The sequence below is a fragment of the Hyunsoonleella flava genome (assembly GCF_004310325.1).
GTDB lineage: Bacteria > Bacteroidota > Bacteroidia > Flavobacteriales > Flavobacteriaceae > Jejuia > Jejuia flava.
Genome location: NZ_SIRT01000004.1, coordinates 1 through 115343, shown reverse-complemented (window position 1 = coordinate 115343; position 115343 = coordinate 1). Strand labels below are relative to the sequence as shown.

Sequence of the window (115343 nt, the reverse complement as noted above, 5' to 3'; positions counted from 1 at the left end):
TTGCGCAAATGTTAGGTGGTGCGGAGTTGTCAACTTCGGCAATTGCTCACGCTAAGGAATTACTTAATTAAAAAACATTCCAGATTAAAGTTGAAAGTTTAGTACTTTTGACACGAAAAATTAGATAAAATTAACTGACTATTATTATGGCTTATAATTTATTAAAAGGGAAAAAGGGAATCATTTTTGGAGCTTTAGATTCAAACTCAATCGCTTGGAAAACAGCTGAAAGAGTGCATGAGGAAGGCGGACAATTTGTGCTCACCAATGCACCTGTTGCAATGCGAATGGGGCAAATTAACGAATTGGCTGAAAAAACAGGTTCTGAAATAATTCCTGCGGATGCTACTTCAGAAGAGGATTTACAAAATTTAGTTGAAAAATCGATGGAGATTTTAGGCGGGAAAATAGATTTTGTATTGCATTCTATAGGTATGTCCATCAATGTTAGAAAGGGAAAGCATTACACTGATCAAAATTATAGCTGGACGCAAAAAGGTACTGATGTTTCTGCAATGTCTTTTCACAAAGTAATGCAAACGCTTTATAAAGCTGATGCGATGAACGAATGGGGAAGTATCGTGGCTCTTACATATATGGCAGCACAACGTGTGTTTCCTGATTATAACGATATGGCCGATAACAAAGCCTATTTAGAGAGTATTGCACGTAGCTTTGGATATTTCTTTGGTAGAGATAAAAAAGTGCGTGTAAATACAATTTCCCAATCCCCAACACCAACAACTGCTGGTAGTGGTGTGAAAGGTTTTGATGGCTTTATTTCTTATGCTGAAAAGATGTCACCATTAGGTAACGCTACAGCTATGGATTGCGCAAATTATACAGTGACATTGTTTAGCGATTTAACAAAACGAGTAACGTTACAAAATCTTTATAATGATGGTGGTTTTAGTAATATGGGCGTAAGTGATGCAGTAATGAGCACTTTTACTGGAGAAGAATAAATAACAAAGTTATATAAAATTTGACCTGTCAGGTTTTTAAAAGCTGACAGGTCTTTTTTGTTAGGAATAGTTACTTTTGTTCTATGCAATTGCAATACTCATTTATTATACCAGTTTATAATCGACCTGAGGAAGTTGATGAACTCTTGAATAGTTTTAAGGGTATGACTACTAATTTGGAGTATGAAATTGTAATAGTTGAAGATGGGTCTACTCAAACTTCTGAGGCGATAATTGATAAGTATCAAAATAATTTAAACATCTCTTATTTTTTTAAGGAAAACACGGGACCTGGCGATTCCAGAAACTACGGGATGCAACATGCAAAAGGCAACTATTTTATTATTTTGGATAGCGATGTGATATTGCCAGAGAATTATCTGGATGCAGTTGATAAAAGTTTAAAAGAAACCTATGTAGATTGTTTTGGTGGGCCAGACGCTGCACATGAATCATTTAGTGATTTGCAAAAAGCCATTAATTTTGCCATGACCTCATTTATTACCACTGGAGGCATAAGGGGTAATAAAAATGCTGTAGATAAATTCCAACCGAGAAGTTTTAATATGGGACTTTCAAAAAAAGCCTTTCAAGCTTCAAAAGGCTTTGGACAAATACATCCTGGGGAAGATCCAGATTTGTCATTACGATTATGGGATTTGGGATTTAAAACAAAATTAATTCCTGAAGCTATTGTGTACCATAAGCGACGTATTTCATGGAGCAAATTTAAACAACAGGTTCGGAAATTTGGCTTGGTGCGCCCCATTTTAAATAAATGGCACCCGCAAACAAAAAAGCTTACCTATTGGTTTCCCACTGTGTTTATTATAGGTTTTGATGTATCTGTGATATTGGCAATTTTAGGGTTTAGTTGGTTGCTCTTTTTATATATTCTTTATTTTGCAATTGCTTTTATTACAGCGATTTACACCACAAAAAGCTTAAAAGTGTCCTTAATGGCGTTGTGGGCAATTTGTATACAGTTTTTGGGTTATGGTTTAGGGTTTTTAGAGTCAACCGTAGCTATTCATATATTGAATAAAGACCCCGAAACGCATTATCCAAAACTTTTTTTTAAGTTGAAATGATAAAAACGATAAAATCAGAATTATTGACTTCCATTAAGAATAAAAGGCTTAATGTGTTTTTGTTGTTTCTGCTTTCTGCTTTTGTAATTTTAATTTTCACTAAACTATCAAAGGAGTATACCAATACTGTAGCATTAAATATTAAAAAAATAAATGTTCCTGATAATGAAGTGATTCTGAAAGATTCCACACAAAAATTGTCGGTCACACTCAAAACCCACGGTTTTAATTGGTTAAAATATTACTTTCAATCACCTAACGTGAGTATTGATTTTTCAAACGAAGTTTATAAAAAGCAAAACACCTATGTGTATACAAAATCAGTATCATATCTCAACGAAAAAAAACCATTTCAAAATAATGTAAAACTCTTAGGCATTAATCCGGATACGCTAGTGTTTAAATATGATACTAATCTTGTAAGGAAAGTGCCCATTCGCATTGAAATGGACATATCGTTTGCACCAGGATTTGACGTTTTAAATGATTACGCCACCATTCCAGATTCCGTAACTATCATTGGTCCGCATGAAGTTGTTGAAAGCATTAGTCATATAGATGCAGAAAAGGTATCACTTAAACAAGTAAAAACAGATATTTCACAAACAACAACACTAATTTTTCCTGAGAATTCTAAAGACCTAAAGTTTTCAGTTAAGGAAGTTACGTTTATAGCCAATGTTGAAAAGTTCACTGAGGGCACGGTTACAATTCCTGTGAATATTATTAACGTGCCTCAAGATATATCAATTAAGTATTTCCCTAAGGAGGTAAAAGTATCCTATTATACCAGTTTGGATAATTTTAATAATATAAAACCAAACGATTTTAGAGTAAGCTGCGATTTCAATAAAGTAGATGAAAATCAATTTATACTTATTCCAGAATTGGTCAAAACACCAGAAGGGGTAAAGTATGCGAAACTCAATCAGCAGCAAATAGAATTTATAATTTTGAAATGATAACAGTTGGCTTAACAGGAGGCATTGGTAGTGGCAAAACTACAGTAGCTAAAGCATTTGAGGCTCTAGGTGTACCAGTTTATATAGCTGATGTTGAGGCAAAAAGATTGATGAATCGTTCTAAAGTTATAAAACGAAAATTAATTGCCTTATTGGGGGAAAGCGCTTATGTTGATGGAAAGCTAAATAGGCCATATGTTGCGAATATCATTTTTAATGATAAATCCTACCTAGAGAAAATGAACGCTATTGTACACCCTAAGGTAGCACGTCATTTTGAAAAATGGGCAGCAAAACAGCAAGGGCCTTATGTAATTAAGGAAGTGGCAATTTTGTTTGAAAATGGTGGTAATGCACAGTGCGATTTGGTTATAACAGTTACTGCACCTAAAGCATTGAGGATAGAGCGCCTTTTGAAGCGAGACAATACAACTAAAGAAAAAATTAAGGTAATAATGAAAAACCAATGGAGTGATCGTAAAAAAATAAAACACTCAGATTTTGTAATTGTGAATAAAAACCTAGATGGCACAAGACTTCAAGTGCAAAAGATTCACCAAAAAATTCTTCAAAAAATACAGTAAGTTCTAGATTTTAACATTTTTGTTAATGTAAGGTTAAATGATAAGTTGGCTAAATGTTAAAATGTTAATTTTGGGTAATGAGCAAAAAAGTATTTGTCCTATCGGTCATATTAATGAGTCTGTCACTTATAGGAATTATTTTTGTTCAGGCATATTTTATAAATGACGCCTACGAAAACGAAAAGGAGCGTTTTAAATTTAATGTAAAAAGTGCTTTAAGTTATGTGTCCAATGCTATTGAGAAGAAAGAGCTTGATAATTATTTTGAGCGTTTTCAAAAGTTGGACAGTGAAAAAAAGATAGACTCAGCTGCTGTTTCACAGTTATTTATTTATCAAAGGAATAACAGCACGAAAGACATGCTTATTTATAAAAGTGATGTTTTAGAAGAGAACTATAAGTTATCTTCTTCGCTCTTTGACATTGGTTTAGATAGTATTGATATCAAACGAATTATAGGAAATTCTGAAATGCAGGTTATCGAGGGTTCTGAATCTTCAGATATCGATATTGACAAATCTCCTATTTTAAATATTGTGCACAGTGGTGTGCTAAGTGAAGCTCAAAGAAATTCTTTTGAAAAGAATTTTAGAGCTTTAGCAAAGCAAAGACCTGTTTATGAGCGTGTTTCCACAGATGAATTAGAAGAAATGCTAAGGTCGAAACTGCAACAAAATAGTATTGATATCGATTTTGAATTTGCAGTTTACAGTAGAGATTTGGCAACCAAACTTTACAGTGACGAATTTGAAAAAACGGAAGCGTCAACTTTTAGCGTGCCTATTTTTTATGATGAGAATAATCAAAGTAATTATAAGTTGTTGGTAAACTTTCCAGGCGATAATAAATTTATCTTCTCCTCAATTTTGGGAATGGTTTTATTATCAATTGTGTTTACATCCATCATAATTATTGCATACTCGAGCGCTTTGTTTCAATTGATAAAACAACGTAAAATATCACAAATTAAAACGGATTTTATCAACAATATGACGCATGAGTTTAAAACACCTATAGCTACAATTAATTTGGCATTAGACGCTATAAAAAATCCTAAGATCATTGATAGCAAGGATAAAGTAATACGTTATCTTAATATGATTAGGGAGGAAAATAAACGGATGCATGCTCAAGTTGAAAACGTATTGAGAATATCTAAACTAGAGAAGAATGAACTAAATATTAGTAAGGATAGGGTTGATTTGCACGACCTAGTGGAAGATGCTGTTACCCATGTAGAATTGATTGTAGAAGACAGACAAGGGTATATAAAAACACATTTAGAGGCAGAACAAACATCCGTTTTAGCGAATGATACACATTTTACAAATGTGATAGTGAATATGCTGGACAATGCCATTAAATATTCACCTGACGGACCTAAAATAGATGTTTTTACAGAGAATGTAGGCACTAATATTTTATTAAAAATACAAGATCAGGGTAGTGGCATGAGTAAAGCTGCTGCCAAACGTGTTTTCGAAAAGTTTTATAGAGAACATACGGGAGATATACATAACGTAAAAGGTCATGGTTTAGGGTTAGCTTACTTAAAGCGAATCGTTGATGATCACCAGGGCTTTGTTTCAGTAGAAAGTGAAAAAGGTAAAGGAAGTACATTTACAATAAAACTTCCGGTAATATCATAAAATTATGGAAGAACAAAACAAGAAAATTTTATTAGTAGAAGATGACCCAAATTTTGGGACCGTTCTAAGGGATTACTTAATGATGAATGATTATGATGTGGTTCATGCTAAAAACGGTATGGAAGGTTTTGAAAAGTTTAAAAAGGACGATTACGATTTATGTATTTTGGATGTGATGATGCCATATAAAGATGGATTTACGCTTGCTAAAGAAATTCGTGAGAAGAATACAGACGTACCTATCGTATTTTTAACTGCTAAAGCCATGAAAGAAGATGTGCTTAAAGGATATAAGGTTGGTGCAGACGATTACTTAAATAAGCCGTTTGATAGTGAAGTGTTGCTTATGAAAATAAAAGCGATAATGCAGCGTAAGGCCACAGAAACAATAGCAGATAGCAAACAATTTGAATTTGAAATAGGACGTTTTCATCTAAACTCTAAATTGCGTTTTTTAAGATTTGATGGGGGAGAGCCAGTAAAATTGTCCCCAAAAGAGAATGAATTGTTGCGCTTGTTGGCGTTACATGAAAATGATTTAATGCCACGAGAATTGGCTCTGACAAAAATATGGCGAGATGACAACTATTTCACATCAAGAAGTATGGACGTGTATATTGCGAAGTTACGCAAGTATTTAAAGCCAGATGAAAAAGTTGAAATTTTAAATATTCACGGTGAAGGCTTCAGATTAGTGGTGAATAGCTAGAAAGATTCTATAATTGATAAAAGAGAAATCCAGCAAAAGCTGGATTTTTTTTGTTTTTAAAACTTAGAAAAATCATCTATTGCGAAAGCACTTTGATAGGAACTCTCATTAATCGAATCGTTTTCATTTGAATCATAATCCACTAAAATCTTCCATACGCCATTTTCTTTTATATGAATGACGTGAAATTTACCGTAATACGACTTTTCATCTGACGTTTTTGCATTTTGGGTTAATTTATAAATCCCGCGCTCTGATGCTTTCTCTCCATTTTGAATGCGTTCTAAAAACCGAAATGAAATAGTTTGATTTAAAGATGCATCTTTCCACCAACTTTTATAGCCTTCAATGTATTCCATTTTGTTTTTAATATGCTTTGAATTCCCACTAATGCGAATCAAGCTATCACTATGAATACTAGCAAATAAATTAAAGTCAAGTGTTTCATAAGCCTTTGTGAAACTACTCCAGACTTCTAAATTTATGGATTTTAGAGTTTCATGATTTTGTGCTTTGGCAGCATGTGTTGCAAACAAAAAAATACACACAAAAAAAGAATATAAAGGCTTCATGTTTAGCGTAAAAAAACAAAAGATAAGAAAATTTTAGATGCGCTTTTGAAGCCATTCCTTAAACTCGTAAAAGTTTTGTGGTGCTACACCATGCCCAACAGGAAACTCAGAATACACATTTTTTATTTGCAATGTGTTTAAAAAAGGTTGTGTTTGTCTAGCCCAGTCAGGCGGTATTACCTGATCTAAACTGCCATGGGAACAATAAAAGTCTAAATGCGAATAATCTTCTTTATTTAAATCTTCAGGTAAAATATCTTGATTAATATAACCGCTTAAGGCTACGATGTTTTTAGCTTTCTGAGGATAAGTTAAAGCCACGGCATAGCTCAAAATTGTGCCTTGGCTAAAGCCTAAAAGTGTAACGTTATCTTTTTCTGCATCATATTTTGCAACGATTTCATCAATAAATCTAGAAATCAAGTCCACCGATTGTTTAGCTTGTACATTATCATTCCATTTTCCTTTTTCGGCATCAAAATTAATAGCGTACCAAGCATTGCCAAAAGGTTGCATGCTGTAAGGTGCCCTAGCAGAAACTATTAAAAGTTCCTCAGGTAATTCATTTGCGAAAGAAAACAAGTCGTTTTCATCACTTCCATAACCATGTAACATGATGAGTAAAGGTGCGCTTTCTTCTATATTTGAAGGACGCATAACGTAATCTAAAGACAAGGATGTGTGTAGCATATTTATTAACCTACGCTTGAAAAAATTCTTTGAAAAAAGTCGCCAACCAATGGCACTGTTTGTACTTTACCACCAACTGCATTAATTAAGGCGTAGATGATAAGAATAGCAAAACACAGATAGAATGCCGAAGTAACCATCCAGCTATCAAAAGAACTGGCAACAAATGCGAATAGATGGAATACAATCCATAATCCTAAAGATTGTCTTACATTGAAACTTATAAAAGGATTTTTCTTATCGTTATTCATAAAATAAGCGATAATGATACCAATAATTCCTAAATAGCTAACAACCGAGAGCCCTTTACCTTCTTGAATATCTTGTTGTGTCATTTTACTTTAAAGCTAAAATATTATTAGAAATAACGCCATAAACACTTCCCTTTAAACTTTCTCCTTTAAAAATTGAATTGTGTGATTTTGAAAGTATATGTTCTTTTGAAAATGTATATTTTGTATTTGGATTGAATAACGTAGCATTTATTTCGTTACCAATTTGTATTGACGCTTGGTCTAAGCCAAATCTTTGTTTTCCTTTGGTAAGGATGTCTATAGTCTTTTTTAAGGTGAATTTTTGTTGCAATGCACCAAAAGCACTTTCTAAACCAATGGTGCCATATTCTGCGTGATCAAATTCAACCTTTTTTAATTCAATATCCAAGGGGTTGTGGTCGCTTGTTACCATATCGATAGTGCCGTCTTTCACGCCGTCTATCAAAGCATCAATATCTTCTTGAAGGCGTAATGGTGGCTTCACTTTAAAATTAGTGTCAAAACCTTTTAACGCGTCATCTGTAAAATAAAGGTTGTGTATGGCAACACTACAGCTTATATCTAGTCCCTTAGCTTTGGCATCTCTAATTAATGCTACACTTTTTGCGGTAGAAATTGTTGGAATATGCAATTTTCCTTCTGTATATTCCAATAAAAATAAATCTCTTGCTACTTGTAGCTCTTCTGCAAGCGCAGGATTTCCCTTTAAGCCTAATGCTGTACTTGTAATATTTTCATTCATAACCCCAAGTCCAGAAATCTTACTTTCCTGAGGAAATGAACAAACCAAGCCTCCAAAATTGCTAGCGTATTGCAAAGCAATCTTTAAAAGATTAGGATTTGAAATAGGCGATTTGTAATCGTAAAATGCCACGGCGCCAGCATTCATCATATCATATAATTCAGCTAAATCTTCTCCCTTACTATGTCGTGTTAAAGCACCAAGTGGTAAGACGTTAACCGCGCTGTTTGCACTCTTCGATTTGATAAAGGATACATCAGCACTAGTATCGATTATCGGATTTGTATTTGGATTTAGTGCTACCGCAGTAAACCCAGATAGCGCCGCAGTTTTAATTCCATTGGCAATGTTTTCCCGTTCTTCAAAACCTGGTTCTCCAAAAGACACACTGCTATCAAACCAACCTTGGGAAATATGGAGGTTTTCAAAAGCAATTTCCTGATAGTTTTCTGGATTTTTTAGTTTAGAACCTATTTTGGTAATTAATCCGTCTTCAATTAAAATATCTTGAGTTGTGTTATGAAAATCACTTTTAGCATCAAGTATTGTGGCGGATTTTATGAGTATGTTCATTTAAAATATTTTAAGATGAGCATTTCCGTAAGCAACAGAATTAGTGCAAAAATAACAAACCATTTCCACAAGGCATTAACTTTAGTCTCACTTTTTAACGTATCAAACAATTCGCTTATGGAACTACTGGTTTCTACAAATTCAAGATTATCAACATTTTGATACGTTAATGCGCTTTCCTTTCTGTTAAAATTAAAGCTCACATTCTTAATGACGGACTCATTATTTCTAACTTGGTAGATGCCATCACGTTTTGGAAGTTCATCTGTAGTTATCAAGACTTTGTTATTAAAGTTTTGTTGTCTCGGGATGATGCTCTCACTATCGCGTTGCAAGGTTAATACTTCGTCCTGCTGTAAATTCACTTTTACCTCAAAGCTATTTTGCGTTCCAATATTATAATACAGTTCTGGGATTTTAAAGCTGCGCTTTGCAATGTTGTATAACGTTGGGACGATCAAGGGCGAACTTTTAAAGTTTGAATTTTCAGTATTTAATGGTCCCGTAAAAAGATACATTTTATTGCTGCTTGTTAAAAAAGGCCTTCCATCTTCAAAAGAAAGTATAGGAGCTGCAGCGTTAGAGTTTAGACTGTAAAATGAGTTGATTTTTGGGTATTGAAAGTTGGTAACGCGTTTTTCAAAAACACCGTTATTGTAAAGTGGATGGCTATAGTTTATGGTGGTAATACGCTTTTCTGATGACACTTCATTTTTAAAACCTAGCCTATAATTTGATAGTAAACCATTGTAGGAACTGATAGTTGCATTTTTAGCAGGAATAATTAAAACTGTACCGCCATTATTGGTAAAGGCACTTAAAACTGTACTGAGAGCATTTGGGATGGTTTCAAGTTCATTAAGAATAATAAGGTTTTGATTGTTTATACGATTATAGTCCAAGTTTTTTAAGCTATAATTCATGAATTCAAATTCATCTTCAGTATAAATACGTTTCAGAAAGTTTGAATCTGTACTGTTGATTGCCAAAACATTAATCTTTTCTGGGGTGTTAAAATTGAAGAACAGCCTATTGTCGAACGTTAGGTGTGTGTCATTAATTTTTATTTCACCATTGATGACTTCGTTTGTAGGTAAATCAAATATAACTTTTGCTTCGTCATCAATTTGTGTAGAGGTTTTTGCAATTAAACTATTACTGTTAAGAAGTGAAACCGGTAAATTTTCAATGGGATTACCACTATTCTTTAAACTAACGGTTAGCTCTAATTTGGTTGGATTTGATTTTGAGATATATGCGGAGTCTATTGCTACGTTTTGAGTATTAATAGGCTCTAATTTTACTACATGCAACGTTATTAGGTAATCTTTTTCAGGATTAAACATTTCATCTTGATTCTGAAAATCTGAAATAAAAATCAGGTTTTTTACAGTCTTAGCGTCTTTACTAAATAAATTTTTACTTTTTAAGAGTGCAGTTTTAAAAGACACACCGTTAGGGGCATACTCCAGTTGCAATAAGCTATTTTTGATAGCTCCTAAGGTTGTATTTTTATAGGTTTCAGAATTTGTGAAAATGGATAAATTCTCATCTTCTGGTACATTAAGTAGCAAGTCTTGAACCGCTCGTTTCAATAAAACACCTCTGTCGCCTTTTGCCTGCATACTGAAGGAGTTATCTAAATATACAACCGTTTCGGTCTTTTTGTTGAGTGTGTTATTTTTTGAATAAAAAGGTTGTGCAAAGGCAAAAATGATAGCAGCAAACAGTAATAATCTGGTAATAAGTGTTAACCATTTTTTTAGCTGTGAACTTTTACGGGTTTGTATCGCCACATTTTTTAAAAAAGCAACATTGGTAAAAGGTACCTTTTTAAATTTTCGAAGCTGGAATAAATGAACTATTATAGGAATAACCAGTAAAAATAAAGCGTAAAGAAGTTCGGGGTATTTAAACTGCATTTATTTTTTTAGTTTATCAAACCTACGTATTTTTTTTGATTCTAATTATGTCTAACAAAAGAAAATATAGTCCTTAAACGGTTCTAAATTCAATTTATTTAAATATGCTCTGATTTCTTTCTGAGCGTCCTTATTGGCAACTGTTATCAAACTTTGTGGATTTTCAATCTTTGCTAGTGCATCAAAATTAAGCATACGCTTCCCATAAATTTCCTTTCCAATTTTATTTGGGTTATCGCAAATCCATTCAAAAGGAATATGACGCTCAATAAATATACTAGCCATTAGCTTTCCTTTTGTACCTGCGCCCCAAATCACTAGGTTTTTTGAAGGATTATAATCAATATCTAAAAAGTGTTTTACTTTTAAAGCTGTAAAATGATTCTGAGCATAGTGTACATGGGTTCTAGAAGTTCTGGTACTGTAATCACGCCATTTGTGGATCACAGTGTTACAAGGAATACATGAATAATCATTTTTATAAAATCGGAATGTTAGGTCGTAATCCTCTGGATAAACATCAGGATAAAATGCACCACAGGCCTCCAGGTCCGCTCGATATAGCATCCAACAAGGTGAGGGAATAACACATTCTTTATAAATTTCGCTGTAGTTATTGCCTAATTTGGTAAGCGTATTAAGCCAAACTTCATAGCTTTTGTAACCAGGACCAACACCATTGGCATTAAAATATTCAACCAAGCCAACAGCCACATGGTTTTTTCCATGGGTCAATAAATTATGGGCTAAAACTTCAAGCTTGTTAGGTAACATAATATCATCACTATCCATGCGTGTTATCAAAGTCCCAGAACTGTTTTTAAAAGCCAGTTTTAAAGCATCAATAATACCGCTTCCATTATTTTTTAAAAGTTTTATGCGACGATCTGCTGTTGCAAATCTTTCAACTAATTTATAGCTATTGTCTGTAGAATGGTCATCTACAATGAGTAATTCCCAGTTTGTATAGGTTTGCTCTAGAATAGAATTTAAGCATTCTGCTAAAAAACGTTCAGTATTCTTAAATGGTGTTAATATGCTTACTAGTGGCTGTTGCATGAGCGAATATAGTATCTTTTAACAAAACCTTGGGAACACATGGTAGCACATAATATTATTTTTGCATTCACTTTTTAATTTAAAAATTTACAAATGAATATTAGAGTTTTTATAGCGTCAATTTGCCTAAGCGTAATGCTATTTGGTTGTGGCGCAGGAAAAGGTAAGGTAAATGATTTGGCCATTAATTTGCCAATTGATGCGCATATTGATTTATCAAATGTTGTGGATGATAAAGCCCCGGTTGTAATAAACCCTGGGCGTTTCACTGTTGAAACCGTAACCTATCGATTGCCGCGGGTAGTTCAAGGTACGTATTCCGTAAGCGATTTTGGAAAATATGTTGAAGATTTTAAAGCGATTGATTACGACGGGAATGCAATGCCAGCCAATAAAGTTGATGATAATTCTTGGACGATTGAAAACGCAAAATCACTTGATAAAATTACTTACAATGTTAACGATACCTATGATATTGAAACCAAAGGAGGCATAGGAGAGGAGCAGCCATTTTCTCCATCAGGCACTAACATTGAGCCAGAAAATTATGTGTTGAATTTACATGGTTTTATTGGGTATTTCGATTCGCTTAGAAGCAATCAATATAAATTAGATGTTACTGCTCCTGCAGATTTTGTGCGTACTTCTGCATTGCAGAATACATCTTCAAGCACAGGTGATGATGGTAAGTATATTACATCAAGTTATATAGCGCCAAGATATTTTGACATTACGGATAACCCAATGATGTACGGTAACTTGGATGTTGAGGAATTTCAAGTTGGAGATATAAAAATAGTTTTAAGCGTGTATTCGCCAAATAAAGTCCATACGGCAGCATCATTAAAAGAAACTGTTTTTAAGATGATGAAAGCTCAAAAAGCATATTTGGGGGATATTAATTCTACGCCCCGATATGATATTTATCTGTACCTATCAGAAGGAAAGGAAGACTCACCAAAAGGGTTTGGAGCATTGGAGCACCATACATCTACTGTTGTAGTTTTACCAGAAGCCATGGACGAAGCTGCTTTGGCTGAAAGCATGATTGATGTGGTGTCTCATGAATTTTTTCATATTGTTACACCTTTGAGTGTGCATTCTGAGGACGTTCATTATTTCGATTATAACAACCCAACATTTTCAAAGCATTTATGGATGTATGAAGGCGTTACTGAGTATTTTGCCACATTATTTCAAATAGATCAAGGTCTTGTTGAAAAAGAAGATTTTTATAATAAGATCATGGGTAAAATACAGGCATCAAAGGCTTATAATGACGCTATGAGTTTTACCATTATGAGTGAAAATGTGCTTAAAGCACCATATAAAGATCAATACATTAACGTTTATCAAAAAGGAGCGTTAATAGGAATGTGTATTGATATTTTAATGCGTGAAGAAAGTAATGGCAATAGAGGTATTTTATCTCTAATGAAGGAATTGTCAAATAAGTACGGGAAAAATAAGCCTTTTGAAGACGACAAATTAATTGCTGAAATAACAGAAATGACATACCCATCCATTGGAGAGTTTTTAAATACTCACGTCGTTGGAGATTTACCTATAAGGTATGAAGACTTTTTTGAAAAAGTAGGGCTGGAAATAGGAGAGACAAAAATTAAAGCTAATTATATTATACTGAATAATGCTCCTATCGTTAGCGGTGATGGGCAAAAAGGTACTATATTTTTTACTGAAGCAGCATTACAGAACAGTTTTTGGGTAGAGCAAGGTGTACAAGCTAATGATGTTATTGAAAGCATTAATGGCACTGAAGTCACTTTGATGAATGCCAATCAAGTGCTTCAGGAAGTGTTTATGTGGAAACCAGGAAAGGACATTGAGGTAAAGCTGAACAGAAATGGTGAAGAAATTGTAATTAAAACTACAACAACACAAGGTTATACTACAGGCAAAGGCTTAATTGAAAAAGAAGATGCTACCGAGGAGCAGGTTGCTCTTAGAAAAGCTTGGATGAAAGGGTAAAAATTTAAACCATAATAAAAAAGCGATTATTTCATTTTGATTTAATCGCTTTTTTAGTTTTTGCTAATCCTCTAAAAGATCGGGACGGCGCTCTTTAGTGCGCTTATACGCCTGTTCCTCTCGCCATTCTTCAATTTTAGGTAAGTTGCCGCTAAACAATAGTTCCGGAACTTTCCATCCATTATATTCTCTAGGTTTTGTATAAATGGGAGGCGCTAATAAGTTATCCTGAAAAGAGTCAGTCAAGGCAGAGGTTTCATTGCCTAAAACACCAGGAATTAATCGTATTACAGCATCACACAATACCGCAGCTGCAAGCTCTCCACCAGAAAGCACAAAATCTCCTATAGAAATTTCTCTGGTAATTAAATGGTCACGAACACGTTGGTCCACACCTTTGTAATGTCCACACAGAATGATAATGTTCTCTTTTATGCTAATTTGATTCGCTATACCTTGATTAAGGGTTTCCCCATCAGGCGTCATATAAATCACTTCATCATAATTGCGTTGCGATTTGAGGTTTGAAATACATTTATGAATAGGCTCTACCATCATTACCATACCGGCTCCACCACCAAATTGTGTGTCGTCTATGGATTTATAATTATCAGTGGCATAATCACGAAGATTGTGAAAATGAATTTCTACCATATTAGCTGTTATAGCACGCTTTAAAATGGATGCTTCAAACGGACTTTTTAGCAATTCTGGTAATACAGTAATAATATCTATGCGCATAATTTAAATGTTATCGCAAATATAAACGAATTGTTCTTTATTAATATACAAAAGGCTGCCTTGTAATGAGACAACCTTTTTGTTTTTAATCTCTGTTTAAATATTGAAAACTATGCTGAATTTACTCTAGAGCGTCGGCTTGGTAAATTCATAAACTCATACATATCACTATTTAGCATCTTTTGGTACAAGTTTTTGTTTACTGAAACAGGAATTTTTAAATCAGGAAACTTAATGAAGTACTTGTTTCCTTCTTTGCCATTAAAATTGACTTTGACAGATGTTGCTTCCATAATTTAAAATATTTAAGATTAAACTATAAAACTGAATGTTCTGTATCAAAAAATATTCCAAATGAAGTTTGATAAAACCAATGAGAATTTGTCAGGTTAAAGATTTAATAAACCTAGAATTTCTTCTTCAAAACCATTAGAGAACATATTGGCATGCCCATTAACAATCTTATTTTCGTCGCTAACTAAAATCACTTTTGTAAGCGGGTAAACGGCTAATTTTTGTCTGGACATTTCTGGCTCTTCAAAAATATATTCGTGTTGAAGCGCATTCCTTTTATTTTTTATGGTGGATATCCAACGCTCTTTACTGTAATCGTCAATATTTACGGAGATAAATTCTACTTCAGGATATTTTTTAGTTAGTTCTTTAACACGTTTATGCGTGGTGTCAAAATAATCCTTGTATAAATGGGACCAAAAATAAACAACGGTAGGCTTGTTTATGATGGTATTCATATTTATTAAATCATTTCTTAAGTTTCGTACATGTACGTCTGGAAACAACTCTCCCGGTTTCAATTTATTAATGGAGGAGTTGTAAGCCACAATTAAGTCGTTATGCTTTTCATTTGTGCTTTTTGATAGGAAATAGTTTATCACTTTATCATTATCGTCAACTTTTTTACTTTTTGACAAGAAAGTCATGGCGTAATGATAAAGCAATTGGTTTTTAATATCTTTATTTTTAATCAAACTGTCTACAGCCTTCATTTTATCAAGATTGTAACAACAATTTGTCCAAATCTCGTAAGGTGATTTTGCGTGTTTTACATGAGTTTCCAACGCTATGTTGTTGAAGCTACGTTTAAGGAATGCGTTATAGTTGAAATAATCTTTGAAGAATTCATCATTGTAATTCAGGTTCTTGCGATAACTATAAAAATCAGCAGGTAAAGCTTCAATTATTTTTTTCTTATTCCTTCCATACTGCACAAACGGATAAACTTCTTTACTGGAATAATAATCGTAATCGATATTAGCTTGGGCAATTTTGTTAAATAGTTCAGAAGTATTATGTTTTTCTTGGTAATATTTTAATTTTCTTAGCTTTTTATTTCTAATAGAATCTATTTCAGCTTCAAAAGCTTCTGGTTTTAATTGACATAATTTGAATACTTGCTTTTCCTCTTTTTCGCTTTGAAGAAAATCATTAATTAAATAATTGTTCTCTTTGGCGCCTTTGCCAGTGTACACCAAAGATTCGTCAAAATCAAAAGTATTTAATCGAAACATGAGGCTGTCACCAGGCTCTAATAGCACCATTTGAATTTCACCGCCATGACGAAATGTGTAAAATCCAGAGGTTAATCCTTCTATTTTGTATGAAAAACGATTATTCCCATCAAGTTTTACAGTGTCTAAAACTTCCTCAGAATCATAAAGAACCACATAGTCAGTGTTCTTATTAATTATTTCGCCTCCAAGTATTGCGTAGTTACAAGAGTCTGTACCACAACTAATTAAAGCAAAAGCAATACATACTATGTATAAGTATATTTTCATAAATCCCTCTTCAAAAAAAGCAGACGTCATAATCTACTCTTACAAAAATATGTTTTGCACTAATAATAGGCTGTTAAGGCGTTGTTAAATGTTATAATATCACTAATAAGGCTTTAAAAATTAAATGTATTATACTTAAGTAACGCTTAGATTTTTTTACTTTTGCAAAAATTTTAAGATAAGGCTATGCTATCAGTTTCAAACCTCTCGGTGCAATTTGGAAAACGCGTTTTATTTGATGAGGTAAACACGTCGTTTACCACCGGAAATTGTTATGGTATTATTGGTGCCAATGGTTCTGGGAAATCTACATTTTTAAGGATCCTTTCAGGAAAGCAAGAACCAACTTCGGGCAACGTAAGTTTGGAAACAGGCAAGCGCATGTCTGTTCTAGAGCAAAATCATAATCTGTACGACGAGCATAATGTTTTGGAAACTGTTTTGATGGGCAACAAACCTTTATTTAAAATTAAAACTGAAATAGATGCGCTTTACGCTGATTACTCGGATGAGAATGCCGAAAAAATTGGCGAATTGCAGGTGCAGTTTGAAGAAATGAACGGTTGGAATGCTGAAAGTGATGCCGCTGCATTACTATCTAATTTAGGGATTAAAGAAGATTTGCATTATAGCCTAATGGGCGATTTAGATGGAAAACAAAAAGTACGTGTGCTTTTGGCACAGGCCCTTTTTGGGAATCCTGATGTGCTGATTATGGACGAGCCTACCAACGACTTGGATTATGAAACCATTTCTTGGTTAGAAAATTTCTTGGCTAATTATGAAAATTGTGTGATTGTTGTATCGCACGACCGTCACTTTTTAGATGCAGTATGTACGCATATTTCCGATATTGATTTTGGAAAGATTACACACTATTCTGGAAACTATACGTTTTGGTATGAGTCTTCTCAATTAGCTGCCAAACAGCGCGCACAACAAAATAAAAAGGCTGAGGAAAAGAAAAAGGAACTAGAGGAGTTTATCCGTCGTTTTTCGGCAAACGTTGCCAAGAGTAAGCAGGCTACAAGTAGAAAAAAGATGATTGATAAATTAAATATCTCTGATATTAAACCTTCAAGCCGTCGCTATCCGGCTATAATTTTTGAGCGTGAACGTGAGGCTGGGGATCAAATTTTAAATATAGAAGGTTTATCTGCTTCGTTAGATGGCGAAACTTTATTTAACAACATAGATTTAAATTTGGCAAAAGGTGATAAAGTTGTTGTATTTTCAAGAGATTCCAGAGCCACTACGGCATTTTATCAAATTATCAACGGGAAAGAGACAGCAGATTCAGGGAAATATGCTTGGGGTGTAACTACTACACAATCTTACTTACCATTGGATAACAGTGAATATTTTCAAAGCGATTTATCCCTTGTAGATTGGTTACGTCAATGGGCACAAACCGAAGAGGAACGTGAGGAAGTGTATATTCGTGGCTTTTTAGGTAAAATGATTTTTAGTGGAGAAGAGGCCTTAAAAAAATGTAACGTGCTTTCTGGAGGAGAAAAAGTGCGCTGTATGCTAAGTAGAATGATGATGATAAGGGCCAACGTGTTGATGCTAGACGAACCTACTAACCATTTAGATTTAGAAAGTATTACAGCTTTTAATAATTCATTAAAAAACTTTAAGGGAACCGTGTTGTTTACTACGCATGACCATGAGTTCGCGCAAACGGTTGCAAACCGCGTTGTGGAGTTAACACCAAATGGTGTTATCGATCGTTACACGACATTTGATGAATACATGCAGGATGCCAAGATTAAAGAATTGCGTGATAAGATGTATGCGGTAACGGCTTAATTACGCTTCTTCTATTTCAGAGAGAAGACGATTTAGAATTGGCGTAACCTTATCCAATTCATCCTTATGCACATGAATTTCTTGAAAGCCTTGAATACTTGCACCAAAGCCTGCCAGTCTTCCAGATTCAGACTCATCTTTAATTATGGCACAAATATTTTCTTGTTCTAATGCGTTAAAAACACGTTGAACCTGAATAAAGTTTCCTGAAAAAACTTTAATGTAATTAGATGCTTCCATAGCCAAAAGTTTTAAGGATTCCTCTTAAAGTTACAAAAAAAAATCGAGATTTAAAATGTTTAAAACGTTCCGACAATACCGATTTGGTTACTAGATAGCTTTAAATTCCAAGATATTTTCGCAGGTGTTTTGCTATAATCGTAGGCTTTAGAGTTGAAGAGAAATTTATCAATACTATCAACAACGATAATGCTTAAAGCGGTTGAAAAAGCGATATCCGTCAGCCAATGAGCGCCATCAACTAATCGAGAAATAGGAGCAATGGCACCAATACTGTAGATACCAACTTTTATCCAAGTATTATCAAACTGTTTAGCGATAGCATGAGACATGGTAATAGATAAAGTAGTGTGTCCTGATGGGAAAGAGTGGTATCCTGGCTCAGAAGAGAATAGTTTAAAATCAAAAGGGTCACCTGTATGATTTGGTCTTGAACGTCCAACGCTCCCTTTTAATAAGCTACTTATAGCCCCACTAGTAATAGATGATGAAATGATAAGTACACTTGTTTTTCTGATTTTTTCGTTTTTAGTAGCTAAACCAAAGCCGTACAATCCTGCATTTGCAATAAAATAGTTTTGCGGGCTCCCAAAATACCAACCAAAATCTCTTATACCCTTTGGAAAATCTTCTTTATTTCTAGCAAAAAAACGGTTTGTCTCTTTATCCAAGCTAGATAGGGCTACCGTGCCAAAGATAAAGCCACCTAGTTTACCAAAGTCTTTACCCTTCCAATGCAATGGCCTTGTAAAACTGTGCCCAACACTTTTTAGCGTTTGTTTAATATCGTGTTTTAAAAGTTTTGGTATTGATTGGTCATCCTTAAGGTTTAAAGAATCACTACCTCTAGGAGATTGAGCACTAATGCTAGTGAATATACCTAACATAAAAAAACAGACAAAAGACTTCAAAAAACTCATGGTTCTTGCAGAAAAAAAATTAAAAGGAATCAAAAATAGGCAAATTCATTTTATTCGTATTTCTTATTCATTAGCTACATTTTGGTATTTCGTAATGATTTTCAGCAAGTAAAATTGCTTTTTTATTTCATTTGAACAAGAAAACCTAGCATTTGGTAGAAATACCTAGTTCCAGGTATTTATTGATTGTGCATTATGTTATACATTTAAAGAGCTATCTAATCAACAATATTTTTTTATGAAAAAAATACTCTTCTCAACTCTTTTCATTTTACTTTTTACTTGCAATAGTAATATAGAGCCTTTAGACCCCTCTTTTTTTATTAAAGAACCAGCTCCGGACGAAGTAAAAATTAGTATCGAAGGCTTAAATGATATTGATTATACCGAAGTTACGGCTATAACTATTGATAGTACAGTTACCATTTCATCTGATGGGATTTTCAAAAACCCTTATTCTCCGAATGGAGTAGAAGATTTACCTGTTTTACTTTTAGAGAATGACGAAATATTGATGGGATACTTTCCCCACACCTTAAAATCAAACAAAGCAGGGATAGATGATATTATACTTTTTTATTTTTTAACCTATCCAGAACTTGCAATTCAAGGTTATGATTATGAATTTGTACTCAAAGAAATTAAGACTAGTGACGAGTATTTAAAACTAAAAGGCTTAGTTGTTTCTGATTTGAATTCAAATAAATCGCCGCTGATAAATGATGAATTTAACGCTATGGTTAGGAGTATTACCATCGATATCAAAGAGGCTCATGATGAAGAAACTAGTAAAACTAAAAAAGAAAATGCGTCTTATAAATTTAATTTCGATCGAGAAGGGAAAGTATCATGGGAAAACCAATTTCCTTTATATGCCGCTGTAGGTATTAGTATTCAAAACACTACTACTTTTGAATATCTACTAGAACCTAAGTTACTAGAAACAAAGAGCTTGGTATTTTCTCCTGTTTCTTTTGTTTCATGGGCATTTAATGAGGTGTTTACAGATAATAATGATGTTAAGGTGGAGTCCGCTACGTTTAATAAAGATGGCTATTATAAAATCTCAATTTCTAATGGAAATTTGGTAGGAAATGCTGACGATCCCCTTTACGACTACGTAAGAGCTAGAAATAAATTATTTGTAAGTGCAAATTTACTAGGTTATATAATCCCAATTTCTAGTAAAACCATTAAGTCTAACTCTAAATGTTTAAATTCATTTATAAAACTACAAGATGAAATAAACCTATATGTTACTAAACTAATCTTTAAACAAAGTGTACCTAATTCTGGAGAATTAATAGGCGATATCATAAACCTTGGAAGTAATACAGATGAAATATTTGTAGCTTGTTATTCAGGAACAGCAAGTCGATACCTTAAAATTCTTACAGATGGATTTGCAAAACGTTTAAGTACATTAGAAGACGTTTCAACTCTGGCATTGATGCTAAGAGATTTTATGGGTTCTAAAATATATCTTGAGGAGCAAAGAAATTACAGCAAAGGCTTGTCTTTTGGGAATTTAAAAGGTAAAGATGAATCAGAGTTGGAGTTTGAAGGTGAGCCCGAAGAATCTTTCAATTATTTTAAAACTTTTGAAGAATTAGAGGTGAGCTACGATATTACTAGAAATGTAATAAGTTCCACTGTTAAGCAGCAGGATAAATGGATAAAGGCAGTGAACCTGTCTTTTTTACCAGAAGTAAAAACAGGTGATGCAGATATTTCGCAAAACGCTTACGATAATAAGGGACACATAAACACAAATACTGAAGGTAAAATTGAAGTAAAGCTTGTTATGGGAGAAAAGCCTTCAGAAGTAATAATAAAACCAACATTTGATTACGAAACCATCAAAGAAGCATCTGTTAAACTAGAACCGAATAAAAGTATTGGACTTTCAGGTAATTTAGATTTTGGAGAAGTGAAAATAAACACAGGTAAAGGACAAACCTTTGTTATTGAGAACAAATCAGCCGAAGTAATGACAATTTCTTCCATAGATTTACCTGAAGGGTTTTCCACACCTTGGCAACTACAACCAATAAATCCATTTGACTCGGAGAGTATTTTACTTGTTTTTGAACCCATAGAAGTCAAGGATTATACAGGGACGATTACAGTTAACAATAATATTGATAATGTAAACAACCAGATTGAAGTTATTGGTTTTGGTACTGATGATAAGATTACGCTTGAAGGTAATTTAGATTTTGGAGATGTGTTAATAAACCCAGAAACACCTCCTACTAGAGTATTGACTATAAGTAATCACAATTTAAATAAAAGTATAAACGTGAACCCAATAGTTTTGCCAGATGGTTTTACCGCTACAGGCTGGGTTAATGGGGGTGTTTTAAATCCCTCAGTACAACAACAAATAGTAATCACTTTTAATCCAACTGAGGTGAAGACTTATGACAGCGTTCTTGTCATAAATAATGATGTAGATGATGTAAATAATAAAATTGATCTAAAAGGAACGGGGATAAACGATCAGGTTAATATAGAAGGAGTATGGTTTGGAGAGACTAACGTTACCAAATGCGAACCAGCAAGATTTGATACTGTAACACCAAACTGTGAAATGCATACAGTATTGAACGAAAGGGATGTTGAATTTCTTAGTGGATTTTCAGGTTTTTGCGATGCTGGTTTGGAATGTGGCACAGTAGTTTTTAATTTTTATACTAATTCAGAGTCTATTTATAGAAATAAGTATGAGTTTGATGGTACTACTTTATCAATAGATGTTCGCACTAATAGTTCGGGCAATTTCTTTAACGGAAGAGTTTTTAAATATACCGGAACCATAAATGCTACTGGAGATAAATTTGAAGGAACATATACTATGGATATGCCAGGAGGGATTTGGGGAGCCTATACTGAAGGTACAATGACATTTACTAAGAAATAATATCAATGAAAAGGCTATAAATAAGTAATTATAAGAATTGTTTAGGCAAAGCGATGAATTTTATTTATTTGAAAATCATAATTTAAACTTTAAATACGATCTTCATTTTATTCAGAATAAAATTTTTAAGATAGATGTTCTTTTAATTACCGTAACTCCGCCCCAAGCTGTTTTTCAAAATTGGTTTGAAGCTTAACCATTATTTTGTCAATTTGCTTATCGTTAAGCGTTTTGTTTTCATCTTGAAGAATAAAACTAACCGCATAACTTTTTTTGCCTTTCGGTAGGTTTTTACCTTGATAGACATCAAACAGATTTACTTCTTTAAGTAATTGTTTTTCAGTTTGTTTTGCTATTTTATATAAATCTTCAAATGAAACATTTTCATCTATCAATAAAGCAAAGTCTCTGCGTACTTTAGGATATTTAGGTATGGATTTAAATACAATTTTATTTCTCTTAGTCATATCTAAAATGGCATCCCAATTAAAATCAGCACAAACCACTTCCTGAGAAATATCAAAGTGCTTTAGCACAGTTTTGGTTATTAAACCAAAGTCCACAAGCTTTATTTTTCCTAAGCTTAACGAAACCCCTTCGCTAAACAAATCATTTTTAATAGGCGATTCGTTATATCTTGCAATACCCAAACGCTCAAGAATAGCACTTACAACTCCTTTTAGAAAGAAAAAATCACTTTTAAGTTTTGAATTAGAATTCCAGCTTTCAGGATGCTGATTGCCAGTGGCGACCACAGTTAGATGTTTATGTTCTTCTTTTTCTTCAGAAAAGCTATGATATGTTTTTCCAAATTCAAAGAGCTTTAGATCTTGTCGTTTTCTATTGATATTATATGATATAGCTTCAAGCCCTGAGAACACTAAGGATTGTCTTAAAACTGATAGCTCATTGCTCAACGGGTTAAGCATTTCGATATTATGATCGGTTTTTAGTTGCTCACTTAAGTCAGAATAATCAGGAGTAGTCAATGAGTTTGATAGAATTTCAAAAAATCCTTGTCCAGCCAATTGGTTGCCAATAGTATTCTGGACTTTAAAATCCTCAAAACGAGACATACTGGAGATTGAGGCATTCAGCTTGTTGGAAATGTTGATATTGTTATAACCATAAACCCTAAGTATCTCCTCAATAACATCTGCTTCCCTAAGTACATCATTTCTAAAAGCAGGTACAGTTAATCCCAAACCGGTTTCTGTAACATTGTTGACTTTAATATCAAGAGACGTTAATATGCTTTTAATAGTTTCTTTTGGAATTTCCTCACCAATTATTTTTTTAGCGTTTTCGAAACTTAGGCGCACTTGAAAATCCTCAATCTTTTTTGGGTAAATATCCACAATGTCACTTGTAATATCCCCACCCGCCAATTCTTGAATTAAAAGTGCAGCACGTTTTAAAGCATATTCGGTAATATTTGGATCAATACCACGCTCAAAACGGAATGAAGCGTCTGTATTCAAACCATGGCGTTTGGCCGTTTTTCTTATGCTTACAGGGTTAAAATACGCGCTTTCTAAAAATATACTCCTTGTTTTTTCAGTTACACCAGAATCAATACCTCCAAAAACACCTGCAATGCACATTGGTTTTTCGGCATCGCAAATCATTAAATCTTCGTCGTGCAATTCTCTTTCAGCACCGTCAAGAGTTATAAACTTAGTGCCTTTTTTTAATGTTTTTACTTCAATTTTATCACCTTCAATTTTGCCGGCATCAAAGGCGTGTAATGGTTGCCCTAGTTCGTGCAATACATAATTTGTGGCATCCACCACATTGTTTATTGGACTTAGTCCTATAGCTTTAAGTCTATGTTGTAACCATTGTGGAGAATCCGTGACTTTAATTCCAGAAATGGTAACACCGCAATAGCGAGGTGCCAGTTCTTTATCGATAACATCAACATCTATTTTTAATGTTCTGTTTTCAACGTTAAATGCACTAACGGATGGTGTTATCAACTCTACTTTCACTTCTTTTTGAAGCAAACCTGCTTTAAGATCACGCGCAGTACCATAATGGCTCATGGCATCTGCCCTGTTTGGGGTTAAGCCAATTTCAAAAACGGTATCATTTTCAATTTCAAAAATATCAGCAGCGGGTGTGCCAACTTTTAGTTTTTCATCTAAAACCATGATACCATCATGTGATGTACCAAGGCCAAGTTCGTCTTCAGCGCAAATCATTCCATGACTCTCTTCTCCTCTAATTTTTCCTTTCTTAATTTTCCAAGCTTCTCCTTCTTCGGTATATAAAGTTGTGCCAATAGTGGCAACCGGCACTTTTTGCCCTGCTGCTACATTGGGTGCGCCACAAACTATTTGCAATGGAGTATCACCACCTAAATCTACTGTGGTTACTTTCAGTTTGTCGGCATTTGGGTGTTTCTCACAAGTTAAAACCTTCCCAATAACAACACCATCTAAACCTCCCTTAACAGATTGGTATTTTTCCAATCCTTCAACTTCTAATCCTAAATCGGTTAATAGCTCGCTGGTTTGTTCTGGTGTCCATTCAATATCAATAAATTGCTTCAACCAGTTATAAGAAATCTTCATAAATCGTTATCCTATTAGAGGAGGCAAAGATAATTCTTTGAAGCTAGTATTCAAATAATGCCCCTTATTTTGTATGGCGAAAATAATTGTTTGAAAGTTGTTCAGTATCTTGCCAAAAATTGTTCTAATTCGCAGCCATACTTCCAAATGAAATATAAATATATATCCTTGCTTATAATTCTTGTTTTTTCTTGTAAAGAAGAGGTGAGCATTAAAAAATTGGAACCTTCGAAATATAGGGCTGAACTGAAAGTTAATGATACTTTGAACCTGCCTTTTGTTTTTGAAGTTGTGTCTGAAAATGAATTGAGAATTTTCAATGCAGAGGAGATTATTGAAGTAAACAATGTTATATATAAAAATGATTCAGTGTACATACAAACGCCAGTTTTTGAAGGTTATATAGTAGCTAAAATCGAGGACGGTGCGTTACGGGGAAGTTTCATTAAGGAAAGTTTGAACAGGGTGATGGATTTTAGTGCAAAAAAGAATGACACTAGGTTTGATGCAGTTGATAGCATTTCCAGATACAATATTGAAGGCGGATGGGAGGCAGTTTTCAGTCCAAATTCTGAAGAAGATAAATATATAGCCAAAGGTATTTTTAAACAGTATGCTAATAAGGTGACAGGTACATTTCGAACTACAACCGGAGATTATCGTTATCTGGAAGGTGTTTTAAATGGTAATCAACTACAGCTATCTACGTTTGATGGCGCGCATGCTTTTTTGTTTACAGCCAAAGTGAATGACAGTACCATGACAGGGATGTTCTACTCAGGGAATCATTGGAAAGAACCTTTTGTAGCAAAGCGTAATGATGATTATGAGCTACCTGATGCGAATACGCGCTAACTTATTTGAAAGAAGGATACGAGAAGATAGATTTTTCATTTCCTGATGACAGCGGAAATATGGTTTCCTTAGATGACGAAAGGTTTAAGGACAAAGTAGTTATAATTCAAATTATGGGTACATGGTGTCCCAATTGTTTGGATGAAAGCGAGTTTTATGCAGAATATTATAACGCCAATGAGCATAAAGACTTAGAGATTATTGCTTTAGCTTTTGAATATGTGAATTCCAAGGAAAATGCATTTAACAACATAAAACGGCTGAAGGACAAAACAGGAATTAATTACCCCGTTTTATTAGCACAATATGGTTCTTCCAGTAAAGCAAAAGCCCAAGAAAAGTTGCCTATGCTGAACCATGTGTTGTCTTACCCTACTACAATTTTTGTTGATAAGAATGGTAAGGTCAGAAAAATTCATACAGGGTTTAACGGACCTGCTACTGGACAGAAATATATTGAATTTAAGGAAGAATTTAATGTCTTTGTTAATGAACTATTAGCTGAATAGTTTCAATCCACTAGTAAATGTTAAAACTGTTAATTAACATTATTTACTGTTTATTTAACAAAGCACTAACATTACCCTATTGAAATAGCCTGTACTTTGGTTATAGATAAAACGAAAGGTTTTATTCTTCATCAATCAAACTAAACTATCAGTAATTAAGCTCAATCTAAGACTAAGGTTGAGTTTTTTTAAATCCGCACCTCTCTGTAAAATTCCTGAAATATTTATTAAGATCAAATTAGTAACTTGTAGTAGTTAATTTATAGCTCATGGAAAAGCAAGAGATGAATATGATGGACAAATTATCCAAGATGTTCAATTTAGATTTTCAGGAACCCAATGATAATATTTGGTTACAAAGTGCAAAAACACTAAGCAGAATAATTGGTGTTTTAGGGATGTTATTGCCATTATTGCTTTGGCTCTTTTTAGTAATTGTAAATCAGTATTTTAAGGTACTACCTTCAATCAGTCATTATTATTTTACGCGCTCCAATGTCATATTTATAATTGTGGTAAGTCTGATAGCTATTTTTCTTTTAGTATATAAAAAAGGAAAAGGTGGTTTCTTTTGGTCTACAATTGCAGCTATTGGTGCATTACTCTTATTGCTTTTTCCCACCAATGCCATAACTCAAAACTGTTGTGATATATGTGATTCCGTAAATATTGCCCATATAGAAAACAATTCATTTAGAAATATTTTTCACTATATCAGCGCCGCTATATTTTTAGGGAGTTTGGCCATTATGAGCTTGTTTGTTTTTACTAGGGAAAATAAAGATAAGCTTGAATTTAAACCAGAAAGTTGTACACCAAGCAAGGTAACAAATCAAAATGTGGTATATAGAGTTTGTGGTGTAATTATGGTGTTTAGTTTGCTTGCCATTGTGGTTGGATCTTTTGACACAAATTTTAAGCCTATTTATGAAGCGAATAATTTAACATTTTGGATGGAAGTCATAGCTGTTGAAGCCTTTGGGTTTTCTTGGTTGGTAAAAGGGGAGGCTTTTTTTAAGAGTAAATAAGTAATAAAAAAACCCTTGATAATCAAGAGGTTTCTTAAAAGTTGTGCGGAGAAAGAGGGATTCGAACCCCCATATTTCTGAGCTTTAATAAGGGGTTAGAGAGAGTATAAAAGTCAATGACCCTGAATTAGCCCCATTTTTTAAGAAAACTTTAGCATTGTTCGTAGTATTTACACTAATTTATTATCATTGATACTGATTCTCTTGATTTAGGTTAGGTGTTATATGTTAGAATCTCATGAAGATATTTATCAAATTTTCTGTAATTTAAATTCTCAGCTATGATTTTAGGTAGAAACTAATGACTTAATAGGGTTTTCTGAATTTATATCTTATTTAATTTAATGCCGAATAATTGTTGATATAGCCAGCCATTCAGTATACAAATCCAACTTCAGTATTCTAAACCCAATAGCAATATTCAGTGCTGTTGCGATAAAATTTAAACTATTTTTTTAGATAGATTTAAGCTGTGATGCATCTGGTAACTATCAATATTGCTTCTGCTCTTTTGTAATCGAGTATATCTGTATATATATTGAGCGGATCTATATTATAGGAAATATCTTTGTTTGCAATTATGTTCCAATGATTGTTCGGGATTAAAACTTTGTTTTTATGATTTTCCATTTTAATTCCATCTATTAAGTGAGCAATATCATATTAGGATCTAAGTCTTTCCACTAAATTTACTGGTAAAGGCTAAGACTATGAAAAATATTTTATTGTTAACAGATTTCTCAGAATGTTCTATAAATGCGATGCATTATGCATTGCAACTGCTTAAGGGCAATGTATGCAACTTCTATGTTTTACATGTGCAAAGATCATCATCTTATGCTAGTGATGATTTGATATTAAGTCGAGATAGTATATACGATGCTATCATAAAAAAATCAAAACTAAAATTAATGAAGTTAGTTAACAAGTTTAAAAATGAAATCGAAGATGAAAATTACATCTATAAAATTGTAGTTGATTTTGATAGTTTGACGGATGCAATCAAACAAATGAAAGCATCTAAAGAAATCGATTTAATTGTAATGGGAACCAATGGTGTAACAGGCGCAAAAGAAGTTATTTTTGGTAGTAATACCATTAATGTGATAAGAAAGATTGATTGCTCAACATTGGTAATTCCTGAAGAGTTTGAGTATAGAATCCCGAAAGAGGTTTTGTTACCATTAGATTTAAATGATTCCCTTAGCAGCAGTGCTTTTGCCCATGTATTAGAATTTGTTAATCGCTTTAGTAATGCTCTACATTTTTTAAGAATAAACCCTAGTAATGAAGATTCTGAAGAGGAAAGAATAGATAATGAGCAACTTAATTATTCCTTAAAGGAAATAAACCACAAATATCATAGTATAAAAAGTGTTCCTATGCATTATGCAGTTAGTACTTATGTTCAAACTAATGCTATAGATATTTTGATATTATTGGTTCAAAAAGAAACTCTTTTTGAACGTTTCTTTACAGGGTCGTCAACAACACAAATTAGTAATAAAATTGATGTGCCCTTGTTAATCTTCCATTCTTAATATAAAAGATATGTCAGAAAATCAAATTAATAGTGGCACTGTTTGCCTAACAAAATATCAGGCATATTTGGGCGAATTTGTGTATGGTGGTATTGACGGTGCTGTTACTACATTTGCAGTAGTTTCAGGAGCTGTTGGTGCTGGTTTGAATAACGAGGTTATTATTATCCTTGGGTTTGCAAATTTGCTGGCAGATGGATTTGCTATGTCAATAGGGGCTTATTTATCTTCAAAATCAGTAAAGGATAATTATAATAAACATAAGTTGATGGAATATTGGGAGGTTGATAACACACCAGAGAGCGAGCGCGAAGAGGTTAAAACCATATACAGAAATAAAGGCTTTAAAGGACAATTACTCGAAGATGTAGTTGATACCATAACTGCTGATAGAGACCGATGGGTAGATGTTATGATGAAAGATGAATTAATGATGTCTGAAGAAAAAAAATCACCAGTAACAATGGGTGTTGTTACTTATGTTTCGTTTATTTTGATAGGGTTAATTCCATTAATGATTTATGTTTGGGATTATATGAGCTATTTCGCTGGAAACCTTTTCGTTTGGACGAGTATCTTTACTTCTCTGGCTTTTATTTTCATAGGCTTTTTAAAAACTTACGTTACACAGACTAGTAAGCTAAAAGGTATTTTGGAAACATTAATTTTGGGTATTCTTGCTGCTACTGTGTCTTACTTTGTTGGAGATATTCTAGAAGGTATAATTTCTGGATAGAAATCACTTCGCTTTTTTTGGAATTATTTCATCTCTTTCTAAAATTTTAATAATTTTTTTTGAGTATATGTCGATGGCCTTAGCGTCATTTTTTGGGTCAATCAAATCTATCAGGCTTCTCCAAATTAAGGATTTATTTGAACTGCTTTTTAAGTTATAAATGGAAGTTTCAATATGAAACACTTTATAGCTGGTATAGTATTCCTGATTAAACTTAGCTTGCTGGTTTTTAAAATAGTAACCAATAAAATTTCTTAGACGATAATCTACTTTTGAAGATTCGCTCGTATGGGAACGATTATCCTCAACACCTTTAACTAATGAGACTAAAACAGTATCGTATCCTGAAGAGATTAATTTGTTTACTTCCGCCTCGATGTCTTTTTCTGTTTGCTGAGAGTCTCGAAAGGATGATTCAAATACTACCGCACTCTGTAAAGCATTAATTTTTCTTGCGTTTAACTCTAAAGCTATTTGCAGCTCATAAGCCTTTCGTGCTTCAAAATTGGGTGTAACACCAATTACTAAAACCTTTTTTAGATTATGTTTGTCATGTTCTGGGTTTTTCCAGCTACTAATTAGTTTGGTTGAGGAACATCCCACTAATAGTAAAGCAAAATACAAGGTACACAGGCTTTTAGGTGTTAGGTTGATATCGCTATAAAACTTCTTCATTTATGCTCTTATTTAATACTATGGGATTAATAAGCTGTTGTTCTTCTAAAACCACAACAACAAGTCTCACATAATCACTTACAGTCTCGTTTATTGATCGCGGATCCATAATATCTATATAACCTTTCCAAATGAGCTCCCTGTCTTTTGTCGGGCAAATACAATACATAGCTGTTTCGGTGTGATAAACAGTGTACTCCTCGTAATAATCTGGGTTGTAATACACATCCTGATACTTCAAATAATCCTCTCTAAACTTTTTGTAGGTACCATCATGGTCATAGTAGTCTTCTTTGTATGAAATTATGTCTTGAACACCAATAACTTTTGTGAATAATATGGTGTCAAATCCATTTTTTATAAGAGCACCTTCAAGGGCTTTGAGGTCTTCTTCAGTTTTCTTTTCATTTGTAAATGAAGGCGCAAAAAATTCTAGACTACTTACAGATTCGATGCCTCTAGAAGCGTATTCTGATTGTAATTGTCTTTCAAATTGCTGTCTTGCTTCGAGGTTCGATGTCATCCCTACAATTAAAACTTTTTTTGGACTATAGGAATCTATATCTGGATTTTTCCAGTTATCAACTAATTCTGTTGTAGAGCAACTTACTATTAATAAGCATATTGTTATTATATTTAAAAATCTCATTGGATTAGGATAAATTATTTTTAGTGCTTTCTATGGAAGTAATCTTTTTTGTTTACCTTCCTTAATGATGCTTTTTATTAGAACAAATAATTTTGACTTCAATGCTCTATACTTTTCTAAAAAATCACTAATTTTTATTATCAATTTTCCGTGTTCGTCTTTATAGGCATTTTCTTCAGGAATTTGATCTATACCGTCAACCATAATTTTCAACCCTTTTTCATGATTAATGACAGTGCGTATTAATTCTTTGGTTTCTTTTTGTATGGCACTTAATTTATTAATGACTTTTGTGCTTTCATTAAAATGTTTTGAGTTGATAAGTTGCAAGGTATATGCACCAACCAAATCGTTAAAAAATAATTGTTCATCTTTTGCAAATCTTAATTCAGATAGCCAGTTTTGTGAATGATCATGCATGGTTTCAGCACTTAACCAAGCTTCATATTTTCTAACTTCAATTTTTTTAGATTTCATTTTAATTGATTTAAAAAAACAGAAAGTAAGACATTAAATTCTTACTTTCTGCGAGGGTGGATTAATTAACCTCAATAACCTTTTTTGGAGGTTCCTTTTCAATAACATCTTCCTTTTTCAATAATTTTACTTTTAAGATGCCGTTTTTGTAGGAGGCTTTAACATCTTGTTCTAAGTCAACACTAGTTGGGAGAACCATTGATCTTTTAAACGATTTGTAGCTAAACTCTTTTCTAGAATAATCGTTATCCTCTTTTTCTTCCTCAGCTTCCTTTTCAGCACAAACCTGAAGCACGTCTTCTTCAATAGTAACTTCAAAATCCTTTTTGTTAAATCCAGGAGCAGCTAGTTCTATTTCAAAATCTTCTTCATGCTCTTTTACATTCATAGCTGGCATCAGGCTATCACTTTCAAAAAAGTCATCTTCAAAGATGTCGTCAAACCTTGACAGGCTATTTAATTCATCAAAATCAGAAGGGAATAGCCTTCTTCCCCAAGGTCTCAAAAGGTTGTTTCTCCAAGGTGTGAACAATCTGTTCTCTAAGGGAGACAACCCATTTCGTCTTCTTCGTTTACTTAACGTTGTCATGATATAATATTTTAGGTTAAACTTTATAAATACACTACAATATATCTAGAGTAACATATTTTAGCAATGATATATATCAGTGGTTTAGTAATGGCTTTGAGACCTATTTTACAATTAACTAGTAGATATTAGACCACTATTTGTTTAGTGTCCATAAGCTTTGGGATAACAACATTCCACCCTAAGGTTTCTTTTATTTTAACGCGAAAAGCATCCAGAGCATTAGGTTCTCCATGAACCAAAAACGTGGTTTCGGGAATATTTTTTATGTTACTGATCCAGTGTAACAGGTCATTTTGGTCAGCATGAGCCGAAAGGTTTTCTATATGTTTAATAGTTGCTTTTACAGGGTAATATTTTCCAAAAAGACGAATTTCATGAGTGCCTTCTTGTAATTGTCTACCTCGAGTACCTTCTGCTTGGTATCCTACTAGTAGTACTGTTGTAGATGGCTTGTTTATAAGTTGTTGCAGGTATGTAAGAACTCTGCCTCCTGTGACCATACCACTTCCAGCAATTATAATTTTAGATCTAGTGTCGTCAATAGTTTGCCATGTTTCTCTATAGGACTGATTAATATTAATATGATCACACATAGCATTATACTCAGTCATTGGTAATTTATGCCAACTCGGAAAGCGTTCAAAAATTTCTAAAACGTTATTTCCCATTGGGCTGTCTATAAATATGGGAATGTTTGGTATTCTGCGCTGTTTATAAAGTTTCCAAAGAACGTACATGAGTGTTTGTAATCGTTCTACTGCGAAACTAGGAATGATTAAGTTCCCTCTTTTATGAACGGTTTCCTTAATTAATTGCGAAAGGATGTTTTCTATGTCTTCATCTGGGTGCAGTTTACTTCCGTAGGTGCTTTCGATAAAAAGATAATCGGCCCATTTTGGTCTTTTAGGATTTTCCAGTAAATAATCGTTTGGTCTGCCAATATCCCCAGAAAACACAAATCGTTTTCCCCAAAGATTTAATTCAATGAAAGTTGCACCGATAATATGGCCAATGTATTGAAAGCGGTATGTTATATTTTTGGATAATGTAATCCACTTACCCTCAAGATCTGCTTTAAATAGCGCGATGGTTTTTTCTGCTTCGTATATATTATAAAACGGAAGTGCAGGATTATGTTTTGTGTATTTTTCTTCATTCGCTTTTTTCGCCTCCTCTTCATGTATTTTGGCACTATCTTTTAGAATAATTTCAGCAATAGCTAGGGTTGGCGCTGTACCTATTATTTTGCCTGTGAATCCTTGTTTTAATAATCTGGGTAAATACCCAACGTGGTCTAAATGCCCATGTGTGAGTAAAACGATATCTATGGTTTCAGCATTTATGGGAAGGTTTTCCCAGTTAAGTACTCTTAATTCCTTTAATCCTTGAAACAAACCACAGTCTATCAAAATTTTTTTTTCTGGGGTTTCAATTAAGAATTTAGAACCTGTAACAATACCTGCGGCACCCAAAAAAGTAATGTTCACCATTGGTTTCATATCTTTTACACGTTGCAAAGCAAATTAATTTCATTGAGAATTTTTTTCTTTCTGGTTTCAGAGATTCCCAGATGATCTAAATAGAAATAATCTCCAATTAAAGATCTGCACAATACAATATCTCTACTTAATAAAAATTGTTTCTCTCTATTGTTTAATAATGTAGATACAGTAATCGGATATAAACCCAAGCGATCGATACGATCTTTTAACCCGTTATTTTTAGGATAATCCCAACTCAACAAATATAGATTTGCGCAAGTGCCATATTGTATGGCATCTTTGGTAAAACGGGTATTGGTTACCAACCAACCATTTGTCAAGGTGTTTTTGTTTTTTTTGCTATTCCAATATGTTTTAATATCGTTGTAGCGCGAATTGATATACAGTGGAATTTTCACATTACAATTAAGCCCTTTTTCACTATGAAACTTGCATTCAATAACAGTTGTTACATTGTTTTTTTGTGCTATTATATCTATTTCATGAGAAACACATTTTCCTTGTAAGATACTACCAACCGAGGTTTTGTATCCTGAATACTCTAATACGGCACTAACAAAACGCTCAAAAGGAAATCCTGTTGGCCCTAACTCGTAAATAGCCTTTTTTAGTTTGTATTTTGATGCTAGATGTGAATTCTTCTTTTTGAGTAATGCAAAAGCCCTATTGTAAATTTCTTTTGTTGAAATGCCATGATACAGTTCGTCTTTTACCTTAGAAATTATATGATTTACTGTTTGATCGTCAGTACCAACACGTTTTAAAGAAGCCTTTAATTTGTTTAATGAAAACTTTGCTTTTTCACCTGATGATTTAATAATATCAATTGTATCAATTTCCATATTTACTCGTATTGAAAAAACAAAAGCTGGATTTTTTAGTGATTAAAACTAGCCAGTCTTATCGTCTTTTATTTTATAAAATGCTTTTACCCAGGCTATAACTTGATTGTTGGTCATGCTATCAGCCTTAACCACATCTTTTACTTTAGAGCTTAAATCTTTATAATTCAATGTTAATTCTTTATAAAATTTTTCAGCAGTCTCAGCAGGACCGAAAAGAATAATATCATCTGAATCTCTAATTTCAGAAGCTAAATTTTTGAAATAATCTCTTAATTGATTCTTTTCTCGCTCTAAATATTTACTATCCTGTAATACATCTTGTGGACCTCCTTTAAATCGGGTTCCAGAACCACCATGTGGGCGAAAGCTCTCAATGTTTGATGTTATGGTATTCATACTTGTTTCTCCATTAATGAGCCTAACTACGATGGCTTTTTTCTTATCTAGCCAAATACCAGTTCTTTTTGTCTTTTTTTGTTTAAAGAGCATAATAAGTTGTTTTTCAGTTTTTCCAATCATGCATCACTAGTATGGGTACTCTAGAATTACTCCCTATTGTTTTTACCAATGGATGCGTTAAAATACTACCAAAAAAAGCATGCTTTTTATTTATAAATGCAATCATATTGCTATCTCTACTTTCAACGAAGCATTTAATGGCAGTGGGTATATCCATTTTGCTTAGAGTATGAAATGTATAGGGTACGTCCTTAAAGTATTCTTGTAAAAGCGCTTTATTGCCTGTTTGCTTTTTACTCAACGTATCCTTTGTTGAAATGTGCAAAACACGAATGGTGGCACCACAGCTTTTTGTCAAGTTAATTAAATGGTTTAGTTCCCGTTTTTTAAAAGGCGTTTTAAAACCCGTAGGGAAAACAATTTCCTTTGGTAGAAAGTGTTCAGCTAATTCGGGTACAACAATAACAGGGCAATTTCTAATTTTCTCCATAACTTCAACAGCTATACTACCAAATACTTTTGCTCTAGATCTTGTTTTGCCTTTCGTGCCCATAACAATCATGTCTATATCCTTTTCATCAACTGTAGTTTTTATGGCTTCTACTACGGTATTATGAATTGAAACAGGTTTAAAATGATGTTTTGATTTATGATAATCTTTTAAGGTTAACTTGTCTAAAATTTTTGCTAGACCGTTTTCAGATTCTAACTTGGCAGTTTCATACAATTCACTTTCTGGTTCCATAAACATTAAGTTTTCCATAAGGTTACTTGCCCCAGAAAACACATTAAGAATATAGAAATCACAGGTTTCATTTTTATATATTTTTAGGGCATAACTTATGGCTTGCCACGCATTTTTTGAAAAATCTGTAGGTAATAATATTTTGCGTTTCATAAGTTTAGAAGTTGATTGGATATATAAATTTATCTTTATGGTTAAGAGATGCAATGATCAATATCAGTTGCATATTAATCCGGAATTACTAAAAACGGAATTATTGGCTTAAACCCTAATTTTTTTATTACAGGTTCATTTATAATACTTTCCACAAAGCTATGTTCATACCTTACCATGGCGAGTATATTAATATCTAATTCTTCGATAAAATCATTAATGCTTTGGGATTTTTTAGCATAATTTGGCACCCAATGAAATGAAAATTCATAATTAGACAGGTAGTTTTGCAACATTGTAAGGTGTTGTTCTTGTATATCGCTAAGTTTCTTTTCAACATCTATATGCAATATCCTAATTTTAGAATTGTACAAATCTGCTAGATGCTTTAAAGGCTCTATTTCATCTGCTTCGTAAGATCGATTAAAATCTGTGGGAAATGCTATTTGTTTTGGTTTTACAAAATCAAATTCATCTGGTACAATTAAAACTGGGCAATCTTTTATAGATTTTATGACATTTATGGTATTGCTTCCAAAGAAAACCTCCTTAGCACGTGTAGTACCTTTTGTGCCCATGACTATTAAATCTATGTTCTTTTCTCTTATAATGGTTTTAATAGCATGCCTTATGTCTTGTGAACTCAAAATAGTTTGAAAATCATGATTCGCATTCGCATTGCTACTTTCAGCTAAAACTTTTAAATCTGAAAGTTCTTTCATGGCATTTTCCTCCATTGTTTTTAACAACCTATTGGATAAATTTGACATTACTGATACTTTGATATATGTAGAGTTTAAGAAATAAAACGTACACTCCTCATTGGCATAAAGTTTTAAGGCATATACGGTTGCGCTCCATGCGTTATCTGAAAAATCTGTAGGTAGTAAGATATTTAATTTCATGGTATTAAGTTTTATAGGTTTTTGATGGAATTACCAAAAAGGGAATGTTTAAATGAAACCCAATTTGGTTTATGGTATTCTTGAAAAAAAGATTTTCAAAAAACGAATGTTTATTATTAATCATAACCAATAAGTTAATTTTAGACTTCAATTGAAAATTATTAATGGCTTCTTGAACCGTTTGCCCACTTACATTATGAAACAACAGTGACGTTTTTTTGAAATAAACTTCTAGTTTTTGTTTGCTCTTTTTTTGAGCTTCAGATAGCTCATAACCATAAGTAGCATGTAAAATATTAACTCTAGTATTGAAAAGTGAGGTAATACTGATAATAGGTTTTATATGATGGTCTTTATAGTCAATTTTATAGTCAGTTGGAAACAATATATCATGAGGTTTTTCAAAACTAAAGCCATCAGGGATTGCCATTATCGGGCATTTTATATTTTTAAAGGCATGTACTGTATTAGAGCCAAATAAAATTTCTTTGGCTCCAGTTGCACCTTTAGTGCCCATTACCAAATAATCAATATTTTTGTCCTCTACAATGTCTTTCATTTCTGAAATTAATGAGTTAAAAGAGGCTATGGTTTCTATATTATGCTTTGGGTTTTTAAATGTGTTCGATATTTTGTTTTTAAAATCGCTTAATTGTTTTAATGAGTTTTCTTTAATGGCATCTCCCAAACCAAACTGAGCTGGTTCCATCAAAATATATTCTACATGATAAATTTCTGGTATGTAGGTGTTTAATAAGAAGAATGTGCATTCACTGTCTTTAAAAAGCTTTGAGGCATATGCAATGGCGTTCCATGAGTTTTCTGAAAAATCGGTGGGCAGAAGAATATTTTTCATAACTATTTCATATTAAATTAAAATTGATTTCGTCTCATATTTTGAAGCACTAAAAATGGAATATCTAGATATAAACTCAGTTCATCAATGGTAGGTTTAAATAATAAAGATTCTAGAAATGATTGTCTTGTGTTTACCATTACTAGCATATCTATGTAATTCTCTTTTATGTATTTGTAGATTGAATTGATAATATTTCTGCTCTTTACTATTTTAAAATTAATGCTGTTTTTGCATAACTCTTCCTTGATAAAAGCTTTGTTATCTTCTTGTCTTCTTGATAATTTTTCACTTTTTGAGACGTAAAGCATATCAATTACAGCTCTGTATGGCGATACCATTTCGCATAATAATTTTAGTTCCCTTCTTTTGTAAGGAATAATATAATTTGTGGGGAAGAGTATATGTTTAGGTTGGGTGTATTTATAGTTTGCAGGGATAGCCAACACGGGACATTGTACATACTTTAAAACTTGAAGGGTGTTAGTGCCAAAGATTCTTTTTTTACTATTGGTTATGCCTTTGGTGCCCATGATTATGATGTCAATATTATGTTTAATAACAACTTTGTCGGCTTCATCTATAAGCAAATTGTTAGTTGAAACCAATTTGTAGTTATGCCTGGGATTAGGTGAGAAAGCTTTTATTTTTGATAGGGTAGAGCTCAATTTTTTTAATGAAGCTTCACTGGCCTGCATTGTTACCTTTTCTACTGATTCTTTATCTAGAAGTACTTTGTCAGCGTAAATATCGTCTTGGTAAGTGTGCATAATATAAAAATCACTTCTTTCGTATTTAAAAAGTTCTACAGCAAACTCAATAGCATTCATTGCATTTTCTGAAAAGTCGGTAGGAATTAATATTTTTCTCATTGCTTTAAGTGTTCTTAATAAAAATAAACACTACTAGATGCTGGCACAATGATATTTATCAGATTGGTAGTTCGTTTTTTAAATATTATATATAGCAGACTAGGGAATACTATATATGTTAGTATTCCCTAGTTTACTTACAAACCTTTATGTAAATTGATTAATAGTCACGATAAAAAACAGGAACAGGAAGTAGATACCTCCTGTTCCATTTTTGAAATACTCGAGTTTATTAGTCTGCTCTTTAATTACTAATATCCCTAATGAAAGTTCTATTACATCTTTCTGCTGACCAATAGCTCCAAATATTTCTAAAATCGAGGTTAAACACCTAGTGTTAAACATCGATTTTTCAAGAAACAAAAGGTTTTAAGCTCCTGTTTCTCCAATGTAATCAATGTTATTATCTACTGTTGGTTTTCTACAATATGCATTTATTACTAAAGGCGATATCTGGGTTTTCCTGCTAAATAATAACTTCAAATACATTGTTTCGGCATTATTGTTTTGCAACGACAATACCTAGATTTTTAATAGAAGTATTTAAAAGAACGTTTTCTAATATGACGCTAATGTACATTACCAAATACTTATATGAAATGATATATATCAGTTTCAATGAAAATTATATTAGCACTATTCCATAAGCCATGTTTAATAAAAACAGCCCTATAAAAAAGAGCAACATATAAATAAGTTGAACCAGTTTTACATTTATAAAAGTTAAAAATGCGATGGTACGTTTTGGAAAAACAAATAATAATAATCCAATAAACAGTGAAATCCATCCAATTGCTGTGATAATAAATTTCCAATTAGCTTCCCAAATATTGTGAAATAATATATTTAGTAGCCCTACAATAATGGCTACAAATGATGTGGTCAATAGGAATTTTTCATCATTCAAATCATTAAAAATCTGTTTGATACGTTTTGGGTTTAGACTTAAGATTAAAAAGAAAATAATAAGGTACCATCCCCAAAATTTTGCTAAGAACATAGAACTATTCATAAGGTTGTATTTTTTCGTGTAATACTAAAAATGGTATTTCCGTATGATAACTTATTTCCTCTACTTTTGAATGAAATAATATTTGCTGAAAATAATTTATGTTTTTTGCCACCATACAAATCATATTTATATCTCTACTTTCCACAAAGCATTGTATGGCATCTTCAACTTTTTTGTTGGTCAAGAAATGAAAACTGATTTTAAAATCACTAAAATAATCTTCCAATAATTCTTTGCCTTTATGTTCTTCGGTACTTAAATCTACCTTCCTTTTATTGATATGTAGAATGCGTAATGCTGATTGGTGTTTTTCTATAATTTTAGAAAGTGGATCAAGTAGTTGTATATCATATGAAACAAAAAAATCTGTTGGAAATGCTATTTCTTCAAGTTTTAAAAGCTTAGCTTCCTCAGGAATTACCAAGGTAGTACACTTTACTTTGGTAATTACATTTGCCGTATTGCTGCCTAAAATTATTTTTTTTAATCCACTTGCTCCCTTAGTGCCCATTACAATTACATCAATTTTTTTTTCATCAACATGTTTTCTTATGGATTCTATAAAAAAATTATAGTCATGTAGTGAATAGAAACGGTGGTTTTTGTTTACAGGTAGCGAGGTACTTATTCGTTTTACAATTTTGCGTAGTTTAAGTTTTGCAGGTTTAGTAAAAACATCTTCAATAACCTCTTGTGTAGTTATATAAGGAGCGTCATTTATTACAGTTCCACTCAGGTTACTTATATGTAACAAGTAAAAGTTGCAGGATTCTAATTCAAAGAAGTTAATAGCGTACCTAATTGCGTTCCATGAATTTTCAGAAAAGTCTGTTGGTAGTAATATATTTTTCATTTAACAGCATTTTACAGGCACTAATGTATATTGTCCATATGTTAAATGAAATGATATTCATCATTTTTAGATTATCTATAAAAACTTGATTTATATTAAGTTATTTTTTTTAAACTTTCTATATCAATTACTTTTATATTTCTGCCATCAGCTTTAATTATGCCCTGTTTTTTAAATATAGTTAATGCTCTAATAAGGGTTTCAGGAGCGATACCGGCAACACTTGCTAAGTCGTTTCTGGAAATTTTTATATAATCATCAGGCTTACGGTTTATTTTTTCTGCAAATTTTAAAATGGTGGCTGCGGTTTTTTTGTTAACCGAGCTATAGGCCATTTGTACTAGCTCCTCTTTTATTGTAGATAGATTATCAGCCATTAATTCTATAAGTTCAATAGCCACTTTATGGTTTTGATTTAATATGTTTTTAAAATCTTCAATAGAAATTCCTACCAGTTTTGTGTCGGCAATGGCAGTGGCTGTTTCATTATAAGGTGTTATTTTTGTGAAGGAATTATAACCAAACAAATCGTCTTCTTTATATAAAGCGGTTACTAGTTCTTTGCCCAATTCATTTATTTGATAGCATTTTACGGTACCTTTATTAACTAAGTATATATAATTTGAATGATCACCTTCGCGGTAAATAACATCTTCATTTTTAAAAGTAAATTCTGTGCCGTAATCGTCAAAAAAGTTTTTTAGATCGTTAAGCGTTTTTATCTCATCTTCGTCTTGTAGGGCACTGTTATTTTGATTGTTCCTTAAATCGTGCAGAATAGCTGCTTTAGCTATCCTACTCTCAATTGCACTGATGAGTTCGTCTTCAGAAAACGGTTTTGTAATATAATCGTCAGCACCTAAATCCATGCCTTTTCTAATATCACAATGTTCTGTTTTGGCAGATAAAAATATGAAAGGAATGTGTTTGGTTAGTTTGCTTTTTGAGAGTATTTTAAGTGCACCATAGCCATCTAACTCTGGCATCATAATATCGCAAACTATAACATCGGGTTGATGCCTTTTGGCTAGGGAAACACCAGTTTTTCCATTAGAAGCTGTAATTACTTTATATTTTGCAAGTTCCAAGAGTTCTGCGGTATTTTCTCTTAAAACGATATCATCTTCTATAAGTAAAACAGTTCTCATAAACTTAATACGTTTAGTCAGCGGTATTGGGGATTTTAATTATAAAAGTAGTACCTACATTTTCAACACTTTCAAAGCTTATGGTGCCTCCAAGGTTTTCAATATGGTTTTTAGCAATGTTTAAACCAATTCCTGTCCCTTGGGTGTTTAAAACATTTTCAGCTCTAAAATACCGTTCAAAAATGCTTTTTTGGTCCGATTTAGGAATCCCAATACCTTCATCTTTTATTGTAAATACTGTATACTCATGATTTTGCCTAATATGAATATCTATTACTGTGTTTTCCGGTGAATATTTTATGGCATTATGCAATAAATTAGAGAGTACTAGTTGCATGATTTTTTCATCTTGAAATAGAGATAAGTCATCGATATTCTCTGGGTATTTTATTTTTTGCCCTTCTTTCAAAAGCATGTTGGCATTATACACCACCTCATTAAGCACCTTGCTAAGTTTAAAATTACTGAACTTATAATTTACCTTGCCAGTTTCTAATTTTTCAATAGATAGAAAATCATTTAAGATGTTGTTTAAAAAATGAACTTTATCTGTAATGGTTTTTATGTGTTTATCCCGTTTTTCCTGTTGATCACTTAAGGTATATTTACCAAGTAGCTGGCTAGATGTTAAAATACCACTTAAAGGGGTTTTAAATTCGTGCGATACTAATGACAAAAATTTAGTTTTTAAATCATTAAGCTCTTTTTCTTTATCAAGAGCTATTTTAAGTTGTTTGGTGCGCTCTTCTACCTTTTTTTCAAGATTATCGGTATACGTTTTCCTCTCTGTAATATCTAAAATAATGGCAACAAAAACATCTTTTTCACCTATGCTAGAAAGTTGCATATGCACCTCTACTGGATAGATAGTACCGTCTTTTCGCTGATGTACGGTTTCAAACTCAATTTTCCCTACATTTCTTTTAAGTAAAACATCTACAGTTTTTCTAAATTCAGATTCATCGTCATTTGGTTTTATATCTAGAGGCGTCATTTTTTTCAATTCCTCAAGACTGTAACCAATATTTTTTTGGCCTCCAAAATTTACGTTTATAAATTTTAGTGTTTTTGCATCAAACACATAAATTTCATTTAACGATTCATCAAAAATAGAGGCTAAATGGTGTCGTTCCTCTTCGGCTCTTTTTCTTAAAGTAACATCGTTTTGAATGCCAATAAAATTTGTTAGGGTGCCATTATCGTTTATAATAGGAAAAACATAAAGATCATTCCAAAACATGGTGCCATCTTTCTTATAATTTCTTAAGGTGGCTTGACAGCTTTCCCCTTTTTTTATCGCTGCTCTTAACCTTCTAAGAGGTTTCTGGTTTTTGTCTTTACCTTGTAAAAACCTACAGTTATGATTGAGGATTTCCGCTTCTGAATACCCAGTAAGTTTTTGAAAAGCAGCGTTAAAAAATATGATTGGATTATCATGTTTTAGGGCGTCAGTTATGATGATTCCATTATTGGCAGATTGCAATGCCTTTGTTCGAAGCATTAGGTCTTTTTCAATCTCTTTTTTCTCTGAAATGTCTTTTATCAGTGCCATAACATAGGTTCTGTTATAGATGCTAAAAGGATTTAGTTCAACCTCAACAGGAATAATTTCTCCACTTTTTTTCAAGGCAAAAATATCAATAGCCTTACCCATTTTGCGGCGTTTACCTCTTTTTATGAACTCTTCAAAATATTTTGAGTGACTCTCATGGTAATTTGAAGGAATAAGCATGCTTAAATCCTTACCAACCAAAGTACCCTCGGCATATTCAAAAACATGTTCAGCAAAAGTATTCATCTCCATAATCTTTTGATGATTGTCAACAATAATAACTGCTTCAGAAACAGATTCTAAAAGGATGTTGAATATTTCCTGATCTTGTTGAAACATAAAAAGAATGGTTTATAAAAGCACATTAAATTTAAGAAAAATTAGTGATTTTTTTTGTGTAATTGACTGATTTATATCATGTGTAGATTCCTTTAGATAGAGTAATTTTAATAAAATGTAACTTTAGTTAAAGTGATGATAAAAAAAAAGAAGACATTTAAATTTTATCAAAGTCTTGGTAAGTTATTCTATGCTATTGCAGCAGCAGATAAAAAGGTGCACTCAATAGAGTTTGATAAGCTAAAGGAAATGGTGAAAAAGCAGTGGTTGTCTGTCGATTCAATAGAAGATGAATTTGAAACTGATGCTGCTTTCCAAATAGAAATTGTTTTTGATTGGTTAAACAAAGAAGAAAACTTAAACGCTGAGGCTTGTTATAATGCTTTTGTAAATTACAAAAACGAACAGCCTCATTTGTTTACAAGTGATATAAAACACTTAATATTAAAAACTGGAAGTAATATCGCTTATGCTTTCTCAGGAGTAAACAAGTCTGAATTAATTATGCTTGCTAAACTGGATTTAGAACTAAAAAAGTAAATGGACATAAAAGATAGTTTTAATGCGATTTAATACTGGTAAGCTTGTCTTAATTGATTTCCTTGTAGGTTGGTGTGACCTGTGAAGACTGTTTGCGCCAATTTTGAAAGACGTAAAAGATGAACTTCGGTATCCAAATATCAAGCAAGAAGCGTGTCTACAATGCTTCCTTTTAAAACAGGAAATCAGGTGTGCATACAATCTAGTGTGCTAAAAAAATAAATATTTTAAATGGATTAAAACTACATCTATAGCCCCTTCCTCATGATGGATATCATTTTGCAATAGCATAAAAGGCGATACTTTTAGGATGTTAACCTAAATTATTACGTCATGAAAAAAGTACTGATTATATTATTGTTACTACCTACAATTGCTTTAACGCAAACAAAAGAAGAATTTGATTTTGTTGCTCCTATACATGAAAATGTCGTTGCTGTTAAAAAAGGAAATACTTGGGGTTTCATTGATGCTGATGGACATATTATTATTGATTTTAGAAACGATTTGGTTTTAAGTAAAACAAATCATGGCAACTATCCGATGTTCATGGACAACAGATGCTTAATTTCAGTTAAAAAAGAAGGTATTTTATATTTTGGATATATTGATAAAACTGGAAAAACTGTTATTGAACCAGAATTTTTAAATGCACAAAACTTTAGTAATAATCAAGCTTTAGCATTGGCGGTAATTAAAGAAGAACTAGGAAGAAACGAGATATTAGGAAAAAATGTTATCGCTCATAGGTGTTTTGAGGTAATTATTGATGAAAACGGTGATATAAAAAGTTATTTAAACCCAAAAGGTGTTAATGTAGTTTTAGATAAAAAATCTTTAAAAAAACCACCTAAAATAACATCAAAGATCATATCTAAAAACCTTTATGCTGTATTGAATGAAAACAAGAAATGGATTATAATTAAAATTGATAATTAAAGCCATTTAAAGATGAAAGCAAATCTCAACATGGGCAGCATATCTGGAATTAAAATTAAGGTACATTGGACCTTCTTTTTTCTAATCGTTTGGATTGTATTTAGTGAACTTAAGCGTGGGGGAAACGCAGAGAGCGTCCTGTTTAACGTAGTATTGGTTTTAGCAGCTTTTTTATGTGTGGTTTTACATGAACTTGGGCATGCGCTTACGGCTAAGCGATTTGGGATAAATACTAAAAAGATAACCTTATTGCCCATTGGTGGTACGGCAAGTTTAGAGCGTATTCCAGAATCGCCTAAGCAAGAGCTTTTGGTAACATTGGCAGGTCCTTTAGTTAATGTTATTATAGCCATATTTTTGTATTATCTAATACCAGTAAAAGCCTTAATGCAATTAAATTTCACCGAGAGTTTTGAGGCTTTAATGAGCTTCACCCTTCAAAATTTCCTATTCTTTTTATTTCTGGTTAATGTAGGCTTAGCAGTTTTCAATATTATACCAGCTTTTCCAATGGATGGCGGCCGTATTTTAAGAGCTTTATTGGCAATGAAAATGAATAGGGTAAAAGCAACCCTAATTGCATCTAGGATTGGGCAGACCATAGCTGTTTTGTTTTTATTACTAGGGCTTTTGTATAATCCGTTTTTAATTTTAATTGCACTTTTCATTTTTATAGGCGCTTATGGGGAAAACCAAATGGTACACCATTTAGCCATACTTAAAGGACATAGCGTGGAAGAAGCAATGCTTTTAAACACAACTACTTTTAATCCTAAAGATGCTCTGGATATGGTAGTTAATAAATTGATATCTAGTACAGAAAACAGCTTTGTTGTTTTGGAAAACGATAAAATTATTGGCGTTTTGCATCATCAGGATATTATAGATAATTGCAATAAAGATATATATGTAGAAGATATTATGGATACCACTTTTAAAGTGGTAAAAAGTACTGATAATCTTGATAAAGTATATAGGTTAACACACAGCGAAAAGTATCCGTTTTTCCCTGTTGTACAAAACGAAAAATTCGCAGGAGTAATAGATAATATTAATTTAAATGAATACCTCCTGTTACAAGAAAAATTAGCGTATTGATTATGAAATTATTTGGTACTGTAATTCTATTTTTAATAGTGTTTTCCTGTTCAAACCCTAAAGGGAAAATACGTCCTGTAGAAAGAGACTTAACAGAATCTGTGTATTCTTCTGTAACTATTCAACCTGATAGCCTTTATCAATCTTATGCTATAGTTTCAGGTATATTAGATATGAATTTAGTTGAAGAAGGAGATGCCGTATCTGTAGGCGACCCCATTTTACAAATAATAAATAACACACCTAAACTTAATGCCGAAAATGCAAAATTATCATTACATCTAGCTCAAGAAAATTTCAATGGAAATGCTACCATTTTGGAAGGTATTAGAAACGAAATAGAAGCAGCCATTTTAAAATATAAAAATGATTCCATTAACTATTTTAGGCAGAAAAACCTTTGGAATCAGAAAATTGGTTCTAAAATGCAGTATGATACTAAGCAATTAAATTATAAACTATCATCAAGTAATTTACGGCTTTTGCAAAGTAAATATAACAGTACAAAAAAAGAGCTTGAAACAAAAGTTAAGCAAGCACAAAATAATTATCAAACAGCTTTAATTACTAATAGGGATTTTGTTGTAAAAAGCAAAATTAATGGTAAAGTATATGCATTGTATAAAGAACCAGGAGAAATTGTAAATACCCAAGAACCTTTGGCTTCTATTGGTAGCGCCTCACACTTTATAATTGAAATGTTAGTTGATGAGGTTGATATAGTTCGTATTGCAAAACATCAAAAGGTCATTATTCAATTAGATGCCTATAATAGTGCTATTTTTACTGGAGTTGTATCTAAAATTTACCCAAAAAAAGATGAGCGAAATCAAACCTTTAAGGTGGAAGCTGTTTTTGATGAAGCGCCTAAAATTTTATACCCTGGGCTTTCAGGTGAAGCTAATATTATAATTGATAAAAAGGAAAATGTGCTTACTATTCCTAAAGCCTATTTAATAGACGATTCACAAGTAAAAACAGAAGCCGGATTAGTTGCTATAACCATAGGGTTACAAAATCTAGAATTTGTTGAAGTGTTATCTGGCATTACAAAAAACACGTATATCTATACCCCAGATTGATGGTAAACTGGAGCGTAATACTAAATATTGCAAAAACCCATTTGCTAACAAAAATAAAGCAAACAGCAACCGCAGCACTTGGGGTTACTTTTGGTATTGGTGCCTATATTACGCTAGTTTGTTTTATGACGGGTTTAAATGCCATGCTTGATGATTTAATCCTAAACCAAACACCCCATATTCATATTTACAATGAAATTGAACCATCAAAAAATCAACCGATTACCCTTTATGATGAATTAAAAACCAGTTTTAATGTGGTACATTCCGTTAAGCCCAAGTTAAGCCAAAAGAAAATACATAATGCCCTACCAATTATGGATTATTTAAATGAAGATAACAAGGTAAAGGGCGCTATTCCGCAGATTAAAACACAAATATTTTATTTAGCTGGCTCCATAGAATTGGGCGGTAATTTAACAGGAATACATGTGTTGGACGAAGCCAGATTGTTTAACCTTAAAGATTATATAGTTAAAGGTTCTCCAAAAGCATTGCACAATAACGACAATGGTATTTTGATAGGTGCTGGTATCGCAAAAAAAATGTCTTTAGATATAGATGATAGCGTACAAATAAGCACAATAAAAGGCGATGTATTTCCACTTAAAATAGTGGGGATTTATCAGAGTGGAATAGCCGATATTGATGCCATTCAAAGTTTTGCAAATCTTAAAACGGTACAACGCATTTTAGGGGAAGCTGAAAACTATATAACAGATATTAATGTAAAACTACATGATATAGAGCAGGCGATACCGCTGTCAAAAAAAATAGAGCAACAGTTCAATTTAACAGCTATTGATATTAAAACTGCTAATGCACAATTTGAAACCGGTACAACCATACGAAACTTGATTACCTATGCGGTTTCAATAACCTTGCTTATAGTAGCAGGCTTTGGCATTTACAATATTTTGAATATGCTTATTTATGAAAAAATGAATGACATTGCCATTTTAAAAGCAACAGGGTTTTCTGGTAAAGATGTCCAACTCATTTTTATGAGTCAGGCTATGATTATTGGTTTTGTTGGTGGTGTTTTAGGCTTACTTATTGGTTTTGGACTAGCAAATTTAATTGATACAATTCCGTTTGAAACTGAAGCTTTACCAACAGTGGAAACCTATCCTGTAAATTTAAATCCGTTGTTTTTTATTATAGGTTTTTCGTTTGCCATGTTATCCACATTTTTAGCAGGGTATTTGCCATCCAGAAAAGCAAGAAAAATAGATCCAGTTAGAATTATAAGAGGTCAATAATGCGTAGTGTTTTAGAAGCAAAATATATTAACAAGTATTTTAAAAAGCCTGTACTTTTTCATGTACTAAAAAACATTGATTTTAAGATTAATAAAGGTGAGTTCACTTCCATTATGGGAAAATCAGGTTGTGGTAAATCTACGTTGCTCTATATTTTATCTACGATGGATACCGATTATGAAGGGGAGCTTTATTTAAACAACCAACTTATTACAGGACAGGATAGTACGTATTTATCGTATTTAAGAAACAAGCACATTGGCTTTGTGTTTCAATTTCATTATTTACTTTCGGAGTTTTCGGTTTTAGAAAATGTGATGCTTCCTGCCAAAAAATTAGCTGAAAAAGGCCATCAGGAAATAGAGCACGACGCTTATGAAAAATTAAAAATGCTGAATATAGACCATTTAGCAAAAAAAAGAGCTTCGAGAGTTTCAGGTGGAGAAAAACAGCGTATAGCGATTGCTAGAGCTTTAATAAATAATCCGTCAATAATAATGGGTGATGAGCCAACGGGTAATTTAGATAGTTATAATGCCGAAAATGTATTTAACATTTTTAAGCAATTAAGTGATGAAAGCGGTTTGTCCCTTTTGGTAGTTACTCATGACGAAGATTTTGCCCATAAAACAGACCGCATTATACAAATGGCAGATGGAGAGATTATTTCCAACAGATAATTGGTTTTACAAGATATTGTTTTCAAGCAGTAGTGTTTTTTTATTTAATTTCATGTTGGAATATTATCCAGATTATTACGAAAAAATTACTCTGAATACATTAGTATATGAATTGATATTCCTCATTTTAAGTTTTAACGGTCTCTTGTAATTTTGTGTAAAATAAAGATATGCTTACATTCAAAAACTTCAATATTGCCGATTGGTTTTCGTTTTACCGCATATTAGCGGCACCTGTATTAATTGTTTTGATATGTTTTGATGAACGCCTTGTTTTTGCATGGTTTTTACTTGTGAGCTACAGTACTGATGCTATTGATGGTTATTTGGCAAGAAAATTAAAAATTACTAGTCCAAGAGGTTCCCAGCTTGATTCAATAGGTGATCAAATTACATTTACAATTGGGTTAGTAGGTCTTTTCTTTTTTGAAAAGGTATTTATAATTAAACATATCATAATCATTTTAATTGCTTTTTTACCATACTTAATCCAAATGGCAATTGCATACTCAAAATATGGTAAGGCTACGGCTTTTCATACCTATTTAGCTAAGTTTTCTGCAGTAGTGCAAAGTGTCTTTATACTTTGGTCGTTGTTTTTTAATCCAGAACTAGTGCTTTTTTACATAATGATTGGTGTAGGTATACTTGAAACTATAGAAGAAATAGCACTTATATTTTTATATGATAATTGGATTTCTGATGTAAAGAGTATTTTTTTTGTGTATAGAGACAAAAGGCGACTAAAAAAGAAAGGATGAAATGGTTTTCATTCTTTTCCAACTTTTCTATTTGTAGTTTCTATTTTATGAATTCTAACTAATATTTGCTTTCACTTGAAATAATTGAATTATGCCTTAGCCAATAAATCAATAAGTGTTTTGCAACCACCTTTTTTTAAGTATTCTGTATGGTCCTTCAAGTTTTTGAAATGCTGTCCACAAATTTCGCTGCATAGAATTATATACTGGTTTTCCTTATTAAAAACCTTTAATATTTTTTTTGCAGTTTTATTATTGAAATATGGAGGATTTTTATCTGGGTTTTCCCTGCACCAATCCAACATCTTCTTCCAAATAGCAGCACTTAGAGCACCACAAGCACCCCCTCTTAAACCTAGTCCTCCTGCATAACCCGCCACCATTACTATTTGCTCATCACTACCACCCATAAGCCTTACAACTTCTGAGGCGCAACTTAAGGGCTTTTCATTGACTTTCGCATTTTCGGATAAGCTTTCATTAGCTACGTCAATAGCTTTTGGAGCCCATTGTTCAGCCAGATTAAAACAATGGCTGTTTTTCATACCTTGAAGTGTAATTTTTAACATGAATCTTGTCATACCTACTATACTAGTAAGGTCATAACCAATTATTTCTTTGCAATTTTTTGCTCCAGATTGCTTTATAAAGGATTTCAAAATTCTTTGAGTAGCAGAAACTGCAACAGCTATAGCTTGGTCCTGATTGTTGAATTTTCTAAATGATTCTGCTCCTACAGCCAAAGCCGCACCCCAAATCATACCACATTGGTGCCCTTGATTTAAAATACCTCCAGCCAAAGGGTTTAAGGCACGTTCTTCAAGTCCTTTAATGTGTCCGAATTCCCTGTTTAAAATATGCGCAAAGGTTCTGGAGCAAGTGCCACAATTTTTAAAAACTTCCTTCGCATCATTCTTTTGTTCTACAGAAGTGTTCATTGTATCTATTTAATTTTTAAGCCTAAAGCCTTTTAGGTTGATGTTATCAATGTATTTAATTAGATTTTATGACGAAATGATATATATCATAATGTAAAATCTGATTTAAAAATATAGCCTCTAGTTGATTAATATCATTTTTCAAATAACTCATAAACAGTAGTTTAGTTGTCAATCAAAAACCAGCACTTATGAAAACTATAGCTATTTTGTTCATTGCATTCTGCTCAACGATTTCTTTCGGTCAAACAGAGAAAGAAAGTGATATTGTGATTAATAATTCACAGCAAGATGATACCTATCGTGCAGGAGAAACTATCCATGTAAATGCTGCTATACAAGGAGACTTAGTGACTGCTGGAGGAAAACTTATTATTAATGATAGTATTTATGAGGACTTTACGGCAGCTGGAGGTGAATTATTCCTCAACGATTATATAGCAGATGATGTGCGCGTTGCAGCAGGAAGAATAACTGTTGACGCAGAAATAGGAGATGACTTGGTTGTTTTTGCTGGAGAAGTTATCCTTACAGAAAATGCTGTAGTACATGGTAACCTTAAGTGTTTTGCTGGAAATATTGAAATACATGGTGATGTGATGGGAAACCTCGACATTAAAGGCGCTGATATCCTTATTGATGGTACTGTAAAAGAAACCTCAAAAATAGTAGGAGAAGACATCACCATTGGGTCTAATGCTAAATTTCACAAGGAAGTTCAGTACTGGAGTAGTGAAGGACAAATGGATTTTAAAGACTCCCTTGTTAATACTGAAGCCTACTTTGATGAAGATCTTGGGGAAGAAAAATCAGAATTGTCTTTAATCAGTTTAGGAATAGCGTCTTTCTCACTCTGGATATTCTATGTTCTATCTGCATTTCTAGTCATTCTTGTATTACACGCACTCTTTAAGAATGCATTTTCAAATGCCGTTGAAGGTTTGCAGAATAACTTATTAAAGAGCTTCGGATATGGGCTTATTTACCTTTTAGGTATCCCATTATTAATTGTCCTTGCTCTGGTAGTGATCATTGGTATCCCTATTGGCCTCTTCATAACCACGATATTTATATTTAGTCTTTTGTTTGGTCATCTTATTGCAGCATTATTGCTTGTCTATTATTACAAACAAAAAAAAGAAAAAGACTGGGGCTTTTGGAATATTACGTTCCTAGCTTTGGGTATTGCTATCATATTACGGTTACTAACCATCATTCCATTTTTAGGGATTTTACTTTCCGTAATCATTCTGTCAATTACTTATGGTGCGCTCACTTTAAATGTAATTCATTCTAAAAAACAATTTGTTAAAACTTAATAGTCATGAATAAAGTGCATCCAAATATCAACATTTTAATGAGATTTAATCCTTCAGACCCGAATACTTTGGCTGGCGTGTTAGCTGAAGATTTCGTCTGGCATTATATTAATCCTAGGCTACCAGAGATGGAAGGAGACTATTTTGGACTCTCAGGAATGAAGGACTTCTTTAAAAAAATAGCTGGTCGTACTAGTGGTTCCTTTAAGGTAAACCCTTTGTCTATAGCACCAATGGGAGATGAATTGGTCATAACGCATGTTAATGACACGATGATACTGGAAGGCAAACCAATGAAGATTGATGCTATTGTAGTATGGTGCATTATTGATGATCAAATTAAAGAAGCTTGGGATATTCCTGTAATTCCTACAGCAAAAATATCAGATATCTAGCTACAAAGAATTTATTAACTAACTATTCAAAACACAAAAAAATGAAATATAATACAATCATCATCGGAGGGGGCTTAGCTGGATTAACTGCTGGAGCAACACTCTCAAAATTTGGGAAGAAAGTTCTCTTATTAGAGCAACACCATAAACCTGGAGGCTGCGCAACCACATTTAAGCGCGGAGATTTTATTATTGAAGTCGGTTTGCATGAAATGAGTGGACTAACTGAAAATGGTTCGATTACTCAAATTTTTAAAATGCTAGAAGTTGATAAGAATGTTCAATTTAAAAAAGTACCTGAATTCTACGGAGTAATTTCCGATAAAGAAGATTTTGTAATGCCGCATGGATATGATGCAGCTACGAAAGCATTGATTGATAAATATCCAGAAGATGAAAAAGGTATCAAACGTTTTATAAAGTTGATTGCAGGAGTACGCAAGGAAGCTACTGAACAACCTCGCTCACCTTTAGTACGAAAATTGATTTATCCATTAATGCCTTTGCTTTACCCCAACCTAGTTGAGGCAACTAAACATACTGTTGGTTCTTGGCTTGATAAATACATTACTAATGAAAACGCAAAACTAGATATAATAGCACATATTGTGTATTGGGGAGATGATCCATATACACTGTCAATGTTTTACTTTGGCACTCCATTTTCAGGCTTTATTGAAAATGGTGGTCACTTTATAAAAGGAGGTTCACAGGAACTCTCCAATTACCTTGCTTCCTATATAGAAAAAAATGGTGGCAGTATTCTACTAGGTAAAAGGGTTGAAAAAATCATTATTAAAAAAGGTATGGCAACTGGAGTCACTTTCCGTGATAACTTTTCCAAAAGTTTAGAATCTATCACTATTTCATACGATAATGTTATAGCTAATTGTGCTATTCCTACAGTGCCGCAGATGCTGGATGAACCTTACGTCACTCAACTTCAAGAAAAAATTAGTGCTAAAACCAATTCATGTTCACTATTATGCATATATCTTGGTTTTAATACAGATGTAAAAAAATTTGGTGTAAAATACTACTCGAATGTTTTTCAGGGTGATGATGTAAAGGCCTTGAAGGATATTTATACTAACCACCATGGCGATTGGTCTAAACGTAGATTCATTTTTGTAGACTATAACAAGGTAGATTCAGGGCTGGCACCTGCTCATAAATCTGAAGGCGTAATTTGCGCTGTAGATTATATTGAAGATTGGGAAAATTTAAATAAAAAAGACTATAATGCCAAAAAAGAAGAAATAGCTCAAGTTTTATTGCAGCGGTTAGAAAAGCAGTATCCAGGAATTCGAGATAGTATAGAATACTATGAAGTGTCTACATCTAAAACCATTAAACGCTATACCTCAAATCCAAGCGGATCTGTTTATGGTTATGCCCAAACTAAAGACCAAATAGCAAATAAGCGATTTAGAAACAATTTCTTAATTCCAAACCTGTACTTTGCATCGGCTTGGGCGTTTCCGGGAGGTGGTTTTGAAGGCTCAATTCAGGGAGGTTTTTTGGCTGCATTGCAGATGAATAAAGACAAAATTTGGTCAAATTGCGATAATGAAAAGTATGTTGATGGGCGAATGGTTTCCCTTTTGAAGCGTAAAAATATCGATAATAAAATAGTAGAACTAAGCTTTAGGAAACCTGCAGGATTTAAATACCAAAAAGGACAGTATGCTATTTTAAACCTCACAAACCCTAAAGTTGAAAAACTAGACTTGCCCTATCGTTGGCTCCCTGTTACTTCTAATGGAGAGGAAGATATTTTAATGTTTAATATTGAACTGGATGACAGCAGCTTTTCTAAAAGTTGTGAGCAAAGTGATATTGGTGATAAGGCTATTGTATATGGACCTTTGGGCTAATTAAACCAACAACTAACACATTGTATTATGAAGGGAGCAATTTTCTTCTCAGGCAAGTATGGCAGTACAGAGCAATATGCAAACTGGATAGGCGAAGCCACAGGTCTTCCCGTATTTAGTATCAACAATCCCAATGCAGATCCATCAGAATTCGACTATCTTATTTTGGGTAGTTCTATCATCTATTTCAAGTTGTCAATCCGAAAATGGGCTGAGGTCAATCTGTCCAAGCTTAATGGACGATCTAAGATTCTTTTCTCTGTCTCGGGTGCGGGTCCTAGCGACAAACTCGAAAGATGGGTAGCCAAATCATTTCCTACCGTGCTACTATCACAAATGGATCATGTGGCTTTGGCTGGAAGGTTGGATCACTCCAAAGTCAATTGGCTGATTAAACTAAGTCTTTGGATTGGTTCCCTTTTCAATCCCGATCCACTGGCTAGTAAAGAGGAACGTTATGGTTTCGACCATGTTGATAAAGACAGCATTAAGCCGATTATAGAACGTATAGGGCAATTAATGCATGATGTAGTACCTGTAAAAAACTAAAACTCTAAAAGAATTAAGAAGAGCTAATTGAATACTATTAAATGGATAAAAAATTAAAAATAATAGCTATTTGTGGTAGCCCACGCAGGGGAAATACTTATAACATTCTTGAAATACTTAAACAGAGTGATTCCGAAATAGATTTAAAGATTCTTATGCTGTCTGAACTAAACCTGATGGATTGCTTTGGTTGTTATTCCTGCATCAATACTGGAGAAGAGAATTGTCCTCTGAAAGATGATCGTGATATGATTATTGAAGAAATGAAAGCTGCTGATGGAACAATATTCGCTTCGCCTACCTATGCTAGAACGGTTAGTGCATTAATGAAGAAATTTGTAGAACGAACAAGCTATATTTCCCATAGACCCATATTTTTTGGAAAACACGCCATGGCGCTTACAACATGTGCCGGATTCGGTGGTGATCTAACATGTAAATATTTAAATGAAAACTTCACTCAAAGTGGGTTTAACTTTGTAACATCTTTAGAACTTATGGTTTCAACAAAATCAGAAACGGAAACAGATTATAATCATAAGAAGGCAATAAATGAATATTCAAAACTTATTACTGTAATTAAAGCCCAAGAGGAATTCAAACCTTCATTAGGTCAGTTGGTGTATTTCAATATCTTCAAATCTATTTCAGAATTGAACAAAGTAAAAGGGTGGGCTGATTATGAGTTCTACAAGGACAAGAAAGATTTTTATTTCGATATCAATATTCCTTTTATGAAGAATAAAATTGCTAAGTGGATCGCTGGAAGAGAAATCAAGAAGATGAAAGCAAATAAATAATTACCATTATTCTCAAAATAAAAAAGATTCATACTCATAAAATTATAAAAAGAAACCTATGAAAATAGTAGAAGTTACACCAGAAAACGTAGAGCAAGAAACCTTTTTCTGCATAAAAGACATGAAAAAACCCGAGGCTAGAAGCAAACAAAAATGGTTTGAAAAACGTTATAAAGAAGGCTTAAGAATAAAAATTCTTAAAAACAATACGGACAAAATGATTGGTTTTATAGAGTATGTACCAGCCAAATATGCATGGCGGCCTATAGATGCTGACAACTTTATGTTTATTCATTGTACATATATATATTCAAAGAGGGAAAGGAATAAGGGCTATGGTTCAATTTTAATTGAAGCTGCCGAAAAGGAAGCGAAAGCCAAAAAAATGGATGGTTTATGCGTAATAACAAGTAAAGGTGGTTGGTTGGCCAACAAAACTCTTTTTGAGAAAAATGACTTTAAACAAATTGAATCAAAAGATCGGTTTGAATTACTATCAAAAACCTGGAATAACAACGTTAAAAGCCCTAAATTTTTCGATTGGACTAAGAAACAAAAAAAGTACAAAGGTTGGCATATAGTTTACGCAGATCAGTGTCCTTGGAATGAAAAGTCTGCAATAGCACTATTAAATGTTGCGATGGATCACGATATAGATTTAATGGTATCAAAAATAAACACTGTAAAAGAAGCAAAAATGGCACCTTCTGGATTTGGAGTTTTCACTCTTTTACATGATGGTAGGTTATTGGATGACCATTATCTAAGTGCAACGCGATTTAAAAATATTATTAAGTCAGAACTTAGCTTATAAGTTTTTCATTCTGGTACTATATTTAATAAACAATTGTGCTGATTAATATCATTGCAGGATCACTGCATTTCTAGTTCCTTTAAGAAAAGATTATCCTATGGTTTTAGTGATTGTTTTATTAATGCTAATGGTATTACTAGTCTATCTCTTATTAACACCAATATCATTTTGTGTAGACACAAGGACAGATCAGTACTTGATTCAGCAGAAAGGGGTTGTGAAGGCTTCCGTATTGGGAGACGAAAAGGAAGTTTTTAAAGTAAAGGTAAACACGCTTTTTTTTAGGTTTTATCTTTATCCTTTACGCGTTAACAAAGGGAATTCAAAACCTAAAGTCAAAGCCAAAAAGAAAACTGGAAAGCAAAAGTTTTTATCGTTTAAAACGGGTTTAAAACTATTAAAAGCAATTAAGGTTAAAACCTTTTGGATGGATGTAGATACCGGTGATTGTATATTAAATGCAAAGCTTTACCCTGCATTCGCTTACTTAAATTATAAGATAGGGGGATTTAACATCAATTTTCAAGATAGAAATCAATTGGTACTAAACATTCAAGTTAAACCAATTCATATAATTAAATCATTTATTAACTTTTAAAAATAAAATATCATGGAATTACATTTTGAAGAATTATTAGGCCAAATTACAGACTTCATAAAGTCTGAAGCAAAGACAGAAACAGTTGTTGGTAAAGAGTTTCAACTAGGAGAATTTAAATGTGTACCTGTTATTAAGGTTGGTATGGGTTTTGGTTCTGGAGGAGGAGAAGGCTTTGAAGCCAAAGGCAAAAAAGGTGAAGGTATTGGAGCAGGAGCAGGAGTTGGTATAGAACCTATGGGGTTTTTAGTTACAAAAGAAGAAGATATTTCTTTTATTGAAGCTGGTAAAGCTCATGGTTTATCTGCGGCTTTTGAAAAAGTACCAGATTTAATAGAAAAACTGGCTATAAATAAAAAAGAAGCAGAGGTTAATGCGTAAAAAAATTGAATCCTTGGCTAAATATTGGGCAAGTTAATTTTTTAGTTTGCCCTTTTCTTTTTGAAAGTGCTAGCCAATTATTGCAATACTGTCATTATTTTATATCTTTAACAAACTGCGGACTTATTATGATTAGGGTTTTAAAAGAGAAAGAAAGTAAACATGTACTCTCTAATAATTATATAGGGTATTTGGGTTATGTTTATAAGGATGAGCCTTTTATAGCCCCAATTACGTATTACTATAATCCTGAAAAAAATATCATTATCGGGTATTCTGACGAAGGGCATAAAATGATAGCTATGCGAAAACATAATAAGGTGTGTTTAGAGGTAGCCGAAATAGACTCTATTAACCATTGGGAATCTGCCCTAGTACATGGAACTTTTAGACAAGTATTTGGTAGTGCTTCAAAAGCTTTCCTGCATGAATTTTCTCTGGGCATAAAACATCTTATCACAAGAAAGGAGAAGAAAAATTTAAGTTTCATTAGCGAGTTTTCAAGTAAAATATCTAAAAGTGAAACACCTATGGTGTTCATTATAGATGTGCTAGATGTAACTGGACGCATGCGTCGTCATTGAGAAATGCTATCTTTTTGGTTTTTGGTATCTTTTTTTTCCTGTCTTTCTAATTTTCTAAAATATCCGCGTGTTAAAAAGTTATGCTTTAGGGCTTCCATATTTTGGTTGAATTTATCCGTGCCTTCATTTATATTTTTGAGTGTGGTTTTTAAGTTACTTACCAAAGATGTATCCTTAACCAAATAATTAAAAGTGCCATCGCTGGAATTAAAATCATCTACTACGTTGTTAATATCATCAACAACTTTTTTAATTTCTAAACTAGAATACTCTAGGTTTTGCACAATATTTTTAAGTTTTTTACCCGAAATAGTATCGTTTATTAGCATGCCTAGAACAGTTTTATCATCTGTTTTTAAATGGGTTATAATTTGATTTAATTCATCTATAGATGTTGAAGCGCCCCTAATGGTTGTTTTTAAATTGGATATGGATTGCTTTAAATCTTTCGCCATAATAGTATCATTCAACAACACCCCAAAAGTGCCTTTACCTTGTGTCATGGCGTGCGTAATTTTAAGTAAATCTGAAGTTAAGATAGCTGCATTTTCAGAGCTTACACTTAGGGTGCTTAAAATATCATCAGCACCAATTTTGCTAAATGATTCTATAACGTCTCCGCTTGTAATTGCTGACGCTCCATTTTTACCAGGAACAATATTTACAATCATATTACCCACTAAGCCATCAGAACCTATAGTGGCTATCGCATCTTTCTTTATATGTTTAATTATTTTTTCATCAATATTCATGTTCACTTGTATGGTGGAATCATTGATCATAATAATATCTTTAACTGTACCAATGTCTATTCCAGAATAGCGCACATTATTACCTTTTTGTAAGCCATTCACATTTTGAAAAAAGGTGCTGATTGTAAATGTTTTTTTAAACATTTCTTGACGTTGCCCAATAAGATAAACACCTGCGATAAATAGAATGGTTCCTATAATTACAAAACCTCCTAAACGCAATTTCTGTGGGTTTGTATTTTTCATCTTCTCAAAATTTTATTTTTACTATTATTTCATTGCTTAAAAAAAGCTTTAATTTTTGGGTCTTTTGAAACTGATAATTCTTTAAAAGTTCCAACAGCATAATCAATGCCATGAATAAGTAATATCATTCTGTCTGAAATTACCCGAGCACAATCCACATCATGGGTGATAATTAATGAGGATGTGTTGTATTTTTTTTGTATCTCTTGCATTAATATTATTATTTCTTTAGCAGTTATAGGATCTAAACCACTTGTAGGTTCATCGTATAGTATAATTTTGGGTTGTAAGATTAGTGTTCTGGCTATGGCAATTCGGCGTTTCATTCCTCCAGATAATTCAGCGGGCATCAAATCAATTGCACTAATAAGTCCAACATTTTCCAAAGCTTCTATAACCAATTTTTCTGTATCCACATTGTCACCAAACTTTTTCGTATGTCGCCTTAAAGGAAATTCTAAGTTCTCCCTAACGGTCATAGAATCGTATAATGCACTGCCTTGAAATAGAAACCCAATATCCGCTCGTAAAATATCGAGTGACTCCTGATTTAATTTTGTTATATCGTTTCCCATAACAGTTATAGCTCCACTATCGGCTTCCATTAAACCTACCAAACATTTTATCATTACTGATTTTCCAGAACCCGATTTCCCCATAATAACCAAGTTTTCACCTTGATGAAGTTGCATACTAAATCCGTTAAGTACATGGTTGTCTCCAAAACTTTTATGCAAATCTTTGATTTCTAGAACAATGTTGCGGTTTGCTATGTTAGCTTTGTCCGTCATAAGTCGTAAAAAATGTCTGTTACAAAAACAGCTATAAAGTCTATAATAAATAGAAGTAATGAAGTGAATACAACAGCAGAATTGGCCGCTTTACCAACACCGGCAGTACCTTTCTTGCAGTAGTATCCTTTAAAACATCCAACAAGACCAATGGCTAAACCAAAAAAGAAGGATTTAATGGTGGCGGGTATAATATCTCCAAATTCTAAAGCATTAAAAACCTGATTAAAATATAACGTAAAAGAGACATTGCCCTTTTCATTTTCAACAAGATAAGAACCAAATAAAGCAATGGCATCACCAATGATTACCAATAAGGGTAACATTAAGGTAACTGCCAAAACACGAGTTACTACTAAATATTTAAAAGGGTTTGTCCCAGAAACTTCCATAGCATCAATTTGCTCCGTTACTCGCATAGATCCTAACTCTGCGCCAATACCAGAACCAATCCTTCCAGCACAAACCAAAGCTGTTATAATCGGGCCAATTTCCCTTACTATGGAAATGCCAACCATAGAGGGCATCCAAGATACGGCACCAAACTCCATTAACGTGGGACGTGTTTGTAGTGTTAGAACCAATCCGATAATGAAACCTGTAATGCCTACCAATAAAAGAGATCGGTTTCCCATATTATAGCATTGCCTTAGGAACTCCTTAAACTCAAAAGGACGTTTAAAAACATCTTTAAAAAATCGAGAAGTGAAGTATGATAGTGCTCCAATTTCAATTAAAAATGAACGGAATGTATCTTTTATGTTGTTAATAACCAGCATAATTAACTAGCAAGGTATATGAATATATATAAGTAAGAAATGATATAAATCACTCCGTTACACTGATGAAAATCATTTTAAATAAGTTGATTGATACATAACTTTATGCGTAATTATTACTTAATAACTTATGAAAATTGGTTTGGTATTATCTGGAGGAGGTGCAAGAGGTGTTGCTCATATTGGAGTGATAAAAGCTTTAGAAGAATATCAAATTCTTCCCACCCACATTACAGGGTCTAGCGCAGGGGCTATAGTGGGCGCACTATATGCTTATGGGTATAATTGGGAGGATATTTTTAGTTTTTTTAAGAATATTCAAATACTAAATATTAAGAAGTACGCAATTGGAAAACCTGGTTTTATTGATGCCGAAAAGTTTTATGTTGATTTTAAAGGTTATATAAAAGAGGATAATTTTAGTGCACTCAAAAAATCATTAACCATTACAGCAACAGATATTTTAAATGGCAACCTTAAAACCTTTAGTTCTGGTGAGTTAATAAAACCTTTATTAGCATCAGCAGCTGTTCCAGGAGTGTTTAGTCCAGTTAAAATTAATGATTCTTATTATGTTGATGGTGGTGTGCTAAATAATTTTCCTATTGAGTTCTTGCAATCCCATTGCGACACTATAATTGGAAGTTATGCCAATTGGGTAAACGAAATCTCAGTAAAAGATTTAAAGCACTCTCACCAAGTTATTGAAAGGGCTTTCAAAATCCAATCAGTTAAAAAGGACTATGCCAAGTTTAATTATTGCGATGTAATAGTTGTACCAAAAGCGTTGAGCAGGTTTGGTACTTTTGATAAAAAACATCTTGATGAAATACTAAATATAGGCTATAATGCTACTAAGGAAGTACTTACCAAAAATGTTTTACTAAAACTAAATGGTCCTCATAAGACAATTGGTTAAAATGATGGATATCATTTCTCAACTGGATGGCCCTTGATATTTTAAGTTATCTGTAGTAGTATTAAAACTGAGCGTCATTACTAAAAATAAATAATTTATGTAATTATTTAGGGTAAATACAGTGCGATATGCGAATAAGAACTACATATTAAGATATTATGGAGGATGTAAGAACAAGTAAATTTTGTCAAAGCTGTGGTATGCCCATGAGGAAGGATCCTCAACATGGCGGACTTAATAAAAATGGAACCAAGAGTGCTGATTATTGCAGTTACTGTTATGTAAATGGTGAATTTACATTTAATGGTACAGTCAAGGAAATGCAAGCTTTTTGTAAACAGAAAATGATTGAACAAGGTTCTCCTAAATTTTTAGCTTGGTTATTAACCAGAAGTATTCCAAGACTCTCACGTTGGAGAACGAAACCGAGGTAATTATTTAAAATCAGTTGGGTGATATGGTACATAAAATTATTGACTATATACTAAATGCTGGTGGTATTCAGGTATTATAACTGTTTGTATGTCTGTCTGATGAATATGTTTTTCAACACTTTACTTCTCTTAAAATCCTTTTTTATATTGATAATTATCATTGTACAAACATCTCTATTTCAATAATTTAATGTAATTATTAATCTTTAAATTAAATAAGCCATGTCTGTTTTAAAAGTAATTGAAGTATTAGGGAATTCAACCGTTAGTTTTGAAGATGCCGTTTCAAATGTTGTTTCTGAAGCATCAAAAACGGTAAAAAACATCAAATCTGTATATGTAGAGGATATGCAGGTTACTGTTGAAAACAATGCCATTAAAGAATATCGTGTAAATACAAAAATCTGCTTCGGCATTATGGATGAGTAGTCACTTTTTATGAGAGCTAATCAAAAATAGTTAACCAGTTTATTCACTCTAAAAACCTCGAATTATGAAAAAATTAGTAATCGGTCTATTTCTAATAGGGCTAACCACCCAAATTTATGCTCAAGATCCAATTCTACAACCGGCAGTTATAATTGTGCATAATTATAAATACTTGAGCAGCACAGGCTCAGAGGATTTAGCTATACCTGTTGAACAACTGCAAATTATGGTAAGTGATTTTAATGTGGAAACGTTGGACATTTATTCAGATGAATATGATTTGTATGATGTTTATTTTATTATTCCTAAAGGAAAAGTACTAGCTTCATATGACAGGGATGGAAATTTATTGAGAACTGCTGAAAGATATATAAATATTGATTTGCCTTTACAAGTTAAAAAAGCAGTTAGTAAAAGATTTCCTAATTGGGACATATCAAAACATTTATATGTTGTAAATTATCATGAATCCAAAAACATAAAAAAGTTATACAAACTTACCCTTGAGAATGGAGATAAGCGTATTAAGGTAAAAGTTGATGATACAGGTGTTTTTCTATAAATGTTATTATAAAGCAATATCCAAAAAGAGAAGCTTTTTAAACCTGTAAGATTTTTATAATCTTGCAGGTTTATTATAAATGGCCATCAATATTTTGTTACCAAAGGAGGTGATATAAATACCAAATTCCTTTTATAGAAACCGAAATTAGTGAGGCTAGAACTGGTCAACTTACACATCCATAGCATACCAAAATATTTAGTAAGCCCAATTCTTGTGCCTGTATTGTAGCAAAATAGGGTGATACTTGCGTAATATGTTACTACACGTCAATTGGCACTAAAAATAATATAAGGTATGATTTAGATAGTGAGATAATCAAAGCAATTCGATTGTTCGAAAAATTATCGATTTAAAACACAAATAAATGATATTTATCATTTTCTAAAAAAGGATCATAGGATACATTTAGTTAGGATATTTTTAATCAAAATGAAAATAATATGAAACTAAAACCTATAATTTTTGTTATACTTTTAATAACCTTAAGCTGTAACACAAATAAACGGCAAAAAGAAATTTCTGAATTAACCCCTTTAACAAAAATTGAATCGATTGATAAAGTAAGTGCCAATATTGTCGGAGATTCAATAGGGTATAAGCTTATGGTGCAGAAGTGCTATATCTGTCATTTTGAAAAACCAGACCCATCAAAAAGAAACCAAATGATAGCGCCTCCAATGCTACGTGTTCAAGAGCATTACAAACTTAGTTTTACTAATAAACAAGAGTTCGTTGATGCAGTTGTAAACTTCGTTAAAACACCTTCAGAAGAGAAAACACTAATGCCCGGAGCTGTGAAGAAATTTAAATTGATGCCAAAATTAATTTATAAAGATGCTGATTTACGTTTAATAGCAGAAACCATATATGATTACGATTTTGGATCTGCTCCGAAAGCGAGAAAGCGAATGTTGGGAACTAATAAAATTCAATTGAACAATGGTAAGAAATGGAAATTGAGTCCAAAATCTGTTGAGCTAATGCAGGAGGCTATAAAAAAGGTAAATAATTTTAAATCAGATAATATTTCCGATTACAATCAATTAGGTAAAGAAGTTTTTAATAAAGCAAAACAAATAATGTTGGATGACGCACATACAGGGGAAAAGTTTGATCAAATACACCTTTTCTTTTATAGAATAGAAGATAATATGCACCTTTTAATGGCAATAAAATCAATTGATACAGCAAAATTCCAATTTTCTGAATTAAAGAGAAAACTCAATGAATTTGATACTTATTTTGAATAAATATCAATATAAGGATACTTAGAAATAAATGTAAAAAACAACTGTTTATAAAGGAATATAGAAAATCCAATCTGATATATATCATTGTCAAAAACCTAAGGATAGGATAGTTTTATAAGTAACCGCTTCAATCACTTAAAACTATAAACCATGAAAGGATTAGAAAAATACGAGATTATATATTTATTAAAGAATAATTATATAGGTCAACTCTCTTTTTTTTGGAAAAATAAACCTTATGTTTTACCAATAACCTATTACTATAGTGAAGCGGATAATTGTGTTATAAGTTATTCCGGAGAGGGGCATAAAATAGATGCTATGCGATTAAATAATGCAGTATCTATTGGAGTAACGGAAGTAAGATCTGTTAATAATTGGAAGTCAGTATTGATGCATGGTGAATTTGAAGAGTTAGATGGCGCATTCGCAAAACAACAACTACACAAGTTTATCAACGGCGTTAAAAAAATTATATTTTTTAAAGAAGGTATCTATCCAGACTTAATTAGCGATTTTTCTTCAAAAACTACAACAAAAGGGCTACCGATTGTATACAGAATTAAGATAAGAGAAATAACGGGCAAGTCTAGGAATTATTAAATTCTAATGTTATGAAACTAGCCTTTGGAATTCTTATGATATTGCATGGGTTACTCCATTTAATAGGTTTTGCTAAGGCGTTTTTTACTACAAAAACACCCATGCTAGTATTAGGGATTTCTAAACCTTTTGGAGTATTGTGGTTGTTTGCTTTTGTGCTTTTTATGGTTTCTTCAACGTTATGGTTCAATAATAAAAAGTGGTTTTATTTAGTATTTGTAGCAGTATGTATTTCGCAAATTTTAATTATTCTAGCTTGGAAAGAAGCAAAGTTTGGAAGTATAGTCAACGCAATTATTTTGTTAGTAGGTATTTCTCATTTAGCAGATTTTAAGTTTAATAAGATGGTTCAAAAAGAATCGGTTTTACTATTTAAAAAAATCGAAAAAAACTATGATGATGTCATTTCTAACAAAGATGTTGAGCATCTTCCCGAAATTGTTCAAAAATGGATGAAGAACTCTGGAGTTATTGGAAGTCCTAAAATAAATTCAGTAAGATTGCAACAAATAGGGCATTTGAAAAATAAGCCAACTGGCAAATGGGTGCCATTTACTGCAAAACAATATTTCAATATCGGTAAGCCATCTTTTGTTTGGTCAGCTAAGATCCAATATAGTAGTTTGCTTTATATATTGGGCAGAGATAAACTTAATGAAGGAAATGCTGAAATGCTCATCAAAGTTTGGGGTGTTATTCCAGTGGTGGATGAAGTTGATAATTTTAAAATTGATTCTGGGAGTATACAGCGTTTTTTAGGAGAAATGTGTTGGTTTCCTTCAGCAGCCATAAGCGATTATATAAGTTGGGAATATGTAGATGATACTTCAGCTAAAGCTATATTCTCCTCTAAGTCGCAATCAGTTTCAGGGATTTTTAGGTTTAATGCTAAAGGTGATATTGTTTCTTTTGAAACTGATCGTTTTTACGGAGGGGGATCAGATTCAAAAAAGGAAAAATGGATTATTGATGTAATAGATTATAAAGTTTATGATACCTATAGAATACCATACAAATGCAAGGTAACCTGGCGATTAAGAGAAGGTGATTTTAATTGGCTGAATCTTGAAGTTTTAGATGTTGATTATAACATTTTTGAGCCTTTTGAAAAGATGTTGAATTAATATTATTGTTTACTAAATCTAGTATTAGATAAGCAATATACTGACAAATATCATTTTAGAAATTGAATCTGTGCACTAAATTTGTTAAGTTAAAAAAGCCATTATGAAAACCATATTGTATGCCACAGATTGTACCGTTAACGATGCATCATCATTAAAGTATGCTTATCGTTTTAGCTCCATTATGAAAGCAGATTTACATGTTTTACATGTGTATGAGTTTCCTCCCATTTCTTATTTAACTATACAACATCCAGACAACCTAAAAAAGAGGATGCATAGAGAACAAATGGAACTGTTAGATAAGTATTGTAAAACAAGCTTAAAAAACGAATTTCAGCAAAGACCTATTACTACTCATGTTGTAGAGAGCAATTCTGTCTCAAACAGTATTTTACGTCTTTCAAAGATATTAAGTCCTGACTTAATTTTTATTGGGATGAAAGATAGCCATAGTACAAGGGGCTATTTTTCTGGTAACATTGCTAATACGCTATTAGAATCAATCGAAATACCATTATTAATCATACCAAATGGCATGATGTATAATACTATTTCTACGATAGTTTATGCTACTGATTTTGAAGAATATGATATTGTATCGTTAAAAAAACTTGTTGAAATCGCAAAACCCTTTTCGGCGCTTATAGAAGTTATTCATGTATATAAAACTAATGAGGAGGCACCGGTAAAATTACTTATGGAACAATTTAAGGATAGAGTTAGGAAGGAGTTGTCATACCCCGAAATAGCATTTAAAACTATTGCATCCTCCAAAATAAAATCAGGTTTATTAAGTATTTTGAATAGAGAAAACGCAAATGTATTGGCAATGTTAGAACGTACACATGACTGGAATCTAGCAAATTTATTTCATAAGGATTTGGTAAAAGATATGGAATCTGAAATTTCCATTCCTCTATTAGTGTTTAATAAGCATAGCATGAGCATAGAAAATCCTGTTTTTTCAATTGATGATGGTGTGATGGCTTATTAGGTGTAATGGGGGTGTGTTTTTTACATCTATTTTAGTTACATTTAATATCTATTCGGTGTCAGTTGTAGATAGTTTTTAAGTGACACCGAATTAGCCCCTTTTAAGATGATATTATTTGATACTAAATGAAATTATATAAAACAAAAAACCCTGTAAATAAATGATTTACAGGGTTTTTTTGTTGCCTTTTATAGGCTTTTCGCGGAGAAAGAGGGATTCGAACCCCCGGAGGTGTGACCCTCAACAGTTTTCAAGACTGCCGCATTCGACCACTCTGCCATTTCTCCTTAAATGTCTCATCAGGCTATCTGCCTGAATGCGGGTGCAAATATAGAACCCTTTTTTAATTCTTTCAAATAAAACATCAATTTTTTCAATTTAATCACGGCAGTACTTCAATCTATTTATTTTATTCAGCATTTTATAAAAAAAAGCTTTACAAACCTTATTTTTGCACAAAATAAATTGTTGATGTCTAATACAATTAAACAGTTACAATGGCGATATGCTACCAAGAAGTTTGATAGCAATAAAACATTGCCAGAGGACAAGCTCAATATTCTTAAACAAGCATTTAATCTAACGGCAACCTCTTACGGTTTGCAAACTATAAAAATGCTGGTTATTAAGGATAGAGTTTTAAGGTCTAAGCTTGTAGAGCACTCATACAACCAAAAACAAGTACTGGATGCATCGCATCTTTTGGTCATTTGCATACAGGAAAATATTTTAAACATTGATGTTAATCAGTATTACGATAACATAAAAGATATCAGGGAAACCCCCGAAACTATATTAAAACCTTATCGCGAGGGGTTGATCGATATGATAGCCAAAATGTCAATCGAAGAACGTCAAAAATGGTCTACAAACCAAGCATACATTGCATTGGGAAATTTAATGACCGTGTGCGCCATAGAAGCCATAGATGCATGCCCTATGGAAGGATTCATACCTTCAAAATATGATGAGATTTTAGAGTTAAAAGAACAACAGCTAAAAACGGTATTACTACTTCCGGTAGGATATAGAGCAGAAGATGATATCTTTTCAGGGTTCAAAAAAGTTAGAAAACCAATTGAACAAGCTGTAATAGAATTATAAATTATTTGGGCGTTACCCACAAGGGGTCGGGCTTTCGGCAGTCGCTCTCTCCTGCGTCGAGGAGCTTCAACAAATGCCTTAATCCCTAACGCAGTTTAGGATAAATTAAAGTAAACTTATGCCAGGATTTGAATTATTCGGAGATTTAGAAAGAAAAGAAGTAAATGACGTCCTAGACAATAGCGTTATAATGCGATATGGTTTTGACGGTATGCGTAAAGGCCATTGGAAAGCAAAAGAGCTTGAAAAAGAATTACAAAACACGTTTCAGTCCAAGTATGTTCAGCTAGTTTCAAGCGGAACAGCGGCAGTTTCAGTAGCACTTGCGGCTGCAGGAGTAGGCGCGGGAGACGAGGTGATTATGCCTTCGTTTACATTTGTAGCTAGCTTTGAAGCTATAATGCTACTTGGTGCTATTCCTATCTTGGTAGATGTAGACGATACTTTGGGGCTACACCCAGAGTCTGTAGAGAAAGCTATAACACCAAAAACAAAAGCCATAATGGTAGTGCAAATGTGCGGGAGTATGGCAGATATGGATGCACTTCAAAACATAGCATCAAATCATAATTTACTATTAGTAGAAGATGCATGTCAAGCCATTGGCGGTACCTACAAAGGAAAACCTTTAGGAAGTATTGGCGATTTGGGTTGCTTCTCTTTCGATTTTGTAAAGACAATAACTTGTGGCGAAGGAGGTGCGGTAATTACCAATAATAAAGAATACTATACAAATGCGGATCATTATAGCGATCATGGGCATGACCATATTGGCAGTGATAGGGGAGCCGAAACCCATCCGTTTTTAGGTTATAATTTTAGAATTTCAGAACTGCATGCTGCCGTAGGATTGGCACAGGTAAAGCGATTGCCAGAGTTTTTAACAATTCAAAAGCGAAACTTCAGTATTATAAGGGATGCCCTTAGTGAAATTCCAGAAGTAACGTTTAGAACCGTTCCGGAAGGTGGGGTAGAAAGTTGTGCCTTCCTAAATTTCTTTTTACCAGATTTGGCAACTGCAAGAAAGGTGATTAACGGATTTAAAGACAAGGGAGTGGATGCCTGTTGGAATTATTACGATAACAATTGGCATTATATAAGGAAATGGGAACACTTAAAGGAGTTAAAATCCTTATTTCCAATATCTAAAGAAGTAAAAGAACGACTAAGGTATCTAGAAACTAAATCTTTTGAAATTTCAGACCAGTACATAGCTAGAAATATCTCTTGTTTAATTAAATTGTCATGGACGGAAAAGGAGGTTATTGAACGTGCAGAGAAAATGGCAGATATTATCAAACGTGTGCTTAACTAAATAAGATCCTGTTGAGATTTATCTGTAGGTTCTCCATTCAAGTCTATATGTAAAAACAATCCATAAAAATGAAGAAGTGGCATATTTTAGTTATAATTTTCGGTATAGCTAAAATATGCGCACAAGACATTGATATCTTCAAACAATATCATGGTCGCTTTAGTTACACCGCAATAGGTAATACATTAAACCCAGCAGAGAATAATTTAAGCACCTTTTGTGAGATACTTCCTTTATCCAGTGCAGATTTAAATATGCCATCCTCCCAAATTATTAAAGAGGCTTTTATATATTGGGCGGGATCTGGTAGTGGCGATACATCCATAACACTTAATGGAACAGATATTGAAGCTGATGACACTCTTAATGTTACATATTCAGATTCTTTTAATGGAGATCTAACCTATTTTTCTTGTTATAAAAACATTACCGATTTAGTAATAAACACAGGAAATGGAACATATACTGTAGAAAATTTAAATATAGATGCTGTACTTGCCGAAAATCCGGGGTATTGCAACAACAGGACAAATTTTGCTGGTTGGTCTATTTTTATAATTTATGAGGAAGATACATTGCCACTTAATCAGGTAAATTTATTTCATGGATTGGAGATTATTAATAGAGAAAGTCAGCGTATTGATATTACTATCTCAAATTTGAATGTAATAGATAACGCAGATGCTAAAATAGGGTTTTTGGCTTGGGAAGGAGATCAGGCTTTAAATTTCGGAGAATCACTTATTTTTCAAGGCATTGCTTTAGAGGATTTACCATTAAATCCGCGTGATAATGCTTTTAATGGCACCAATACATATACAAGATCCAGCACATTGTACAATATGGATTTAGATGTTTACGATATTGAGGATATTATAAAGATTGGAGATACAGAAGCAACTGTAACATTAACTACAGGAGATTTTAATCCTGAAAACGGCGTGTTTAGTGCAGATTTAATCATTATAAATAATATCATTACGGTTTTAAACAGTCAATTACCTGATGCTACGCCTGTTATAGATAATATCTCGATTGTATGCGATAGTCAAGAGATTATTGTAGAGTTTACAGTTAATAATTTTAATTCAACGGAAGTTTTACCCGCGGGAGTTCCTATTTCATTTTATGCAAACGGCACCTTTTTGGGGCAAAGTAATACAACTACCGCACTTGATATAGGCGAATCAGAAAGTGGTGTTATACAATTAACAGTTCCTAATAGTATTCTAAATGATTTTGAATTGTTTGTTGTAGTTGATGACGACGGTACAGGCAATGGTACTATACAAGAAACTAATGAATCTAATAACGAAGTTTCTCAATCTATATCGCTAATTAGTGCACCTATAGTGATTAATATCCCAGTTGTAGAAGCTTGTGATGAAGGGAATAATACATCAGTATTTAATTTAACCGAGATTGAAGGTGTTATCACTACTGAACCAAATATTATTTATACTTATTACGAGACATTAGAAGATTTAAATAGTTTTACTAACCCTATTTCTGCACCAAATAGTTATACCAATATAACTTACCCGCAATCTGTTTATGTTACGTTAAATAACGGATCTTGTATAGAATTTGTTGAGTTACCACTAAAAATAAATAATTGTTTTGAAGAAATAGAACAGGAAGGGATTTCACCTAATGATGACGGTAAAAACGATGATTTTTCCCCTGATCAAGTCTATGGTATTTTTGAAAATCTAGAGATAAAAATTTTCAATAGAAACGGAACTCTTGTCTTTGTTGGGTATAATAAAAATCCATGGAACGGTTATTCAAACAGAGGAATAAATAGTGGAAACCTTCTCCCTGTGGGTACCTATTATTATGTGCTTCATCTCAATGATCCTAATTACAGTAAGCCTGTTACGGGGTGGATATATTTAAACTACTAAAAGGTTCTGCTGCAAAATGAAACATGTTTACATTTTAGTTATACTTTTCATCGTTTTTTTAAAGGGCTTAAATGCGCAACAAGATCCGCAGTATACGCAATATATGTATAACCAAGCCATAATTAATCCAGCTTATGCCGGCTCTAAAGAGTATCTACAAATTACTACTTTATACAGAAACCAGTGGACAGGTTTTCCCGGTGCTCCCAAAACCATTACAATTTCAGGGCACGGGCCAATTAGTAATCAGATGGGTTTAGGTGTGTCTGTAATATCAGATCAACATGGCCCAGTTAAAGAAAACAATCTTTACACAGATCTTTCATATACTATCAGAATCAATGATAAACTTAACTTGGCATTAGGAGTTAAAAGCGGTATTACAATGCATGATATTGGTTTAGCAACGGTTAATGTAATTGATGACAATGACCCTTTTTTTTCCAGAAATATAAATGAAAATAACGTAAATATAGGAGCGGGAGCGTTTTTATATACTAACAATTACTATGTAGGTCTGTCTATGCCTAATATGTTAGAGAGTGTACATTTAAATGAAAATGGAATACGATTAGGTTCTGACGTATTACATTACTTCGTAACTGCAGGATACGTTTTTCAATTAGCACAAACCACAAAGTTTAGACCTTCTTTCATGGTGAAGTCCACCTTAGAATCTCCAGTTTCATTTGACCTTAATGCTAACTTTCTATTTTTTGAAAAATTGGAACTGGGCACATCTTACAGATATCAGGATGCTCTTAGTTTCCTGATTAATTTTGCTGTATTACCAAATATTCGGTTGGGTTACGCATATGATTATGTAGTATCAGATATTAGTTATTCAGGCCCATCTTCTCATGAAATTTTTCTTCAATTTGATTTAAATTTTTCTTCGAATAGAAAAATTTTATCACCTAGGTTTTTCTAAAACATCATAACGCTCTTTGAGTGATTTGGTTGCTATTGATTATATATACAGTTATGTATGGTTTTTGTTGTGGTGCTGAATTACTAGTTGTGATTTACTTATCATAAGTTTGTTGTAAACATCAAATCATGATAGTAAACTATACAAAATTTGTCGGATTTCTTTTTTTAATCTCTACACTTACATTTGCTCAGGAAATGCCAATTGGCTTTTCCAATGCATCAGATGAGTTTACAGCTTTTGGTGGTAGCGGTTTTTCAAGAAGGGGTAGTGTTACAGATGGCTCAGATATGGTAGGCGAGTTTTCGAACCATGGTTCTGATCCATGGCAAGGTTTCACAATAGATTTAGTGCGCCCTATAGATTTAGGTTTGCAAAAAACGATAAATCTTGATTTTTATGCCTTTGATCCAAACGGACACCAGATTACATTAAAATTAGAAGAAGGCACTAATCCAGACGTGCAAGTTACCGTGTCTACATTAGCCGCTTCTGGATGGAGAAATGGTCTTGTATTCGATTTCTCAAACGCTGTATTAAGTTCGGATGGTGTTTCAGCAGTAAATGGCTCTGGCACCTACAGCAGGCTCACTATTTTCATAGATGGAGGGAGTTTAATATCTGGTACCTACTTAATTGACGACATTGATGATGGCTCTACACCAACAAATCCTAATAATCTGGACGTTATCTATAATGATTTGGTTTGGTCTGATGAATTTAATACCCCTGGCAAAACAGCTATCAATAGTTCCAATTGGTTTCATCAAACGCAACTGCCATCAGGTGGAAGTTGGTTTAATGGAGAAGTACAACATTACACAAATCGTATCGAAAATTCTTTTGTGGAGGATGGGAATTTGAATATTGTAGCTATTAAAGGGTCCTTTACCGATCAGGGAGAAACCAAACAGTATACGTCGGCTCGATTAAATTCTAAATTCGCGTTTACCTATGGAAGAGTAGATGTTAGGGCTAAACTTCCATTTGGAGATGGCACATGGCCTGCTATTTGGACTTTAGGTAAGAATATTACCGAAACAGGAGCCTATTGGCAAACACAAGGTTTTGGCACAACACCTTGGCCAGCATGTGGAGAAATAGATATTATGGAGCATGGTTTGGGGGATGTAAATCATACATCAAGCGCGATACATACGCCTTCAAGTTTTGGAAATACGGTAAACGTCGCATCACAACAACTTACTGATTTGGCAAATAACTATCATGTGTACTCCATGAATTGGTCACCAAATCAAATTACTTTTCTTGTAGATGATGTGGCCTATTATACTTATAATCCTTCGGTTAAAGACAATAATACATGGCCATTTGATTTAGATCAATATCTTCTTTTAAACGTGGCTATGGGAGGAATATCAGGAGCAATAGATCCAAACTTTACCCAAAGTGCTATGGTAATAGACTATGTGAGGGTGTATCAAAACTTAGGTTTAAGTATTGAGGACAAAACCTTAAATAAAGTTAAGGTTTATCCAAATCCTGTAAAAGACAAAGTCTTTATTGATACACTGTTAGACATTAGATATGTAAAAGTTTTTGATACATACGGAAAACTCATTCTTCAGAAAGAAACATCCATCAAGTCCGTTGCTGTTTCAAATCTCGACACTGGCATTTACATAATGCAAATCATTACAGATAAAGGGTCGATAACACGAAAAGTAATAAAGATTTAATTTTTAAATTTTTAAGCGCGAAATTTTCAGCGTAAAAACATTGTCTTTCTATAAGTCCGTATGAGATAAATTACTTAACTTTAAGAGCCTTTCGTCTTAAAAAGAGTTGCCACTTTCTTTTCTACAATGTTATTCCTAAGTTTTGATTAATAGCAAAGTCAGAATGATTTATTTCATTTTGAAAAAAATATGATGACATATCGTAAGCTATACGATGTCTACATATAACTTTAAAGCTATTAACTATGAAACGAATTTTACACGCTGCACTTTTTATTTTAATGTTTTGCTATACTTTTAAAGGTATTTCCCAAACATACAAGACCGATACAAAAGATATTTTTACATGGAATACTGCTGCAGACGACTGGGAGCTAGAATTACATGAGGTTTACACCTATGAAAATGGAGGTGACAAAGAAACCAAGATTACAGGTTACGCCATGCCTGGAATGATTTTAACCCATCAAAATATCAAGATGTATAATGGTAATAACGATATAATTTCTGATGAGAGACAAGCATGGAATAGTGTTACCAGCCAATGGATAAACTCTACATTAGTAGAATATACTTATGATGCGTCAGGTAATCTTACTGGGGAAACCCATAAAACTTTCAATTTTATACAGAATGATTATATAAATAGTTTTAGAGAGGTGTATTCTGATTACTCTGGTTCTGATTTCGGTAAACAAACTAGCCAAAATTGGGATACAAATACAAACCCAAACCAATGGGTGAACGATGAGGAATTAGTTATTATGTATATGTCTCCCGGAAACCCTGAAAGTGCCATATTTTATGAATGGGATAACGGAGCTTGGAGTGCCTATGAAAGGGTGGAAGCAACATATAGCATGGGTATGATCTCTGAGACCTTATCCGAGGAGTACAATGGCAGTACTTGGGAAGAGTCTGAAAGAACTTTTTTTACTTATGAAAACGGATTGGAGAAAGAATTGCTCACTCAAATCAAATCAGGAATGGATTGGATTAATGAAGATAGGGACACAAGTGGATATGATGCAAATGGAAACAGAATCGTTTTTACTTTAGAGTCATGGGACGTACCATCTGACGATTGGGAACCATACTATAAAGAGGAAAAATCGTTTTCAATGGCAGGTCCTTTAAGTACAGATTTATTTGAGGATGAAAACTTTAAGGTGTATCCAAATCCAGCGAAGACTATAATTAATATTTCATCTAAAATTGCGATAGACAAAGTTGAACTGTATAATGTTCTAGGCTACAAAGTTTTGGAAACCTATAATGCCAAACAATTGAATATAGAAAACCTAAGTGGTGGCATCTATTTATTGAAGGCTTATGGTAATAAAGCTACCACAACCAAACGTATAGTTGTTGAATAAAAAATTGAAGAGGCTATTAATCGGGAGAAAAGGGGAGTTGTAGCCTAGTGTTATGCTCCTCTTTTTAATACTTTACGTATTCCACAATTTCTAATCCATAACCAATCATACCAACGCGTTTGGTTTTTTCGCTATTGGAAATTAGCCGCAGTTTATGTATATCTAAATCATGAAGAATTTGTGCACCTATGCCAAAGTCGCGTGTATCCATGTTTATCCTTGGCGCTTTTAAAACTTCATTTTCTTTTTGATTGTTCTTTAAAAAATCTAAACGATTTAAAATATTAGTGGCTTGTATTTCTTGATTAATAAAAATGATGGCGCCTTTTCCAAAATCGTTTACAGTTTTAAACATAGCGTTTAATTGTTCGTCAACGTTATTGGTAAGCGTGCCTAGGATATCATTATTTATTAGGGTTGAATTTATCCGTGTTAATACAGGTTCGTTATTTTTCCATTGCCCTTTGGTAAGTGCAATATGTATTTGATTATTGGTGGTTTGCTTGTATGCACGTAGCCTGAAATTACCAAATCGGGTATGAATTTCAAAATCTTCCATTTTTTCGATAAGGGAGTCATGTTGCATACGATAGGCCACTAGGTCCTCAATAGAAACAATCTTAAGATCAAACTTTTTTGCTACTTCAGTAAGTTGGGGTAAACGTGCCATAGAACCATCTTCGTTCATAATTTCAACAATTACTCCAGCAGGTTCTAAACCTGCTAATCTTGCAAAATCGATAGCGGCCTCTGTGTGTCCGGTTCGTCGTAAAACACCACCTTCTTTAGCAACTAGTGGAAAAATATGTCCCGGTCTTGCCAGTTCAAAAGGTCGTGTTTCGTTATCTATAAGGGCCTTTACTGTTTTTGCCCTGTCACTTGCAGAAATTCCTGTGGTAACGCCATTTCCCCTTAAATCCACAGATACGGTAAATGCAGTTTCCATAGGGTCGGTATTATTATTTACCATCATGTTTAACTCAAGATCCTTACATCTATTTTCCGTAAGTGGTGCACAAATTAAACCTCTTCCATGGGTAGCCATGAAGTTTATCATTTCTGGAGTCACTTTTTCGGCAGCAGCTACAAAATCACCTTCGTTTTCCCTGTTTTGGTCATCTACAACAATAATTACCTTTCCATTTCTAATATCTTCAATGGCATCGTGAATGGTATCTAATTTAAATTTCGTGGTGTTTTCTGTAGTCATAGGTTCTGCTATCATGTTGCAAAGATATTGCTAAATTTATATATGAGTAATATCCCTATTAATCTTTCCTTTTAGAAAAAAGTGGGTAATCATATAAAATGGCATCCCTAGTATTAATAAAAGGATATTTGGCTTTTTATCGTCTAATTCAGCCGCCTTATACAAAGCATAAATATTTAGGATTGACTTGGTGTAGTAAATAACATAAAGGGCTAAGGCAATGATGCTAAGCTGAATTGATGCGGACTCTAGAGAAGGTAATTTATTATTTTTAAAAACAAAATGGAGCACTAGAAGAATAGCTCCTATGCAAAATAAAATAATAGCGAATAAAGCATGGTCCTTGTAATCTTTTAGTTTTGGAGAGACCTCTTCTAAGTTAAAACGAGATTCTTGAACTTCATTTTCCGTTGTAATGCTAAAGGTCTTTTTCGGATTTAAGTATAATGCTTCACTCGTAGCTTTCTTTTGATAGAGATAAAAAATGAAGTACAAAGGCAACCCGAATAACAGGTATACAACTGCATTCATCCCTGATTCCTTTCCAAGATGTTTATTTAAGTTAGAACTGCTTATAAAGGATTTAACGAGCGCAAATAAATAAACAACACCTATTATTAGGCCAATTACAAATAATGTATTCCCAATAAGAGGATATGTATTATTTTCCAGGACTAGTCCGCCAATAATCAAAGGGAAAGCAATGGCATAAAGTATAAATGCTAATTTTGAATCTTCATCAAATTTATATTTAAGGCGAATGCCTTCCTCAAATTTTTGATTATCAAAATTTCCGCTAAATTTAAGTTGCTGGTTGGAAATTCCTCTAGAATTTAAAATTGAAACTGCTGTGTTTCTGTGTGTCCTAGAATATCCATATTGGCTGTAGTTCTTAATTACTTTTATAAGTTCCTTCTCATCATAGGACCTTAAAGTTTTATATTCTTCGGTTTCATCTTCAAAAATCGATGTATCTATTTCAATATCTTTCTTCTTAATGCCAAATAGTTTCTTAATCGGCTCTAAAACCCCTTCAGTTTCAAATAAGCCTCTATCTGCCGTTGCTTTTTTGGTTAAATAAACACCAAGCGGCAACATGATTAACGTGGAAAACCAACTAGCCAAAATAGGATTGAAACTTCCATTTTTAGCACTGTTCATCGCAAAAATCCCAATAAAATGATAGGTTAAAAACAGTAAAATTGCAATTACCATTGGCAACCCAATACCACCTTTTCGAATTAATGCTCCTAGTGGGGCTCCAACAAAAAACAAAATGATACACGCAAAGGGAAGGGCAAGTTTTTCGTGAAACGAAATTATATGCCTGTTATACCACTTTTTCCTTGGTTCTAAATTTGTTTTCTTATTTTTAATGAGTTGATCTATGCTATTTATATTACTAATAGCAGTGTTTACAAATTGGGAGTTTTTCTTATTGCTAAATAAGTCTCTCAATTCGCCAGTATAGATAGAATCCTTAGGAATGGTGTTTTTTTGGATTTTAATACTATCTTTTTCTATTTTATTTCCATTTATATCTAAACCTTTTTCTTTAAATTCCTCTGGAGCCGGAAGCTCTACAGGCGGTTTTAAGGACTTGTCGATATTAGATCTTTGATACAAGACTCTGCCAAAGTCCTGCATGGTTTTTTCATGCTTTATGGTTAGGGAATCTATAGTATAGTCTAGTTCAGAAACATTTAGCATACTATACTTATTGGAATAAGACTTGTCATCCATATCAACCGTTTGAAGATTAGACAAATCGATATTCATAGTATAAACTTCAAAGTTACTTTTGGCGAAAGGGTACTTTTTTCTGTCTTTTATCTTTTTAGGATATACATCCTCGTAAAAATTGCCATCGTACAGCACTAGTTTTAAGACATTAGAATCTTCTCTACTAATTAATTCACCAGTTTTTGCAGTGATTGTAGTGGCATTGCGCCTACCATCTCTAGCTTTTTTGTGAATGATTACATCTTCTAAAAACTGACCCTTATCTCCAGTTTTCTTCGCTACTTTGATGTTATATGGCGTAGATTCTATCTCGTTAAACTGTCCTTCGGCTATTGCCATTGAAGGTTTTACTTTAGCTAAATTTTTTCTTAGGTTGAAAAAATTAAACTCTCCCCAAGGAATCACATTATTTGAAAACCAGAACGTAACAAATCCGAGCGCTACAATAAATACTCCCAAACTTGCCATGGCGCGCTGTAAAGAAATACCGGTAGATTTCATAGCAGCAAACTCATAGTTCTCGGCAAAATTACCGAACACCATTATGGACGTGAGCAATATAGTAAGCGGTAATACAAGCGGTATTAGTTTTGGTAGCCCATATACAATGAACTTCATAATAGTGCTTAAATCCAAATCTTTTCCTGCAAGCTCTTTAATGTACAGCCATATCATTTGCAGTACAAAAATTAGCAGCAAAATTGCAAATACACTTAAAAAAGTTCTAAGGTATGTCGTTAGTATGTAGCGGTCTAGAATTTTCACAAGGATGCGACTACCTAATCAATTTTATTGATGTAATAATCTTGATATTTATCTGCATCAAAGGTAAATAAGGTTTCCGATAATGGTTCATTCGTTTTGAAAGAATTAACGATTAAAGTCGTTTTAGTACCATTTTTCCCTATTTGAATTAAATTGTATATGTGTTTAGTTGTAGCGTCAACGCCCAAAAGTATATAGTCAATTTCAGAATTTGAGTCGATAGGAGTCAACTTGACATATTGAATTTTCCTGCCTTTTATATTTTGAACGATATCCATGGCGTAGGTATAACCATCTTCATAAAAAGACAACATCTTACTTGGTGTAATGGCATCTATATCATCTTCAGCTTGAGTTGTTATAGTTACTTCTTCGTCTTCTGGACTAATGGTATATAGTGTTTTTCCATCGTAAAGACGTGTAATGCCGAGGATGTTTAATTTATATTTTTCACCTTCAAGAACAACGTCTCCACGGGTTTCCTGCTTTATGTCTTCATCGGTATTTTCTAGAATATATTTAAAGTCTATAGAAATATTATCATAGTTTTTTACCTTTTCAGATACTTCACTCAACAAGGTCTTGCCCTTATTTTGAGAAAACCCAGTAAAGGTGATAAATGCGATACATACTATGGTGATTAACTTTTTCATTTTTTTACTTTAATACAAAATTACATATTTTCATTTTCTAATAGCTCATCAAGAGATGCTAAATCCGGCACCAGTACTTGTCGTGCTTTACTGCCTTCAAAAGGGCCTACAATACCAGCAGCTTCTAATTGATCAATTAAACGACCTGCTCTATTGTATCCTAATTTTAGCTTTCGTTGTAATAAAGAAGCTGAACCTTGTTGTGCAGTAACGATAACAATTGCTGCATCTTTAAATAATTTATCTCTGTCTTCAATGTCTATATCAAGACTTGTGCCACTTTCTTCGCCAATATATTCAGGCAGCATATACGCCTCGGGATAGGCTTTTTGCGACCCAATATAATCCGTGATTTTTTCTACTTCTGGTGTGTCAACAAAAGCACATTGTACACGGGTAATGTCATTACCTTGGGTATATAACATGTCTCCGCGACCAATCAATTGATCTGCTCCTGAACCGTCCAAAATAGTTCTAGAATCTATCTTAGAAGTTACCCTAAAAGCAATACGCGCAGGGAAATTCGCTTTGATAATACCCGTAATTACATTCACCGAGGGTCGTTGCGTTGCTATAATTAAATGAATACCAATAGCTCGTGCCAATTGTGCTAAACGTGCAATAGGGGTTTCCACTTCTTTTCCAGCAGTCATAATCAAATCGGCAAATTCATCTACCACCAAAACGATGTAAGGCAAGAACTGATGCCCATCGTTGGGGTTTAACTTACGAGCTTTAAACTTCTTGTTGTACTCGGCAATGTTTCTACACATTGCGTTCTTAAGAAGTTCATAGCGATTGTCCATTTCAATACACAACGAATTTAATGTATTGATAACCTTTGTATTGTCCGTGATTATGGCTTCTTCGCTATCAGGTAATTTAGCTAGATAATGACGTTCAATCTTGTTGAACAATGTCAATTCCACCTTTTTAGGATCTACCAGAATGAACTTTACCTCTGCAGGGTGCTTTTTATATAGTAATGAGGTTAATACGGCATTCAAACCAACAGACTTACCTTGTCCCGTTGCACCTGCCATCAATAAGTGTGGCATTTTTGCTAAATCTACAACAAGCGTTTCATTACTAATCGTTTTTCCTAAAGCAATAGGCAATTGCATTTCAGAATTTTGAAATTTCTTTGATGCGATAACAGAGCGCATGGAAACTATAGTGGCATTCTTGTTTGGTACCTCAATACCAATGGTGCCTTTTCCAGGAATGGGTGCAATGATACGTATGCCTAAAGCCGAAAGTGAAAGTGCAATATCATCTTCCAGATTTTTGATTTTTGAAATACGGATACCAGCTTCAGGGACTATTTCGTAAAGTGTAACTGTAGGTCCAATTGTAGCTTTTATGCTGGCAATACCTATTTTATAATTATTTAGGGTGTCAACAATACGGTTCTTGTTTTCCTCAAGTTCTTCTTGATTTATCGTGATACCTTCCGTGTCGTACTTCTTTAATAAATCAATGTGAGGGAATTGGTAATTACCTAATTCTAAAGTTGGATCATATAAACCAAAGTCTTCAACAAGTTTATTCGCTAAATTATCTGTTTCTGTAATTTCTTCTTTAACTGTTTCAACTTTTATTTCAAGTTCTGGATCTTCTTCAGGTTCTGGTTTAGAAACTTTTACTTCCATAGGAGCAGTTTCTTTTACAGCCACTTCTTTCTTCTTTACAGGCTCGTCTTTTGGAGTGTCATCCAAAGGAATATCAAAAGCTGTTTTAAAAGCTTCTGCTTCATCTGATAGGTTATTATCTACGGTGAATGTGTCTTCTTTTATATCTGAAAATTCATCCTTAATATCTTTTTTGGCAGATGAAAACAAACGTTTGAAACTTTCAAAAGTTACCTTAAATCGCATCGCGAGATAAGTGATGAAACCTAAAATCAATAGTAGTACTGTGCCTATCTTACCGATATAATCTTGTAAAAAGCTATTAATTTCAAAACCAACAGTACCTCCTAATATGTCATTTTTTGATGAAAAGAATCCTAGAAGTACCGAAAACCAGATCATTATCAAAATACCCCAAAACCAATGTTTTCTCAGTTTTGCTTTTTTAATATCCATGAGGACATAGATTCCTGATAGAAATACCAAACCTGATAATACAAATGAGGCAACTCCAAATCCACGCTGAATAAAGAAATCACTTAACCAAGCACCTATTTTGCTCAACCAATTTTTGGCTTCAGCATCACGTGTTGCAAACTCTGAAAGAGTACTCTGGTCTGCTTTGCCAGTAAAGAAAAACGAGATAAAGGATACACAGAGGATAATGCCGAAAATAACCAAGAAACTACCAAAAACTAACTTTTGTTGATTGGACAACTTAAAGCTTGGTTTTTTAAATTTTGATTTAGTAGGTTTTTTAGTTTTGGTTCTCTTCGCCATTGGTATGCCTTAGTTTAAGCAAAAATACAAATTACTAACGTTTATCCTAGATGATTAGTATTTTTAAGTAAACTTAGGAATGTAAATAATAAACCCAATAATTATTGCGCAAATAGCTGCTATAAAAACTGCGCCAGCAGCAACATCTTTAATATAGCCTATTTTTTTATGGTATTCTGGATGTACAAAATTTGCAATTTCTTCAATGGCTGTGTTTGCACCTTCTATGCTCATAACAAGGGCTATGGTAAGTGTTTGGATAAGCCATTCTGTTTTTGAAATCTCAAAATAAAATCCAGCAATGGTCATTATCATTGCAATAACCAGCTGGATTTTTATACTTGACTCTTTAGTAATTAATAAAAGAGCACCTTTAAAGGCATAGCCAACACTTTTTAATCGGTTTACTAAGAAGGATTCTTTTTTAGGCATCGTAAAGCGCTTCTAAAGCGGCTTTGTAATTTGGTTCTTCTCCAGTTTCAGAAACCTGTTCATTATATAAGACCTTACCAGATTCATCAACTACAACAATGCTTCTTGAAAGTAAGGCATCAAAAATGCCGCTTGTAAATAGCACACCATAATCTTTACCAAACTGCCCTGTTTTAAAATCTGAAAGCATTACTACATTATCCAAGCCTTCTGCTGCACAAAACTGCTCCTGTGCAAAAGGTAAATCTCTTGAAATACATAGTACTTTTGTGTTTTCCAATTCGTTAGCTTCAGCATTAAACTGCCTAACAGATGCTGCGCATACTCCTGTATTTACGCTAGGAAATATATTTAGAATGAGTCTGCTGCCTTTAAAATCTGCTAGAGTTTTTGTTGATAAATCGATAGCAGTTAAATTAAAATCTGCAATTTGAGAACCAACTTCAGGAAGCTTTCCGATAGTTTCTACAGGGTTTCCACCCAATGTGATATTAGCCATTTTTTTGTTTTTAATTAGAGCTCTAAAATAAGCATATTTAAAATGTTAAAAAATGAATCCTAGAAATCTTTAAGAAATAATTATGAGAATGCTATTAAAAGCGCTCGTTTATGAATTCTTAATTATTTAAAAAAACTATTGTTTTTTGATAGATAATAAGTTTTATCAATTTTCATATAATTTTTAAAAATATCACATATGTTTTAGGAGATGATATTATTGCTAATTTTAGAGTATTCAAAAAATTATCAATACTAACTATTACAAAACATAAATTATGAATAGCAACAATCCACACGGTGAAGCATGGGATATTAACAATTCTGATGCTGCCCAATGCCCATTTTTAAGTGGCACACAAAAACAAACCGCTGGTGGTGGTACTCGAAACCGCGACTGGTGGCCTAATGAATTAAAACTAAACATTCTCCGTCAGCATGGGAAAAGCTCAAACCCATATGATAAAGAGTTTGACTATGCCAAAGCATTTGAAAGCATAGATTTTCCAACGTTAAAACAGGAAGTGATTGATTTAATGACCGACTCACAAGATTGGTGGCCAGCCGATTATGGACATTATGGTCCGTTTATGATTCGTATGGCGTGGCACAGTGCAGGTACATACCGTGTTGGTGATGGTAGAGGTGGCGGAGCGTCGGGAACGCAACGATTTGCACCTTTAAATAGTTGGCCAGATAATGGAAATTTGGATAAAGCGCGCTTGCTATTATGGCCTGTTAAAAAGAAATATGGTAAAAAATTGTCTTGGGCAGATCTAATGATTTTAGCTGGAAATTGTGCTTTAGAATCCATGGGTTTTAAAACGTTTGGATTTGCAGGCGGGCGTGAGGACGTTTGGGAGCCTGAACAAGATGTGTATTGGGGAAGTGAAACAGGTTGGCTAGATAATGATGAACGCTATGACACCAGCGATGGAGATTTAGAAGGGCATTTAGGAGCAGTACACATGGGATTGATTTATGTGAACCCTGAAGGGCCAAATGGTGTTCCAGACCCTATGAAATCTGCTCACGATATTAGAATTACTTTCGGAAGAATGGCCATGAATGATGAAGAAACGGTGGCTTTGGTCGCTGGTGGACATACCTTCGGAAAAGCACACGGTGCGGCAGATCCTGATACATATGTGGGACCAGAACCTCATGGTGCTTCTATTGAAGAAATGAGTACAGGTTGGAAAAATACTTATAATTCTGGTGTTTTAGATGATGCAATTACTAGTGGTCTAGAAGGTGCATGGACACCTAATCCAACACAATGGGATCATGATTATTTTGATGTTTTGTTGAATTACGATTGGGAATTAACTAAAAGTCCAGCAGGGGCGCACCAATGGACACCAAAAAACCCAGATGCTAAACAAGCCCCAGCAGCAGGAGGAAATGGCACACAGGCCTTAATGATGTCTACTGCGGATATGGCTTTAAAAACAGATCCAAAATACCTAGAGATTTCAAAACGTTTTCATAAAGACCATGCGGCATTTGAAGATGCATTTGCAAGAGCGTGGTATAAACTTACCCATCGTGATATGGGACCAGTTGACCGCTATTTAGGACCAGAAGTACCGCAAGAGGAATTGATTTGGCAAGATCCTATTCCAAAAGTAAATTATACCTTGAGCGATGCTGATATTAGCTCCTTGAAGAAGATGGTTTTGGCTTCCGGATTAACTATTTCCGAAATGGTAAGAACCGCTTGGGCTTCGGCTTCTACTTACAGAGATTCTGATAAGCGTGGTGGAGCCAATGGTGCACGTATTCGTTTAGAGCCTCAGCGTAGCTGGGAAGTGAACAATCCAGAGGAATTAAGTAAAGTATTAAACGTTTTAGAAGGCATCCAGAATGAATTTAAGGGAGAGGTGTCAATGGCAGATTTGATTGTTTTAGCAGGAAATGCTGGAATAGAGGAAGCAGCTAGAAATGCTGGTCATACTGTAGAAGTACCATTTTCTCAAGGTAGAGGGGATGCATCCCAAGAACAAACCGACTTAGAATCGTTTGGCTATTTAGAACCTTTAGCAGATGGGTTTAGAAATTATATTAAAGATGAATTAAAAGTTGCTGCTGAAGATTTATTGGTGGATAAGGCCAATTTAATGAACTTATCTATTCCAGAAATGACAGCTTTAGTAGGTGGTCTGCGTGTATTGGGAGCAAACTACGACGGATCAAATCATGGTGTGTTTACTGATAATGTAGGTCACTTAACAAACGATTTCTTTACCAATCTTTTAGATTTTGCATATACTTGGAACGCTACATCTTCTGATGATCGCATTTTTGAAGGAAAAGATAGAAGAACTGGTATTGTAAAATTTACTGGAACTCGTGCTGACTTAATCTTTGGTTCTAATACCGAATTGAGGGCTATAGCGGAAGTGTATGGTGCTAATGATGGCGAAGCACAATTTGTAAACGATTTTGTTGCAGCCTGGGCTAAAGTGATGGATGCTGATAGATTTGATTTAAAATAGTTTGATGGATTGATAGTTGAAATTGGGATGGGCATTTTATGGTGCTTATCCCAATTTTATTTTAAATTTTGTTGTTATGGACGTTACACAATTTTTTGGTGCGATACAATCGGGAGATAGAGATTTTATAGAAACTTTATTAAAATCACATCCTGAATTAGTAGATGCAAAAGACCAAAGAGGATTTACCCCATTGATTTTTGCTTCCTATTTTGATAAAAAGACAATAGTGGAAAAATTGCTAGAGTACAGTGCTCCAGTGGATGATACCGATAGTACTGGAAATACCGCGCTCATTGGTGTGGCTTTTAAAGGAAATACAGAATTGGCAAAACTACTGCTTAAACATGGTGCCAATGTAAACGCACAAAACAATTTAGGATATACGCCTTTAATTTTTGCCGGTATGTATGGGCAAACTAACATGGTAGAATTATTGTTGAAGCATAAAGCAGATGCTACTGTAAAAGATAATGAAGAAAAGACAGCTTTAGACTATGCTGAAGAAAAGAAGTTTCGGGAAGTTATTGGATTGTTGAAGTGATTTTTTTGAGAGTTTCGTTTAACGGTTTTGTATAACCGTCAGTTACGGGTTAATATGCATTTATTTTCGGTTTAGCACAGGCTTTAGCAATTCCGAGTGGATTCGGACGTAGTCGAATCCGCCGTAATTGCGGTTATACATTGTTGTAGTGCGTTTTTTCATTCGGTTACTTGACTCCAATTTTCTCCTTTCTTTATTCTATGAATTTGCGTATCAGAAACTCCGAAGCGCCTTGCAATCATATTGATTCTGTTCTTTTCGTTTTTCAATTGGCGTTTAATAATTTTTACTTTTCCCTCGTTTAGTTTTCCGATTTTTCTACCTCTTTTTTGTACAATTTTTTCCCAATTCGGATTGTTGAATTGATGAAGTTCCTTTTCTCTTTTGGTTGCCCATTTTAAGTTTTCCACTCGATTGTCGGTTTTGTCGTAATTCAGATGGATGACATAAATTCCGTCATTTTTTTCGAGGAAATGTTCAGCCACAAGTTTGTGGACGTATCTGCTGGTCGATTTTCCGTTCCGTTTTTGTTTTAGCGGAAGATTTTGATATCCGTTGATGTATGATTTTTTAACTTCAAATTCGGTTTCGCTTTTACAGTTTAAAATTCGTCCGTAATTTGAGATTTTGAACTGTTCATTTTCGGTAATTCCATCGTCAAATTCAACGACTTTCCATTCTTCATTCCAATAGTTTCTAATCATATTTCAGGGTTTTCTCAAATGCACTACAACGTGGTGACGGATATGCGCCGTTATTTAATGGCTTATATCCGACGTTAAACGAAGGTAGTTGAATTTTTTTGCAAAGTCAATTTTGAAGAAACAAAAAAAGCCACCTCAAAAGAGATGACTTTAAATATCAAATTTTTCTTTTTCAATTAAGAGTCAATCGAACCCATAACCCGACTCATAAAACTATTTAATGCTTCTTTTTTTGGGGAGCCGTTCTTTACCATTTTATTAACCTCAATAGCACCGTACATGTTGGAAATCAATTCTCCTATAACGTCTAGTTCTTCATCTTTTAAAGACGGAACTTCGGTTAAAGCTTCTAAGGTTTCAATGGTTTCAACAACAAAGTCTTCGTCGTTCTCCTCAATAAAATTCGTTAAATGCTTAATTACTGGTAACTTCATTTACTAAATCTTTAAGTACATCAAACTTATTAGTTTGTACTTGGTTTATAAAACTTCCGTTTTTAAAAGTTGCAAAAGTTGGCAAATTATCAACCGTAGCCAATTTTCTAGATTCTGGAAACTTTTCGGCATCTGCAATAACAAAAGTTATCTCTTCCAATTCTGAGGCTAACTTTTTTACCTTTGGTTTCATAATACGGCAGTTGCCACACCATGTGGCCGAATATTGCACCACAACAGTTTCATTTTCAGCAACTAATTCTTGTAGATTATCTTGTTCTAACTCTTTTACCATGGTTGTTAAATTTTCAAAATTCAAGCCCCAAATTCCTTAAATACTTCTTGGAATTTGGGATTTGAAACTTTAGTTTTTTAGTTTACATGAGCTGCTAAATACTCAGCTACACCATTTCTATCGGCGTTCATCGCATCTTTTCCCTCTTCCCAGTTTGCTGGACAAACCTCTCCTTTTTCCTGAACATGAGTTAAGGCATCTACTAAACGTAAGTATTCTTGAACGTTTCTACCCAAAGGCATGTTGTTGATGCTTTCGTGCTGTACAATCCCGTCCTCATCAATGATGTAAGTAGCTCTGTAAGTCACGTTATCACCTTCCACAGTTACCACACCAGTTTCTTCATTATACGTTTCGTTTGTAATATCTAGAATACCTAAAGTAGAAGCTAAATTTCTGTTAGAATCTGCTAAAAGCGGGTAGGTTACACCTTCTATACCACCATTATCCTTTTCGGTGTTTAACCAAGCAAAGTGTACTTCGGGAGTATCACAGGATGCGCCAATTACAATGGTGTTGCGCTTTTCAAATTCACCTAAAGCTGCCTGAAATGCATGTAACTCTGTCGGACATACAAAAGTAAAATCCTTTGGATACCAAAATAAGATGACCTTCTTCTTGTTATTTACTGCTTCTTCTAATACGTTTAACTTAAATGTATCGCCCAAATCGTTGATTGCGTTTACGTTTAAATCTGGAAATTTTTTCCCTACTAATGCCATAATGTTATAAGTAATGTTTAATTAATAATGTTCTAATTTTAAGCAAAATTACCATTATAAAACACCTGTGAAAATAGATTGTAATTAGTAAATTTTATAAAAGAATAGCATTTGTGTATCGATTCAAAAACCCATGCTTGTTTTTGAGAATCACGTAAAAAATGATGGTCAGAATTATCAAGTTCTCATACTTGACCAAAAAGGGGTGATGTATTCTTATTTAGAATTTGAAAGTTGTCTGATTTTTATCCTGAAGGCTGCGAAAAGTAAAGTGGTAAAAGGGCTCATCCAGTTAAAAAATGCATAAAGCAAGTATTCTCCAACCCCAACTCCCAGAACGCCAGATTGATAGGCACCACAGGTATTCCAAGGAATGAGTACGGACGTTACTGTTCCAGAATCCTCGAGGGTTCGACTTAAATTTTCAGGAGCCAATTTTTTGTCTTCAAATGCTTTTTTAAACATTTTTCCAGGGATAACAATGGCTAAATATTGATCGGAAGCAATAGCATTGAGGCCTAAACAGCTAATCACTGTACTTGCAAATAATCCAAAAACAGAAGATGCTACGGAGAGTAAGGCTGAAGTAATTCTAGATAATGCACCAATACCATCCATAACGCCACCAAAAACCATCGCGCAGATAATGAGGAATATTGTCCATAGCATACCTTTCATTCCTCCAGAATAGAATAAGTCATTTAATTTTTCATTCTCTGTAGTAATTTGGGTTTCTGTAAAAATTGAAGTGATTACCGATGATAATTTTGATGCCCCAAGTTGATTTAAAATATCTACTTGAAATATAAAAGCAAATATTGCAGCAAGAACAACTCCTGTTCCAAGGGCAATCAGAGGCTTTGTTTTCAATAAAATTAAGGCAATAACCGCAACTGGAACTAAGAATAACCAAGGCGTAATGTTAAAAGTGTTATCAATGGTATTTAGTAAGTTGCTCACGTCAGCGCTACCCGTAGCATCGATTGTAAAACTTATAATTGCAAAAATTATTAATGTTATTATTATCGTTGGGACTGTAGTAAACGCCATATAGCGGATATGCGTAAATAAATCTGTCCCTGCCATAGCTGGAGCAAGATTAGTGGTATCACTTAATGGCGACATTTTATCTCCAAAATAAGCTCCTGAAATTACGGCACCTGCAATCATTCCAGGGTTAATTCCTAAAGCAGTACCTATACCTACCAAGGCTATACCTACAGTTGCGGATGTGGTCCAAGAACTACCAGTAGCAATTGAAATTAATGCTGAAATCACGACTGAGGCAGGTAAAAATATTTCGGGACTTAATACCTGCAAACCATAATACACCATAGCAGGAATAACGCCACTAATAAGCCAAGTGCCAGCAAGTGCACCAACTAAAAACAATATCATTATTGGGATAAAAACACTTTTTAGATTTTCCCATATTTCAGAAAGCATCCTATTAACCGAGACCTTGTTGTAAAACCCAACTAGGGCTGCAACCAAACCACCAATTAATAAAATGAATTGATTTGAATATGCTCCCATCATTTCACCATCGGCAAAAAAAATATTGTAGGCGAGTAATCCCATAAGAATAATTACGGGAATTAATGCTTCCCATATATTCAATTCGGTGTTTTCAATAATATTTTGGTCGTTGGCCTTAAATTCTGAGATATTCTTATCGTCTTCCATAGTTACGCTTTAGTCATGTAATGTTACGATTTTATTAATTTCTTTCAAAATGAGGTGACTTTTTGGAAATTTTGGGTCTTAATTTATAGTAACCCCAAATATTCTAGTTATGTTTTTTGCATTTTCTTTTTTGGTTGTCTTAGCGATTCTTTATGTTTTGGTAAATGACGGGTTTACATCAAGTTCAAAACATAAAGTGTTTAAAGATTTTAATTTTGAAAAGAAAGCACAAAGCGAAGCTTGTACAAAATCTGAACTTATAGATTTTGATTTTGAAACTTTAGTATCACCTGATGAATTGAGCATTCTAATAGAGAAAACTAAATGATTTACTAATAAATACATAGTAATGAATTCTTTAGCTTTAGTTTATTCAAGTCGAAAATCTCAAAAAACCCATAGTTTTCTATACTATTTTTCCGATTTTTCGTTAATATTGTTAGATATTTGTAAATATTGCTATAATAAAAAGATGAAAAGAATTCTCTCACAATTTCTTTTATTGTCTTGCCTTAATTTATCTGCTCAAGTAGGTATTGGTACTACAACACCAGTATCCACTTTGGATATCAATGGTTCGCTATCTGCAAATATTACGACTACTTCAGGAAATTTAACATTAGATGATACGCATCATACCGTTGTTCTTGGCGGTAATCATAGTATTACCTTACCAGCGGCAAACACATGTGCTGGAAGAATATATATAGTAAAAAACCCAACAACTAATACTCCAATAGTTTCTAGCTACCTGGATTTGACGGGAACAGCAGCTACAATACTTAATAGTGAAACCACAATTTCGTTACAAAGTGATGGCACTAACTGGCAACAAATAAGCGCTAACAAAATCAGGTATGAAAAAATTGTGATTTGGGCAGAAGAGGCTGCAGATCTTGCCAATAATCAAATGGAATGGTCTTATGCTAACGGGGATACAGGATTTATAGGTATACCCTTGCCAGAGGCTTGGGAGGCTTATGCGGTAAGTTTTCATGCTGATAATACTTCAAACGCTTCGAACTCAATGCTTATGGCAGTTGTAGATATAACAGGAAACGGTACCTATGCTGAGTTTTTTAGATTTACGGCTACTGGTGCAAATGATAATATGTCATACACAGAAATTTTAGCTACACCTGTTGCTATACCTCCTGGAACTACTATAGGATTTCGCTCTATTACCGAAACGGGAAATATCAATGGCGCCAGAGTTGCTGCATGGCTAAGAAGGATACCATAATTATTCATAAATAAAAGTTAGTTAACTTTGCTGACTTTATATGGATTCACTCACTCAAATTGTTTTAGGTGCTGCTTGTGGTGAAGCAGTTTTAGGCAAGAAAATAGGTAATAAAGCTTTATTGTTTGGTGCCATAGGAGGCACAATTCCCGATTTGGATGTTATGGTTGGTAATTTGCTTTATGGCAACGAAATTGATGCTATGCTATTTCATAGAGGGTTTATGCACTCTATTGTGTTCTCAGTATTGGCAGCGTTTTTATTAGGATGGTTAGTACATAAGCTATATGATAATGGGAAACGTAAAAACACTACTGTACAGAAAGATTGGATATCCCTTTTCTTTTGGTCTCTATTTACGCATCCAATTTTAGATGCCTTTACACCTTACGGTACGCAGTTATTTGCACCTTTTAGCAACTATCGCGTAGCTTTAAACAATATTGCCGTAGCAGATCCTGCTTATACTTTACCTTTTTTGGTTTGTATAGTAGTATTAATGTTTTTTAAAAGAACTTCTGCTAAAAGACGTATGTGGTTAAAATGGGGTATTGGTATAAGTTCGGTTTACTTGCTGTTTACATTGGGAAATAAACTGTATGTAGATTCGATATTTCGAAAATCTTTAAAAGAGACTGAGATTAATGCAACTAGATTTAGTACCCAACCTGCTATTTTAAATAACATATTGTGGTATGCTATTGCGGAAACTGAATCTTCTTATTACGTTACGGACTATTCCTTATTTGACACTAAAAATCGTTTTTTAAACTTTAGGGAAGTACCAAAACAGCGCGATTTAAAACCCACTGAATACGATGATATAAAAGGATTGGCGTGGTTTAGCAATCAGTATTATAGTGTTTATAAATTGAATGACAACGAATATCGATATAACGATTTGCGTTACCCACTTTTGGATTTAGACAACCCAAATACTTCAGTATTTAGTTTATTGCTTTATAAGGATGGCGACAGACTAAATATGAGACCATTTGAACCTAGAGTAGATGATATGAATGATGCATTTAAATCCCTATGGGAGCGCATCAAAGGCATCTAGCTTACCTCTAATAGCTTTTTATCCAATATTCCCAATTGCACCATACAATCATGCATCATTTTGTAGGTGCGTTTAATATCGGCATCCAAACCTATGGAAAATCGTATCAATCCATCACTTAGTCCCATGTCCTTTTGTTCTTCCTCTGGAATTTCCGAAGAAGTTGAGGTTCCTGGAGCAGAAAATAAAGTTTTGTAAAAGCCTAGGCTCACTGCTAAGTATCCAAGGTTTTTATGCTGCATCAATTCCATCAATTCGTTAGCCTTCTCCAAAGAGCCGACATCAATAGTTAGCATGCCACCAAAACCATATTCAGTATTCATCATGCTTTTAAATAGTTCGTGAGAAGGATGGGATTCTAATCCGGGATATACCGTTTTTAAACCATCTTTTTCAAACTTTTCAGCTAAATACAGTCCGTTTTTACTGTGTTGCTGTATTCTGATGTGCAATGTTCTCAAATTCTTCAATATCGAGGATGCCCGTAAGCTATCCATGGTAGAACCTAATAACATACCAGCACCATCATTTACATCCCGCAAGTCATTGATGAATTCTTGTGTTCCACAAACAACACCGCCAACAGTATCGCTAGAGCCATTAATAAACTTGGTTAAACTATGAATAACAACATCTGCTCCCAAAACTGCTGGAGAAATGGATAATGGCGAAAAGGTATTATCCACAACCAGTTTTAAACCATACTTTTTAGCGATTTTTGATAAGCCTTTAATATCCGCTACTTCCAAAAGCGGATTGCTCACAGATTCACAATACAAAACTTTTGTGTTTTTGGTAATAGCAGCTTCAACCGCATCTAGTTTAGTGATATCAACAAATGTGGTTTCAATATTGAACTTAGGTGTGAAATTTTTAAAGAATGCATATGTGCCACCGTAAATTGTTCTACTGGACACGATATGGTCTCCAGCATTACATAATTGCATTATAACTGAAGTTATCGCTCCCATTCCCGAAGCTGTAACATTTGCGGTCTCCGTATTTTCCATAGCTGCTAATGCTTCGCCTAAGTATAAATTGGAAGGTGAGGAATGTCGCGAATATAGATAACAACCATCTGCATTACCTTCAAAAGTATCAAACATAGTTTTTGCAGATAGAAAGGTGTAGGTGGACGAATCTGAAATAGAAGGGTTTACACCTCCAAATTCTCCAAAATATTGTAAATCCTGAATGTTATTTGCTGGCTTATTACTCATGATAATATGATTTAAATACTCATCTAATTTCATAAAAATTAGAAATAAAATCAAGCATAAATTACTTAATTAGAAAATAAATCATAATTTTTAATTATTTTTAGAATTATATTTTTATTTTAATCTTAATAATGAATATAAAGCGAAATTTTTTCAATCATGATTTTTGATAAAACTGATAAAAAACTATTGGAATTGTTACAAACAGATAGTAAACAAACCAATAAAGAGCTTTCAAACAAATTAGGTCTATCCGTAACAGCGGTTTACGAACGTATTAAAAAACTAGAAAAAGAGGGCTTTATTGAAGGCTATACCGCCTTAATAAACAAACAAAAAATTAAACGAAATTTTGTTGCTTTTTGTCATGTGAAATTATTGCAACACAGCCAAGAGTATGTTTTTAGTTTTGAAAAAGAAGTGAATAATCTTGATGAGGTTTTGGAATGTTACCATTTAAGTGGCGACTACGACTACCTTTTAAAGGTAATTGTTACCGATATGGAAGCCTTTAGGGAATTTATGGTAAGAAAACTGACTAAAATAAACCATATTGGCAGTACGCATAGTATGTTTGTAATAAATGAAGTGAAACAAACTAATGTGATTCGTTTTTCATGAAGTCGACTACGTATAAGTGCTTAGAGCTGTTCGTTATATTCATCTTAGTTCCCATAAGTTTTGCGCTTAACTACTCGCCATTTATTAAGTTAGGCATTGGTTTAGTAGGTTTTGTTTATGTGATTTATGTATTATTGAAAGTAGAGCGAGAGCAATTTAAAATAGCACCAAATCTAAATTGGGCATCCTTTTGGAAAGAGACTTTGGTTAAGCTGTTTGTTATAGCGATACTAACTACTGTATTTTTATGGATTACTAACAAAGATGACCTATTTATCGTATTACTAAATAAACCAAAGCTGTGGGTATTTATTCTATTTGTGTATTCCTTGTTTTCGGTATATCCACAAGAACTTATTTATCGCACGTTTTTCTTTAAGCGATATGCTAAACTATTTAATTCAAGCAGATTACTTGTTTTTGTGAATGCCATGTTATTTGCTTTGGGACATATATTTTTCAAAAACACCTTGGTATTAGTCCTTACATTTTTAGGTGGTATTTTGTTTGCTTTAACTTTTTTAAAAACAAAATCCACGCTTTTGGTTTCTATTGAACATGCCATTTATGGTTGCTGGTTGTTTACCTTAGGTATGGGGGAAATGTTAGGCTTTCCTACCTGATAAATTCAAAATTATCGTACAGAGTAGAATCTTTTTGCTATTTTTAGGCAAGCTATTATTAACCAATATTATTAGATTATGAAAAAATTAGGACCTATTATCTTAGGATTTATCATTGGAGCAGTATTAACCTATTTCTTTTGCCCTAGGCAAGCAGACGATATGCATAGCATGGATGCAGAAGTCGTAAAGCCTAGTGGAGTTATTTCTGTAAAAGACGCACAAGCATTAAATGATAACTGGACAAAATTTAGAAAACCTGTTTTAGATTCAGTGACAGAAAGGCGTACCGGAAAAGAAGATTACAGGTGGGCATGGTGGTCTTTAAAAGACATTGAAGATTATATTGCTTTTACCAAAGTAGGTGCAAAAGAAGCAGGTGAGGACTTTACAGGACTACGCATGTATTTTGGAGCTTATGGAGATAATGCTTCTGATGGTAAGAAAAACTTATCAACTATATTTATAGTGCCTACAGGTACTAAGAAAACCAGTAAATCTGCTGTTTTAAATCTTAGTTTACAAGACGATGATGATTTAACAAGGCCACCTTTGAATCAAGGTAATGGCGGAGGCGGAGGCTATCCACAGTAAGTTTTGATAATAGAATTTCTTTTAGAACATTATTCATTTCTAACACATACGTTAGAATTTTTAGCAGCTTTTACAGGTCTATTTCTTATTAAGAAGTATAATGCAAAAGCTGCTAAATACTTTATATATTTTCTTGTCGTCATTGCTATATCAGATTCTTTGTGCTACTATACGCATTATGTAAGACCGGGAATGGCTCTGGAGTTTTTAATTGGTACAAGATTTGCAAAGAATCATTGGTTTTCAACGCTCTACTGGGATGTAGGGGCAATTTTATTCTTTACATATTTCTTTTATTTAATTTTAAAAACCCCCGTATTTAAAAAGGTTATTAAATTTTCAGGTTACTTCTATTTTGTGTTTTCTACAATATACATATTAAGTAATTGGGAAAAATTCTTTGTACAGTTTTTTGAAATACTTGATGTTTTTGGAGCGATCATAATTTTTATGTGTACGGTGTTCTATTTCATAGAGATTTTATTAAGTGAAGAGATTTTGGAATTCTATCGTTCAATTTACTTTTATATAAGTGCCGTTATTTTTATTTGGTGGCTTATTATTACACCTTTGGGGTTCTACGATGTTTATTATACTTATGAAGTTGGAAAGAATTTTTTTGACACTGCATTTGCTGATTTAAGAAGGCAAATTTTCTTATTTGCTAATATATTTATGTATTTAACTTATACCTTTGCTTTTATATGGTGCAAACCGGAGAACGAATTGTAAGTAGTGCCTCAGAGCGTTACATGTTGATATACATGATTGCTGTTTTGGTAATCATTACTTCGCTAGTTATCATATTTTTTATTGTGTTTCAAAAACGAAAGAATAAGTTGCTATTAGATAAAATTAGACAACAAAGGGCTTTTGAAGAAGAAATGGTTAAAGCACAAACAGAAACTCAGGAACAAACCTTAAAAAATATTGGCTGGGAATTGCATGATAACGTAGGACAATTATTGTCGTTTGCCAGTATGCAACTCAGTATTTTAAAAATGCAGGTTTCAGATGATGTTAGGGATAAATTTAAAGATACCACGGAGGCTTTAAGCAATGGACTAAAGGAAGTGCGTGCCTTATCAAAAACTCTTAATAATGATGTGATTTTAAACATAGGTTTTGAAAAATCCATTACTAATGAGCTTGATCGGTTAAAACGTATGAAGTTTACATCTGCCGAACTCAATATAGTTGGCGAGAAAACAGATTTTAGGGATAAGAACCATGAAATCATCGTATTTAGAATTTTACAGGAGTTCTTATCAAACTCAGTGAAATATTCCGAAGCAAAAAACTTAAATATTGTATTAGATTATCAACCAGAAAGCATCATAATTACCGCCAAGGACGATGGTAAGGGATTTGATATTGCTGAGGTAGAGAAAGGTTCGGGTTTAATTAATATGAAGAGTAGAGCAGAACTTATTGGTGCAACACTCGTACTGAAATCGAAACCTAATGAGGGTGTTGAATTAACACTGAACTACCCTTTAAAGTAAACCGTTATCCAAAGTATTTAAAAACCTTTTTTAAGAGGTTTATTTTTCCTCTGTAAGGTGGATATCTAAACGAAGGATCAAGCCATGTACCACGTTTCATGATAGCTTTTTTATGTGAAAATGTATCGAAACCATGTTTACCATGGTAGTTTCCTATGCCACTGGCACCAATTCCTCCAAAAGGTAATTTGGCATTTCCAAAATGCACTAAGGTGTCGTTAATAACACCACCACCAAAACTGTAGGTTCTTATCATTTTTTTTGAAAACTTTTTGTCATTTGAAAACATATAAAATGCTAATGGTTTTTCTATATGTGATAGGATATGTGAGATATCGTCTTCTGTGTCATAGTTTAAAATTGGTAAAATAGGTCCGAAGATTTCTTCAGACATAATTTTGCTGTCCAGCTTTGGATTGTCTATCAAAGTAGGGGAGATGTAGCTAGTGCTTTCATCTATGTCACCTCCAAAAGGGATGTGTTCATTTTCAATTAATGCTGTTAATCGCTTTACATTTTTTGAATTTATAATTCTAGGAAAATCCCCTGAATTCATAGGGTTTTCTCCATATCTTCTGGTAATTTCTTTTTTCAAGGCTTTCACAAGATTAGCCTTGATATTTGATTTGGCAATTACAAAATCAGGAGCTATACACGTTTGCCCGCCATTTAAAAGTTTGCCCCATACTAATCGTCTGGCTACAAGCTTTACATCTACCGTATCGTCAATGATGCAAGGAGATTTTCCGCCTAATTCCAAAGTAACAGGAGTAAGGTGTTTTGCCGCAGCTTCTGCCACAATTTTACCAACTCTTGTGCTGCCAGTGAAGAAAATATAGTCCCATTTTTGAGCTAATAATTCGGTGGCTACTGGAATACCTCCTTCAATAGAAATACATACATCTTCAGGAAATACCTGCTTTATGATTTGGGTGATTACCTTTGACGTGTTTTTGGTGAGCTCACTTGGTTTCAATACCACGGTATTTCCAGCGGCAATAGCCATAATAAGTGGATCTAGCGCTAATAGAAATGGGTAATTCCAAGGTGCAATTACCAAAACTGAACCATAGGGCTCTTTGTAAATGTAATCTATAGAAGGAAACGTTAATATTGACGGCCTGATGCGTTTTGGCTTACTCCAAGATTTTAGTTTTTTAATGGCTAGGTTTATCTCAGAAAGCACCAATCCAAATTCACTAATATACGTTTCAAATTCTGATTTTTTGAAGTCTTTATGCAATGCGTCTAGAACATCCTGCTCTCTTTTAATAATTTCGGTCTTTAGAGCCTTTAAGAGCGATAAACGATACGAAACATCTTTTGTTTTTTGAGATAAAAATAACGCTTTATGGGAAGCTAAAATGTTTGGTATTGATTTCATTTACCTAAGATAAAACATTAAATGCAAGCATCCCAAATTACATCATTAGGCGTCGGTGCTACGAGGGATACAGGTTCTTTTTTTACTGGGTGCATAAATTCAATTTGTCTAGCGTGAAGATGAATACTGGCGTCTTTATTACTTCTTTCAAATCCGTATTTCAAATCTCCTTTTATAGGACTGCCAATTTGTGACAGTTGTGTTCTAATTTGATGATGTCTGCCTGTTTCTAAATTCACCTCTAAAAGTGTATAATTGTCTAATTTTTTGATGATTTTATAATGTAAAATTGCCTTTTTGCTGTCTTTTACTTGTTTTTGATGTGCATACGACTTATTGTTTTTCGGATTTTTTTTAAGCCAGTGTATCAATGTATCTTCAGGTTTAGATGGAGGTTTTTTGACTACCGCCCAATAGGTTTTTTTAACTTCTTTCGACAAGAATAATTTGTTTAGTCTTGGTAATGCCTTACTAGTTTTTGCGAACATCACAATACCTGTTGTAGGTCTGTCCAAACGATGTACTGTCCCTAAATAGACGTTTCCAGGTTTATTGTATTTGTATTTGATGTAGGCTTTAACTACGTCGCTAAGCGGTGTGTCACCCGTTTTATCTCCTTGCACAATGTCCCCTGCGCGTTTATTCACGACAATAATGTGATTATCTTCATATAGAACTTGAAGATTATCTTTATTGGAAAGGATTTTTGTGGACACAGATTTTATTTGTTTTCTCGCAAAGGCTTAAGAAGCATAACTATTTAGACTTGAGTACGATTTCATACTGCGACTGTGACTGCATTTTTAGTATTGTTCATTCTCATTTGGAAAATCCTGAGTTTTCACATCATCAACATACTGGGAAATAGCGGTGGTCATTTCTTCATAAAGATTTAAATAACGTCTTAAAAATCTAGGATTAAATTCGTGGGTCATTCCAATCATATCGTGCAGTACCAATACTTGTCCGTCAACATTAGGGCCAGCACCAATGCCAATTATAGGAATGCTCACACTTTCAGCAACCTGTTGCGCCAGTTTAGCTGGAATTTTTTCTAAAACAATAGCGAAACAGCCTAATTTTTCAAGCATTTTTGCATCGCTCAATAATTGTTCTGCTTCTTGCTCCTCCTTGGCACGAACGGTGTAAGTTCCGAATTTATAGATGGACTGAGGTGTTAGTCCCAAATGTCCCATAACTGGAATTCCAGCATTTAAAATACGCTTTATAGACTCCTTAATTTCTTTACCGCCTTCTAACTTTACAGAATGCGCACCACTTTCTTTCATAATTCTTATGGCGGAGCGTAACGCTTCTTTAGGATCACTTTGGTAGCTGCCAAAAGGCAAATCTACCACTATCAAAGCACGATATATGGCACGAACAACTGAAGAGGCATGATAAATCATTTGATCTAACGTAATAGGCAAAGTGGTTTCATGTCCCGCCATTACGTTACTTGCAGAATCGCCAACCAAAATTACATCTACGCCGGCACCATCAACAATTTTGGCCATGGTGTAATCGTATGCGGTAAGCATAGATATTTTTTCGCCAGAGGCTTTCATATCCACTAAGGATTTTACGGTAACGCGTTTGTATTCTTTTTTGGCTGTTGACATCGCTTGAAAATTTTGTGTAGCGGTAAAAATACTAAATAAAAGCAGATACTGTTAAACTTTTCTTTATGAGCTACTACAACTAATGCTTATCGGTTATTTTAGAAAAAAATAGAATAATTATGATACGGGTTATAGTTTCCATAATACTGCTGATGACTGGCACTGTTACTGCTCAAAATGATGACACTCTATTAGCAAAATCTACGATTGATACTTTTTTTGAAGGCTTTCATAAAGGGGATACTGCATTAATGAAGTCTGTTATGGTGGATAAAGTAATAATGCAAACCGCTTACAGGAATAAAGAAGGGAAGGATGTTCTAGTAAACGATGAAGCTGACGGATTGATAAATGCGATAGCTAAACGACCGGCGGATCAGAAGTGGGATGAGAGAATTCTGGATTATAGTATACAAATTGATGGTAATATGGCTAATGTCTGGACACCTTATGAGTTTTGGTACAATGGTGAGTTTAGCCATTGCGGCGTTAATTCGTTTCAACTATTTAAGGATGGCGCTAAATGGAAAATTATTTATTTGATTGATACGAGACGACGCTCTGGCTGTAAACCTGTAGAAACTAAAAAATAAGGGACGCTGCGAGCTAGTGCGCAAGGGATTGAACGGCATGTTTGAAATCCCCGACGTAGGAGGGATTGAGTAGTGAAAGCCCGACCCTTGTGGTTGCGCCCAAAATATTATTTCCTTTTGATAAGTTTAAAAGACTTTTCTTTACCGTTTTGATTGGTTTTTAAAATGTAAATACCCACGGATAAGTTGTGCCCATTAATTGGTAGTTGATAATTTTGATTATCCTCATTAATGGTAATATTTCCGTTGATAATAGCGCGCCCCATAATATCATATAATACAAAATCCAGAGGTTCAGACTGTGATAAGCTAACAATTCTAAGCGAAACGGTGTCAATAAATGGATTTGGGTACACTGATGCATTATAGCCATCTTCTTCTTCAACTACTGTAAAAGGATCTGTAATAGATATTTTTAACTCGCTTAAACCGTAACAGCTACCACCAAAATTTGATGTAGGGGTAATAAGAACATACCTAGCTTTTGTGGCATTAAAATTCGGGCCTTCGCTACCTTGATACGTTGAAGAGCCTGTTGCTTGCTCTAAATTGAACGTACCTAACTTAGTCCAAGTAACTGCGTCTAAAGAATAATCTATATTAAATTCATTTATACCAAAATCTATATTTTTGGCTTCGTTGGCATTCCAAAATTGGGTTTCGTTTAACACATAATTATATCCTAGGTCGTACATAATCCAATGTGTTTCCCCATAAGAGGTAATTGGGTTTTGTGAAGGTTCACAAGATACCCAGCCATCAAACCATGTTGTGCTATGTCTGTCTGGATAGCATTGTGCTTCTAGAATTTGTAAGCCAGAAACGAAAAATAGTGCTATGTATAGATAAATATGCTTCATCATGTTAAATTCATAAATCCAATGGGTGGTGTACCACTATTTGTATCATAAAAATTTGACAAATTTGGGAGTACCATATTTAAATCTGATGGCGAAACACCAAACCAAAGAGCTAATTCTGCCATATATAAATCAGCAGCTGTGGTGGGGACGAGTACACCATTTCTTAAATCTAAATCACTATCTAGGGCTAGAGTAGGGTAGTCTCCATAAATTTCTTTTCCGTTTACAGCACCACCCATCATAAAAGCGTTACCACCCCAGGCATGGTCGGTTCCGTTGCCATTAGAAGTTAGTGTTCTAGAAAAATCGGATACACTAAAGGTTGTAACACAATCATTCACGTTTAATTCAAACATTAAACTATTAAAATAGCTCAATGCATCATTAACTTCTTTTAAATTATCACCATGATTGATTAGTAATTCATCATGATTATCAAATCCTCCAATTTCTACAAAAAATATTTGTCTGGAGAACCCTAATGTGTCTCTTGCTCCGATAGTTTTAGCCACCATATGCAATTGTTCCGCTAGATTATTTTCTTCAGGAAGTGGTGTGATAAAGTCTTGAACACCATCAACCGCAGCTTGAAATGCTAAATTGGCATCATTTGATGCTTTTACGGTATTTTTATAAGTGTTTTTGTAAATATCTTGATAGTCTTTTTCTAGCATGGAATTTAGAGCATTGGTCTTTAATTCGTTAAAAAAACCATTGCCACCGTAACCATTTATACCAACACTACCTGAATTCTTAATAGTATATGGCGTTATTTGATCACCACGCTGAAATATATTTGAGCCACGAAGTGAAATATTCATTGATATTTCTTGGCTAGAGTTCATAGATTGTACTAAATCTGCAATTTTCCCTCCCCAACCAATATTTGTGCGTTCTCCAGGATTTCCTGTTTGCCATTGTTGGGATTGATCAGAATGTGAAAACAATCCAAGTGGTGTTTTTACGATATTATCTTTAATATCACTTTTTGTAGAAGGCTCTATTAAGGTACCGACATTAGAAAGAAAAGCTAGATTACCGCTCTCAAACATTTGGCGCATATCAGTAAGTTGTGGATGTAAACCAAAAACCCTACCATCGCTTGTGTTTGGATTAATTTGTAATATGTCATTTTGTGGTATTGCTAAATTTGATCTAGTAGTAGCATATTCACTATACTCATTGTTTCCCTTTGGAATGAGCATATTAAACGAATCGTTTCCACCACTAAGCATCAAGCAAACTAATGCTTTGTAATCACCACCATAAGGTATAATGGCTGAATTATCCATAGCTGCGGCAGCCATGGCTTTTAAGTTTATAAGTGAAGAAAATAAAGTAGTGTAACCCAATGCAGCACATGAGTCTCCCAAAAATTTTCTTCTAGACATTGTGTTTTTCTTCTTTGTCATAAATCTTATTTTAAAATGACATAATCAGGGCTTACCATTAATAGGTATAGCGCCATTTTTACTCTTAAATCTGTTTGTGTAACATCATCACCCCAACCTCTTGTGATTCCATCAACTGCATCCACGATAATTTGTTTGGTTTCATCAGATAGTTGCCCTCGGGTAAATATTTTATCTAATTGATTTACTAATACTTCACTATCTTTTGCATAGTATTTTAATGCTTCAAAGTCTAGCGGTGTTCCATCTAGTTCCAATCCCCATGTTCTTAAAACTTCATACCAACGCACGTTAGTCCATGCATCTACTTGATTTAAGTAGTTAATACTAGTTGCTGAATTATGAATTTGGAATTCTGGTGCAAATAGGTTTGCATTGGCAAATTCGCTATTTGGTACATATTCAGGCAAGAAAAAATTAAATACACTAGGTGCTGCTAATGGTGCTTGACCCGTATCCCTGAAAAAATGTTGTCCGTTATTCCAATAGCGCCCATCGTCATTGTCTAAATCAATTTGCCTTACCACATTAAAGTAGCGCATCATTGGTTCAATCATTTTGCCACTTGTTGGATTCTCAATCCAACTACAGCTTCTCGCTTCCTCATCCAACAAAATAGCTTTTATTACAGCTTTCATGTCACCTCTCACGCCTTTAGTATTGTTAAATGTAGCACTTACTCGCGACACATATCCATTGGACGGGTTAGATTTTACAAGTTGCTGTATCAAACGTTTTGCAATAAATGGCCCGGTGTTTTCATGATTGAATAAGTGGTTGATAGCATCATCAATGTCCTGCATACCAGACTGACCGTTTGGAATGGTGTAGCCATTTAATAATTGTTTTGCTCCAGGCTCATGCCAATCTTCATACATTATCATTGGCATATCCTTTCTAGCAAAATAGTGCCCCATACCAAACCTTAAAGTTCTATCTGTGAATTCATCTTCGATACCTGCAGGTCCTAGGCCTGTAAAAATTTTGGCAAATTCTTTAATATCATCGTTATCATAAGTTGGAATACGATTGCCTTGTCCATCCTGTTTGTAAGTGCCATTTTGGTTTAGTTCATATAATCCGATGGTAAATAACTGCATGATTTCTCTAGCATAGTTTTCATCGGGATGAATATTTCTGTCTGGAACACTTCTTGGGTTATTATAATGACTTAAATACACACCCATCATTGGATGAAGTGTAACTTCTTTTAAAAGATCTCTGTAATTGCCAAATGCATTATTTTTCAGTACATCATAATAATCTGCTAAACCCATACCGTATCCAGAAAGGTTAGATTCTCTAGAAATCACCAAAATTTCACTTAGTGCTAGGGCAATTCTTTGTCTTAACAAATCTTCATTACCAATATTACTTTGCCACCAGGCATACATAAAGTATTGCCAATTTAAATTGTCAAACTCGTTGGGATCTCCTCCATTTGAAGCATAAATAGACTTGGCTTCCTGAAAAATATTATAGGTAAGATCTTTTGTAGAGGAAGAGGAAGTAATGGTAAACTGATTATCAATCCAGTCCTCAAAAGGTTGTTCTGCCACCGATTTGATATAGTCCAAATCAGTTCCAAATGTGGCTTGTGCCAAAAAGCGCGATGCTTCTAACAACTTTCCATCTAAACCAGCTCCATTTATGGTATTAATGGCTTCAGCACTTTCCCTCCAATCTGTTCTTGTTTGTTGACTACTTGAAGTTACTGTTATCCCTTCACTATGGCCTGCACCCAGATAATCTCTGTAGTTTTGTGCAGAAACACAAAAAGTTAGGCAACAAAGGATATAGAGTAGATGGTTTTTCATAGTTTTTTGTTGAATCAATCTAAAATTGTAGGTTTTTTATGTCTTAATTCATTCAAATATAAATAAATTGACGACTAAAGATGTATTTTTTCGATGAAAAGCAATAATCGATTAACTTTCGTCGATTTTTTTCTTTGAAATCAAGAATTTATAGAATTGTAACGCTAAAATTGGTAAGTAATTGTAAATCAGGTATCTTAATGCTTAACAATCTGATAAATGCACACCAACAGCCAAACCGCCTTCTGAAGTTTCTTTGTATTTGGTATTCATATCCTTGGCGGTTTCCCACATAGTATTAACCACCTTGTCCAACGGAACTTTTACATTTTCTGGTGAGGTATCCAGTGCCAGTTCAGATGCATTTATAGCTTTTATGGCGCCCATAGCATTACGTTCTATACAAGGAATTTGCACTAAACCACCTATGGGATCACAGGTTAGTCCAAGATGATGCTCCATAGCGATTTCTGCAGCCATTAGCACTTGTTCTGGTGTGCCACCGTGCAATTCACAAAGTGCTCCAGCAGCCATGGCAGATGAAACACCAATTTCAGCTTGACAGCCACCCATCGCAGCACTTATAGTAGCGCCTTTTTTAAATATACTACCTATTTCTCCTGCTACAAGTAGAAAGCGTTTAATGTCTTCAAAATTGCCGTCATGGTTTTCTATTACCAAATAATACATCAGTACAGCTGGAATAACGCCTGCGCTTCCATTGGTTGGCGCTGTTACAACGCGACCTAAAGAGGCGTTTACCTCATTTACAGCTAAAGCGAAACAGCTTACCCATTTTAAAATTTGACGGAATTTAACCTCGGTGCTTCTAATGGCATAAATCCATTCTACGGGGTTGCTGTAAGCTTTGTTTCCTTTAAGGTTTTGATGTAAGTCGTATGCACGCCGTCTTACGTTAAGTCCGCCAGGGAGTTTACCTTCGGTATGACAACCCAAATACATGCAATCTAGCATGGTATCCCAAATGCGCTTTAATTGGGTATCTATTTCAGCCTCTGTCCTAATGGATTTTTCGTTCTCTAAAACAACGTCTGAAATGGGTTTGTTAAGTTGTTTACAAAATTGAAGTAGCTCTTCGCCTTTTTCAATAGGATAAGGGAAACTGCATTTTATTTCGAAATTGCGCTTAGCGTTTTTGCGTTCTTCTTTCACTACAAAACCACCACCGATGGAATAAAACCTAGAGGTTTGTTTTTTACCTTCTATCTGGGCGGTAAAACTCATACCATTGGCATGAAAGGGTAAAAACTTTTTATTAAAAATTATATTTATGTTTGGATCGAATTCAAGAAGAAGTTCTCCTCCAAAATTTAGTTTCTTTTCATCTTGAATACTTTTAACGGTGGTTTCGATATCCTTAGTGGGTATGGTTTCGGGGTCTTTGCCACTTAGGCCTAACATTATGGCATAATCTGTGGCGTGCCCTTTTCCGGTTAAGGACAGGGAACCGTATAAGTTTACTGTGATATGTTCTACTTCGTGGAATTTGTTTTTACTCTTTAATTCGTTAATCCAGCGTTCGGCAGCTCGCCAAGGACCCAATGTATGGGAGCTCGAGGGGCCAATGCCTATTTTAAGCATGTCGAAAACTGAGATACATTCCATGTTTACGCAAACGTTGTAGTTGGCAAATATATCAAAATAGAACCTTTTATTTTTTAAACTAAAAAAGCATTTTCATTATTTTGAAAATGCTTTAAGTATTTATGCGAATATTTCAATTTATATTGCAGAAGATTTACCGTATGTCAAATGATTTAATGGCATTAGCATTCATTATTACATCAAAATTTGAAGTGTCAAGTCCATCAATATTATCAGCGGGAACAACAACCACTCTAAATGCTTGATTTTGAGTCCAAGTATCATCTAAAGTATTAAAGTCTATTGTTCCATCTAGGAAGAATCTAACATCCTGTTGCGTAAAATCATAATTATAAACTAAAACGCCATTATCAAAATATTCAGTTTGCGTTAATAATCTCCATATGGGTTCACCTTCATCGTTTTCCCACTCAATATAAACTAAAGTGACATCAGAAGGTAAAACTTCAAAACCGTAAGCTTCTACAAACTCAAAATTATTATCAGCATTAAAATTCACTTCAATTTCAAAAGCAGAAGCAACGATAAGGCCACCATCTTGCCCATCAATACCGTCAATACCATCAAAACCGTCAAACCCAGGAGGTCCTTGGGGTCCTGTACAAGATGTTAGTAGTAAGGCGAATACTGAAATAAAGGATAAAACACGTTTCATAATTATAAGTTTTATAATCTAATATCAAATGACATACCAAAGTGATTATTATTTTATTAATGTTTAATATAAATTTATGACATCATGTCATATTTCTTGTCATGGCATAATCATTGACTTAACCTAAGCGAGTTAAAAAAAGAACATTCAACACAATAAAAAACATATTATGAGTAAAATTATTGGAATCGATTTAGGAACAACCAACTCTTGCGTTTCGGTAATGGAGGGTAACGATCCTGTTGTAATCCCAAACGCAGAGGGCAAGCGTACTACGCCATCGGTGATTGCATTTGTAGAAGGCGGTGAGATTAAGGTTGGTGATCCTGCGAAAAGACAAGCGGTAACAAACCCGACAAAAACGGTTTATTCGATTAAGCGTTTTATGGGTAATAAATATTCTGAATCTAAAAAAGAAGCAGAACGTGTACCATATAAAGTGGTAAAAGGTGACAACGATACACCAAGAGTAGATATTGATGGGCGTTTATACACGCCACAGGAATTATCAGCTATGATTCTTCAAAAAATGAAGAAAACTGCTGAGGATTACTTGGGAACTGATGTAAGTAGAGCGGTAATTACGGTACCTGCTTATTTTAACGATTCGCAAAGACAAGCGACTAAAGAAGCTGGAGAAATTGCTGGTTTAAAAGTAGAGCGTATTATTAACGAGCCTACTGCAGCGGCATTGGCTTACGGACTGGATAAAAAAGGTACTGACCAAAAGATCGTAGTTTTTGACTTTGGTGGTGGTACGCATGATGTATCTATTCTAGAATTAGGTGACGGTGTATTTGAAGTATTATCTACAGATGGTGACACGCACTTAGGTGGTGATGATGTTGATGAGAAAATCATTAACTGGTTGGCAGATGAGTTTAAGGCTGAAGAATCTATGGATTTGAGAGAAGACCCAATGTCTTTACAGCGTTTAAAGGAAGCTGCTGAAAAGGCTAAAATTGAGCTGTCATCTTCTACGCAAACAGAAATAAACTTGCCTTATATTACAGCTACGGCTAGTGGGCCAAAACACTTGGTACGCACATTAACACGTTCTAAATTTGAGCAGTTAATTGACGATTTAGTAAAACGTACTATTGAGCCATGTGAGTCTGCTTTGAAAGCGGCTGGTTTAAACAAAAGTGATATTGACGAAGTAATTTTAGTAGGTGGTTCTACACGTATTCCTGCGGTGCAGGCAGCGGTTGAGAAATTTTTCGGGAAAGCACCAAGTAAAGGTGTAAACCCTGATGAAGTTGTATCTCTAGGTGCTGGTATCCAAGGTGGTGTATTAACTGGTGATGTAAAAGATGTATTACTTCTAGATGTAACGCCATTATCTCTTGGTATTGAAACTATGGGTAATGTGTTTACAAAGTTAATTGAAGCGAATACAACCATTCCTACTAAGAAATCACAAGTATTTTCAACAGCTGCTGATAATCAGCCTTCTGTAGAAATTCATGTGCTACAAGGTGAACGCGCGATGGCTGCAGATAACAAAACTATCGGACGTTTTCACTTAGATGGTATTCCACCAGCAAGACGTGGTACACCTCAAATTGAAGTAACGTTTGATATTGATGCTAATGGTATCATTAAAGTATCTGCTGAAGATAAAGCGACAGGTAAGAAACAAGATATTAGAATTGAAGCGTCTTCTGGATTAACTGAAGAAGAAATCCAAAAAATGAAAGCAGATGCTGAAGCGAATGCTGAGGCAGATAAAGCTGCAGCTGAAACGGCTCAAAAATTAAATGAAGCAGATTCTATGATTTTCCAAACGGAAAAGCAATTGGAAGAGTTTGGTGATAAATTATCTGATGATAAGAAAAAGCCAATCGAGGAAGCTTTAGAAGAGTTGAAGAAAGCTTATGAAACTAAAGATTTGGCACAGATCGAACCAGCTTTAGAGAAAATAAACGAAGCTTGGAAAGTTGCTTCTGAAGAAATGTACAAAGCACAAGCCGAAGCCCAACAAGCTGGTGGCGCACAACCTGGTCCAGATGCTGGTACCGGTGAGCAAGCGCAAAGCGAAGGCAATGATGTTGAGGATGTTGATTTTGAAGAAGTGAAGTAAATAAGCTTGGAGTCGGAAGACTGAAGTTTGAAGATAAAGAAACGCAACCATTTTGGTTGCGTTTTTTTATTCATGCAATTCTTTATTTAGTATTTCTATAAGTTCGTAACGTAAAGAACTTGAATCTTGGGGCGGATCTTTAATTTCAATCTTATTAACACTTAACCTGTATCTGTAACCTTCTTCATAAATTTCGTCAAATCCCAAAATACCATCATAAAATAATTGCCAATTATTTTCATCAATAGTTGCGCTATCTTGGACCATATAACAAGTTTGTTCTACTAGTCCAATACAACTTACGCGTTGAGCATCAACCCAAAAAGATTCAATATTTACGATAGAATCGTTAGATGAGCAAGAGAAATTAACGAGAATTGATATTGTGATTAATATGGAAGAGGTTTTCATAGTTTTATTTTATCAAAAGATGAAAAATATAGTAAATGGTTGCGTTTACTAATATCATTTTTCAACAATTTTTTAATAAATAACACATACTTTTGAGAACTGTAAAACTATTATGTCATTCTCTCCAAAAATAAAATATAACTACACCCCAAAGCGTTTAGCCGTAAAACTTAACGCTAAAGGCCAACAATTTGTGTTAAAAGGACATCCCTGGGTATTCTCAAATAGTATCAAAAAAATAAATAATGATGCAGAAACTGGAGATTTAGCCATTATTTTTAGTAAAAATAAAAATCGAGTTATAGGATTGGGGTTGTATGATGCTAATTCACCAATCCGAATTAAAATGCTGCATTCAGGTATAGAAAAGGAAGAAATCAACACTGAGTTCTTTCAAAAGAAAATAGAAGCAGCATTTGAAATAAGACACCCTTTATTAAAAACGAATACGAATAGTTATCGTCTCATATTCGGAGAAAATGATGGGTTTCCAGGCTTAATTGCCGATGTGTATGCCAAGGTTTTAGTAGTAAAATTGTATTCTGAAATTTGGTTGCCTTATCTAGAAAGCATTATTCCTTCTTTACAAGAAACTTCAAATGCGGAAACTATAGTTTTAAGATTAAGCAGAAACCTTGAACATTCAAAAAAGCATCCTTTTAAAAATGGTGATGTTATTTATGGAACATTAGATAATGAGGTGGTTGAATTTGTTGAACATGGGGTCAACTTTTCGGCGAACGTCATTAAAGGGCATAAAACAGGTTATTTTTTAGACCATCGCGCCAATAGAAAACAAGTTGGTGAGTGGAGTAGTGGTAAAACAGTGCTGGATGTGTTCTCTTATGCTGGAGGCTTTTCGGTACATGCTCTGGCGAATGGTGCAAAAGAAGTAACAAGTTTAGACATCAGTAAGCAGGCATTAGAAATAGCAGTTGCTAATGGAAGATTGAATAAGTATTCAGGAACCCATAAAACTATTGCAGGTGATGCTTTTGAGGAATTAAAAAACCTTATTAAAAACAAAATCACATTTGATGTTGTTGTTATTGACCCTCCAAGTTTTGCAAAACAAGCTTCTGAAATTGATTTGGCGAAAAAAAAATATGCACAATTAGCAGCATTTGGAGAACAGCTTACTTCAAAAAACGGATTATTAGTATTGTGCTCCTGTTCTTCAAGAGTTGCTGCGCAATCTTTTTTTGATATCAACACCCAAGTTTTATCTTCAAAAAGGAGGGCATATAAGCTAAAATTAAAAACCCAACACGATATTGATCATCCTGTTGGGTTTCCTGAAGGGGCTTATTTAAAAAGTGGGTATTACCAATTTGAAGCTTAGTTTGGTTTAAATAAACACACCTTCTTTGTTAGTTTTTACGGTAAGTACAGTATCATCATTTTTAATTTTAACACGGTACTCTTGTTTTAATGCATCCGCATCACAATGAAATTTAACAACATAGACGTCTTCAATAATGCTGTACTTAGGATATTTTTCGGCTATTGCTTGCATCACTGCTTGTGGTAATCGTATGTTGTCATATTTTTCATAAGTTTTTATTATTTTTCCATCTTTGTTAAAGGATGCAATTATTTGGCCTTCAGGAAGTTTAAAAGTTACTTTATAGATGTCATCTTTTGAATCGTAAAGTTCTGATAATTCAGAATGATCATAACTTACTAGGGCGTCTTCTAATTTCTTAACATAGTTACACGAGTTTTCAGGTTCTACCGAATTCAGGTAGTCTGAATTGATAGAAATTATAGTTTCAGGAAGTTCAACAGTTTGTGTGTATCCAAACACAGTAAAGCATAAAGCTATCAGAAAAGAAAGGAGTGTTTTCATGATTGAGGTTTTAAATATATTTAAGTCAAAATTAATTATGCATGCATAATAAAACAATGATAAAAGTCATGTTATCAATTGTTTAGGTGTTTTTTGTTCGATAATATTTGTAACTACTTGAAAATCAAATACTATGCATGCATCATATTTTAGTATATTTGGAAAAACTTTTTTGATGGCTAAAGCATTGACAGATTTACTTCAAATTAAGCATCCCATTATTCAAGCACCAATGTTTTTGGTATCTAATGTAGCTATGGTTACGGAGGCTATGAGAGGTGGTATTGCAGGATGTATTCCGGCTCTAAATTATAGAACTTTAGATGAATTAAGAGAAGCTTTACGCGAGTTAAAACTAGCTAAGGTTGAAGGTGGATCATTCGGATTTAATTTGATTGTGAATAAATCCAATGTAAAATACAAAGGACAGCTAGTAGTAATTTGCGAGGAGGGTTGTGATTTTATAATTACATCTTTGGGAAGTCCAGAGGAAACAATCAGAGAAGCGCACAAAGTAGGAATTAAAGTATTTTGTGATGTTACCGATTTGAAATTTGCCAAAAAAGTGGAAGGTCTAGGTGCGGATGCTATTATAGCTGTGAACAATGAAGCGGGAGGGCATAGAGGTAACTTATCCCCAAAAGAACTAATTGAACAGCTTAATACAAATTGTAATATTCCTGTAATTTCGGCAGGAGGTGTAGGGTGTAAGGCAGATGTTGACGAAATACTAAGTTATGGAGCTGCGGGCGTTTCTGTGGGAAGTCCATTTATCGCTTCAAAAGAAGCTAATGTTACTGAAGAATATAAACAGGCCTGTGTGGATTATGGCGCAGAAGACATCGTCATGACCGAACGTATTTCGGGAACGCCATGTACAGTGATTAACACACCTTACGTTCAAAAAATTGGAACAAAAGCTACATGGCTTGAAAATTTGCTCAATAAAAACCGAAAACTTAAGAAATGGGTTAAAATGGTGCGCTTTTCAATTGGGATGAATGCAACCAAAAATGCGGCAACCAAAGCCACTTATAAAACGGTTTGGGTGGCAGGCCCAAGTATTGAACATACTGATGCCATTTTACCTGTAGAGGATATTATTAAAAAGTTAGTAGACTAAAACAGTCCCGTAATTTCACCATCTTCAGTAATATCAATACCTTCTGAAGCTGGATGTGCAGGAAGTCCTGGCATTCGCATAATATCTCCTGTAATGGGAATTAAAAACCCAGCACCAGCAGCAATTTCGATTTCTCTCACTGTTATAATGAAATCTTTCGGACGACCTAAAAGTTTTGGGTTATCAGATAACGATTTTTGTGTTTTCGCGATACAAATAGGTAAATGCTCCAATCCTAAATTCGCTATTTTTCGTAAATGTGCTTTTGCCTTAGACGTATAATCTACATATTCTGCACCGTATATTTCAGTGGCAATAGTTGCAATCTTGTCTTTTACAGTAGATTCCCATTCATATAAGGGTTTAAAGTTGGATGTATCGCTCTCAACGACATCAATAACCTGTTTTGCAAGTTCTAGAGCTCCTTCTCCTCCTTTGCCCCAAACATCAGCTATAGCTACTTTAATACCTCTAGAGGTTGCAAAATCCATAATAAGTTGGATTTCTTCCACAGTATCTGATGTAAATTGATTTATCGCAATCACGGGAGCCACGTTAAACTTTGTAATATTTTCTAAATGTTTTTCCAGATTAGGAATACCCTTTTCAAGAGCTTCCAAATTTGGTTCTGTCAAAGATTTTAAATCCGCGCCACCATGATATTTCAAGGCACGAATAGTTGTGGTAAGCACCACCGCTTTGGGTTTTAAACCTGCACTTATGCATTTTATGTCAAAGAATTTTTCAGCTCCCAAATCAAAACCAAAACCAGCTTCAGTTACAGTATATTCCGAATGCGACATGCCCATTAAAGTAGCGATTACCGTATTGGTGCCTTGTGCAATGTTTGCAAATGGCCCACCATGAATAATAGCTGGATTTCCCTCGATGGTTTGAACCAAATTTGGTTTTATGGCATCCTTTAAAAGGGCGGTCATAGCGCCTTGGGCTTTCAAATCTTTGGCATAAACAGGAGTTTTGTCATAAGTATAGCCAATAAAAATCTTACCTAAGCGCTCTTTTAAGTCAGTTAAATTTTCGGCTAAACAGAGAATTGCCATAATTTCAGAAGCTGCGGTAATATCAAATCCTGTTTCTCTAGGCACACCTGATGTTGTACCACCTAAACCAACAATAACACGTCTCAACGCTCTATCGTTTAAGTCTACAACACGTTTCCAACTTATGGTTCTTGGGTCAATTTTTAAAGAGTTCGTTTTACTTTGAATATTATTATCAATAATAGCTGCCAATAAGTTGTGTGCTTTTTCAATAGCAGCAAAATCCCCAGTAAAATGCAGATTAATGTCTTCCATTGGTAACACTTGGGAATAGCCACCACCCGTAGCGCCACCTTTTATACCAAACACAGGGCCCAAAGAAGGTTCTCTCAATACTACTGTGGTTTTCTTTTGTAGCCTATTTAAACCTTCGGAAAGACCAATAGACATTGTCGTTTTTCCTTCACCAGCAGGAGTGGGAGAGATGGCTGAAACCAATATCAAATTACTTTGTTGGGCTTTGGTTTTATCAATACAATACAAAGGTATCTTAGCTTTGTATTTGCCATACATTTCTATAAGATCTTTATCAACCCCAAAGGTTTCAGCAATATCTGTTATGTGTTTTAGCGCAACGGTTTTGGCAACTTCAATATCAGTCATACATTAAATATTAAAGGAAAGTTTAGTGATGATTTAAATGTATGAAATTAAAAGGATTATGGTATAAAAACTAAAAAATAAATTTAGTGTGATAAATGAAATACTAAGGAAGAAAGAAGATCAATCCATTCTTACCATTTCAAATTGCATATTATTGGGTTGTATGTCGTTATGCATCAAGATACAGGTGTAGCCTTGTTTTGACGTCTCAATAATAACTACTTTAAATACTTTACCAATGGCGTGTTTGTATTTTGGTTGGGAAACTTTGCTACAAGTAAGTGTAAATTCGCAAGCTGATGTCCATTTAATATCATTATGTATTACTAGTCCAGTAGCTGTATTGGTCTCAATTTGTTCTGATAAGGTTCTTGTAATATGCCAATCAGCATAGGAAGCATCAACGTACTTAAACTTTCCTGTTTTAAAATTTAAGCAAGCTTTGTCTTGACCAGAAGTACTTAGGGAGAACAAGGAAAACAGTATAAGAACTAGTTTTCTCATCGTACTAGGGGTATTGGTTACTTATTGTAAATATACGGCTTTTTCATTTAGTAGGAAAGGTAAGATGTTAAAATGTAGATTAAAGAGACAAAAAAGGCGTCCAATTCTTAGATTTTCAACTATTTATATTTGTTTAGGGTATTTTATATTAAAACCAAAACAGCTAAAATAAAAAAAAGAGAAATAGGTAATTAGTGAAAATGGAGTGTACCTTGGTGTAACGGTTTCACGTGCCGCAGGCAATTACATCCAACGGTCTAGTGTATGATTTCGTTGCGTGGTTTAACACTTAACTTTCCAAGACTACCTGCCGGCAGGCAGGTACACACCAAATTGAAAATCCGCGAGGATTTTCAGAAGTAGGCGAGAACAAGCAATTACTTATACCCATTGTTGTGCTTTCGTTATTTTTTTAGTTTCTCAAAGAATTTCATCTCATCAATTGCAAGTTTTCAATTAACAAACGATTTAATTCTTCAGCATCATCTTTAATACCTTTAAGAAGCTCTTTTTCGCGATCACTTCGAATTATATTTAAAATCATAGCATCCGTAATCTTTACAAATAATTCGTTCTTCGGATTTTGTTGCCATTGCGTGCTGGATAATAACCCTTGCAATTCTTCATCAAATAAGTTTTGATATTGTGGTATTTCTTGATATCCAAAATCGGCGAATTTTTCAATTTCAATAACTTTTTGAATATGCGCATTGTCATTTATATCAATGATTTGTAATGCATTATCTTGTTCTGTGTAATGGCTTAAAATTCTGTTTTTTAAAGTTTGATTTCTTAGCGTTTCAAGTTTTCCAGATGAAGTGATATCTACAATAGCTGGTTTTGTTGGGATGAATTTATAATACCTAAATGTAGGTATAAAGTCTTTGAAAATCAATTGTTTATGTTTTTGGATTTTCAAAAGATTTTTCAAAAATCTTTCTGTGCTTTCTAATCTCTTTTCTATGGTTACTAATGAACTATCGATATTTCTAATATCTACCTCTAAATCTTCGGCAATTTTGCAGTAATAGGTTTTTTCTAACTTTAATGATTTGGCATACTCATTCCAGTTATTTATCTGAAGCGCAATCAAAATTCCAATAACTACCAGAATAATTTCTCCAGTGGCATATTTTAAATACTTTCCAGTTTTTCCTTCTGAAAGTAAGTTTTGTCTAATTTTTCTAAAGAATTTTATCATTGGTTAATTTGATCATAATGAAGTACAACGTCCACTGTGTATGGCGTAGTGGGGCGCGCCCCACGGAGAGCCATTGTTGCGCCCCATTCGCTATACGCGTTGTTGTGTGTAGTTTCGTGGGGAGTTCACGTGGACTC

General features: G+C 33.8%; 117 protein-coding genes and 1 tRNA gene (1 of these 118 running past the window's edge). 59 read left to right on the top strand and 59 right to left on the bottom strand.

Annotated features, from left to right (window positions below):
• The 7 genes from recN to EYD45_RS07050 form a co-directional block, all read left to right on the top strand.
• Window positions 1–71: the 3' portion of a DNA repair protein RecN gene (recN, locus tag EYD45_RS07080; protein ID WP_130963841.1), read on the top strand. It extends 1582 nt beyond the left edge of the window; 71 of the gene's 1653 nt are visible here — the last part of the coding sequence; the start codon falls outside the window, past its left edge; the stop codon is at window positions 69–71.
• A gap of 75 nt (window positions 72–146) precedes the next feature.
• A complete protein-coding gene (locus EYD45_RS07075; RefSeq protein WP_130963840.1) occupies window positions 147–965 on the top strand; it encodes an enoyl-ACP reductase FabI in 819 nt (272 codons plus the stop codon).
• Between the two features lie 83 nt (window positions 966–1048).
• Window positions 1049–2056 carry a glycosyltransferase gene (locus EYD45_RS07070; RefSeq protein ID WP_130963839.1) on the top strand — a complete coding sequence of 336 codons (1008 nt, stop codon included), beginning with the start codon at window positions 1049–1051 and terminating at the stop codon, window positions 2054–2056.
• Entirely contained in the window at window positions 2053–3018 is a 966-nt protein-coding gene (locus EYD45_RS07065) for a CdaR family protein (protein ID WP_233702556.1), read from the top strand. Before EYD45_RS07070 ends, EYD45_RS07065 begins: the two co-directional genes overlap by 4 nt.
• A complete protein-coding gene (gene coaE, locus EYD45_RS07060; protein WP_130963838.1) occupies window positions 3015–3602 on the top strand; it encodes a dephospho-CoA kinase in 588 nt (195 codons plus the stop codon). The genes EYD45_RS07065 and coaE overlap by 4 nt, the downstream gene beginning before the upstream one ends.
• A gap of 77 nt (window positions 3603–3679) precedes the next feature.
• Complete coding sequence (locus tag EYD45_RS07055; protein WP_165453898.1) at window positions 3680–5251, top strand: sensor histidine kinase; 1572 nt, start codon at window positions 3680–3682, stop codon at window positions 5249–5251.
• 4 nt (window positions 5252–5255) lie between these two features.
• On the top strand, window positions 5256–5960 hold the full coding sequence (locus tag EYD45_RS07050) for a response regulator transcription factor (protein ID WP_092580534.1): 705 nt from the start codon (window positions 5256–5258) through the stop codon (window positions 5958–5960).
• 56 nt (window positions 5961–6016) lie between these two features.
• Here EYD45_RS07050 and EYD45_RS07045 read toward each other — a convergent pair whose 3' ends face one another.
• Genes EYD45_RS07045 through EYD45_RS07020 form a run of 6 tightly spaced genes read right to left on the bottom strand, consistent with a single transcriptional unit; the run spans window position 6017 to window position 11793 of the window.
• Window positions 6017–6532 carry a DUF4440 domain-containing protein gene (locus tag EYD45_RS07045; RefSeq protein WP_130963837.1) on the bottom strand — a complete coding sequence of 172 codons (516 nt, stop codon included), beginning with the start codon at window positions 6530–6532 and terminating at the stop codon, window positions 6017–6019.
• Window positions 6533–6565: 33 nt separating this feature from the next.
• Window positions 6566–7222: an alpha/beta hydrolase gene (locus tag EYD45_RS07040; protein WP_130963836.1), complete on the bottom strand. Its 657-nt coding sequence runs from the start codon at window positions 7220–7222 to the stop codon at window positions 6566–6568.
• Window positions 7223–7227: 5 nt separating this feature from the next.
• On the bottom strand, window positions 7228–7557 hold the full coding sequence (locus EYD45_RS07035) for a hypothetical protein (RefSeq protein ID WP_130963835.1): 330 nt from the start codon (window positions 7555–7557) through the stop codon (window positions 7228–7230).
• 1 nt (window position 7558) lies between these two features.
• A complete protein-coding gene (locus EYD45_RS07030; protein ID WP_130963834.1) occupies window positions 7559–8812 on the bottom strand; it encodes a dihydroorotase in 1254 nt (417 codons plus the stop codon).
• Window positions 8809–10734 carry a vWA domain-containing protein gene (locus EYD45_RS07025; RefSeq protein ID WP_130963833.1) on the bottom strand — a complete coding sequence of 642 codons (1926 nt, stop codon included), beginning with the start codon at window positions 10732–10734 and terminating at the stop codon, window positions 8809–8811. The genes EYD45_RS07030 and EYD45_RS07025 overlap by 4 nt, the downstream gene beginning before the upstream one ends.
• A gap of 51 nt (window positions 10735–10785) precedes the next feature.
• Complete coding sequence (locus EYD45_RS07020) at window positions 10786–11793, bottom strand: glycosyltransferase family 2 protein (protein WP_130963832.1); 1008 nt, start codon at window positions 11791–11793, stop codon at window positions 10786–10788.
• 99 nt (window positions 11794–11892) lie between these two features.
• On the opposite strand from EYD45_RS07020, the gene EYD45_RS07015 reads away from it, so the two are divergent.
• The gene (locus EYD45_RS07015; RefSeq protein WP_449404364.1) at window positions 11893–13782 is read left to right on the top strand and encodes a M61 family metallopeptidase; all 1890 of its coding nucleotides are present in this window, start codon (window positions 11893–11895) and stop codon (window positions 13780–13782) included.
• A gap of 63 nt (window positions 13783–13845) precedes the next feature.
• On the opposite strand, the gene trmD is transcribed toward EYD45_RS07015, so the two are convergent.
• The 3 genes from trmD to EYD45_RS07000 form a co-directional block, all read right to left on the bottom strand.
• On the bottom strand, window positions 13846–14523 hold the full coding sequence (trmD, locus tag EYD45_RS07010; protein WP_130963830.1) for a tRNA (guanosine(37)-N1)-methyltransferase TrmD: 678 nt from the start codon (window positions 14521–14523) through the stop codon (window positions 13846–13848).
• A gap of 110 nt (window positions 14524–14633) precedes the next feature.
• Complete coding sequence (locus EYD45_RS07005) at window positions 14634–14816, bottom strand: hypothetical protein (RefSeq protein WP_130963829.1); 183 nt, start codon at window positions 14814–14816, stop codon at window positions 14634–14636.
• 96 nt (window positions 14817–14912) lie between these two features.
• On the bottom strand, window positions 14913–16322 hold the full coding sequence (locus EYD45_RS07000) for a TlpA family protein disulfide reductase (RefSeq protein ID WP_130963828.1): 1410 nt from the start codon (window positions 16320–16322) through the stop codon (window positions 14913–14915).
• Between the two features lie 186 nt (window positions 16323–16508).
• Here EYD45_RS07000 and EYD45_RS06995 point away from each other — a divergent pair, with 186 nt between their 5' ends.
• Window positions 16509–18134, top strand: a complete 1626-nt coding sequence (locus EYD45_RS06995) for an ABC-F family ATP-binding cassette domain-containing protein (RefSeq protein ID WP_130963827.1) — start codon at window positions 16509–16511, stop codon at window positions 18132–18134.
• Here the strand turns inward: EYD45_RS06995 and EYD45_RS06990 are convergent, their stop codons facing one another.
• The gene (locus EYD45_RS06990) at window positions 18135–18374 is read right to left on the bottom strand and encodes a putative signal transducing protein (protein ID WP_130963826.1); all 240 of its coding nucleotides are present in this window, start codon (window positions 18372–18374) and stop codon (window positions 18135–18137) included.
• 59 nt (window positions 18375–18433) lie between these two features.
• Window positions 18434–19261 carry a phosphatase PAP2 family protein gene (locus EYD45_RS06985; protein ID WP_165453897.1) on the bottom strand — a complete coding sequence of 276 codons (828 nt, stop codon included), beginning with the start codon at window positions 19259–19261 and terminating at the stop codon, window positions 18434–18436.
• A 271-nt stretch (window positions 19262–19532) separates the two neighbouring features.
• Here EYD45_RS06985 and EYD45_RS06980 point away from each other — a divergent pair, with 271 nt between their 5' ends.
• The gene (locus tag EYD45_RS06980; RefSeq protein ID WP_130963824.1) at window positions 19533–22217 is read left to right on the top strand and encodes a choice-of-anchor D domain-containing protein; all 2685 of its coding nucleotides are present in this window, start codon (window positions 19533–19535) and stop codon (window positions 22215–22217) included.
• Window positions 22218–22363: 146 nt separating this feature from the next.
• Here EYD45_RS06980 and pheT read toward each other — a convergent pair whose 3' ends face one another.
• Entirely contained in the window at window positions 22364–24793 is a 2430-nt protein-coding gene (gene pheT, locus EYD45_RS06975) for a phenylalanine--tRNA ligase subunit beta (protein WP_130963823.1), read from the bottom strand.
• Window positions 24794–24961: 168 nt separating this feature from the next.
• Here pheT and EYD45_RS17080 point away from each other — a divergent pair, with 168 nt between their 5' ends.
• The 5 genes from EYD45_RS17080 (at window position 24962) to EYD45_RS06955 (ending at window position 29462) form a co-directional block, all read left to right on the top strand.
• Complete coding sequence (locus EYD45_RS17080; RefSeq protein ID WP_317127931.1) at window positions 24962–25648, top strand: hypothetical protein; 687 nt, start codon at window positions 24962–24964, stop codon at window positions 25646–25648.
• A gap of 5 nt (window positions 25649–25653) precedes the next feature.
• Window positions 25654–26157 carry a peroxiredoxin family protein gene (locus EYD45_RS17075; RefSeq protein WP_317127930.1) on the top strand — a complete coding sequence of 168 codons (504 nt, stop codon included), beginning with the start codon at window positions 25654–25656 and terminating at the stop codon, window positions 26155–26157.
• 269 nt (window positions 26158–26426) lie between these two features.
• A complete protein-coding gene (locus EYD45_RS06965; RefSeq protein ID WP_130963822.1) occupies window positions 26427–27185 on the top strand; it encodes a hypothetical protein in 759 nt (252 codons plus the stop codon).
• Window positions 27186–27895: 710 nt separating this feature from the next.
• The gene (locus tag EYD45_RS06960; RefSeq protein ID WP_130963821.1) at window positions 27896–28726 is read left to right on the top strand and encodes a universal stress protein; all 831 of its coding nucleotides are present in this window, start codon (window positions 27896–27898) and stop codon (window positions 28724–28726) included.
• A 10-nt stretch (window positions 28727–28736) separates the two neighbouring features.
• Entirely contained in the window at window positions 28737–29462 is a 726-nt protein-coding gene (locus EYD45_RS06955; protein ID WP_130963820.1) for a VIT1/CCC1 transporter family protein, read from the top strand.
• Window positions 29463–29465: 3 nt separating this feature from the next.
• Here the strand turns inward: EYD45_RS06955 and EYD45_RS06950 are convergent, their stop codons facing one another.
• From EYD45_RS06950 to EYD45_RS06875, 17 genes are all read right to left on the bottom strand, one after another.
• Window positions 29466–30137 (bottom strand): hypothetical protein, encoded by a 672-nt coding sequence (locus tag EYD45_RS06950; RefSeq protein ID WP_130963819.1) that lies wholly within the window; start codon window positions 30135–30137, stop codon window positions 29466–29468.
• Entirely contained in the window at window positions 30121–30786 is a 666-nt protein-coding gene (locus EYD45_RS06945) for a hypothetical protein (RefSeq protein ID WP_130963818.1), read from the bottom strand. The genes EYD45_RS06950 and EYD45_RS06945 overlap by 17 nt, the downstream gene beginning before the upstream one ends.
• A 30-nt stretch (window positions 30787–30816) precedes the next feature.
• On the bottom strand, window positions 30817–31263 hold the full coding sequence (locus EYD45_RS06940) for a hypothetical protein (RefSeq protein WP_130963817.1): 447 nt from the start codon (window positions 31261–31263) through the stop codon (window positions 30817–30819).
• Window positions 31264–31324: 61 nt separating this feature from the next.
• Window positions 31325–31852: an Hsp20/alpha crystallin family protein gene (locus EYD45_RS06935; RefSeq protein WP_130963816.1), complete on the bottom strand. Its 528-nt coding sequence runs from the start codon at window positions 31850–31852 to the stop codon at window positions 31325–31327.
• Between the two features lie 128 nt (window positions 31853–31980).
• Entirely contained in the window at window positions 31981–33354 is a 1374-nt protein-coding gene (locus EYD45_RS06930; protein ID WP_130963950.1) for an MBL fold metallo-hydrolase RNA specificity domain-containing protein, read from the bottom strand.
• Between the two features lie 5 nt (window positions 33355–33359).
• Complete coding sequence (locus EYD45_RS06925) at window positions 33360–34199, bottom strand: ATP cone domain-containing protein (protein WP_130963815.1); 840 nt, start codon at window positions 34197–34199, stop codon at window positions 33360–33362.
• Window positions 34200–34247: 48 nt separating this feature from the next.
• The gene (locus EYD45_RS06920; protein ID WP_130963814.1) at window positions 34248–34691 is read right to left on the bottom strand and encodes a hypothetical protein; all 444 of its coding nucleotides are present in this window, start codon (window positions 34689–34691) and stop codon (window positions 34248–34250) included.
• Between the two features lie 13 nt (window positions 34692–34704).
• On the bottom strand, window positions 34705–35559 hold the full coding sequence (locus EYD45_RS06915) for a universal stress protein (RefSeq protein WP_130963813.1): 855 nt from the start codon (window positions 35557–35559) through the stop codon (window positions 34705–34707).
• A 74-nt stretch (window positions 35560–35633) separates the two neighbouring features.
• Window positions 35634–36464: a universal stress protein gene (locus EYD45_RS06910; protein WP_130963812.1), complete on the bottom strand. Its 831-nt coding sequence runs from the start codon at window positions 36462–36464 to the stop codon at window positions 35634–35636.
• Between the two features lie 4 nt (window positions 36465–36468).
• Window positions 36469–37320, bottom strand: a complete 852-nt coding sequence (locus EYD45_RS06905; protein WP_130963811.1) for a universal stress protein — start codon at window positions 37318–37320, stop codon at window positions 36469–36471.
• A gap of 17 nt (window positions 37321–37337) precedes the next feature.
• Entirely contained in the window at window positions 37338–38192 is an 855-nt protein-coding gene (locus EYD45_RS06900; protein ID WP_130963810.1) for a universal stress protein, read from the bottom strand.
• A 147-nt stretch (window positions 38193–38339) separates the two neighbouring features.
• Complete coding sequence (locus EYD45_RS06895; RefSeq protein ID WP_130963809.1) at window positions 38340–38537, bottom strand: hypothetical protein; 198 nt, start codon at window positions 38535–38537, stop codon at window positions 38340–38342.
• 24 nt (window positions 38538–38561) lie between these two features.
• A complete protein-coding gene (locus EYD45_RS16725) occupies window positions 38562–38711 on the bottom strand; it encodes a hypothetical protein (protein ID WP_165453896.1) in 150 nt (49 codons plus the stop codon).
• A gap of 106 nt (window positions 38712–38817) precedes the next feature.
• Window positions 38818–39204: a hypothetical protein gene (locus EYD45_RS06890; protein ID WP_130963808.1), complete on the bottom strand. Its 387-nt coding sequence runs from the start codon at window positions 39202–39204 to the stop codon at window positions 38818–38820.
• Window positions 39197–40057, bottom strand: coding sequence for a universal stress protein (locus EYD45_RS06885; RefSeq protein WP_130963807.1), 861 nt, complete (start codon window positions 40055–40057; stop codon window positions 39197–39199). Before EYD45_RS06885 ends, EYD45_RS06890 begins: the two co-directional genes overlap by 8 nt.
• 95 nt (window positions 40058–40152) lie before the next feature.
• Window positions 40153–41205 (bottom strand): response regulator, encoded by a 1053-nt coding sequence (locus EYD45_RS06880; RefSeq protein WP_130963806.1) that lies wholly within the window; start codon window positions 41203–41205, stop codon window positions 40153–40155.
• A gap of 13 nt (window positions 41206–41218) precedes the next feature.
• On the bottom strand, window positions 41219–43096 hold the full coding sequence (locus EYD45_RS06875) for a sensor histidine kinase (protein ID WP_130963805.1): 1878 nt from the start codon (window positions 43094–43096) through the stop codon (window positions 41219–41221).
• A 135-nt stretch (window positions 43097–43231) separates the two neighbouring features.
• On the opposite strand from EYD45_RS06875, the gene EYD45_RS06870 reads away from it, so the two are divergent.
• From EYD45_RS06870 to EYD45_RS06840, 7 genes are all read left to right on the top strand, one after another.
• The gene (locus EYD45_RS06870; RefSeq protein ID WP_130963949.1) at window positions 43232–43636 is read left to right on the top strand and encodes a hypothetical protein; all 405 of its coding nucleotides are present in this window, start codon (window positions 43232–43234) and stop codon (window positions 43634–43636) included.
• Window positions 43637–43969: 333 nt separating this feature from the next.
• Entirely contained in the window at window positions 43970–44575 is a 606-nt protein-coding gene (locus EYD45_RS06865; RefSeq protein WP_130963804.1) for a WG repeat-containing protein, read from the top strand.
• Between the two features lie 12 nt (window positions 44576–44587).
• Complete coding sequence (locus tag EYD45_RS06860) at window positions 44588–45673, top strand: site-2 protease family protein (protein ID WP_130963803.1); 1086 nt, start codon at window positions 44588–44590, stop codon at window positions 45671–45673.
• A 2-nt stretch (window positions 45674–45675) separates the two neighbouring features.
• The gene (locus EYD45_RS06855) at window positions 45676–46755 is read left to right on the top strand and encodes an efflux RND transporter periplasmic adaptor subunit (protein ID WP_130963802.1); all 1080 of its coding nucleotides are present in this window, start codon (window positions 45676–45678) and stop codon (window positions 46753–46755) included.
• Window positions 46755–48017, top strand: coding sequence for an ABC transporter permease (locus tag EYD45_RS06850; RefSeq protein ID WP_130963801.1), 1263 nt, complete (start codon window positions 46755–46757; stop codon window positions 48015–48017). The genes EYD45_RS06855 and EYD45_RS06850 overlap by 1 nt, the downstream gene beginning before the upstream one ends.
• Window positions 48017–48697 (top strand): ABC transporter ATP-binding protein, encoded by a 681-nt coding sequence (locus EYD45_RS06845; protein WP_130963800.1) that lies wholly within the window; start codon window positions 48017–48019, stop codon window positions 48695–48697. Before EYD45_RS06850 ends, EYD45_RS06845 begins: the two co-directional genes overlap by 1 nt.
• Before the next feature lie 170 nt (window positions 48698–48867).
• Window positions 48868–49458 carry a CDP-alcohol phosphatidyltransferase family protein gene (locus EYD45_RS06840; protein WP_130963799.1) on the top strand — a complete coding sequence of 197 codons (591 nt, stop codon included), beginning with the start codon at window positions 48868–48870 and terminating at the stop codon, window positions 49456–49458.
• Between the two features lie 89 nt (window positions 49459–49547).
• On the opposite strand, the gene EYD45_RS06835 is transcribed toward EYD45_RS06840, so the two are convergent.
• Window positions 49548–50396, bottom strand: coding sequence for a C-GCAxxG-C-C family protein (locus EYD45_RS06835; RefSeq protein WP_130963798.1), 849 nt, complete (start codon window positions 50394–50396; stop codon window positions 49548–49550).
• 191 nt (window positions 50397–50587) lie between these two features.
• On the opposite strand from EYD45_RS06835, the gene EYD45_RS06830 reads away from it, so the two are divergent.
• The 9 genes from EYD45_RS06830 (at window position 50588) to EYD45_RS06790 (ending at window position 57713) form a co-directional block, all read left to right on the top strand.
• A complete protein-coding gene (locus EYD45_RS06830) occupies window positions 50588–51715 on the top strand; it encodes a hypothetical protein (RefSeq protein ID WP_130963797.1) in 1128 nt (375 codons plus the stop codon).
• A 5-nt stretch (window positions 51716–51720) separates the two neighbouring features.
• Window positions 51721–52110: a nuclear transport factor 2 family protein gene (locus EYD45_RS06825; protein WP_130963796.1), complete on the top strand. Its 390-nt coding sequence runs from the start codon at window positions 51721–51723 to the stop codon at window positions 52108–52110.
• Between the two features lie 41 nt (window positions 52111–52151).
• Window positions 52152–53987 carry an FAD-dependent oxidoreductase gene (locus tag EYD45_RS06820; RefSeq protein WP_130963795.1) on the top strand — a complete coding sequence of 612 codons (1836 nt, stop codon included), beginning with the start codon at window positions 52152–52154 and terminating at the stop codon, window positions 53985–53987.
• 27 nt (window positions 53988–54014) lie between these two features.
• Window positions 54015–54536 carry a flavodoxin domain-containing protein gene (locus tag EYD45_RS06815; protein WP_130963794.1) on the top strand — a complete coding sequence of 174 codons (522 nt, stop codon included), beginning with the start codon at window positions 54015–54017 and terminating at the stop codon, window positions 54534–54536.
• Between the two features lie 41 nt (window positions 54537–54577).
• Window positions 54578–55336 (top strand): flavodoxin family protein, encoded by a 759-nt coding sequence (locus EYD45_RS06810; RefSeq protein ID WP_130963793.1) that lies wholly within the window; start codon window positions 54578–54580, stop codon window positions 55334–55336.
• A gap of 58 nt (window positions 55337–55394) precedes the next feature.
• On the top strand, window positions 55395–56150 hold the full coding sequence (locus EYD45_RS06805; RefSeq protein WP_130963792.1) for a GNAT family N-acetyltransferase: 756 nt from the start codon (window positions 55395–55397) through the stop codon (window positions 56148–56150).
• A 97-nt stretch (window positions 56151–56247) separates the two neighbouring features.
• Window positions 56248–56748, top strand: coding sequence for a hypothetical protein (locus tag EYD45_RS06800; RefSeq protein WP_130963791.1), 501 nt, complete (start codon window positions 56248–56250; stop codon window positions 56746–56748).
• Between the two features lie 12 nt (window positions 56749–56760).
• Window positions 56761–57129 (top strand): GerW family sporulation protein, encoded by a 369-nt coding sequence (locus EYD45_RS06795; RefSeq protein ID WP_130963790.1) that lies wholly within the window; start codon window positions 56761–56763, stop codon window positions 57127–57129.
• A 128-nt stretch (window positions 57130–57257) separates the two neighbouring features.
• Window positions 57258–57713, top strand: a complete 456-nt coding sequence (locus EYD45_RS06790; protein ID WP_130963789.1) for a pyridoxamine 5'-phosphate oxidase family protein — start codon at window positions 57258–57260, stop codon at window positions 57711–57713.
• Here the strand turns inward: EYD45_RS06790 and EYD45_RS06785 are convergent.
• From EYD45_RS06785 to EYD45_RS06775, 3 genes are read right to left on the bottom strand one after another with little or no spacing between them, the layout of a single operon-like run.
• Window positions 57707–58711 carry an MlaD family protein gene (locus EYD45_RS06785; RefSeq protein WP_130963788.1) on the bottom strand — a complete coding sequence of 335 codons (1005 nt, stop codon included), beginning with the start codon at window positions 58709–58711 and terminating at the stop codon, window positions 57707–57709. The two genes, EYD45_RS06790 and EYD45_RS06785, sit on opposite strands and share 7 nt — an antisense overlap.
• Window positions 58712–58740: 29 nt before the next feature.
• A complete protein-coding gene (locus EYD45_RS06780; RefSeq protein ID WP_130963787.1) occupies window positions 58741–59502 on the bottom strand; it encodes an ABC transporter ATP-binding protein in 762 nt (253 codons plus the stop codon).
• On the bottom strand, window positions 59499–60281 hold the full coding sequence (locus EYD45_RS06775) for an MlaE family ABC transporter permease (RefSeq protein ID WP_130963786.1): 783 nt from the start codon (window positions 60279–60281) through the stop codon (window positions 59499–59501). Before EYD45_RS06775 ends, EYD45_RS06780 begins: the two co-directional genes overlap by 4 nt.
• Before the next feature lie 130 nt (window positions 60282–60411).
• Here EYD45_RS06775 and EYD45_RS06770 point away from each other — a divergent pair, with 130 nt between their 5' ends.
• From EYD45_RS06770 to EYD45_RS06735, 8 genes are all read left to right on the top strand, one after another.
• Window positions 60412–61200, top strand: a complete 789-nt coding sequence (locus EYD45_RS06770; RefSeq protein ID WP_130963785.1) for a patatin-like phospholipase family protein — start codon at window positions 60412–60414, stop codon at window positions 61198–61200.
• A 158-nt stretch (window positions 61201–61358) separates the two neighbouring features.
• Complete coding sequence (locus tag EYD45_RS06765; RefSeq protein WP_130963784.1) at window positions 61359–61634, top strand: zinc ribbon domain-containing protein; 276 nt, start codon at window positions 61359–61361, stop codon at window positions 61632–61634.
• A 222-nt stretch (window positions 61635–61856) separates the two neighbouring features.
• The gene (locus EYD45_RS06760) at window positions 61857–62063 is read left to right on the top strand and encodes a dodecin family protein (RefSeq protein ID WP_130963783.1); all 207 of its coding nucleotides are present in this window, start codon (window positions 61857–61859) and stop codon (window positions 62061–62063) included.
• Window positions 62064–62127: 64 nt separating this feature from the next.
• On the top strand, window positions 62128–62625 hold the full coding sequence (locus EYD45_RS06755) for a nicotinate-nucleotide adenylyltransferase (protein WP_130963782.1): 498 nt from the start codon (window positions 62128–62130) through the stop codon (window positions 62623–62625).
• Window positions 62626–63068: 443 nt separating this feature from the next.
• Window positions 63069–63878, top strand: coding sequence for a hypothetical protein (locus EYD45_RS06750; protein WP_130963781.1), 810 nt, complete (start codon window positions 63069–63071; stop codon window positions 63876–63878).
• A gap of 150 nt (window positions 63879–64028) precedes the next feature.
• Complete coding sequence (locus EYD45_RS06745; RefSeq protein WP_130963780.1) at window positions 64029–64481, top strand: pyridoxamine 5'-phosphate oxidase family protein; 453 nt, start codon at window positions 64029–64031, stop codon at window positions 64479–64481.
• A gap of 11 nt (window positions 64482–64492) precedes the next feature.
• A complete protein-coding gene (locus tag EYD45_RS06740) occupies window positions 64493–65605 on the top strand; it encodes a DUF6544 family protein (RefSeq protein WP_130963779.1) in 1113 nt (370 codons plus the stop codon).
• A gap of 103 nt (window positions 65606–65708) precedes the next feature.
• On the top strand, window positions 65709–66602 hold the full coding sequence (locus EYD45_RS06735; RefSeq protein ID WP_130963778.1) for a universal stress protein: 894 nt from the start codon (window positions 65709–65711) through the stop codon (window positions 66600–66602).
• A 202-nt stretch (window positions 66603–66804) separates the two neighbouring features.
• On the opposite strand, the gene EYD45_RS06730 is transcribed toward EYD45_RS06735, so the two are convergent.
• A tRNA-Ser gene (locus EYD45_RS06730) sits at window positions 66805–66889 on the bottom strand.
• 184 nt (window positions 66890–67073) lie between these two features.
• Here EYD45_RS06730 and EYD45_RS06725 point away from each other — a divergent pair.
• The 6 genes from EYD45_RS06725 to EYD45_RS06700 all read left to right on the top strand — a co-directional run bounded on the left by EYD45_RS06725 (window position 67074) and on the right by EYD45_RS06700 (window position 74935).
• Window positions 67074–67706 (top strand): NAD(P)H-dependent oxidoreductase, encoded by a 633-nt coding sequence (locus EYD45_RS06725; RefSeq protein WP_130963777.1) that lies wholly within the window; start codon window positions 67074–67076, stop codon window positions 67704–67706.
• A gap of 118 nt (window positions 67707–67824) precedes the next feature.
• The gene (locus EYD45_RS06720) at window positions 67825–69021 is read left to right on the top strand and encodes a DegT/DnrJ/EryC1/StrS family aminotransferase (protein WP_130963776.1); all 1197 of its coding nucleotides are present in this window, start codon (window positions 67825–67827) and stop codon (window positions 69019–69021) included.
• Window positions 69022–69089: 68 nt separating this feature from the next.
• Window positions 69090–70928: a T9SS type B sorting domain-containing protein gene (locus tag EYD45_RS06715; protein WP_130963775.1), complete on the top strand. Its 1839-nt coding sequence runs from the start codon at window positions 69090–69092 to the stop codon at window positions 70926–70928.
• Between the two features lie 16 nt (window positions 70929–70944).
• Window positions 70945–71859, top strand: coding sequence for a PorP/SprF family type IX secretion system membrane protein (locus EYD45_RS06710; protein ID WP_130963774.1), 915 nt, complete (start codon window positions 70945–70947; stop codon window positions 71857–71859).
• 128 nt (window positions 71860–71987) lie between these two features.
• Window positions 71988–73559 carry a family 16 glycosylhydrolase gene (locus EYD45_RS06705; protein ID WP_233702553.1) on the top strand — a complete coding sequence of 524 codons (1572 nt, stop codon included), beginning with the start codon at window positions 71988–71990 and terminating at the stop codon, window positions 73557–73559.
• A 245-nt stretch (window positions 73560–73804) separates the two neighbouring features.
• Window positions 73805–74935, top strand: coding sequence for a T9SS type A sorting domain-containing protein (locus EYD45_RS06700; protein ID WP_130963773.1), 1131 nt, complete (start codon window positions 73805–73807; stop codon window positions 74933–74935).
• A gap of 64 nt (window positions 74936–74999) precedes the next feature.
• Here the strand turns inward: EYD45_RS06700 and ribB are convergent, their stop codons facing one another.
• The 6 genes from ribB to tpx form a co-directional block, all read right to left on the bottom strand.
• Window positions 75000–76160: a 3,4-dihydroxy-2-butanone-4-phosphate synthase gene (ribB, locus tag EYD45_RS06695; RefSeq protein ID WP_394343479.1), complete on the bottom strand. Its 1161-nt coding sequence runs from the start codon at window positions 76158–76160 to the stop codon at window positions 75000–75002.
• 21 nt (window positions 76161–76181) lie between these two features.
• Window positions 76182–78653: an LptF/LptG family permease gene (locus EYD45_RS06690; RefSeq protein WP_130963772.1), complete on the bottom strand. Its 2472-nt coding sequence runs from the start codon at window positions 78651–78653 to the stop codon at window positions 76182–76184.
• A gap of 14 nt (window positions 78654–78667) precedes the next feature.
• On the bottom strand, window positions 78668–79306 hold the full coding sequence (locus EYD45_RS06685; protein WP_130963771.1) for a LolA family protein: 639 nt from the start codon (window positions 79304–79306) through the stop codon (window positions 78668–78670).
• Between the two features lie 20 nt (window positions 79307–79326).
• Window positions 79327–81717, bottom strand: coding sequence for a DNA translocase FtsK (locus tag EYD45_RS06680; RefSeq protein ID WP_130963770.1), 2391 nt, complete (start codon window positions 81715–81717; stop codon window positions 79327–79329).
• A gap of 63 nt (window positions 81718–81780) precedes the next feature.
• Complete coding sequence (locus EYD45_RS06675) at window positions 81781–82149, bottom strand: diacylglycerol kinase family protein (protein WP_130963769.1); 369 nt, start codon at window positions 82147–82149, stop codon at window positions 81781–81783.
• Entirely contained in the window at window positions 82142–82648 is a 507-nt protein-coding gene (tpx, locus tag EYD45_RS06670; RefSeq protein ID WP_130963768.1) for a thiol peroxidase, read from the bottom strand. Before tpx ends, EYD45_RS06675 begins: the two co-directional genes overlap by 8 nt.
• 277 nt (window positions 82649–82925) lie before the next feature.
• On the opposite strand from tpx, the gene katG reads away from it, so the two are divergent.
• Together katG and EYD45_RS06660 are read left to right on the top strand one after the other, a co-directional pair.
• Entirely contained in the window at window positions 82926–85145 is a 2220-nt protein-coding gene (gene katG / locus EYD45_RS06665) for a catalase/peroxidase HPI (protein WP_130963767.1), read from the top strand.
• Between the two features lie 76 nt (window positions 85146–85221).
• Window positions 85222–85689, top strand: a complete 468-nt coding sequence (locus tag EYD45_RS06660; RefSeq protein ID WP_130963766.1) for an ankyrin repeat domain-containing protein — start codon at window positions 85222–85224, stop codon at window positions 85687–85689.
• 158 nt (window positions 85690–85847) lie between these two features.
• Here EYD45_RS06660 and EYD45_RS06655 read toward each other — a convergent pair whose 3' ends face one another.
• From EYD45_RS06655 to nhaC, 5 genes are all read right to left on the bottom strand, one after another.
• A complete protein-coding gene (locus EYD45_RS06655) occupies window positions 85848–86393 on the bottom strand; it encodes an HNH endonuclease (RefSeq protein WP_130963765.1) in 546 nt (181 codons plus the stop codon).
• 176 nt (window positions 86394–86569) lie between these two features.
• Window positions 86570–86827, bottom strand: coding sequence for a DUF6952 family protein (locus EYD45_RS06650; RefSeq protein WP_130963764.1), 258 nt, complete (start codon window positions 86825–86827; stop codon window positions 86570–86572).
• Window positions 86808–87122, bottom strand: coding sequence for a thioredoxin family protein (locus tag EYD45_RS06645; RefSeq protein ID WP_130963763.1), 315 nt, complete (start codon window positions 87120–87122; stop codon window positions 86808–86810). The genes EYD45_RS06650 and EYD45_RS06645 overlap by 20 nt, the downstream gene beginning before the upstream one ends.
• Window positions 87123–87199: 77 nt before the next feature.
• The gene (locus tag EYD45_RS06640; RefSeq protein ID WP_130963762.1) at window positions 87200–87844 is read right to left on the bottom strand and encodes a peroxiredoxin; all 645 of its coding nucleotides are present in this window, start codon (window positions 87842–87844) and stop codon (window positions 87200–87202) included.
• A 216-nt stretch (window positions 87845–88060) separates the two neighbouring features.
• Window positions 88061–89530, bottom strand: coding sequence for a Na+/H+ antiporter NhaC (nhaC, locus tag EYD45_RS06635; RefSeq protein ID WP_130963761.1), 1470 nt, complete (start codon window positions 89528–89530; stop codon window positions 88061–88063).
• Between the two features lie 109 nt (window positions 89531–89639).
• Here nhaC and EYD45_RS06630 point away from each other — a divergent pair, with 109 nt between their 5' ends.
• From EYD45_RS06630 to EYD45_RS06620, 3 genes are all read left to right on the top strand, one after another.
• Window positions 89640–89858: a hypothetical protein gene (locus EYD45_RS06630; protein WP_130963760.1), complete on the top strand. Its 219-nt coding sequence runs from the start codon at window positions 89640–89642 to the stop codon at window positions 89856–89858.
• A 144-nt stretch (window positions 89859–90002) separates the two neighbouring features.
• A complete protein-coding gene (locus EYD45_RS06625; protein WP_130963759.1) occupies window positions 90003–90773 on the top strand; it encodes a hypothetical protein in 771 nt (256 codons plus the stop codon).
• Window positions 90774–90813: 40 nt separating this feature from the next.
• On the top strand, window positions 90814–91836 hold the full coding sequence (locus EYD45_RS06620) for a metal-dependent hydrolase (protein WP_130963758.1): 1023 nt from the start codon (window positions 90814–90816) through the stop codon (window positions 91834–91836).
• Here EYD45_RS06620 and EYD45_RS06615 read toward each other — a convergent pair.
• Entirely contained in the window at window positions 91833–93056 is a 1224-nt protein-coding gene (locus EYD45_RS06615; protein ID WP_130963757.1) for an aminotransferase class I/II-fold pyridoxal phosphate-dependent enzyme, read from the bottom strand. The two genes, EYD45_RS06620 and EYD45_RS06615, sit on opposite strands and share 4 nt — an antisense overlap.
• A gap of 159 nt (window positions 93057–93215) precedes the next feature.
• Here EYD45_RS06615 and EYD45_RS06610 point away from each other — a divergent pair, with 159 nt between their 5' ends.
• From EYD45_RS06610 to EYD45_RS06590, 5 genes are all read left to right on the top strand, one after another.
• The gene (locus EYD45_RS06610) at window positions 93216–93677 is read left to right on the top strand and encodes an Lrp/AsnC family transcriptional regulator (protein ID WP_130963756.1); all 462 of its coding nucleotides are present in this window, start codon (window positions 93216–93218) and stop codon (window positions 93675–93677) included.
• Complete coding sequence (locus EYD45_RS06605; RefSeq protein WP_130963755.1) at window positions 93674–94300, top strand: CPBP family intramembrane glutamic endopeptidase; 627 nt, start codon at window positions 93674–93676, stop codon at window positions 94298–94300. The genes EYD45_RS06610 and EYD45_RS06605 overlap by 4 nt, the downstream gene beginning before the upstream one ends.
• Before the next feature lie 78 nt (window positions 94301–94378).
• Window positions 94379–94894 (top strand): hypothetical protein, encoded by a 516-nt coding sequence (locus EYD45_RS06600; protein ID WP_130963754.1) that lies wholly within the window; start codon window positions 94379–94381, stop codon window positions 94892–94894.
• A 3-nt stretch (window positions 94895–94897) separates the two neighbouring features.
• The gene (locus EYD45_RS06595) at window positions 94898–95626 is read left to right on the top strand and encodes a hypothetical protein (RefSeq protein WP_233702551.1); all 729 of its coding nucleotides are present in this window, start codon (window positions 94898–94900) and stop codon (window positions 95624–95626) included.
• Window positions 95599–96399 (top strand): sensor histidine kinase, encoded by an 801-nt coding sequence (locus EYD45_RS06590; RefSeq protein WP_130963753.1) that lies wholly within the window; start codon window positions 95599–95601, stop codon window positions 96397–96399. Before EYD45_RS06595 ends, EYD45_RS06590 begins: the two co-directional genes overlap by 28 nt.
• 4 nt (window positions 96400–96403) lie before the next feature.
• Here the strand turns inward: EYD45_RS06590 and EYD45_RS06585 are convergent, their stop codons facing one another.
• The 3 genes from EYD45_RS06585 to panB form a co-directional block, all read right to left on the bottom strand.
• A complete protein-coding gene (locus EYD45_RS06585) occupies window positions 96404–97783 on the bottom strand; it encodes an aldehyde dehydrogenase (protein WP_130963752.1) in 1380 nt (459 codons plus the stop codon).
• Window positions 97784–97800: 17 nt separating this feature from the next.
• Window positions 97801–98499 (bottom strand): RluA family pseudouridine synthase, encoded by a 699-nt coding sequence (locus EYD45_RS06580; RefSeq protein ID WP_130963751.1) that lies wholly within the window; start codon window positions 98497–98499, stop codon window positions 97801–97803.
• A gap of 87 nt (window positions 98500–98586) precedes the next feature.
• Window positions 98587–99405 (bottom strand): 3-methyl-2-oxobutanoate hydroxymethyltransferase, encoded by an 819-nt coding sequence (gene panB / locus EYD45_RS06575; protein ID WP_130963750.1) that lies wholly within the window; start codon window positions 99403–99405, stop codon window positions 98587–98589.
• A 119-nt stretch (window positions 99406–99524) separates the two neighbouring features.
• Between panB and EYD45_RS06570 the strand changes: the two genes are divergently transcribed.
• Entirely contained in the window at window positions 99525–99998 is a 474-nt protein-coding gene (locus EYD45_RS06570) for a nuclear transport factor 2 family protein (protein ID WP_130963749.1), read from the top strand.
• A gap of 107 nt (window positions 99999–100105) precedes the next feature.
• Here the strand turns inward: EYD45_RS06570 and EYD45_RS06565 are convergent, their stop codons facing one another.
• The 5 genes from EYD45_RS06565 to EYD45_RS06545 form a co-directional block, all read right to left on the bottom strand.
• A complete protein-coding gene (locus tag EYD45_RS06565) occupies window positions 100106–100861 on the bottom strand; it encodes a T9SS type A sorting domain-containing protein (RefSeq protein ID WP_130963748.1) in 756 nt (251 codons plus the stop codon).
• A complete protein-coding gene (locus EYD45_RS06560; protein ID WP_130963747.1) occupies window positions 100858–102273 on the bottom strand; it encodes a DUF1501 domain-containing protein in 1416 nt (471 codons plus the stop codon). Before EYD45_RS06560 ends, EYD45_RS06565 begins: the two co-directional genes overlap by 4 nt.
• 5 nt (window positions 102274–102278) lie before the next feature.
• A complete protein-coding gene (locus tag EYD45_RS06555; RefSeq protein ID WP_130963746.1) occupies window positions 102279–104090 on the bottom strand; it encodes a DUF1800 domain-containing protein in 1812 nt (603 codons plus the stop codon).
• A gap of 204 nt (window positions 104091–104294) precedes the next feature.
• Entirely contained in the window at window positions 104295–105716 is a 1422-nt protein-coding gene (locus tag EYD45_RS06550) for an L-serine ammonia-lyase (RefSeq protein ID WP_130963745.1), read from the bottom strand.
• Between the two features lie 133 nt (window positions 105717–105849).
• Window positions 105850–106371: a collagen-like triple helix repeat-containing protein gene (locus tag EYD45_RS06545; protein WP_130963744.1), complete on the bottom strand. Its 522-nt coding sequence runs from the start codon at window positions 106369–106371 to the stop codon at window positions 105850–105852.
• A 145-nt stretch (window positions 106372–106516) separates the two neighbouring features.
• Here EYD45_RS06545 and dnaK point away from each other — a divergent pair, with 145 nt between their 5' ends.
• Window positions 106517–108454, top strand: a complete 1938-nt coding sequence (dnaK, locus tag EYD45_RS06540) for a molecular chaperone DnaK (RefSeq protein ID WP_317127932.1) — start codon at window positions 106517–106519, stop codon at window positions 108452–108454.
• 66 nt (window positions 108455–108520) lie between these two features.
• Here the strand turns inward: dnaK and EYD45_RS06535 are convergent, their stop codons facing one another.
• Complete coding sequence (locus EYD45_RS06535; protein ID WP_130963742.1) at window positions 108521–108865, bottom strand: DUF4377 domain-containing protein; 345 nt, start codon at window positions 108863–108865, stop codon at window positions 108521–108523.
• A gap of 112 nt (window positions 108866–108977) precedes the next feature.
• Between EYD45_RS06535 and EYD45_RS06530 the strand changes: the two genes are divergently transcribed.
• The gene (locus tag EYD45_RS06530; RefSeq protein WP_130963741.1) at window positions 108978–110207 is read left to right on the top strand and encodes a class I SAM-dependent rRNA methyltransferase; all 1230 of its coding nucleotides are present in this window, start codon (window positions 108978–108980) and stop codon (window positions 110205–110207) included.
• A 6-nt stretch (window positions 110208–110213) separates the two neighbouring features.
• Here the strand turns inward: EYD45_RS06530 and EYD45_RS06525 are convergent, their stop codons facing one another.
• Window positions 110214–110714, bottom strand: coding sequence for a nicotinate-nucleotide adenylyltransferase (locus tag EYD45_RS06525; RefSeq protein ID WP_130963740.1), 501 nt, complete (start codon window positions 110712–110714; stop codon window positions 110214–110216).
• Window positions 110715–110889: 175 nt separating this feature from the next.
• Here EYD45_RS06525 and EYD45_RS06520 point away from each other — a divergent pair, with 175 nt between their 5' ends.
• The gene (locus EYD45_RS06520; protein ID WP_130963739.1) at window positions 110890–111837 is read left to right on the top strand and encodes an NAD(P)H-dependent flavin oxidoreductase; all 948 of its coding nucleotides are present in this window, start codon (window positions 110890–110892) and stop codon (window positions 111835–111837) included.
• On the opposite strand, the gene EYD45_RS06515 is transcribed toward EYD45_RS06520, so the two are convergent.
• From EYD45_RS06515 to EYD45_RS06505, 3 genes are all read right to left on the bottom strand, one after another.
• Window positions 111834–113501, bottom strand: coding sequence for a formate--tetrahydrofolate ligase (locus EYD45_RS06515; RefSeq protein WP_130963738.1), 1668 nt, complete (start codon window positions 113499–113501; stop codon window positions 111834–111836). The genes EYD45_RS06520 and EYD45_RS06515 overlap by 4 nt on opposite strands.
• Before the next feature lie 120 nt (window positions 113502–113621).
• Window positions 113622–114005, bottom strand: coding sequence for a hypothetical protein (locus EYD45_RS06510; protein ID WP_130963737.1), 384 nt, complete (start codon window positions 114003–114005; stop codon window positions 113622–113624).
• A gap of 430 nt (window positions 114006–114435) precedes the next feature.
• On the bottom strand, window positions 114436–115206 hold the full coding sequence (locus tag EYD45_RS06505) for a DUF6090 family protein (RefSeq protein ID WP_130963736.1): 771 nt from the start codon (window positions 115204–115206) through the stop codon (window positions 114436–114438).
• Window positions 115207–115343 lie beyond the last annotated feature (137 nt).

Excerpts from the sequence above, each read along its gene's own strand:
- EYD45_RS07075 (WP_130963840.1), top strand. The coding sequence starts at position 147 with ATGGCTTATAATTTATTAAAAGGGAAAAAGGGAATCATTTTTGGAGCT.
- EYD45_RS07070 (WP_130963839.1), top strand. The coding sequence starts at position 1,049 with ATGCAATTGCAATACTCATTTATTATACCAGTTTATAATCGACCTGAG.
- EYD45_RS07065 (WP_233702556.1), top strand. The coding sequence starts at position 2,053 with ATGATAAAAACGATAAAATCAGAATTATTGACTTCCATTAAGAATAAA.
- coaE (WP_130963838.1), top strand. The coding sequence starts at position 3,015 with ATGATAACAGTTGGCTTAACAGGAGGCATTGGTAGTGGCAAAACTACA.
- EYD45_RS07055 (WP_165453898.1), top strand. The coding sequence starts at position 3,680 with ATGAGCAAAAAAGTATTTGTCCTATCGGTCATATTAATGAGTCTGTCA.
- EYD45_RS07050 (WP_092580534.1), top strand. The coding sequence starts at position 5,256 with ATGGAAGAACAAAACAAGAAAATTTTATTAGTAGAAGATGACCCAAAT.
- EYD45_RS07045 (WP_130963837.1), bottom strand. The coding sequence starts at position 6,532 with ATGAAGCCTTTATATTCTTTTTTTGTGTGTATTTTTTTGTTTGCAACA.
- EYD45_RS07040 (WP_130963836.1), bottom strand. The coding sequence starts at position 7,222 with ATGCTACACACATCCTTGTCTTTAGATTACGTTATGCGTCCTTCAAAT.
- EYD45_RS07035 (WP_130963835.1), bottom strand. The coding sequence starts at position 7,557 with ATGACACAACAAGATATTCAAGAAGGTAAAGGGCTCTCGGTTGTTAGC.
- EYD45_RS07030 (WP_130963834.1), bottom strand. The coding sequence starts at position 8,812 with ATGAACATACTCATAAAATCCGCCACAATACTTGATGCTAAAAGTGAT.
- EYD45_RS07025 (WP_130963833.1), bottom strand. The coding sequence starts at position 10,734 with ATGCAGTTTAAATACCCCGAACTTCTTTACGCTTTATTTTTACTGGTT.
- EYD45_RS07020 (WP_130963832.1), bottom strand. The coding sequence starts at position 11,793 with ATGCAACAGCCACTAGTAAGCATATTAACACCATTTAAGAATACTGAA.
- trmD (WP_130963830.1), bottom strand. The coding sequence starts at position 14,523 with ATGCGCATAGATATTATTACTGTATTACCAGAATTGCTAAAAAGTCCG.
- EYD45_RS07005 (WP_130963829.1), bottom strand. The coding sequence starts at position 14,816 with ATGGAAGCAACATCTGTCAAAGTCAATTTTAATGGCAAAGAAGGAAAC.
- EYD45_RS07000 (WP_130963828.1), bottom strand. The coding sequence starts at position 16,322 with ATGAAAATATACTTATACATAGTATGTATTGCTTTTGCTTTAATTAGT.
- EYD45_RS06995 (WP_130963827.1), top strand. The coding sequence starts at position 16,509 with ATGCTATCAGTTTCAAACCTCTCGGTGCAATTTGGAAAACGCGTTTTA.
- EYD45_RS06990 (WP_130963826.1), bottom strand. The coding sequence starts at position 18,374 with ATGGAAGCATCTAATTACATTAAAGTTTTTTCAGGAAACTTTATTCAG.
- EYD45_RS06985 (WP_165453897.1), bottom strand. The coding sequence starts at position 19,261 with ATGTTAGGTATATTCACTAGCATTAGTGCTCAATCTCCTAGAGGTAGT.
- EYD45_RS06980 (WP_130963824.1), top strand. The coding sequence starts at position 19,533 with ATGAAAAAAATACTCTTCTCAACTCTTTTCATTTTACTTTTTACTTGC.
- pheT (WP_130963823.1), bottom strand. The coding sequence starts at position 24,793 with ATGAAGATTTCTTATAACTGGTTGAAGCAATTTATTGATATTGAATGG.
- EYD45_RS06965 (WP_130963822.1), top strand. The coding sequence starts at position 26,427 with ATGGAAAAGCAAGAGATGAATATGATGGACAAATTATCCAAGATGTTC.
- EYD45_RS06960 (WP_130963821.1), top strand. The coding sequence starts at position 27,896 with ATGAAAAATATTTTATTGTTAACAGATTTCTCAGAATGTTCTATAAAT.
- EYD45_RS06955 (WP_130963820.1), top strand. The coding sequence starts at position 28,737 with ATGTCAGAAAATCAAATTAATAGTGGCACTGTTTGCCTAACAAAATAT.
- EYD45_RS06950 (WP_130963819.1), bottom strand. The coding sequence starts at position 30,137 with ATGAAGAAGTTTTATAGCGATATCAACCTAACACCTAAAAGCCTGTGT.
- EYD45_RS06945 (WP_130963818.1), bottom strand. The coding sequence starts at position 30,786 with ATGAGATTTTTAAATATAATAACAATATGCTTATTAATAGTAAGTTGC.
- EYD45_RS06940 (WP_130963817.1), bottom strand. The coding sequence starts at position 31,263 with ATGAAATCTAAAAAAATTGAAGTTAGAAAATATGAAGCTTGGTTAAGT.
- EYD45_RS06935 (WP_130963816.1), bottom strand. The coding sequence starts at position 31,852 with ATGACAACGTTAAGTAAACGAAGAAGACGAAATGGGTTGTCTCCCTTA.
- EYD45_RS06930 (WP_130963950.1), bottom strand. The coding sequence starts at position 33,354 with ATGAAACCAATGGTGAACATTACTTTTTTGGGTGCCGCAGGTATTGTT.
- EYD45_RS06925 (WP_130963815.1), bottom strand. The coding sequence starts at position 34,199 with ATGGAAATTGATACAATTGATATTATTAAATCATCAGGTGAAAAAGCA.
- EYD45_RS06920 (WP_130963814.1), bottom strand. The coding sequence starts at position 34,691 with ATGCTCTTTAAACAAAAAAAGACAAAAAGAACTGGTATTTGGCTAGAT.
- EYD45_RS06915 (WP_130963813.1), bottom strand. The coding sequence starts at position 35,559 with ATGAAACGCAAAATATTATTACCTACAGATTTTTCAAAAAATGCGTGG.
- EYD45_RS06910 (WP_130963812.1), bottom strand. The coding sequence starts at position 36,464 with ATGAAATTAAATATCTTACTACCTACAGATTTTTCAGATAACGCATGG.
- EYD45_RS06905 (WP_130963811.1), bottom strand. The coding sequence starts at position 37,320 with ATGAAAAATATTCTTCTGCCCACCGATTTTTCAGAAAACTCATGGAAC.
- EYD45_RS06900 (WP_130963810.1), bottom strand. The coding sequence starts at position 38,192 with ATGAGAAAAATATTAATTCCTACCGACTTTTCAGAAAATGCAATGAAT.
- EYD45_RS06895 (WP_130963809.1), bottom strand. The coding sequence starts at position 38,537 with ATGTTTAACACTAGGTGTTTAACCTCGATTTTAGAAATATTTGGAGCT.
- EYD45_RS06890 (WP_130963808.1), bottom strand. The coding sequence starts at position 39,204 with ATGAATAGTTCTATGTTCTTAGCAAAATTTTGGGGATGGTACCTTATT.
- EYD45_RS06885 (WP_130963807.1), bottom strand. The coding sequence starts at position 40,057 with ATGAAAAATATATTACTACCAACAGACTTTTCTGAAAATTCATGGAAC.
- EYD45_RS06880 (WP_130963806.1), bottom strand. The coding sequence starts at position 41,205 with ATGAGAACTGTTTTACTTATAGAAGATGATATCGTTTTAAGAGAAAAT.
- EYD45_RS06875 (WP_130963805.1), bottom strand. The coding sequence starts at position 43,096 with ATGTTTCAACAAGATCAGGAAATATTCAACATCCTTTTAGAATCTGTT.
- EYD45_RS06870 (WP_130963949.1), top strand. The coding sequence starts at position 43,232 with ATGATAAAAAAAAAGAAGACATTTAAATTTTATCAAAGTCTTGGTAAG.
- EYD45_RS06865 (WP_130963804.1), top strand. The coding sequence starts at position 43,970 with ATGAAAAAAGTACTGATTATATTATTGTTACTACCTACAATTGCTTTA.
- EYD45_RS06860 (WP_130963803.1), top strand. The coding sequence starts at position 44,588 with ATGAAAGCAAATCTCAACATGGGCAGCATATCTGGAATTAAAATTAAG.
- EYD45_RS06855 (WP_130963802.1), top strand. The coding sequence starts at position 45,676 with ATGAAATTATTTGGTACTGTAATTCTATTTTTAATAGTGTTTTCCTGT.
- EYD45_RS06850 (WP_130963801.1), top strand. The coding sequence starts at position 46,755 with ATGGTAAACTGGAGCGTAATACTAAATATTGCAAAAACCCATTTGCTA.
- EYD45_RS06845 (WP_130963800.1), top strand. The coding sequence starts at position 48,017 with ATGCGTAGTGTTTTAGAAGCAAAATATATTAACAAGTATTTTAAAAAG.
- EYD45_RS06840 (WP_130963799.1), top strand. The coding sequence starts at position 48,868 with ATGCTTACATTCAAAAACTTCAATATTGCCGATTGGTTTTCGTTTTAC.
- EYD45_RS06835 (WP_130963798.1), bottom strand. The coding sequence starts at position 50,396 with ATGAACACTTCTGTAGAACAAAAGAATGATGCGAAGGAAGTTTTTAAA.
- EYD45_RS06830 (WP_130963797.1), top strand. The coding sequence starts at position 50,588 with ATGAAAACTATAGCTATTTTGTTCATTGCATTCTGCTCAACGATTTCT.
- EYD45_RS06825 (WP_130963796.1), top strand. The coding sequence starts at position 51,721 with ATGAATAAAGTGCATCCAAATATCAACATTTTAATGAGATTTAATCCT.
- EYD45_RS06820 (WP_130963795.1), top strand. The coding sequence starts at position 52,152 with ATGAAATATAATACAATCATCATCGGAGGGGGCTTAGCTGGATTAACT.
- EYD45_RS06815 (WP_130963794.1), top strand. The coding sequence starts at position 54,015 with ATGAAGGGAGCAATTTTCTTCTCAGGCAAGTATGGCAGTACAGAGCAA.
- EYD45_RS06810 (WP_130963793.1), top strand. The coding sequence starts at position 54,578 with ATGGATAAAAAATTAAAAATAATAGCTATTTGTGGTAGCCCACGCAGG.
- EYD45_RS06805 (WP_130963792.1), top strand. The coding sequence starts at position 55,395 with ATGAAAATAGTAGAAGTTACACCAGAAAACGTAGAGCAAGAAACCTTT.
- EYD45_RS06800 (WP_130963791.1), top strand. The coding sequence starts at position 56,248 with ATGGTTTTAGTGATTGTTTTATTAATGCTAATGGTATTACTAGTCTAT.
- EYD45_RS06795 (WP_130963790.1), top strand. The coding sequence starts at position 56,761 with ATGGAATTACATTTTGAAGAATTATTAGGCCAAATTACAGACTTCATA.
- EYD45_RS06790 (WP_130963789.1), top strand. The coding sequence starts at position 57,258 with ATGATTAGGGTTTTAAAAGAGAAAGAAAGTAAACATGTACTCTCTAAT.
- EYD45_RS06785 (WP_130963788.1), bottom strand. The coding sequence starts at position 58,711 with ATGAAAAATACAAACCCACAGAAATTGCGTTTAGGAGGTTTTGTAATT.
- EYD45_RS06780 (WP_130963787.1), bottom strand. The coding sequence starts at position 59,502 with ATGACGGACAAAGCTAACATAGCAAACCGCAACATTGTTCTAGAAATC.
- EYD45_RS06775 (WP_130963786.1), bottom strand. The coding sequence starts at position 60,281 with ATGCTGGTTATTAACAACATAAAAGATACATTCCGTTCATTTTTAATT.
- EYD45_RS06770 (WP_130963785.1), top strand. The coding sequence starts at position 60,412 with ATGAAAATTGGTTTGGTATTATCTGGAGGAGGTGCAAGAGGTGTTGCT.
- EYD45_RS06765 (WP_130963784.1), top strand. The coding sequence starts at position 61,359 with ATGGAGGATGTAAGAACAAGTAAATTTTGTCAAAGCTGTGGTATGCCC.
- EYD45_RS06760 (WP_130963783.1), top strand. The coding sequence starts at position 61,857 with ATGTCTGTTTTAAAAGTAATTGAAGTATTAGGGAATTCAACCGTTAGT.
- EYD45_RS06755 (WP_130963782.1), top strand. The coding sequence starts at position 62,128 with ATGAAAAAATTAGTAATCGGTCTATTTCTAATAGGGCTAACCACCCAA.
- EYD45_RS06750 (WP_130963781.1), top strand. The coding sequence starts at position 63,069 with ATGAAACTAAAACCTATAATTTTTGTTATACTTTTAATAACCTTAAGC.
- EYD45_RS06745 (WP_130963780.1), top strand. The coding sequence starts at position 64,029 with ATGAAAGGATTAGAAAAATACGAGATTATATATTTATTAAAGAATAAT.
- EYD45_RS06740 (WP_130963779.1), top strand. The coding sequence starts at position 64,493 with ATGAAACTAGCCTTTGGAATTCTTATGATATTGCATGGGTTACTCCAT.
- EYD45_RS06735 (WP_130963778.1), top strand. The coding sequence starts at position 65,709 with ATGAAAACCATATTGTATGCCACAGATTGTACCGTTAACGATGCATCA.
- EYD45_RS06725 (WP_130963777.1), top strand. The coding sequence starts at position 67,074 with ATGTCTAATACAATTAAACAGTTACAATGGCGATATGCTACCAAGAAG.
- EYD45_RS06720 (WP_130963776.1), top strand. The coding sequence starts at position 67,825 with ATGCCAGGATTTGAATTATTCGGAGATTTAGAAAGAAAAGAAGTAAAT.
- EYD45_RS06715 (WP_130963775.1), top strand. The coding sequence starts at position 69,090 with ATGAAGAAGTGGCATATTTTAGTTATAATTTTCGGTATAGCTAAAATA.
- EYD45_RS06710 (WP_130963774.1), top strand. The coding sequence starts at position 70,945 with ATGAAACATGTTTACATTTTAGTTATACTTTTCATCGTTTTTTTAAAG.
- EYD45_RS06705 (WP_233702553.1), top strand. The coding sequence starts at position 71,988 with ATGATAGTAAACTATACAAAATTTGTCGGATTTCTTTTTTTAATCTCT.
- EYD45_RS06700 (WP_130963773.1), top strand. The coding sequence starts at position 73,805 with ATGAAACGAATTTTACACGCTGCACTTTTTATTTTAATGTTTTGCTAT.
- ribB (WP_394343479.1), bottom strand. The coding sequence starts at position 76,160 with ATGATAGCAGAACCTATGACTACAGAAAACACCACGAAATTTAAATTA.
- EYD45_RS06685 (WP_130963771.1), bottom strand. The coding sequence starts at position 79,306 with ATGAAAAAGTTAATCACCATAGTATGTATCGCATTTATCACCTTTACT.
- EYD45_RS06680 (WP_130963770.1), bottom strand. The coding sequence starts at position 81,717 with ATGGCGAAGAGAACCAAAACTAAAAAACCTACTAAATCAAAATTTAAA.
- EYD45_RS06675 (WP_130963769.1), bottom strand. The coding sequence starts at position 82,149 with ATGCCTAAAAAAGAATCCTTCTTAGTAAACCGATTAAAAAGTGTTGGC.
- tpx (WP_130963768.1), bottom strand. The coding sequence starts at position 82,648 with ATGGCTAATATCACATTGGGTGGAAACCCTGTAGAAACTATCGGAAAG.
- katG (WP_130963767.1), top strand. The coding sequence starts at position 82,926 with ATGAATAGCAACAATCCACACGGTGAAGCATGGGATATTAACAATTCT.
- EYD45_RS06660 (WP_130963766.1), top strand. The coding sequence starts at position 85,222 with ATGGACGTTACACAATTTTTTGGTGCGATACAATCGGGAGATAGAGAT.
- EYD45_RS06655 (WP_130963765.1), bottom strand. The coding sequence starts at position 86,393 with ATGATTAGAAACTATTGGAATGAAGAATGGAAAGTCGTTGAATTTGAC.
- EYD45_RS06650 (WP_130963764.1), bottom strand. The coding sequence starts at position 86,827 with ATGAAGTTACCAGTAATTAAGCATTTAACGAATTTTATTGAGGAGAAC.
- EYD45_RS06645 (WP_130963763.1), bottom strand. The coding sequence starts at position 87,122 with ATGGTAAAAGAGTTAGAACAAGATAATCTACAAGAATTAGTTGCTGAA.
- EYD45_RS06640 (WP_130963762.1), bottom strand. The coding sequence starts at position 87,844 with ATGGCATTAGTAGGGAAAAAATTTCCAGATTTAAACGTAAACGCAATC.
- nhaC (WP_130963761.1), bottom strand. The coding sequence starts at position 89,530 with ATGGAAGACGATAAGAATATCTCAGAATTTAAGGCCAACGACCAAAAT.
- EYD45_RS06630 (WP_130963760.1), top strand. The coding sequence starts at position 89,640 with ATGTTTTTTGCATTTTCTTTTTTGGTTGTCTTAGCGATTCTTTATGTT.
- EYD45_RS06625 (WP_130963759.1), top strand. The coding sequence starts at position 90,003 with ATGAAAAGAATTCTCTCACAATTTCTTTTATTGTCTTGCCTTAATTTA.
- EYD45_RS06620 (WP_130963758.1), top strand. The coding sequence starts at position 90,814 with ATGGATTCACTCACTCAAATTGTTTTAGGTGCTGCTTGTGGTGAAGCA.
- EYD45_RS06615 (WP_130963757.1), bottom strand. The coding sequence starts at position 93,056 with ATGAGTAATAAGCCAGCAAATAACATTCAGGATTTACAATATTTTGGA.
- EYD45_RS06610 (WP_130963756.1), top strand. The coding sequence starts at position 93,216 with ATGATTTTTGATAAAACTGATAAAAAACTATTGGAATTGTTACAAACA.
- EYD45_RS06605 (WP_130963755.1), top strand. The coding sequence starts at position 93,674 with ATGAAGTCGACTACGTATAAGTGCTTAGAGCTGTTCGTTATATTCATC.
- EYD45_RS06600 (WP_130963754.1), top strand. The coding sequence starts at position 94,379 with ATGAAAAAATTAGGACCTATTATCTTAGGATTTATCATTGGAGCAGTA.
- EYD45_RS06590 (WP_130963753.1), top strand. The coding sequence starts at position 95,599 with ATGGTGCAAACCGGAGAACGAATTGTAAGTAGTGCCTCAGAGCGTTAC.
- EYD45_RS06585 (WP_130963752.1), bottom strand. The coding sequence starts at position 97,783 with ATGAAATCAATACCAAACATTTTAGCTTCCCATAAAGCGTTATTTTTA.
- panB (WP_130963750.1), bottom strand. The coding sequence starts at position 99,405 with ATGTCAACAGCCAAAAAAGAATACAAACGCGTTACCGTAAAATCCTTA.
- EYD45_RS06570 (WP_130963749.1), top strand. The coding sequence starts at position 99,525 with ATGATACGGGTTATAGTTTCCATAATACTGCTGATGACTGGCACTGTT.
- EYD45_RS06565 (WP_130963748.1), bottom strand. The coding sequence starts at position 100,861 with ATGATGAAGCATATTTATCTATACATAGCACTATTTTTCGTTTCTGGC.
- EYD45_RS06560 (WP_130963747.1), bottom strand. The coding sequence starts at position 102,273 with ATGACAAAGAAGAAAAACACAATGTCTAGAAGAAAATTTTTGGGAGAC.
- EYD45_RS06555 (WP_130963746.1), bottom strand. The coding sequence starts at position 104,090 with ATGAAAAACCATCTACTCTATATCCTTTGTTGCCTAACTTTTTGTGTT.
- EYD45_RS06550 (WP_130963745.1), bottom strand. The coding sequence starts at position 105,716 with ATGGAATGTATCTCAGTTTTCGACATGCTTAAAATAGGCATTGGCCCC.
- EYD45_RS06545 (WP_130963744.1), bottom strand. The coding sequence starts at position 106,371 with ATGAAACGTGTTTTATCCTTTATTTCAGTATTCGCCTTACTACTAACA.
- EYD45_RS06535 (WP_130963742.1), bottom strand. The coding sequence starts at position 108,865 with ATGAAAACCTCTTCCATATTAATCACAATATCAATTCTCGTTAATTTC.
- EYD45_RS06530 (WP_130963741.1), top strand. The coding sequence starts at position 108,978 with ATGTCATTCTCTCCAAAAATAAAATATAACTACACCCCAAAGCGTTTA.
- EYD45_RS06525 (WP_130963740.1), bottom strand. The coding sequence starts at position 110,714 with ATGAAAACACTCCTTTCTTTTCTGATAGCTTTATGCTTTACTGTGTTT.
- EYD45_RS06520 (WP_130963739.1), top strand. The coding sequence starts at position 110,890 with ATGGCTAAAGCATTGACAGATTTACTTCAAATTAAGCATCCCATTATT.
- EYD45_RS06515 (WP_130963738.1), bottom strand. The coding sequence starts at position 113,501 with ATGACTGATATTGAAGTTGCCAAAACCGTTGCGCTAAAACACATAACA.
- EYD45_RS06510 (WP_130963737.1), bottom strand. The coding sequence starts at position 114,005 with ATGAGAAAACTAGTTCTTATACTGTTTTCCTTGTTCTCCCTAAGTACT.
- EYD45_RS06505 (WP_130963736.1), bottom strand. The coding sequence starts at position 115,206 with ATGATAAAATTCTTTAGAAAAATTAGACAAAACTTACTTTCAGAAGGA.